Here is an 85,688-nt window from a genome sequence, read left to right as displayed (position 1 = left end):
ACTTCCTCCACACCTACAACCACCACCGCTGCCACACCGCACTCGGCGGACACCCGCCCATCAGCCGCGTCAACAACACTGCGGGTCAATACACCTAGGGCGCGCCGCGCGGGCCGTGGGCGGCGCCGCCGGGCGAACACTTGCCGCTGCGTGCACAGTTCGGGGCCGGTCAGCCGGTCAGCCCGTCCCCCTGCCGGGGGCGGGGGCGGCGGACGGCCGTAGCGGCCCGCGTCGCCGCCGGTCGCGGTGGGCGGGCGTATCAGGTTCATGGCCCCCTGGCCGAAGCGGTGGTCCGGGCGCCGGGACGGTCCGGCGGTGGGCGTCCGCCGAGGGAGCCCACGACGGCGGCCCGGAGGGCTCGGGGAGCGGCGGGGAGGGCGTCCGGCGTTCGGTGCGGACAGGGGGCGAGCCGTGCGCGGTGCGGCGCCGCGCCGGGGTTGCCGCGGCGGGAAGCGCGCGTCCGCCCCGCGCCGTGGCGGCACTTCTCCCGGCTGTTTCTGCCTGTCTTCTTCCTGGTCGGGAGCGGGCCCCGCTGCTTGGCTGGTGCGGACGGGACCGCGAGGAGGGCCCCGCCGACCGCAGGCCGAGGGAGTGCAGGGTGAGCGTGGTGCTGTCGACCGACGCGGTACCGGACCAGGACAAGGTCGCCTACTGGAGCGACGCGCTGGGCCGGGCGCTGGTGCCGGTCACCGTCACCCCGCGGGCCGGCAGGCCGTTCGGCGGCAGGATCGTCACCGACCGGCTCGGCTGTCTGCGGATCTCCCGCATGGAGGCCGACGCCAAGCGGGTCACCCGCACCCCGGCCCTGATCGGGCGGTCACCCGGGAACGAGGTGGCGGTCGGTCTCCAGCTGGCGGGTACGGCGACCTTCGTCCAGGACGGCCGGCGGGCCGAGCTGGGCATCGGCGACCTGGTGCTCTACGACACGGCACGGCCCTTCTCCGTCAGCTATCCGGAGCGGTTCGCCACCCATGTCTTCCAGGTCCCGCGCCATGCGCTGGGCGTCTCCGACAGCGACATCAGGCTGGTCACCGGTACCGCCATCGGTACGGGCAGCGGCTTCGGCGCGGTGCTGCGGCCCTTCCTCGCGACGCTGGCCGCCTCGGCCCCCTCCCACGCGCCGGAGGCCGCACAGCGGCTGGCGGGCCACGTCGTGGACCTGTTCGCCACGCTGATCGCCGACCAGGCCCACCGGGAGCCGGACGGCAGCCGCGACCACCTGGTACGGAGTGTCCGGGCCCACATCGACCGGCATCTCGGCGAGGCGTCCCTGTCACCGGAGTCCATCGCCCGGGCACACCACATGTCCGTCCGCTACCTGCACCGGCTCTTCGAGGGCGAGGGCATCACCGTGAGCCGTCTCGTCCAGCAGCGGCGGCTGGAGGCGTGCGGGCGTGAACTGGCCCGGCGCGGGCGGGTGACCCCGACCGTCTCGGCGGTGGCCCGGCGCTGGGGGTTCGTCAATCCGGCCCACTTCAGCCGGGCGTTCCGCGCCACCTACGGGATCTCCCCGCGGGAGTGGCGCGCCCTGCACCTGGAGCAGGGCACGGGCGGGCGGGCACACGACTGACGCCGTGGCGGGGCGCCTGTCAGCCGGTGTCCAGGCGGGCGAGCCGGGCGCGGGCCCGCGCGACCCGTTCCGCGTCCGCGTCGGGGCCGAGGGCGACGCACCGCGCGAACACCTCGCGTGCCTCGGCGGTGCGGCCGGCGCCGAGCAGGACGTCGCCGAGCGAGAGGAGGTAGCGGCTCTCCAGGGCGACGTTGCCGTCCGTCCGGGACAGCTCGACCGAGGCGCGCAGGTGTTCCACCGCTTCGTCCCAGCGGCCCATGCCGCCGTAGCCTGCTCCCAGGCCCGCCAGCACGCTGGCCCGGGTGAAGGCGGCGATGTGCGGTTCGACGCGGTCGCCGGCCTCGTCCAGCCGGGCGAGGGTCTGCCGGTAGACCTCGATCGACTCCTCGTGGTGGCCGGTTCTGCGCAGCTCCATGGCGCGTGAGATCAGGGCCTGGAGCATGCCGTGCAGGTCCCCTGCGGACCGGAACAGCGCGACGGCTTCGGCGGTGTGCCCGGCGGCCCGGTCGTGCGCGCCGAGCAGGCGGTGGGCCCACGAGGCGTACTGGTGCGCCCACGCCTGCTGCGCGGTGTCACCGGCCCGCCGGGCCGCGGCGAGGGCGCGGGCGGAGTACCGGAAACTGTCCTGCGGCCTGCCCTCGCACAGGATGAGGGCCCAGGCGTAGTAGTTGAGCTGGGTCGCTTCGAGGACCGGGTCGCCGAGGGCCTCGGCGGAGCGGGCGGCGGTGCCGAAGACCTCGGTCCAGTGGCCCCAGAAGATCCACTGGTCGGAGAACCAGTGCAGGGCCTCGGCCACCTCGACGACGGTGGCGTGGTCGCCGTCCGCCGCGGCGGCGTGCAGGGCCGCGAGCCAGTTGGCGGCCTCGGCCTGGAGCCAGTCGCGGGCCTTGTCGGCGCCGGAGAGGTCGACCGTGCCCTGCCAGGAGGGGGGCGGGGCGCCGTGGCCGGGCTCGTACCACCGGCCGGCCACGACGGCCGTCTCCAGCAGCCAGCGGTACATCGACCGGCGGGCCCGCTCGATGTCCGCCGCCTCCTCCTCGGCGAGGAGGCGGTCGCGGCCGTACAGGCACAGCAGGTCGTGCAGCCGGTAGCGGTCGTCGCCGGTGTCGAGCAGACCGGCCTCGACCAGTTCCTCCAGGGTGTCCTCGGTGTCGTAGAGGTCCTGGCCGGTGAGGCGGGCGGCGCAGGCGGCGCCCACGTCCGGGCCGGGGACCAGGGACAGGCGGCGGAACATGCGGGCGGCCGGGGGCGTCAGCTGCCGGTAGGAGAGGTCGAAGGCGCTCGCCACCCGGACGTCGCCGGCGGAGAGCGTCTCCAGGCGCCGTTCCTCGCGCGCCAGCCGGTCCGCGAGCCGGCGCACGCTCCAGCCGGTGCGGGTGGCCAGCCAGTTGCCCGCGACCCTGAGGGCGAGCGGCAGGTGGGCGCAGAGCCGGGCGACCTCCTCCAGGGCCTCCGGTTCGGCGGCGGCCCGGTCCTCGCCGACGAGGGAGGCCAGGAAGGCGGCCGACTCTGCGGGGCCGAGCCGGCCGAGCGGCAGCCGGTGCACGTCGTCCAGTCCGGTGAGCATACGGCGGCTGGTGACCAGGACCAGCGTCCCGCCGGCGCCCGGCAGCAGCGGGCGGACCTGCGTCTCGTCGCGGGCGTCGTCCAGCACCAGCAGGCAGCGGCGGTCGGCGAGGACCTGCCGGTACAGGGCGGGGTGGGCCTGCGATCCCGCCTGCGCCAGGTCCCGGTCGGGCACACCGGCGGCCTTGAGCACACGGACCATCAGCTCGGGCGGTGCGGGCGGGCTGTCGTCGGTCCCCCTGAGGTCCAGCAGGAGCTGGCCGTCCGGGTAGCGGTCGGCGAGCCGGCGGGCGGCGCGCAGCGCGAGGGTGGTCTTGCCGGTGCCGGGCGCGCCGTGGACGGCGACGACGACGGGCTGGGCCTGCGGGGCGGCGCCGTCGCCCTTCCCCGGTCGCGCGAGTTCCTCCAGGCGGCTCAGCTCGGCGGTGCGGCCGACGAAGTCGTCGGTGCCGCGCGGAAAGGAGCGGACGCCGACGGGACTGTAGATGGGGGTGCGTCCGGCGCGGGCGGCGGCGAGCAGCCGTTCCCGTTCGGTGTGGGTGAGACCGAGTCCGTCCGCGAGCGCGGCCACCGTCCGCCGCTGGGGTGCGGCCCGCCGGCCGCGCTCCAGGTCGCCGATGCCGCGCACGCTGACCCCGGACGCTTCGGCCAGCGCCTCCATGGTCAGCGACTTCGCCAGTCGCATCTGCCGTAGCAACGGCCCGAATGCCGCCTCCGGTGCGGACACGCCCATCCCCTCCCCCTGTGATTGAACATTCTAATACTCGGGCGGGTCGTTGATCACGATCCGCCCGCGGGGGCCGCGCCCGGACGGTCGGTCCGCCGCGGGGGCCGCGCCCGGACCCACCGGGCGCACGCGACGACCAGCCGCACGCATCGACCGGGCGCACGCGTCCACCGGCCGCCCGCATCCACCGGCCGTACGCGTCGACCGGCCGCACACGTCGACCGGTCACCCCTGCGGCACGAGCGCCACGGGGCACAGGGCGTGGTGCAGCAGGGCGTGCGCCACCCCGCCGAGCTGGTGTCCGGGACGGCCGTGCCGCGGGCGGACGCCGACGACGACCAGGTCGGCGGCGGCCGTGCGGTCCACCAGCACCTTCCGGGCGTGGCCCTCCAGCGTCGTGCGCTCCACCCGGACCCGCGGATGGTCCCCGGTCACCTCCCCCAGCAGGGTGTCCAGCAGCCCGGCCGCCTCCCGCTCGTGCCGGTGCGCGGAGTCCTTGCCGAGCAGCGGACGGCCGGCGCTCTCACGTGCGGGGCGGTGCCAGGCCCGTACGGCATCGAGGACGCAGCCGCGTGCCTCGGCCTCCTGGACGGCGAAGCGCACGGCGTCGCCGGCGGTGTCCGGATCGCCGGCGCCGAGCAGGACGCGCCGGTGGGTGCCGGCCAGACCGGCCCGGTCCCCGCGGACGACGACGACCGGGCAGCGGGCGCGGGCGGCCACGGCCTGGCCGACCGAGCCGGGCAGCAGCCCCTTCACCACGCCCCGGCCGCGCGCTCCGGTCACCACGGCGAACGCCTTGTCGCCTTCGCCCAGCAGAGCGGCCACCGCCTCCTGCGGGACGACATCGGTGACCGTCGGCACCTTCGGGGACCGCTGCCGGGCCCGGGCCGCCGCCGAGGCGACGATCTGCTCGGCCAGCGCCTGCTCCGAGAGGGGCTCCTGGCCGCCCGACGGTGCGGCGCCCTCGTAGCGCTCCCAGACACAGGCGTACACCAGCCGCAGCGGCAGGCCCCGGCGGGCCGCCTCGTCCGCCGCCCAGTCGACCGCCGTCAGACTGGACCCGGATCCGTCCACTCCCACGACCAGGGGCAGTTCCGTCATCGGGCTCACCGCCTTTCGCCGGGCCGCCGTGCCCGCGGCACAGGCCCTCGATGCCACCGTGACACGCCCCGGCGCCGGGCACGAACAGACCGCTGGGGCAGGATCACCGGCAGCCGCGGCCGTCGACGGCCGGCCCCGTGCTCACGGCGCCTCACCGGGGGGACGACCCCGCTGCCGTACGGCGCCTAGTCCTCGGCAGCCGCCGTCCCGTGCAGCGGCGCGTGCCAGACCAGCCGGGTGCCCCCGTCGTCGGGCCGGGCCAGTTCCAGGCCGCCGCCGAGGCCGCGCGCCCGTTCCGCCAGGTTGCGCAGTCCGCTGCGGCGGCCCTCGGGCGGGATACCGACACCGTCGTCGGTGACGGTGAGCCGCACCTCTGTCCCGTCGGTCTCCAGCACCACGGCGGCGCGGCGGGCGCGGGCGTGCCGGGCGATGTTGGTGAGGGCCTCGGACAGGACGGCCACGACATGGTCGGCGGTCTCCCGCGGCACATGGGTGTCGAGCAGGCCCTCCATCCGGAGGCCGGGCGCGAAGCCCAGCACCGGCGTGGCCTCGCCGGCCACCCGCACCGCGCGGGCCCGCAGCCCGGGTGCCCGGTCGCCGTCCGGGGCGCGCAGCCCGAAGATGGTCGACCTGATGATCTTGATGGTCTCGTCGAGGTCGTCCACGGCCCGCCGCACCCGCTCCGCGGCCTGCGGGTGCTCGATGAACCGGCCCGCGCTCTGCAGCGTCATGCCGGTGGCGAACAGCCGCTGGATGGCGAGGTCGTGCAGGTCGCGGGCGATGCGGTCGCGGTCCTCCAGCAGGGCGATCTGCTCGGCGTCCCGGCGCCGCTGCGCGAGTTCCATGGCGACGGCGGCCTGCGTGGCGAACCCCTTCAGCAGTTCCGTCTCGGTCGCGGAGAAGTCGCTCGCCCCCGTCTGCCGCGCCAGCAGGACCACGCCCCGGACGCGCTCCCGCCGGCCGATCGGTACGGCGACTGCCGGGCCCAGGCCGGCGAAGCGCGGCGGTCCGGCCGTGACCCGGTCGTCACAGGAGACGTCCGGGCTGCTCACCGGCGCGCCACGGGCGAAGGCCTGTCCGGTGAGGCTCCCCTCGACGGGCAGCACCAGCCCGCGGTGCGCCTCCGCCTCCCGGCCGATGGCCAGCTCCACCGCGAGGGTGCCGGTGTCCTGCACGGGGGTGGCCACCGTGGCGAGCGCCGCGCCGGTGATGTCCCGCGCCCGCTCGGCGATCAGCCCCAGCACCTCGTGCTGGCCCGTGCCGGACATCAGGCTCCTGCCGATCTCCGCGCTCGCCTCCAGCCAGCGCCCCCGCAGCCTGGACTCCTCGTACAGGCGGGCGTTGTCGATCGCCACGCCCGCCGCCACGGCCAGCGTGGACAGCACCGACTCGTCGTCCTCGTCGAACTGCAGCCCGCCCCGCTTCTCGGTCAGGTAGAGGTTGCCGAAGACCTGGTCGCGCACCCGGATGGGCACGCCGAGGAAGCTGTTCATCGGCGGATGGCCGGGCGGGAAGCCGTACGACGCCGCGTGCTCGGAGAGCTTGGCCAGCCGTAACGGCGCCGGGTGGCGGATGAGTTCGCCGAGGATGCCGCGGCCGTCCGGGTAGCGGCCGATGCGGGCGATCCGCTCCGCGTCGACGCCGGCCGTGACGAAGGCCGAGAGCCGCTCGCCGTCCGAGCCGATCACGCCGAGCGCCGCGTACTCGGCGTCGACCAGGGCCGCCGCGGCCTCCACGATGCCGCGCAGCACCTGCTCCAGGTCCAGTTCGCGGCCGACCGAGAGCACCGCCTCCAGCAGGCTGTGCACCCTGTTCTGGGTGCCGCGGGCCGCTTCCAGACGGGCCTGCAGTTCGTCCAGCAGCTCGTCGAGCCGGAACTGCGGCAGCCGCACGGCCCGCCCCTCGCGCACGTCCTCGGAGCCTTCCACCGCCGTTCCTCCAGCCCCGTCCCCGCGTACGCCCGTCCCCGCCGAGGTTCACCGTAGCGGGCCCCGGCGCGGGCGGACGACGCGGGACCACGACGCGGGCGTCCCCGGACCGGACCCCTTCGGGCAGGGCCGAACGGCCCTGTCCCCGCCGGGGTGCAGGCGTGGATGATGGCCTGGTGCCGCGGATCGGGGACGTCCGCGCGCTCGCCCGGCGGGCCTGCCTGCGCCTGCCGGGCGGGGCGCCGGCCGGCCGTGCCGTGCGCGCCCGGCAGGGCGGTGCCGACCCTGACGGACGTGGCCGCCTTCCGGACTGACGGACATGACCGCCCCCGGGACTGACGGACATGGCCACCTTCCGGGCTGACGGGCATGACCTCCTTCGGAGTTACGGGCATGACCCTGACGGACGTGGCCGCCTTCCGGACTGACGGACATGACCGCCCCCGGGACTGACGGACATGGCCACCTTCCGGGCTGACGGGCATGACCGCCTCCGGGACTGACGGGCATGGCCGCCTTCAAGGCGGACGGGTCCGAGGCGGTGACCCGCTCGGGCTGGAGGGCGGTCGTACCCGGCCGGGGCGTCCTCGTGGCGGGTACCGCCGAGCGGCGACGCCTGGCGCGGTGCGGGCTCCCTGCCGCCCCGGCGGCCGGTCGGGGGCGGGGTGTTCCCGCGGACGGCGACGGACCTGGCGCCGGCTGACCGGCACCCTGGCGGAGAGGCCGGGGCGCTCAGTGGCCGTCGGCGCGCTGCCGGTCCCGCGCACGGGTGGCGATGACGGCGGCCTGGACGCGGCGTTCGACACCGAGCTTGGCGAGCAACCGGGAGATGTGGTTCTTCACCGTCTTCTCGGCCAGGTACAGCCGCGCGCCGATCTGCCGGTTGGTCAGACCCTCGCCGATGAGGTCCAGGATCTGCCGTTCCCGCTCGGTCAGGCCGGGCAGGACGCCCGGCTCGGTCTCCCGCTGCCGGCCGGCGCGCAGCCCGGCCATGAGCCGGGCGGTGGCGCTCGGATCCAGCAGGGACTGCCCGCGGGCCACCGTGCGCACGGCCGAGACCAGGTCCGCGCCCTGGATCTGCTTGAGGACGTACCCGGAGGCGCCCGCCATGATCGAGTCGAGCAGGGCCTCCTCGTCGTCGAACGAGGTCAGCATCAGACAGGCCAGCCCGGGCAGGTGCGAGCGCAGTTCCCGGCAGGCGGTCACGCCGTCGCCGTCCGGCAGCCGGACGTCCAGCACCGCGACGTCGGGACGCAGGGCGGGGACGCGCACCAGCGCCTGTTCGACGGTGGCCGCCTCGCCGGCCACGGTGATGTCCGGCTCGTCGTCCAGCAGGTCGCGCACCCCGCGCCGTACCACCTCGTGGTCGTCGAGGAGGAAGACCCGGACCGGCCGGCCGGGTCCGGCCTGCTCGCGCTGCACCATCGTCGCTCCTTGTGGCGTGTTGGGTCCCGTCCCACGATCCTGCTCCACCCCGGGTCCGCGGACCAGGGCCGATCGGCCCTCCTCCGCACCGGGTGACACGGTTGCGCGCGTGGTTCCCGCGGCCCGCACCAGGTGATAGACACGGCGAGGTCACAGTTCCTGTCCGCCAGCAGGAAGGTTGCTGCCGCATGTCTGCAACACGCCGTCAGGTCCTGGCCAACGCAAGTGCCCTGGGAGCGGGCATCGCCTTCACCGGGGCCCTGTCCGAGCTCTTCGCGGGCACCGCCGCCGCGCACGACCTGGGCCACACCGGCTACGGCCCGCTCGTCCCCGACCCGAACGGGCTCCTCGACCTGCCGAAAGGTTTCCGCTACACCGTGCTCTCCCGCGAGGGCGACCGGCTCCGTTCGGGCGAGGGCCAAGTCCCCTCGAATCACGACGGCATGGCCGCGTTCGGCGGGCGAGGGGGCCGTACGCACCTCGTCCGCAACCACGAGAACCGGGTCACCGCACGCATCCCGGTACCGGCCGTGAGCGGTCTCACCTACGACCCGGCCGGCAAGGGCGGCTGTACGGCCCTGACGCTCGACGCGGACCACCGCGTGCTGTCCGAGCGGGTCGCCATCGCGGGGACGGCCGTCAACTGCGCGGGCGGCCGCACTCCTTGGGGCACCTGGCTGACCTGCGAGGAGACCGAGGACCGGGCGGGCACCAACGGCTACACCAAGGACCACGGCTTCGTCTTCGAGGTCCACCCCACCGACCCGCACCGCACCGGCGCGGTCCCGCTGACCGCGATGGGCCGCTTCCAGCACGAGGCGATCGCGGTCGACCCGCGCAACGGCACCGTCTACGAGACGGAGGACGCCTTCCTGAAGCCGTTCGGTCTCTTCTACCGCTTCCTGCCCGCCAAGCCGCTGGGCGGTGTCGGTTCGCTCCGCGCGGGCGGCCGGCTCCAGGCCATGCGGGTGCCCGGCGTACCGGACCTGTCCACCGTCCAGGAGACCGGAGCGCACTTCGACGGCATCGAGTGGGTGGACGTACCCGATCCGCTGGCCGCCTCCACCCCGACCCGGCTCCAGGACTACGGCCCCGGCGGCATCACCCACGCGCAGAAGCTGGAGGGCTGCTACTGGGGCGGCGGCCACGTGTACTTCGTGTCGTCGTTCGCCCGCAGCGCGGACGGCTCCGCGGCCGACCACTACGGCCAGATCTGGCGCTACGACCCGGCGCGCCGCCGGCTGACCCTCGTCGTCGTGTTCGGCCCGGACACCGACGTCCAGCTGCCCGGCGAGTCCCCCGACAACATCTGCCTCGCGCCCAGCGGCGGCCTGATGGTGTGCGAGGACGGCAACGGCGCCCAGCACGTGTTCGGCGTGACCCGCGCGGGCGAGGTGTACGCGTTGGCCCGGGGCCGGCAGGACATCGGGACGCCGGAGCAGCCCGAGTGGGGCGAGTTCGCCGGGGTCACCTTCTCCCCCGACGGCCGGACGATGTTCGTCAACTGCTACACGCCCGGCACGACGTTCGAGGTGACCGGTCCGTGGCGCAGGTGACCACCGCACGCCGGCGGCCCCCGGGGTTCCTCGGCACCGCGTCCGGCGGGCCGGTGGGTATGCTCACCGCCGTGCCGCCGGCGATCACCTCATGCGCCGCACGACGACCCAGAACAGCGAGAAGAGCACCGTGACCACCCACGTCTACGAGAAGGACGGCGCGGCCATCTACCGCCAGTCGTTCGCCACCATCCGTGCCGAAGCCGACCTCGCGGGCCTGCCCGCCGACGTCGGCCAGGTCGCGGTGCGCATGATCCACGCCTGCGGGATGGTCGACCTCGTCCGGGACCTGGTCTACACGCCGGGGGTGGTGGCCCGCGCCCGCGCGGCCCTGCGCGCCGGGGCGCCGGTCCTCTGCGACGTGCAGATGGTGGCCAGCGGGGTGACCCGCAGGCGGCTGCCGGCCGGCAACGACGTGCTCTGCACGCTGTCCGACCCGGCCGTCGCGGAGCTGGCCGCGCGGCTGGGCACCACGCGCAGCGCCGCGGCGGTGGAGCTGTGGCGGGACCGGCTGGAGGGCGCGGTGGTCGCCATCGGCAACGCGCCCACCGCGCTGTTCCACCTGCTGGAGATGATCGAGGCGGGCGGGCCCCGGCCCGCCGCCGTCATCGGTGTCCCGGTCGGGTTCGTCGGCGCCGCCGAGTCCAAGGACGCCCTGGCCGCGCACACCTCGGGGCTGGAGCACCTGGTGGTCCGCGGCCGTCGCGGCGGCAGCGCCATCGCCGCCGCCGCGGTCAACGCGATCGCCAGCGAGGAGGAGTGACGGGACGGGCGGCGGTACCGCTCAGGGGCTGAGGCGTTCGCGGACCCAGCGGGCCGCGCTCTCCGGGTCGGGTACGACGGGCACGCCCTCGGGAGCCGGTGGCCTGCGCACCACGACGACGGGCAGCCCGGCCTCCCGGGCGGCCGTCAGTTTCGGCGCGGTGGCCGCTCCGCCGCTGTCCTTCGTGACGACGACGTCGATGCGGTGGCGCCGCAGCAGTTCGCGTTCCCCGTCGAGGGTGAAGGGGCCGCGGTCCAGCAGCACCTCCGTGCGGACCGGCTGTGGAGGCTCGGGGGCGTCCACGGACCGGACGAGGAACCACAGGGCGTCCAGGTCCGCGAAGGCGGCCAGGCCCATGCGCCCGGTGGTGAGGAACACGCGCCGGCCGAGTGCGGGCAGTACCCGCGCGGCCCCCTCCAGCGAGTCCGTCTCGTACCACTGGTCGCCCGGGACGGGGACCCAGCCGGGCCGGCGCAGGGCGAGCAGCGGAACACGGGCGTCCGCAGCGGCCCGTGCCGCGTGGAAGCTGATCGTCCCGGCGAAGGGGTGGGTGGCGTCGACGACCGCGCCGACCGTGTGCTCGCGCAGCCACGCCGTCAGCCCCGCCGCCCCGCCGAAGCCTCCGACACGCGTCCCGCCGGGAAGCGCCCGGGGACCTGCGACCCGTCCGGCCAGAGAACTGGTCAGCCTCAACCCGGGTGCCCCGTCGAGCAGTTCGGCGAGGCGGCGGGCCTCCCCGGTGCCGCCGAGGATCAGTACGTGCATGGGGTCGGGGTCCGTTCACGAGGAGCCGCGGGGGTGGCCCGGGGCCACGACGGCGAGGCGGTCGGCGCGGCGCCGGTCGAAGCGGTCGCGGGCGTCTGCGGCCTGATCGTCAAGGTGCTCCTCCTGCTGCGTCCGCCCGGCTTCCCGCCCCCCGTAGCGCCTGCTCCGACGGGAGCAGACGCTACAGGAACGGTGACGCACAGGAAGCGGGCGAACGGGGTGGAGTCGCGGCACCCGGGACCGGCGTCGGCCGGAGCACGCGATCGGCGCGGACCCGCACGGCGCCTGGTACGCGCTGCCCGCCGCCTGCCCGACACGCTCACCCGGCCCTCGCACCCACGCGATAGGTGCGGTGTGCACTTTCTCACGCGGGGGACGCGCGGCGGTTGTCGATAGCGTGCGCGGAGGTGACGCGGCGACGGCTGCCACCGCCTCTCGCATCCTGCCACCGAACGGAGAAGCGACCCGTGCCCAGCTCCACCGCGCCCCGGGAGAGTTACTTCGAGCCCATGGACGACCGGCGCTACAAGACGAGCCCGGGATGAGGGGCGGCCCGCCCCGGCTTACCGTCGGAAGCGATGGAGGCATACGCGCGGTGCGGTTCGGGAGCGGCCCTGCACGACCTGTGGCACCGGCTGCCGGGCGGGGCCCGCGCGGAGCTGCTGCGCCGGAGCGCCGAGGCCGACTGGTGGGTCCTCGACGCCCTGCCGGGCAGCTGGGAGGCGCTGCGCCCGCTGGTGTTCTCCGAGGCGGCCTACCACCGGTTCGGCGCGCTGGCGGCAGGCGTGCTCCGCTGCGCCCTGCTCGCGTGCCGGCGGCGGGCCGGGACCGCCGGTGAGCTGTACCGGGCCCTGCACGACCACCGCGACCTGCGGCTCCTCGACCCGTCGCAGCGGCTGTCCGCCGCCGCCCTGCTGCGCCTGGCCCGTCCGGACGCGCTGCTGACCGGCGGTACGCCGTGGTTCGTCGAGCTGAACATCGGCCCCAACATCTACGGCGTCCCGGGCCTGGAGCAGCGCAGCGCGGCGTTCGCCCGCGGCTGGCGGGACGGCGCCCTGGCCGAGCCGCCGTCGACCCTGCGGGCGCGGGCGGCCTGCCTGGCCGGAGCCGCGCCGGCGGCCGGCGGCGGACGGAGCCGGGCGCTCGTCCCCACCTGGCGGGCGACCTCGGGCATCGCGGCGAAACTGGACGACACCCGCGCCCTGCGCCGCTATCTGCGGCCGGCCGCGGCGGCCGCCCGGGAGGCGGCCCTCGACGTGTGTGTCGCGGACCTGTCCGAGGTGCGCGGCGGCGCGGACGGGCTGTGGGTCGGCGACGACCGCATCGACGTGGTCTTCAACCAGTTCACCAGTGCGGTGCTGGCGGACGCCGGCTCCGTCGGCGTCCTGCGCGCCGCGGTCCTGGCCGGCAGCGTGCGGCTGTTCGTCCCCGAAGCGGCGTGCCTGCTGAGCGCCAAGCAGGTGCTGGCCTGGATGCACGAGGATCTGGACCTGTACGAGCCCGCGGACCGCGAGCTGATCCTCGCGCATGTGCCGTGGACGGCCTGGCTGGGCCCCGGGCAGTCTCCCGAGCTGCGGCGCGGTGTCCTGGAGCGCGCCGCGCGGGAGCAGACCGGACTCGTCGTCAAACCCTCGTGCGGCCGTGGCGGCGCCGGCTTCGTCGCCGGGCACCAGGTGACCGCACGGGAGTGGCTCGGCCTGCTGACGCGGCGGTCACGCGAGCACACGCTCGTCCTCCAGCGCCGGGTCGTGCCCGACCGCACCCGGATGCACTTCCGCGGCCGCGACGGCGCCCGGAAGGTGGCCCACGTACCCTCCGTCGTCTCCCCGTTCCTGCTGGACGGCCGGATCGCGGGCGCCTACGTCCGCCATCCCGGCCCGGAGGCGGACCCCGCCGTCGCGCCGGTGAACACCGCGGCGGGAGGCGTCTCCAACACCGTGCTGCTGCTCCCGGACACGCAGCGGTGACGCCTCGGTGCGGTCGGCGGGCGCCAGGCTGATCGTCGTCGACCCGCGCCGCACCGCCACCGCCGCCAAGACCGACCTGTTCCTGCAGATCAGGCCCGGTACCGATCTCGCGCTGCTGAACGGCCTGCTGCACCTGCTGGTCGTGAACGGCCACACCGACGAGGAGTTCGTCGCCGCCCGCGGCGGCGAACTCGCCTACGACGCCGGTGACGCACTCGATGTGTGGCCGGCCAACAGCGCCGGGCTGGTCGCCGAATGGCTCACGCTCACCGGACTCGGCGCCCCCCGGCGAGCTTGTGGACCTCGGCGACGGCACGCCGCTGCCGCTCGAAGAGGCCCTGCGCACCCGTCTGGACATCGCCCGCGTCACCACCGGCCTGCTCAGGTTCGTGGCAGAGCGCACCGGCAGCCACGACCTCAAGCGGCTGCTGCGCCCGGACAACAAGGACGCGCCGGCGCAGTGGAGCTGGGGCAAGCAGGCCGCCGACCTCGTCGCCGCGTATCCCGTCCGGGCCTCCGCCGCGGACTGGGCGGGGGTGCCGGGGCGCCTCCAGCCCCGGCTGTACTCCATCGCCTCCGGCCCGCTCGCGCATCCCGGCGGGGTCCGGCTCACCGTCTCGGTCGTCCGCTACACCAACGACCTGGGCCGGGACCGCAAGGGCGTCTGCTCCACCTACCTCGCCGACTGCGCCGACGACGGCCCGGTCCAGGTCTTCGTGCAGCGCGCCCCGCGCTTCCGCCCGCCCGCCGACCCCGCCACCCCATGATCATGGCCGGCCCCGGAACCGGCGTGGCCCCCTTCATCGGCTTCCTCGAAGACCGCCTGGCCCGCGGCCACACCGGACCCAACTGGCTCTTCTTCGGCGAACAGCGCCGGGCCACCGACTTCTACCACCGCGAGGAGCTGGAGGCGTACCGGGCGTCCGGCCACCTCGACCGTCTCGACCTCGCCTTCTCCCGCGACCAGCGCAACAAGATCTACGTCCGGGACCGGATGCGCGAGCACGGCCCCCGCCTGTGGCAGTGGCTCCGGGACGGCGCCCACTTCTACGTCTGCGGCGACGCGGGACGCATGGCCAAGGACGTCGGCCAGGCGCTGCGGGACAGCGTCGTCCACCACGGCGGCATGGACGCCGAGGAGGCCCGCCGCCTACGTCAGGCGTCTGTCCGCCGACAAACGCCAGGTCCGGAACGTGTACTGACGGCACGACAGGCCTGGAAGCGGTACCGCCGTCCGAAGATCACCGCGCGTACGCTCGGACACATGGTTGAACATCGCATGGTCGACGTGAACGGCATCCGGCTGCACATCGCCGAACAGGGCAGCGGCCCGCTGGTGGTGCTCCTGCACGGCTTCCCCGAGTCCTGGCACTCCTGGCAGCACCAGTTCGGCCCGCTGGCCGACGCCGGTTTCCGCGTGGTGGCCCCCGACCAGCGCGGCTACGGCCGCAGCGACCATCCCGAGAACGTCGACGCGTACACCATCCTGCACCTGGTCGGCGACGTCGTCGGACTGATCCACGCCCTCGGCGAGGAGAAGGCGTACGTCGTCGGACACGACTGGGGGGCGCCGGTCGCCTGGCACACCGCGCTGCTGCGCCCGGACGTGGTGCTCGGGGTGGCCGGCCTGAGCGTGCCGCCGCCCTTCCGCGGGACCCGCCCGCCGCTGGCCGCCATGGCCGAGAGGTTCGACGGCCGCTTCTACTGGAACTACTTCAGCCGCCCCGGTGTCGCCGACGCCGAGTTCGCCGAGGACCCGCGCACCACCCTGCGGAAGATCTTCTACTGGGGCTCAGGGGACTCACCCGACGCCGGCACGGGCAGGCAGCCGCTGGTCGACCCCGAGCGGGGCTGGCTCGCCACCATGCCGGAGCCGGAGGTGCTGCCGGACTGGTTCACCGAGGAGGACCTGGACGCGCTCACCGAGAGCTTCTCCCAGGGCTTCACCGGAGCACTCAACTGGTACCGCAACCTGGACCGCAACTGGGAACTGACCGCTGCCTGGCACGGAGCCGTCGTCACCCCGCCCGCCCTGTACGTCTACGGCGACCGCGACGTCGTCCCCGCGTTCCCCGGCACCCCCGAACTCATCGCGAAACTCCCCGACCTGATGCCCAGCCTGCGGCGTCCGCCCCTGAAGCTGGCGGGCTGCGGACACTGGACCCAGCAGGAACGACCCCACGAGGTGAACGCGGCGCTCGTCGACTTCCTGCACGCGTAGCCACGCGCCCCCGGGAGCCGGGGCCGGGGAAGACCCGGGTCGAGAGCTCCCCGCGCACAGCGGCCGTCCCCGCAGTTGCCGGGTGCAGATCTGGCCGATGGTGTAGCCGCCGTCCTGCACGAGCGTCTCCTCGATGGTGTCGACGGTCACCGCGCGCGGTGTGGGCAGCACGGCCGGGATGTGCTTCGTGGTGGGGCTGTCGACCGCCGTCGTGGCGAGGCCGCGCGGATCGCGGCCGCGTCCCAGGCTGACCGGCCGTCGCGGCGACCGCGTCGGCCTCCGCCCGGAACGGTTTGCAGGCGGTCATGTACTGCTCGCCCCTGAGGATGCGTCGTACGGCGTCGAGGTCGGCGTCCTGGCCGGTGACGGGAGGGAGCCTGCGGACGTGGGCGCCCTTGTAGGCGGAGATGACACCCGCGGCTATCGCGTCGTCGGCCGCCAGGACGCCGTCGATCCGTTCCGGGCACACGGCCGCGAGGGCCGCGGACATGTCGGCGTGGGCGATTGCCGTGCTCCAGCCCTGGACGTCGTACGACGTGGTAATCCTGACCCTGCCGGTGAGGACGGACAGCGCGCCCTTACTGAACCAGGCCGCGTTCGGGCTGGCCGGATCGCCGTTCAGCACGACCACGTTCCCGCCGTGCGCCCTGGTGCCCATGACCTGGAGCAGGGCCCCGCCTGGAGCCGGCCGACCTGCGCGCCGTCGAAGCTGACGAAACCCGAGACCGGCCCCTCGGCGAGCCGGTCGTACGCGACGACGGGGACGCCCGCCACGTGCGCCTCCCGGACGGAGGAGCGCAGCGCCCGGGTGTCGGCGGCGTCGAGGATCAGGACCCCGACCCCTTTCCGCAGTCCTCGTTGGTCATAGAGTCGGTCCGTGACTGACGAAGACTCCACGGACACGGAATTCACAGCCGAAGGCTCCACAACCGAAGACTCCACGTTCGACGTGCTGGGCATGCTGAGTGACCCCGTGCGCCGCAGGCTCTACCGCCATGTGGCCGCCGCACCGGAGGAGGTGGGCCGCGACGCGGCCGCGGAGGCGGCCGGGATCTCCCGGTCGCTGGCCGCCTTCCACCTGGACAAGCTGGTCGAGGCCGGGCTGCTGGCCGTGTCGTTCCGGCGGCTGTCCGGGCGCACCGGCCCCGGCGCGGGCCGGCCGGCGAAGCTGTACCGGCGCGCCGAGGGGGAGCATGCCGTCTCGGTGCCGCCGCGGTCGTACGGCGATGCCGGCCGGCTGCTGGCCGAGGTGGTGGAGAACGCCGGGCTGGACCGGGAACTCCAGGCCGCGGCGAGGTCGGCGGGCGCGGCGCAGCCTGCCGCGCGCGCCGGCGATGTGGTGGCGGCGCTGCGGGCCCGCGGCTACGAGCCGTTCCGGGACGGGGAGACGCTGCGGCTGCGCAACTGCCCCTTCCACGCTCTGGCGACGGAGTTCCCCGCCCTGATCTGCGGGATGAACCTGGCGCTCATCGAGGGTCTGACGCCCGAGCCGTGGTCACCGGCGATGGACCCGTGTCCCGGCGGCTGCTGCGTGAGCCTTTCTAAAAAGAAATCTGATTGACTATAGAGGTGCGGCCGGGTCATGCTTGCCCCATGACTGAGCATCACTTGGCGCAGGTCAACATCGGCCGCATCGTCGCCCCGCTGGACAGCCCCGAGTTGGCCGACTTCGTCGCCCAGCAGCCGGAGATCAACGCACTCGCCGACCGCAGCCCCGGCTTCGTCTGGCGCCTGGTCGACGGCGGCGGCGCGGACGCGACCGGCATCCGTCCCGACGGCAACGACGCGCTGCTGCTGTTCAACTGCTCGGTCTGGGAATCGATCGAAGCCCTGCGGAACTTCACGTACCACAGCGATCACCTGCGCGTGCTGAGCCGCCGCCGGGAGTGGTTCCGCCGCTCGGCCGAGGCGCACCAGGCCATGTGGTGGGTCCCGGCCGGCCACCGCCCGACCGTCGCCGAGGCGATGCAGCGGATCGCGATACTCCGCGAACACGGCCCGGGCCCCGAGGCCTTCACCTTCCGCGACCCGCACCCGGCACCGGTCCGGGCGCGGGCCTAGGCCCGCGCCCGGGCGCACGACCGGGCCGGGCCGGGTCAGCCGTCCGCCGTGAGGGCGGTGGGGGCCGGTGCCGGTGCCGGTACCGCCCCGGGGCGGCGGTAGACGTAGGGCGGCGGCTCGGCCCGGCCGGCGTCCGCCGGCTCGCGGACCAGGTGGTGGTCCGGGGAGAGCGCGCACGCCGGATCGGTGCGGGCGGCGTCGCCGGTGAGGGCGAACGCCTGGCAGCGGCAGCCGCCGAAGTCCTCCTCCCGGCGGGGGCAGCCGCCGCACGGTCCCGTCATCCAGTCGGTGCCGCGGAAGCGGTTGAAGGCCGCGGAGTGCTCCCAGATCCAGGCGAGCGGACGGTCGCGGACGGTGGGCGGGTCCAGGTCCGGCAGGGAGGCGGCCGCCGGGCACGGCAGGACGGTCCCGTCCGGGGCAACGGTGAGCGAGACCGCGCCCCAGCCGCCCATGCAGGGCTTGGCCACGCCGTCGAAGTAGTCGGGGACGACCCACACCAGGTCGATCCGGCCCGCGAGTTGCTCCTTGCGGCGCTCCACCGTCTCCCGGGCTGCGGCCAGTTGGTCCCGGGTGGGCAGCAGCGCGGCCCGGTTGAGCAGGCCCCAGCCGTAGAACTGCGCGTTGGCCAGCTCGACACGGTCCGCGCCCCAGGCCACGCCCAGGTCGATGAGCGCGTCGACGGCGTCGAGGTTGTCGCGGTGCAGCACGACGTTCAGACCGAGCGGCAGCCCGGCGCCGCGGACCAGTGCCGCGGCACGTTCCTTCGCGACGAAGGAGGACGGGCGTCCGGCGATGCGGTCACCGGCCCGCGGGTCGGCGTGCTGGACGGACAGCTGGACGCTGCGCAGCCCCGCCGCGGTGAGCGCGGCCAGCCGGGCCCCGTCCAGGCCGGTGCCGCTCGTGACCAGCTGGGTGTAGATCCCGGCGGCCTCGGCGGCGGCGACGATCCGCTCCAGGTCGGGGCGCAGCAGCGGCTCACCGCCGGAGAGATGGGTGTGCACGACGCCCAGCTCACCGGCTTGGCGCAGTACGTCCGCCCACTCCTCGGTGCTCAACTCCGCTGACCGGCGCGCCAGTTCCAGCGGGTTGGAGCAGTACGGGCAGTGCAGCGGGCAGGCGTGGGTGAGTTCGGCGAGCAGGGCCCACGGAGGTGCGGTCCTTCCGGCGGGCCCGGGGTTCACGGGGGCGGTCACTTCAGCCAGCCCTCCTGCCGCAGGCTGTCGAGGAAGGCGGGGACGGTGCCGGCCACCGGCGCGCCGGGGAAGCGCTCGGCCAGCTCGCCGACGATGCCGTGCACGGTGCGGGTGCCGTCGCACAGGCCGACCACCGTGCCGCCGTGTCCCTTGAGGACGACCACGCGTTCCGGCAGGACCAGCAGGTCCGTGCCGCGCACGGGGTCGTGCCGCAGCATCAGCGCGGGGGCGAGCGCGGGGCACCACTCGTCCGTGGACTGCGGCATCACACCCGCTCCCGCGCGCCGTGCTGCTGTACGGCGTCGAGCAGGGCCCACAGCACATCGCACTTGAAGGACAGCGCGGCCACGGCCCGTTCCTGCTCCTCGCGGGTGCGGGCCCACCGCAGTACGAGGTCCAGCGCCTCGGCGCTGTCGCGCCGGCCCTGGTCGACGCGGGTACGGAAGTAGGCGAGCCCGTCCGACGCGATCCAGGGGTAGTGGCGCTCGAACGCCTCGATGCGCAGGCGCATCAGGTCCGGGGCGGTCAGCTCGGTGAGCGAGGCGGCGACGGCCTCCAGGGGTGAGCGCAGGCGGCAGAAATTGACGTACCCCTCCACCGCCAGCCGGACGCCCGGCAGCACCGTCTCGCCCGACAGCAGGGTCCGGCGGTTTAGGCCGGCCGCCTCGCCCAGCCGCAGCCAGCGCTCGATGCCGCCCTCGCCCTCGCCGCGTCCGTCGTGGTCCTCGATCCGCCGCAGCCACATGCGCCGCAGCCGCGACGAGTCCAGCTTCGCGGTGATCAGCGCGTCCTTGACCGGGATGTGGCGCTGGTAGTGGAAGCGGTTGGTGATCCAGCAGCGCACCTCGTCCGGGTCGAGGTCGCCCTGGTGCATGCGGAGGTTGAAGGGGTGGCGGTCGTGGTACCGGTCCTGACCCACCGTGCGCAGGCGGTCCTCGAACTCGGCAGGGGTCCAGGGCTTCGCCGGCGGGGCGAGTGTCGTGGTCACAGCTCGATCACCATTCCGTCGTCGGCCACGCCGAGGCCCAGCCGGGCGAGCCGCTTGTGCTGCGGCGCGGCGGGGTCGACGAGGGGATTCGTGTTGTTGAGGTGGGTGTAGAGGCAGCGGGCGGACAGCGTGGCGAGGATGCCGGCGGTACCGTCCGGTCCGTCGATGGGCAGGTGGCCCATGCCGGTGGCGGTGCGGGAGGAGATGCCGGCGCGGCGGGGCTCCTCCTCGTCCCAGAAGGTGCCGTCCACGATGACGCAGTCGGCCTCGGCGGCGGCCCGGTGGAGCGCGTCCGACCAGGCGGCGACGGCCGGGGCGTACAGGACGGTCCGGCCGGTGGCCGGTTCGTACAGGCGCAGCGCGACGACCCACGCGTCGTCCTCGGGCGCGTCGGCGGCGTAGCGGGGCCGCTTGCCGGAGACGGGCACCGCGCTGATCCGCAGGCCGGATCCGGCCGGGTCGCCCGGGCTGGCGCCGAGCGGCTGCGTCCCCCGGCGCTCCAGCTCCCGCCAGGTGAGGGTGGTGTACGGGGTGAGCACCGTGCCGAGGCCCAGGCGGCCCTCGACGGCCCGGCGGACCGGGGCGGTGGCGAGGATCTCCACGGCGTCCGCCTCGCGCAGCCGCCAGATGCCCAGCGTGTGGTCGAGTTCGGCGTCGGTGAGGACGATCCCGGCGATCGGCGTCTGCCGGGGGCCGGGCCCGGGGTGGAGGACCGGGTGGGCCTCGATCTGGTCGCCGATGTCGGGGGTGGCGTTGACGAGGTACCAGCGGCCCTCGTCGGCACGGACGGCCAGCGAGGCGTGCCGGCGGCGCCGGCCGGGGTGGGCGCGTGCCCCGGAACACCCGGGGCACGCGCAGTTCCACTGGGGGACCCCGCCGCCGGCCGCGGTGCCGAGCACCTGCAGCAGCACGGCGGGGGTCAGCGGATGCTGAGGGAGTAGGCGGTGACCTCCAGCGCGGTGTCGACGATCGCGTACCCGGGGGTCTGCCAGGCGGTCGGGGCGGTCTCCTCGGCGGTGGTGCGGGCGGCCGGCTCGGCCTGGTCGACGGCTTCGTTCATGGTGCGTGCCTTCCTTTCGGCAAGGGGTGTTCACCTCCCGGTGCGGGAGGGGGCTTCACTTGATGGTCACCTTGAGGAGGAGGTCCTTGTCGACGCCGCGGTCGCTCGTGCCCAGCCAGAGCTGGTCGGCGCCGGGGACCTTGGCCAGCGCCCGGAGGCGGCCGTAGGTGCCGTTGTAGTAGGCCTTGGCGGGTCCGACGCCCTGGCCCGATGCGTCGATCGGCATCCGCCACAACCGGTGACCGCTCAGCGCGGAGGCGTAGATGACGTTGTCGACGACCGCGAGCTGGGCGGGCACGCCTCCCTCGTCGGGCTTCCAGACCATTTTGGGATTCGTCATTCCCGCGGCGGAGCAGGAGCCCTCGCAGGCCGGCCAGCCGTAGTTGCGCCCCGGCTTGACGAGGTTGAGTTCGTCCCAGGTCTCCTGGCCGATCTCGGTTTCCCACAACCGCCCGGCGCGGTCCCAGGCCAGCCCCTGGGGATTGCGGTGGCCATAGCTGTAGACGCGTGTTCCGAAGGGGTTTCCGGGTGCCGCGGCGCCGGATCTGGTGATGCGCAGGATCTTTCCGTTGAGGGATTTCCTGTCCTGTGCGAGTCTGCCCTTCTGGGCGTCGCCGGTGGTGACGTACAGATATCCGTCGGGGCCGAAGGCGAGCTGCCCGCCGTTGTGCTGGGTGTCCCTGACGATTCCGGTCAGGATGGGGGTGTAGCCGCTCAGTGCGGTGCCGTTGAAGCGCATCCTGACCACGCGGTTGTCCTTGGTCGTGGTCTCCATGAAGAACACGTCCTGATCGGTCGTCCCGTTCCAGGTCGGTGACACGGCGACACCCAGCAGGCCGCCCTTGTCCTGCGTCTCCTCGTGCCATACCGCGTTCGGCACCGTGCCGGCCTTCTTCTTGGTGCCGTCCAGGGAGACCTTCCAGACCTCGCCGGTGTCGCGTTCCGTCACCAGCGCCGCATTGCGGCCCCGGAGGAACGAAATCCCCCAGGGTGTCGTCAACTTGTCCGTGAGCGTGCTGATCCCTGACGGTGCGCCACCCGCGCGGGGAACGACGGGCGGTGCCGCGGCCGTCGCGGGGGGATCAGAAACGCCGACGGTCATGACGGCGGCGACAGCGGTGAGGGCGGCCATGCCCGGGCGGACCCGATGCAGTGCCGAATGCGCCAAGCGTGACATCCTGATGCCTTTCCTGTCGTGGCGCGGCCGCGTGATGACTCGACGGGAACGACGCGGCCGACTGATTACGAGGGGGGTCTCATTGCTGCGCCGCGTCGTGTGGGCCCGGTGGAAAAGACGAGGGCCGAAGCGTGGCAACGACTCCTTCCTGGAGTATCAGGCGCCCCCTGGAACAACGGCCACCGGTATCGGTCCATCCTGCTGACGGACCGATTTTCCGGGGTGGGAACCGCGGTTGTCAGTGAGCTTGCGGGCCGATCCGCCCGGCACCGGTTCACCGTCTCCGGGAAGTCCCTCCGACGAGTGACCCGCCGTGGTACGGGAGGACGAGGACGCGGTACGCCGTGTCAGGGCGGCTTCTGCTGCGGGGAGGAGCAGTCGGCCTGCGCGGTGTGGCGCGGTGCCGGGGCGTCCGTGGCGTGGGGAGTCGTCGCGGGGCTGGGTTCGGGCGTCATGGCGGGTGACGTGATGTCCGCCGGCCCGGATGTGGTGGCGGGCGTCGGCCCGGGTGGGGTGGCGGGCGCCGGCTCGGGGGCCGTGGCGGGGGCCGGGCTCGGGTCCGGGCTGGGGGTGAGGCACGGGGGCGGGGGCGGTGTGGCGGGCGAGGCCGGCCCGGGTGCGTCGCTCGTGGTGCCGGCGTCGACGCAGTCGACGAACTGGACGAAGGGGACCGGGTGCGTGCCGTCGGCGACCGCGAAGTCGTGTGCCGTGTGACTGCGGAGCAGGCACATGTCGTAGCGGGCGACGACCGGGAGGGCGTCCGCCGAGGCCGGCCGGTACAGGTGGCGGCCCACCAGCTGGCAGGAGTCGTAGCGGATCAGCGGCCCGCGCGGGCCCACCGTGTAGCGGTGCGGGCGGACTTCGGCGGAGAAGTCCTTGAAAGCGAGGCCGGTGTCGTCGCAGTCGTCGAAGTGGACGGTGCCGCTGTTCCACGCGCAGTCGATGACGACCACGTCGGGGTCGCGCACCTCGAACCGGATGTCCTGGGCGTGGAACCGCTGTACGGAGTCGTGGTGCCGGCTGACGGGGAAGCGGAAGAACGTGCTGGTGGTGCCGTATTCCGGGGTGCTCTGCGGACGCTTGTCCGTGATGATGTACGAGCCGCCCCGGCAGGCGACGGAACCGCCGTAGGGGAACTCCAGGAAGTTGCCCCACTCGTACTCGACCTTCATGTCGGTGAACCAGTAGTTGAGGAACTGGTCCTGGTCGTTGGGCTTCTGCTGCCCGTTCCGGGTCAGCCCCGAGTACAGGAACGCCCTGCGGTAGCGGCCACCGACCCGGCACGCCTCCCACCGCATCTCCGAGTTGGTGTCCGTGCCGCTCAGGACGAGCCCGTACTCCCACTCCCCCCTCCACTCGCACTCGGAGAACCGGTAGTCCTGCGCCTGCCCGGTCGAGTACGAGTCGAAGAAGGAGGCGCCCGGCGTGGCAGAGCGGAACTGCATGCGTTCGAAGGAGAGGTTCGACCACACGTCCTGGTTCCGGCACAGATAGGAGCCCGGACCGGTGCCGGGCCGGAAGACGAGGCTGGTCATGCGCTTGCCCGCGCCGGAGAAGCGCAGTCCGCTCGCGGGCCGCGGCGGGGCCGTACCGTTCAGCAGCGCGAGCGGCCGGGTGATGAGGAACTCGCCTGCGGGAATCTCGACCACCACGCGGCCGACCCCGTCGGAGACGCGGGCGGCGGCGGACGCGTAGGCGATCTCGAAGGCTCCGCTGTCGTCGGTCCGTCCGTCGCCCACCGCTCCGAGGTCGACCACGTTGACCACGGTCTCCGGCTTGTCCGAGGAACGCGGGACGGCGGACGCGCCACGGGTGGACAGGGCCGTCGCGGCCAGCGCCGAGACGCCGCCACGCAGGAGCAGCCGACGGCTGACACCGGACACCGATCCATCCCGTTCTGGCATACTTACCTTCTTCCCGATCTTTTACCGCTTTCCAGTACATTCCGGAACTTTCCCCGTAAGGAGGGGTATGGCCGGGTTCATCGCCACGCTCAGGCATATGACGGCGGCACAGAAGTCTTCGAACGGGGTGTCGGCGTACACCCTGTTCGTCAACCGCCCGGCCGGCCGTGTCCTGGCCGCGCTGGCCTACCGGGCCGGGGCGACCCCCAATCAGCTGACCGTGCTGGGCGCCCTGTTCACTTTCCCCGCCCTGGCCGCCGTCGCCCTGGTGCGGCCCGGCCCGGGGCTGTCGGTCTGTGTCTGCGCGGCTCTGGCCATGGGGTTCGCCCTCGACGCGGCGGACGGCCAGCTCGCCCGCGCGCAGCGCTCGGGAAGTCCGTCCGGCGAGTGGCTGGACCACGTGCTGGACTGCTTCAAGCTCGTCACGGTCCACCTGGTCGTGCTGGTGTCGTTCTACCGGTTCTTCTCGCTGCCGAGCCCGGCCTGGCTGCTGGCGCCGATGCTGTTCGAGATGGCCGCCGTGGTGATCTTCTTCGCCGGGATCCTGACGGAACAACTCAAGCGGCGTACGGCGGACCGCGCGCCGGCGGGGCCCACGCCGGCGCTGCGGTGCGTACTGCTGCTGCCGGTCGACTACGGCGTGACCTGCGTCAGCTTCCTATTCCTGGGCAGTCAGCACGTCTTCCTTTCCGTCTACGGCACGCTGCTGCTGGCCCACCTCCTGTTCATGGCCGCCTTCCTGGTCAAGTGGTACAGGGAGTTGCGCTGACGACGGCTGCGGCGGCTCGTGCGGGGAGAGCAGTTCCAGCGCGCCGCGCAGCAGTGTGCTGGAGGTGTGCACGGTGTAGGGGAAGTAGACGACTTCCACGCCGACCTCCGCGAAACGCCGCTCCAGCTCGTTCCACTTGGGCGTGCCCCGCCAGTCGTCGCCCTTGAAGATGGTGTGGAAGCCGACCCGCTCCCACGTCCGCAGCTTGTCCTCCTCCGACTCGACGACGGCGACGTCGACGCAGCGCAGGCTGCGGACGATGGCCAGGCGCTCGGCGAGCGGGATGACCGGCCGTCTGCCCTTGAGACGCATCGCCAGGTCGTCGGAGGTGACTCCCGCGACGAGGCGGTCGCAGTGCCGGCGCGCCTCGCGCAGGATGTTGAGGTGCCCGACGTGGAACAGGTCGTAGACGCCGGGCGCGAAGCCGATGCGGGTCACCTCGCCGTGTCCCCCGCCGTGACGGCCGTGGCCTTCGCGGGCACGGCCACCCTCAGCGCCGGTGACCGCGGCGAGGTGTTCGTCCCGTCCGTCACCGTGAGCCGGTACTCGTGACGCGTGCCCGCCCCGACGGAGTCCGTGTGGCTCATCCACGGGCGGTCCCAGTAGGTGGACGACTGCTGCTGACGGGAGACCGGCTTGCCGTCCCGGTAGAGGCGGTAGGTGAGCGAGGCGTCGTCCCGGTCCCAGGAGGCCCGCCAGCGCAGGGTGACGTGTCCGGGTGTCGCGGTGGAGAGCGAGAGAGCGGGAACCTGCGGCGCCCCGGTGTCGGGGCCGGCCCCGAAGCGGGTGAGGCCCTGCTGGGCTGTGCCGTTGACCCGGGTGAACTCGCCGCCCACCCAGAGGATGCCCCGGGCGACCGTCAGCGCCCGGGGTCCCACCTGCTCCCCCGTCCCCTCGTCGGTGTCGGGGAACCAGTGCAGGATCCTGCGGTCGCCGGGCGACTGGGCCAGCAGGTGCTGCCGGTCCTGCCGCTCGGGGAACCCGCCGGGCGTCTCACTGCAGTCGTGTGCGTGCGAGGCGCTGTAGAGGACGCCGTTGTAGGGCAGGACCGCCTGGGTGGCGCCGAAGCAGGTGTCCTTCCACACCATGCGGTCGTCGTCGAGCCGGCCGGCGATACGGCCGTCGAAGATGCCCCCGCCATGGCCTTCGGCGGCCACGTAGAAGCGGGTGCCGTCATGGGCGATCGACTTCACCACCGACCGGGGCGGCAGCCAGTCCGGGTAGGAGCGCATGGTCGCTCCGCTGGTCGCGTCCAGGGCGACCAGCGCGTGGGCCCACCGGCCGTTGACCGAGTCGAAGTCGCCGCCGGCGTAGACCTTTCCACGCGAGGGCACCACGGACAGCGCGCGCACCGGGGCGTCGACGTCCGCCCGGAACGGCAGCAGCTCGCCCTGGGGGGTGAAGGCGGCGACGTGCGTCCTGTTCCGGCCGTCGACCCGTCGGAAGTCGCCACCGAGATAGACCTTCCGGTCCGTGGTGTCGATCGCCCGTACGGTGGCGGACACCGTCGGCCGGAAGTCGCCGCGCAGGGTGCAGTCGGCCGTGTCCAGGGCGACGGCGCTGGCCGCGCCGGTGGACCCGACACGGCTGAAGGAGCCGCCCACGTACAGCACCCGGCCGTCCGGCGACGCCTTGAGCGCGCGGACGGTTCCCTGGCCCCCGGTGAACGACGGCGCGCACGGCAGCAGGGCACCGGTGACCGCGTCGAACGCGGCGAAGTTGCGGCGCGGTACCTCCCGGTCGCCGGGTTCCGCGCCCGCCGGCCGTACCGAGTCGAAGGTGCCGCCGACGTAGACGACACCGTGTGCGGAGGCCAGCGACCAGACGATGCCGTTGGTCTGCCATGTGGTCAGCGCGTCGGCGGTGAACGACGTCCTGGGCTCACCGGCGGCCGCGGCGGGCGCGGGACGCAGCAGTGCGGTGGAGCACAGGAGAGTGGCGGCGACAGCCCTGGTGGCCGCCCTCGACGGGAGATTTCTCAGGCGCAATGGACACCCCGGTTGGCAGTGGTGTGGGCGACACGCCGGGAATGACACGGGGCCTGCCGAACTGGGGCCGCACGCCCTCTCCTGGGCTCATGCCGTGCGACGGCGCAGGACTCCGAACAGCTCACTCACTCCCAGCGGCCTGCGATACCACCACAAAGTAGTACCAAATACACACATTCCCAAGGTCATTCCGGCGGCGAGTCCCGACAGCGTGTCACCTGTGAGGAAGCGGACGGCGGCGAGCACCGACGCGACGGCCAGCCCGGCACCGAGGGCGGTCCGGTAGCCGCGGTCCACGGTCGTGAAGCCGAGGCGCAGCCGGATGAGCACGGCGGCCGAGAGGTTCTCCACGACGATGGCCGCGCCCCAGGACAGCGCGGCACCGAGGACGCCCCACCGGGGCACGGTGAGCACCCCGACCGTCAGTTGCACCGTGAACGCCACGGCGGTGACGACGAGGTGCCAGGAGCTCTTGCCGGACATCAGCAGGACGGTCTGGGCGTTGCCGACCGCGACGTTGACCATCGCGGCCCCGCACAGCACCACCAGGGCGGGCGCTCCGTGGACGAACTCCGGGCCGAAGACCGACAGGACGGTCCGGGGGAATCCGGCGAGGAGGAGGAACACCGGCCAGGAGAAGAGCACGACCCAGCAGGTCGAGACGCGGTGCAGGTGGCGCGCCTCGGCGAGCTGGTCGACGGCGAGCAGCCGGCTGATCTGCGGTGCCACGGCGAGCCGGATGGCGAGTTGCAGCAGGGTGCCCGCGGTGACGACGCGGCCGATGGCCGTGTAGACGCCCGCCTCGGCGCCGGTGGCCAGTGCGGACAGCAGGATGACGCCGACCCAGACGGCGCTGTAGTCGAAGAGGGACGAGACCGCGCGGGGTGCCGCGAAGCCCCAGAAGTCACGCCAGGGGATGGTTCCGTGTGCGGCGGGGTGCGTGGTGCCGCGGGCGGCGCGGCACCGGCGCAGGGCCAGCCACGCGGCGACGGTGCCGGCCAGTGCGGGCAGCAGCCAGGCCGCCGCCAGGGGGAGCATGCCGGGCGCGTAGCAGGCCACCGGGACGGCGATGGCCACGCGCAGCAGGGGTTTGCCGATCTGTTCCACGCCGACGAACGGCACCACGGTGCCGTGGCCCTGGCCGGCGCCGAGCAGCACCAGCCCGACGGTGGCGACGGGCAGGAACGCCCCGAAGAGCCGCACCAGGGTGACGGCGTCGGCCGGCCGCAGGTGCGGCAGGAGCGCGGTGGCCACCGCGGGGCACAGCAGCAGGGGCAGGGCGGCCACCGTACTGGCCACGACCGCGGGTACGACGGCCGCGCGCAGCAGACCGCCCACGGACCGGCCCCCGCTCACGGCGATGTCGCGCGCGACGAAGCGGACGAGCCCGGTGTCGGAGCCGAGCTTGCAGGCGTTGCTGAGGATCGTGAACAGGGCCACCCCGGTGAAGACCGACCCGGCGCCCTGCGCGCCGAGGGCGCGGGTGATCAGGCCGACGAAGACGAAGGCGAGGACGGCGTTCGCCGCGGAACCCGCCACCCCCCACCAGCCGCCCCGCGCGGCGGCGGCGACGCTGCTCGGGGCGGCGGCCCCGGGGGTGGGGGCGGCCGCTTCCAGGGCGGTCATCCGCGCGAGGCCGTGAGGGTCTCGTCCTGGGCGGGGAGTTCCACGAGCGGCACGGCGGCCTCCGCCTCCCGGCGGCTCCTGGTGCGGCGGCGCAGGGCGGCGTGCAGCCGCCCGCCCCGGCGGCCGGCGTCGAGCACGGCACCGAGGAGGGTTCCGCCGGAGCAGTCGATCAGCTCGTACGCCCGCCGGAGGTCCTCCCGCCGGGTGGTGCCGAGGCCGGCGACGAGCAGGACGCCGTCGACGCGCTGGGCGAGGGCCAGTGCGTCGGCGTGTTCCAGCAGCGGCCGGGTGACGACGACCGCGGTACGGGAGTCGGGTCCGGACGGCATCCGGTGGGCGGCGGACCCGCCCGCCGGCGAACCGGTGCCGCAGCAGGCGAAGCGCCCGGCGGTGCCGGCGTCGACGAGGCGGCTGCCGTCGGGCAGGGCGGCGTCACCGGGCGTACGGGCGGTGTCCGGCAGCAGGGGCAGCCGGGCCGTGAGGGCGGGCGTGCCGGGGTCGGCGTCCACCAGCAGCACCTCGTCGCCGCACTCGGTGAGGGCCGCGGCCAGGTTCACGGCGACCTCCTCGGTGGCGGCGCCGCGCCGGGGGGCCACGACGAGGACCCGGCCGGTGCCGCCGGGCAGGCCGGTCCGGCGCAGGCGGTAGGCCAGGGCGCGGTACGTCTCCGCGCGGTCGCCGCCCAGGTGGCCGACGCGCAGCAGGACGTCCTCGCCGGGCTCGGGGGGCAGCAGGGCGAGCACCGGGGTGCGCAGCGCGGCCCGGGCCTCGCCGGCCGACCGGACCCGGGTGTCGAGGGCGGAGCGCAGCCAGGCCAGCAGGATGCCGAGGGCCAGTCCGCCCGCCAGTCCGAGCAGGAGCAGGGCCGGCCGGCCGGGTCCCGAGGGGCCGCCGGGTGCCTCGCCGCGGCGGACGATGTCGCCTCCGTCGGTGTCGCGTGAGTTGATCTCGACGATGCGCTTGTGCAGGGTGTCCAGTTCGCTCTGCACGGCCTTGTCGTCGGCGTCGTCCGCGTCCTTCTTCTTGGCCTGCACCGTCGTGATCTGCTGCTGCACGCTGCGGCCGGCCCGCTGCACGGCGGCTTGGTTACGGGCCTTGCGGTCGGCCAGGTAGGCCTCGGCGAAGGCGTTGGCGCCGCGTGCCGCGCGCCGCGGGGTGCGGGCGGTGAACTCGAAGCGCAGCACCTGGGACTTGGCCGGGTTGGTGATCCGCAGGTCGCTCTCCAGTGCTGCCGCGCCGCTGTCGGCCCGGCCCATGAGGCGTGCGGCGCGGATGGCGACCGCGGCGCTGGCGGCGACCTGCTGTTCGGTGCCCATGCTGACCTGGTTGTCGGCGGCCACGCTGACCGCGCCGAAGGGATCGGCGGTGGAGCGTACGAGGACCTCGCTGGTGGCGGTGTAGGTGTGGGCGCGGGAGAACGCCAGGGCGGCCCCGCCCAGCAGTCCCAGGACGATCCCCAGGGCGATGACGGCGCGATGGCGCAGGAGTCGGCGTAGTTGGTCGCGCAGCTGGTCCGGTTCGTCGTACCGGTCGGGGAAGTCGATGGGGCCGGTCACGGGTGCCCTCCTGTGGTGGGGATCGGTGCGGGACGGGTGGGTGCGGTCGGCTGCGCCGACGGGACGGTCCGGCCTGCGCGGGCGGTGGAGGTGGTGACGAGCAGCGGGACGGCCGTCAGCAGGGTGAGCGGGCCGACGATCCCGAGCAGGCTGCCGCGCAGGAAGACGATCTGGTAGAAGGCGAAGGCCGGGACCAGGAGGGTCGCGAGGGTGCCCGCCCGGCCGCGGAGCCGGTGGCGTACGTCGTCCATGCGGCGTCCGGCCGCGCCGAGCAGGAAGAACACGACGGCCACGGCGGGCGGGCCGGCCCACAGGTAGCTCTCGATCCACAACGGGGCGGAGAGGTTGAGGAAGTCGTAGCCCGCGTACCGGGCCAGGGTGATGCCCGTGTCCCCGGGCTTGTCCGGCCAGACCGAGCGCGGGACGGGGAACAGCGCGGGTCCCAGCACGTTCCGCGGTGCGAATCCCTTGTCCCGCGCGTAGTCGATGCCGGTCTGGACCTGCTGGAAGGCGTCGTAGTCGCCGTTGGCGGTGAACTGTGCGGACAGGGAGACGACGGTGAACCGCTCCCGGTCGCTGTAGCGGAAGTAGTCGCTGTACGGGAAGACCAGCAGCACGGTCGCCATGAGGGTGGCCGCGATGACGCGGAAGGCGCGCGGGCGGTTCAGCCTGGGCACGGTGAACAGCAGCGTCAGCAGGACCGTGCCGACCCAGAACCGCGGTTTGCTGACGGGGTTGTTGACGACGACGTTCAGCGCGAGGAGCAGCGGCAGCAGCAGCCGGCGGACGCCGCGCAACAGACGGTCGCCGGCCGGCGCGCACGGTACGCACAGCAGTCCCAGCAGCGCCCAGAAGGCCGGCACGGACAGGGACCAGTTGCGCAGCGACGACAGGAAGGCGCCGTCCGAGCCGTCCATGTCGCCCGCCTCGCGCAGCGCCTGACGGCTCGTGAAGTAGGCGGTGATCCCGCCCGGCTGGCCGGGGATGAGCAGCACGGCCAGGGCGAGGGCGAGTCCGCACAGCGACAGCAGGCGCCAGGGGGCGAGGCGGCGGGACAGGAGCCGTTCCGCCGGTCCCGGCGCGGGGGCGGCGGGACCGGCCGCGCGGGCGTGGTCCCGGCGGGCGGCGACGGCGGCCCCCGCGCTGTGGGCGAGCAGCCCGAGCTCGACGACGGCCACGGCCATGAGGGCGGTCCCCTCGCCGGTCCGGTAGGCCCACGGGTAGGTGTCGGTGGCGAGCTGCGCCAGGGGGGCGAGGCCGAGCCAGATGTAGGCGAAGACCCAGAAACCGAGGGCGACGAGCCGCACCGTCGTCGCGGTGAGCACCCGGACGAGGGCCACACCGGTGTGTGCCACCACCACGCCCTGCGCGACGAGTGCCGGCGACGGGCGTACGTCCCCCGACTGGAGGATCAGCCCGGGCAGCAGGGCCAGCAGGGCCACGGCCCAGAGGGAGACCGCGGCCGCGCTGCGCACGCGAGCCTCCTTCGGGGATCCTCCATCAATCGGATGTTTCACCTGAAAGCTCATCAAAGGGGTTATAACGCCTGCACTCCATGAAGCCGCACAGGCGCGCGCGAACCTGGGAGCTCCACGCAGCCGCCGGCGCGGCACGTCATCGGGTGACACCGGGGAACCGGGCGGCGTGCCATTTGCCGAAGATCAGGACAAACATGCATTGATGATTCGCATCAAATCATCACATCTCCGGACAGAGGAGTGGCCCATGGGCAAGCAGGTCGACGTCGTCGTCGCCGGTGGCGGGGGATTCATCGGGGGACATCTCGTGGGCACCCTCCTGGCCCAGGGGCTGACCGTCCGCTCCATCGACATCAAGCCCCGGCACGAGTGGTACCAGCTCCACGACGCCGCGGAGAACGTGATCGCCGACCTGTCGCTCCTGGAGAACGCGCGCGCGGGCGTCCGGGGCGCACGGCAGGTGTACATGCTGGCCGCCGACATGGGCGGCATGGGCTTCATCGAGAACAACAAGGCCGCCTGCATGATGTCGGTCCTGACCAGCACGCACATGCTGAAGGCCGCGCACGAGGCGGGCGTGGAACGCTACTTCTACTCCTCCTCCGCCTGCGTCTACGCCGCCGGCAAGCAGACCGACCCGGACGTCACCGCGCTGCGCGAGGAGGACGCCTACCCGGCGCAGCCGGAGGACGGCTACGGCTGGGAGAAGCTCTTCTCCGAGCGCATGTGCCGCCACTACGCGGAGGACTACGGGTTCACCACCCGTGTCGCCCGCTACCACAACGTGTACGGCCCGCACGGCACGTGGGAGGGCGGCCGGGAGAAGGCCCCCGCCGCGGTGTGCCGGAAGGTGGCCGAGGCGGTGCTCTCCGGTGACCACCGGATCGAGATCTGGGGCGACGGCCTGCAGACCCGTTCCTTCATGTACATCGACGACTGCCTGCACGGCAGCCAGATGATCATGCACGGGGACAGTGGCGTCCCGGTCAACCTCGGCTCCTCGGAGCTGGTGACCATCAACCAGCTCGTCGACATCGTCGAGCGGATCGCGGGCATCCGCTGCGAGCGCAGCTACCGCCTGGACGCCCCCCAGGGCGTACGCGGCCGCAACTCCGACAACACCCTCATCCGCGAGATCTACGGCTGGGAGCCCTCGGTCTCGCTGGCCGACGGGCTGGAGCAGACCTACGCCTGGGTCTACGACCAGGTCAAGCGGTCCCACCAGTGAGGGGCGGCCCGTTGCGAGGACGGAGGAGACGATGAGGATCCTCGTCCACGACTACAGCGGCCACCCGTTCCAGGCACAGCTGAGCCGGGAGCTGGCGCGCCGCGGCCACAAGGTCGTCCACTCGACGTGCACGGCCTACGTGTCCGGGAAGGGCAGGCTGGCCGGGGACGTCGCCGGCCTCCGCTTCGCCACCATCGGGGACGGCGTCAGGCTGCGCAAGGAGGCCTACTTCCGCCGGCTCGGCCAGGAGACCCGGCTCGGTCTCGAACTGGCCCGGCAGGTCCGGCGTGCGAAGCCCGACGTGGCGCTGCTGTCCAACCTGCCGATCCCGGTGCTGGTGGTGACCGCGGCCGTGCTGCGGAGGCTGGGCGTCCCCTGGGTGCTGTGGCACCAGGACGTGACCGCGGTCGCGCTCCAGAGCTTCGCCGCCGCCGATGTCGCCAAGTCGATGCGCCTGGCCGCGAAGGTCTTCGAGGCGGCCGAGAAGTGGTCGGCTCGGCAGGCCGCGGCCATCGTGGTGATCGCCGACTCGTTCGTGCGGGTCCACGAGCAGTGGGGCACCGCCGGCAAGGTCACCGTCATCCCCAACTGGGCGCCGCTGGACGAGATCGTCCCGGTGGAACGGGCCAACGCCTGGTCGGCGGAGCACGGCCTGGACGGTGTGCGGACCGTGCTGTACTCGGGCACGCTCGGGCTGAAGCACAACCCGGAGCTGCTGGTGCGGCTGGCCGAGCGGCTGCGGGACCAGGGCCGCCCGGTACGGCTCGTCGTCGTCAACGACGGTCCCGCCGTACCCGTCCTCAGGGAGGCGGCGGCGGCGCGGGGCGTCGAACTGGCCCTGCTGCCCTTCCAGCCCTACGAGCGGCTGCCCGAGGTGCTCGGCACCGGTGACGTCCTGGTCGTGCTGCTGGACCCGGACGCCGGGCAGTTCTCGGTCCCGTCCAAGACGCTGTCCTACCTGTGCGCCGGGCGGCCGGTGCTCGGCCTGATGCCCGCCGGCAACCTCGCCGCCCGGCTGCTCCGGCAGGCGGGCTCGGCGGTCTTCCCGCCGGAGGAGCCGGCCCTGGACGAAGCGGCCGCCTGGGTCCGCGAAGTCCTCTCCGACCCGGACCGGGCCGAGCGACTGGGCAAGGAGAGCCGCGCGCTGGCGGAGCGGGAGTTCGCCCTGGAAGGCTGCGCCTCCCGCTTCGAGGACATCCTCACCGGCGTGACCGGCACCCCCGGACACCGGCACCGCCCCTGACCCGACGCCGTCCCTGACCCGACGCCGCGTGGCCGGCCGCCGACCGCGGCCGGCCACGCGGCCGTCCGCGCCGGCCCTCCCCGGTACTGCACCGGGCGGGGCCGGGGGATCAGACGACCGGGGCCGGGGTGGCCGGCTTCCGGTCGGGGTGGTCGTCGGCCGGGCTCACCGGGCGGGCCGAGTACCCCGGGCCGGTGGGCTCGTCGGGGCCGCCGCCCTGGTAGATCTCCTCCAGCCGGTCCGCCACGGCACCGATGGAGTAGACGTCCTCGACCACACGGCGGCCGGCCCGTGCCATCCGGGCGCACAGGTCCGGGTCGCCGAGCAGCCGGCGCACCGCTGCCGCCATGGCGGCGGGGCTGCCGTCGGTGACGAGTGCGGCACCGCGGCGGGCCAGCTCGTCGGCGATGCCGCAGGTGTCGGTGCACACCACGGGCGTACCGGCGGCCAGCGCCTCGATCAGGGTCATGCCGAACGGCTCGTTCACGCTCGGCAGCACATGGACGGCCGCCGTCCGGTACGCCTCGTGCGCCTCGGCGGGAGCGAGCGCACCGCCGTAGCGGACCACGTCCGCGAGCCCGTCCCGGATGAGCCGGCGGACGGCGGTCAGCGATCCGTCGTCCGGGCCGAACAGGGTGAACCGGGCCTCGGGCATCTCCTCGTGGACCAGCGCGGCCATCTCCACGAACGCCTCCGGACGCTTGCGGGGATGCAGCCGGGCCAGGAACACCACGTGGGGGTCGCGCGGCTGCCGCGGCTCCGGCCCGGGCGGACCCGGCCGGATGCCGTTGGGCAGGATCCGCAGCGGCGGACCGGCGGGACCCAGCACCCGTGCCACCAGCCGGCGCTCCTGCTCGGTCAGGACGCAGCAGGCGCGGGCCCGGCGCAGCAACGGCAGGTAGAGCACGTCGAAGATCCGGACGGGGAGCGCGGTGCGCGGCTCGACCATGCCGTGCGTCTGGGCCACGCACGGCACCCGGCGCAGGGCGGCGACGGCGAGGGCGGCGAGGGAGACCAGGTCCCGTCCCGCGTGGACGTGCACGACGTCGGCGCCGCGCACGGCCCGCCACAGGTCGCGTACGAGGAGGGGGTGCAGCAGGCCGATGCAGCCTCGTCCGGGCAGCAGCGTACGGGCGGGGCGGGAGCGCAGCCGGACGGCGCCGGCACGGTCCGGCGCCGGGCCGCTGCCCCGCCACAGCGACAGCAGGGTGACGTCGTGACCGCGTGCGGCCAGCTCCTCCGACTGGGCGACCGCGACGCTCGGCGGACCGCCGAAGAGACCGTCGTCGCTGACGAGCGTGACCACGTGGAGCAGTCTCATGCCGTACGCCCCTTCATGCCGTACGTCCGTTCGTCGTCAGGATCGCGCCGGGCGCCACGTCCCGGTGGGCGACGGCGCCGGCGCCCACCACGCCGCCCCGGCCGACGGTGACCCCGCGCAGGACGACGGCACGGGCCGCGACCCAGCTGCCCGGCTCCAGCCGGATGGGGCCGTTGTCGAACTCGAACGTGGCGGACCGGGGACGGTGGCTGCCCGTGCACAGCAGCGCGCTCTGCGAGACACAGCAGTCGTGGGCGATCGTGACGGGTTCGAGATTGAGGATCCAGGCGCCCTCGCCGATCCACACGTCGTCGCCGATCTCCAGCTTCCACGGCCAGTGCACCCGCACCCCGTGCCGGATCAGCACCCGCTGCCCGACGCGGGCGCCGAAGGCCCGCAGCAGCGCGGGGCGCCAGCGGGCCGGGCACCACCATTTGACGAAGACCAGGTGGAGGACGGCGAACCAGGCGGCCTGCACGAGCACCGGGCGCCCCTTGTCGTATCCGGCACCGGTGAAGCCGCGCAGGGAGCGGTCCACGACGGGCCGGCGGGTCATGACCGGCCCGGGATCAGAGGGGTTCACGTGCGTGATCCTTCATGCCGCGGAGGGCGAAGCGCCCGCGATCGAGGCGTGTTGGCGGCAGGCTTGCCCGGATGGAGGACTCTCAGTACGCGCCTTGGCCGTTCAGCACCGCGCGTACGGTGCGGGCCACCACGTTCACGTCCATGGACGGCGACCAGTTGTCGACGTAGCGCAGGTCGAGCGAGACCGTCTCGTGCCAGGACAGGTCCGAGCGGCCGCTCACCTGCCACAGCCCGGTCAGACCCGGTTTGACGTCCAGCCGGCGCATCTCCACGGAGTCGTACTTGACGACCTCCTCCGGTACCGGGGGCCGCGGGCCGACCAGGGACATGTGGCCGAGGAGGACGTTGAACAGCTGGGGCAGCTCGTCGAGCGAGTAGCGGCGCAGGACACGGCCCAGGGGGGTGATCCGGGGGTCGCGGCGCATCTTGAACATGTGGCCGTCGTTCTCGTTCGCCGCCTCCAGTTCGTTCTTGAGGCGGTCCGCCCCGACGACCATCGTGCGGAACTTCCACATCGGGAACGGTGTGTTGTGCCGGCCGGCCCGGATCTGGCGGTAGAAGGCGGGACCGGGTGAACCGAGCCGCACGGCCAGCGCCAGCAGGAGCAGCAGCGGTGACAGCAGCACGATCAGCAGGAGAGCGCCCACCCGGTCCACGGCCTCCTTCAGCAGGGCCGGCATGCCGCGGCACAGCGGCGGCGAGATGTGCAGCAGGATGAGCCCGGACGCCGAGGTGAGGCGGACCCGCCGGCGGGCGACCTCGACGATGCCGGGCAGCACGACGATCGGGCGGCCCCGGTCGTGCACCGCCCAGGACAGCCGGCGCAACCGCTGTCCCGACAGATGGGGGCCCGACGCCACGAAGACGAGGTCGGCGGCGAGTGCGTCGGCCGCGCCGAGCACCGTCTCCGCATCTTCCCCGGACGTCTCGGGCTCCGCCCGGGGCAGCCGCACGTGCACGGGGACACCGGAGAGCACCTCGTCCTCGCCAACGGGGCAGCAGCCCACGATCACGTATTCGTGGTCGGTGCGCTGGGCCAGCTGTCCGACCACCGCGTCGATCGTCGCCCCCTCCCCGACCACCAGGACGTGGCGCAGCGCGCGGCCGTCGCGGCGGGCGGCCAGGAGGTGGCGGTGGATCGCCTTGTGGCACGCGGCGGTGAGGACGAGCGCCGGGAGCAGCGCCGTGAAGGCCTCGGCCGGCACGCTCTCCAGCCCGCACAGCACGCGCAGCGTGGCCAGCGCGCCGACCAGCAGCAGCCAGTCCCGCAGGACGGCCGCCAGACCACCGCCGTCGCCCCAGGCGGAGAGCGTGTACCGCTTGCCGGCCACTCTGATCAGCGGCCACATCAGGGCGGCGACGACCGCCAGACGCAGGGGATGGGGTTCGTGGACCTCCACGATCGCCGCCGCGACAGGCAGCGCCGCGCCCGCCAGGTCCACGCCGACGGACACGGGACCGTACCAGCGCGCCCGGGTGCCTTCCGGATGGGCCGGCCGACGCGGCACGGAGACCGGCGCCTGTCGGGATGCCGCGATTCTGAAGGGCCGCATGCTTCTCCTTAGCAGCTCCAACCCCAGCCAACCGGCGCGGCCGCACCGCCCTCCACATAGGTCGGTCACGCCTTCACGTGATCTTTATATCAAGTGATAGGCATGTATGTCGGACTTAACTACTCCCCTCCCCGGTACAGCAGTCGGGGCAGACACCCCAGAAGGTCACGGCGGCCCCCTGGACGTCGCACACCGCCGGCAGCCGCGGCTCCATGCGGGGGCCGCGCCCACCGTGCACTCGGCGTCACACTCGGCCTCGGACCTTTCCTCAGGGAACCAAGGCGTCGGCGGCCGGCTCGTCCGCGGGCCGGGCCGGTCCCGGGACGTTGCGGAAGCGGAACGGCTCCGGTTCGCGGCCGGCCTGCACGAACCAGCACTCCCCCGTGCCGTCGCCGGTGAGGATCCGCAGCACCGTGTCCGCGACGGCTTCGGCCGGGATGACGGGCAGCCCCTGCTCGGAGAGCAGGCCACGCAGGTGGTCGATGATGCGCGACTCGGCGAAGCCCGGGCAGACCGCGTTGAAGCGCACGTTCTCCGGTGCGAGCGCCGGACCGAGGGAGCGGGCGAGTCCGACGACCGCGTGCTTGTTGGCCGCGTACAGCGGATCGAGCGGCACCGCCGCCAGGCCCGCCAGGGAAGCGGTCGCCACGATGGATCCCCCGCCGCGCGCCCGCAGCGCGGGCAGTACCGCGTGGGTCCCGAAGACCACGCCGTCCAGATTGGCGCCCATCGCCCGGCGGTAGCGTGCGGGATCGAAGTCCTCGCCGACGCCGCAACCGGTCGCCACCCCCGCGTTCAGCAGCGCGATGTCCACACCGCCGTACCGCTCCTCGGTGAACCGCACCAGGGCGCGGTTGGCGTCGAGGTCGGAGACGTCACAGGCGCGGAATTCGCCGTCGACCATGTGGGCCACCTCCCGGCCGCCCTGCGCGTCGAGGTCGGCGACGACCACGCGCGCGCCCGCCCTCGCCAGGGCCAGTGCCGAGGCCCGGCCCAGTCCGCTGGCGGCGCCGGTGACGATCGCCACCTTGCCGGCCAGCGCGGCGCCCTCCGTCCGCCCCCGGCCGAGGGCCTCGCCGGCGCTCACACCAGCTCCAGCACGAGCTTGCCGACGTTCTCGCCGCGGAAGAGCATCTGCAAGGTGGCGGGGAAGTCGTCGACGGTGCCCTTCACCACGTGTTCCTTGACCTTGATGCGGCCGGCGCCGATCCAGGCGGAGATCTCCTGGGCGGCCTCGGCGTACTGCTTGGCGTAGTCGAAGACGACGAAGCCCTCCATGCGGGCCCGGCGCACCAGCAGCGAGAGGTAGTTGGAGGGGCCCTTGACCGGCGTGGCGTTGTTGTACTGGCTGATCGCGCCGCAGATCACGACGCGCGCGTGCATCGCCAGCCGGGTGAGGGCGGTGTCGAGGATGTCGCCTCCGACGTTGTCGAAGTAGACGTCGATGCCGTCGGGGGCGTGCTCGCGCAGCGCCTTCTTGACGTCGTCGGACCGGTAGTCGATCGCCGCGTCGAATCCCAGCTCGCCGGTGAGCATGGCGCACTTCTCCGGCCCGCCGGCGATGCCCACGACGCGACAGCCCTTGGCCTTGGCTATCTGACCCGCGATGGTGCCGACCGCGCCGGCCGCCCCGGACACCACGACGGTCTCGCCGTCCTGGAGCGCGCCGACGTCCAGCAGCCCGAAGTAGGCCGTCATGCCGGGCATGCCCAGCGCCCCCAGGTACGTCGAGGGCGGGGCGAGGGAGGTGTCGATCTTCATGGCGCCCCGGCCGTCGGAGACCACGTACTCCTGGACGCCGAAGGTGCCGACCACGTGGTCGCCGGGCTGGAAGCCGGGGTGGTTCGACGCGGTGACCTCGACGACCGAGCCGGCCCGCATCACCTCTCCGAGACCCACGGGCGGCAGGTAGGAAGGACGGTCGTCCAGCCAGCCCCGCATGGCCGGGTCCAGGGAGATCACGCGCGTACGGCCCGCGAACCGGCCCGGCCCCGGATCCGCGAGGGGTTCCGAGCGGTGCTCCCAGTCCTCGGGCTTCACTTCACCCACGGGGCGGGCTGCCAGACGGATCTGGCGGTTGGTCGCGGACATCACGCCTCCTGTTGGTACGGCCTGCCGCGACCATACCGACCAGTAGGTACGCCTGGCACGTGACATTCGCCACACGCATTCAGCGGTGACCTCGACAGGTCTATCAGGCATTCCAACCAGTCGGTATCGTGCGCCGCCGCACCGATGCTCCACCGCCACCTCCCACGGACCCGAGCAGCACCGGAAGGCCATGCGATGACACACCCCGACGACCGGTACCCGCCGACAGCACCGCCGGGACGGACGCAGCGCGATCCCTGGCGGTACGACGCCCCCGCGTACGCCCCCTACGACCCGTACGGCCAGGCCGGGCACCGCCCGCCGCACGTGCTCCAGCCCCAGCCGCCCGGCCCCGACCTCACCGCCCTCCGCTCGGCCTACCGGGGGCTGCGCCGGGTCTCGACGCTCGCCGCGCTCGGCTCGTTCGTGGCCTACGTGCTGCTGTCCTGCTGGGCGCCGGACCTGATGGGTTCCGAGATCGCCGGGGCGCTGAGCCTGGGCATGGGCATGGGGATCCTCCAGCTCCTCGTCACCTTCGCGGCCGTCTTCTGGTACGGGCGCAGCGCACGGCGCTCCGTGGACCCGCTGGCGCAGGCGGTCAGGGAGAGATCCGTCCGGCCTGCGCGGGATGCCGGGGTGGCGGGATGAACGACTACGGCTCGGGGACCCAGGCACTGGTCCTGGTCCTGTTCACCACCCTGGTGACGCTCACCCTGCTGATGTGCGTGATGGCGGGGCCGGACCGGGACGACCTGACGAACTTCTACACCGGCTACCGCTCACTCACCCCGCTCAAGAACGGCCTGGCGATCGCGGGGGACTACATCTCCGCGGCCACGGTGCTGAGCACCACCGGCATCATCGCGCTCGCCGGCTACGACGGCTACGTCCTCGCGGTCAGTACCGCTCTGTCCCTGGTGCTGCTGATGTTCCTGCTGGCCGAGCCGCTGCGCAACGCCGGCAGCTTCACCATGGGCGACGTACTGGCCCGCACCATGCCCGGGCGGGCCGTGCGCATCGCCTCCTGTGTGGTGACGCTCTCGGCGACCCTGCCCTTCCTGGTCGTCCAGCTCTCGGGGGCCGGGTCGCTGCTCACCTTCATCCTGGGCATGTCGCACGAATCCGGCGCCAGGACGATATGCATCGTCCTCGTCGGCACCCTGATGGTCATCTACGCGGCGATCGGCGGCATGCGGGGCACCGCACTGGTCCAGATGATCAAGATCGTGCTGCTGCTCGGCACCAGCCTCACCGTCGCCGCCCTGGTCCTCCACCGCTTCGACTGGAGCCCCGGCGAGGTGCTCCGGGCCGCCGAGCGGGGCACCGGCACGGGCCCGGCGTTCCTCCGCCAGGGCCTCCAGCTGGGCACCTCGGCGGCGCAGCGGCTGGACTTCGCCGGCCTGCAGATCACCGTGATCCTCGGCGCGGCCTGCCTGCCGCACATCACCATGCGGCTGTACTCCGCACGCGACGTGCCCGCCGTGCGCCGCTCCATGTCGTGGGCGGTCGCCACGGTCACCACGTTCTGCCTGCTCGTCATCGTCATGGGTACGGGCGCGGCGGCGCTGGTGGGATCGCAGTCCATCACGGCGGCCGATCCGCACGGCAGGACGTCGGTCCTCATGCTGTCCCGTGTGCTCGGCGGCGGCGCCGGCTCCGCGGGCACGACGGTGCTCTACGCGGCCGTGGCGGGCACGGTGTTCATCACCCTGCTGTCCTCCGTCGCGGGGATGACCCTGGCCGCGGCCTCGTCCCTCGCCCACGACCTGTTCGCCCACGCGCTGCGGCGGCAACGGGCGGCACCGCGCACGGAGATGACGGTGGCGGCGTGGACGAGCGTGGCGGTGGGCACCGTCGCCGTCCTGCTCTCCGTCCTGGTCGAGAACTGGGACGTCGGCGTGCTCACCACGCTGGCCATCTGCATCGGGGCGTCGGCCGTCGCCCCCGCGCTGACGTACTCGCTGTTCTGGCGCGGGTTCACGCGCACCGGTCTGCTCGCCAGCCTCTACGGGGGCACGGCGTGCGCGCTGGTGCTGATGGTCTTCTCCAAGGCGGTCTCGGGCGCGCCGTCCGCCGTCTTCCCGCACGCGGACTTCGGGTGGTTCCCGCTGCAGTCCGCCGGCCTGGTCTCCGTCCCGTTCGGCTATCTGGCGGGCTGGCTGGGCAGCCTGCTGGACCACCGGCGCCGCGCCGCCGAGAGCCGCGAGAACCGGCGGCTGTACGAGGAGAGCGAGGCGCGGCTGCTGGCCGCAGCCGAGTGAGCGGGGCGGCGGGGCGGGCTGCGGGGAGCGGACACGGCGCCGCTCCCGTGGTCCGCCCCGGCGCACGGCCGGAGGGTCAGACCAGTGTGCCGGTCAGGGGCTGTTCGGTCCAGACGGTCTTGCCCTCGCGGGTGTAGCGGGTACCCCAGCGTTCGGCCATCTGGGCCACCAGGAGCAGTCCGCGCCCGCCCTCGTCGGTGGTGCGGGCGCGGCGCAGGTGTGGTGAGGTGTGGCTGGTGTCGCCGACCTCGCACACCAGGGTCCGTTCCCGGATCAGCCGTAGGGTCGCGGGGCCACTGGCGTACCGGTAGACATTGGTGACCAGTTCGCTGGCGATCAACTCCGTCGTGAACGCCAGGTGCTCCAGGCCCCATTCGGTCAGCTTGGCCGAGGTCAGCTCCCGAGCCCGGGCGGCGCTGGCGGGCTCCAGCGGCAGCTGCCAGGAAGCGACGTCCTGCGGTGGCAGCATGCGGGTGCGGGCGATCACCAGCGCGACGTCGTCACCGGGTTGCGAGGGCACGAGCGCGTCGACCACCGCCTGGCACGTGCGTTCCAATGCGTCCGCAGGGCGGCTGAGCGTCGCACACAGCTTGGTCAGGGCGGTGTCGGCGTCGATGTGGCGTTCGCCGATGAGTCCGTTGGTGTACAGGCACAGCAGGCTTCCCTCGGCCAGGTCGATCTCCCGGGCCTCGAACGGCAGGCCGCCCAGTCCGAGGGGCGGGCCGGCGGGCAGGTCGAGCGGGGCCACCCGTCCGTCCGGAGCGGTCACCACCGGTGGCGGATGACCGGCGCGGGCCACGGAGCAGCGCCCGGCGACCGGGTCGTACACGACGTAGAGGCAGGTCGCGCCGACGACCTGCTCGCCCACCGGCCGTTCGCCGGCCGCTTCCTGTTCGGCCGCCAGCAGGTTGACCAGGTCGTCCAGCCGGGAGAGGACCTCGTCCGGTTCCAGGTCGAGGCTGGCGAGCGTGTGCACGGCGGTGCGCAGCCGGCCCATGGTGGCGGCAGCGTGGATTCCGCGTCCCACCACGTCCCCGACGACGAGGGCGACCCGGGCCCCGGACAGGGGGATGACGTCGAACCAGTCGCCGCCCAGACCCGGGGCCCCGCTGGCCGGAAGGTACCTCACGGCCGTCTCGACGGCCGACTGGGCCGGCAGGCCCCGGGGCAGCAGGCTGCTCTGCAGGGTGAACGCGGTCTGCTGCTGCTGGGTGAAGCGCCGGGCGTTGTCGATGGCGACGGCGGCGCGCGAGGCGAGTTCCTGGGCGAGGGTGAGATCGTCCGCCTCGAAGGGATCGGGGCGGCGCGAGCGCCACAGGGTCATCACGCCCAGCACCAGGCCGCGCGCGACGAGCGGGGCCACGATCAGCGAGTGGACGCCCAGGTCCGGAGCGTGGGTCCCCCGGCGGCCCGCCACCGAGAACCAGTCGGGCGGAAGAACCGGTTCCAGGACCGCCCGGCCCTCGGCCAGGCACCTGGCCTGGGGCGTGCCGGGACCGAACTCCACGGGCTCGCCCTGGGGGTGGGGCGGGTTCGGCTGCCCGGCACCGGTCCCGCAGGCTCCCAGGCGGACCATGGAGCCGGCCGGGGTGCGCAGCGGTTCCTCACCCCGCGTCACCTGCCACAGCAGGTCCACCGACGCGTGGTCGGCGAGGTGGGGCACCATCACCTCGGCGAGCTCCCGGGCCGTCTCGGCCACATCGAGGGTGGTTCCGATGCGGCTGCCGGCCTGGTCGAGGAGCGCGAGCCGACGCTGGGCCCGGTGACGTTCGGTGATGTCCTCGATCATCTCGGCCACACCCAGGATGCGGCCGGAGGTGTCCTCCAGCGGGAAGGACGAGACCATCGCGACCCGCTCGTGTGCCGGGTCCCACTCCAGGCGGACGAACTGCTCGGAGTAGACCGCCGGCCTGCCGGTGTCCATCACCTGGCGCACCCGGTCCACGGCCTCACGCGCGTCGTCGGGGATGAGGAGCGAACCGGTGGGCAGCCCCCGGAAGTCGGCCGCGGGCATACCGGTGAAGCGTTCGATGGCCCGGTTGACCCGGAGAATGGTCAGGTCGGGACCGTGGACGACCAGGCCGATCGGGCACCGGCGGTACAGGCCGCCGACGATCGCGCGGTCTCTCTGCCATTCCAGGACGTCGGCCGCGGGCGCGCCGGCGAGGACCCACTCACGGACCCCGTCCTCGCGTGGGAGCGCACGAGCCCGCAGCCCGATGTCCACGAGCCGCCCGTCGCGGTGCCGCAGGGGCAGCAGGCCCGCCCAGCCGCCGGCTCGTCTACACTTCGCCACGGCCTCCCTGGCAGCCGGCAGGTCCCGGGGGTCGACGAGGACCTCGAACGCCCGGCGACCGAGCACGGCGGTGCCCGGATGGCCGAGCAGTTCCTGCGCCCGCCGGTTCCACCCGACCACGACCCCCCGGTCGTCGAGCACCGCCAGGGCCGCGAGGTGCAGGGCGAACGGTTCCTCGTGGCCTTCGTTCAGCTCCGTCATCCGCTTCTCCACCGCTGGACACCACCTTGTACGAGGCCACCGCTCGCCTATTGAAACCCGGTGGAAGCCCGGCCCGGTGGAGGCGTCTTCAGCGCGCGTGCCGCCAGGGCCCAGCCGACCTCCACCGCGGTGTCGGGAGCATCCAGGCTGGTGCCGGTGAGCTCCTCGAAACGGCGCAGCCGGTAGCGGACGGTGTTGACATGGACGTGTGCGCTGCGGGCGACGTCGCGGACGCGCCGTCCCCCCTCCAGGTAGGCCCGCACCGACTCCTCGACGAGCGCGCCGAACTCCCCCTCCGCCTCCAGTGGGCGCAGGTAGCGGTCGACCAGCAGCTCGGCGAGTTCCGGTTCGGCGACGACCGCCACCCGCCAGGACAGGTCGCCCAGGTCGTACACGCCGCGCAGACCGTAGGCACGGGCGGCTTGCAGCAGCCTGCCGGCGGCGCGGAACGAGCGGTGCGCAGCGGCCAGGGCCGTCGGTGGGCCGAGCCCCGCCGTCACCTGCAGGTCACCGGTCTCCGGCCTGGCCTCGACGACCCCGGCGACGGCCTCGTCCAGCACGGTGAACAGCGCCCCCCGGCCGTTCCTGCGGCCGCGGGACTCCAGGGAGCGGTCCAGCGTGTCCGGCCCGGCGTCGCCGTACGGGACGGCTCGGACGGCCCGGTACGGGCGCGACGCGTCCAGTCCGTAGATCGCCGCGCCGCCGTGGATCTCCGCGGCGCTGAGCGTCCCGTGCAGCAGCCCGCGCAGGAAGTCGGCGCGGCGGCGGGCGTCGAACACGGCGGAGTCGGCCTCCGCCTGCCGGTGGACGGCGGCGATCTGCAGGCTCGCGACGTCCACCAGCTCCCACAGGCACCTGGTGCGGTCCACGACGAGGCCCGGGTCCAGTCCGCGTCCGGTCGCCTCGGCGATGAACAGATCCCGTATCGCGCCCAGCGCCCGGCGGAACGCGCGGAGCCCGTCGCCGAGCGGCACGCCCCGGGCGGCCCGGTCCCGGGCCACCTCGGCCTCGCGGAAGTCCTCCGGCGCGGGCACCGTCCCCTCCCGCAGCACCGTGAGGGCCCGCTGGAAGTGCCGCTGCCAGACGCGGTCCAGGAGTTCCCGCGGGACCGCGCGGTAGGACGGCACGTGGCCCACCAGATCCGCGTACAACCCGCCGCCCACCTGCGCCTGCTGTGCGGCCATCGCGGCGATGACCCGTTCCAGGGGTGCCGCCGCACCCGCCTGTCCGGGCATCGATCCCACCTCCGCACCGTCGGCACCGGCCGTTGTACACCTGCACAATATGCCGCCCCGCCGCCTTGGCCAGGGAGCCGTCGACAACCCCTGAGCACCGGAAGCACAGTGGCACGACAGCACCAGGTGCCCGCGTCGACGCGCACGCGGCGAGGTTCTCGGCCGGCCGTGCCCGGAGCCGCCCTGCTGCTGCGCCCTCCCGACGACCCGTACGGAGACCCGCATGACCGACGAGCACCATCACCGCCGCCGCCCCGCCGCCGGCACCGGTCCGCGCCTGGCGCCGCTGCCCGAGGACGGCTGGGACCCGCCCGCCCGGGAACTGCTCGCCCCGATCCCCCGGGACGCCGACGGCCGTGTGGCCAACGTCTTCACCACCCTGGTGCGCCACCCCGGCCTCTTCCGGCACTTCCTGCCGTTCGGCACCCATCTGCTGCGCCACGGCCGGCTCCCGGACCGGACCCGCGAACTGCTGATCCTGCGCACCGCCCGCAACACCCGGGCCGCGTACGAATGGGGGCGGCACGTTCCGCTGGCCAGGGCGGCCGGGGTCACCGACGAGGAGATCCGGCGGGTCGGTGCGGGCCCGGACGCCCACGGCTGGACGCCGGCCGACGCCTGCCTGCTGCGCGCCGCCGACGAACTGCACCGGGACGCACGCCTGTCCGCGGCCACCTGGTCGGCACTCGCCGCCGGCCACGACGAGGCACAGCTGATCGAGATCACCATGCTGGTCGGTCAGTACCACATGGTCGCCTTCCTCCTGAACTCCGCCGGTACCCCGCTCGAACCCGGCTTCGCGACGGAGACCCTGCCCGCCCCCACCACCGGGACAGCACATGACGACGCCTGAGCCGCGGCACACCACGACCCACCCGGCCGGCCTGCTGACCGGCCGGAACGTACTGGTCATCGGAGCGGGCACCCGTCCCGGCGACGATCCAGGGGCGCCGGTGGGCAACGGGCGGGCGGTGGCCGTGCTCGCCGCCCGCGAGGGGGCCTCCGTCGCCTGTGCGGACATCTCCGCCTCCGCGGCGGCGGTCACCGCCGCCCTGGTCGCCGAGGAAGGCGGCCATGGCCTCCCCCTGGTCGGCGACGCCACGGACCCCGACCGGTCCGCGGCCGTGGTCGCCGAGGCCGTCCGTGAACTCGGCACGCTGGACGCGCTGGTGGTCAACGTCGGCATCGGTCTCGGCGCGGGTCTGGCGGGCACCTCACCACAACAGTGGGAGCACGTGCTCTCGCTCAACCTGGGCGCCCCGTTCCTCGCCGCCAAGTACGCCCTGCCCGCGATCGCCGACGGGGGGTCGATCGTCTTCGTCGGTTCCGTGGCCGGGCTGCGCGCGGCCACGGATTCACCCGCGTACGACAGTTCGAAGGCGGGCCTGTTCGGTCTCACCCGGCATGTCGCCAAGGAGGGCGGGCCGCGCGGGATCCGCGCCAACCTGGTCGTCCCGGGGCTGATCGACACCCCGATGGGCCGGGCGGCCTCGGCCCGGCGGGCGTCCCGCACGACCTCGTTCGGCCGCATTCCGCTCGGCCGCCAGGGCACCGCCTGGGAGGTGGCCGAGGCCGTCACCTTCCTGCTCTCCAGCCGCGCCTCCTACATCACCGGGCAGAGCCTGGTGGTGGACGGAGGGCTGAACGCCGTCTGAGCACGTCGGACCGCTCACCGGCCGACGGGGCGGGGGCGGTCCCCGGGCCGGTGCCCAGACCGGGACCGCCTCCGCCCGCTCACTTCGTCAGCGGGCCGTCGGCAAGCCGAACACCACGCCCGGTGCGGCCTCGCTCAATTCCTGGGAGACGCTCGGCGCGTACCTCACGAACGCCGCGGCGGCGCGCCGGCCGGGTGCGGGTGAGCGTGCTGACCACCCTGATCGGCGGGGCGGCGCGACCGGCCCGGGGGTCAGCGGCCGGGCGACGCCGACGCGCTCGGTGAGCCGCTCCTGGTCGGAGAGGCACTGACGCTGCCCGAAGGACTGGCGGAGGGCCGCGGGGACGGGGGTGCCGTTCGCGGGGGCGGGCTGGGACGGCGGCTGCGGGAGGGGCGGGGGGTGGGCGTCTCCTTCACCGGTGCCGGTGCACTGGTGGTGGCGGTGGGAGGCCGGGAGACCGGTGACGTGCTGCGCGGTGGGGCCGGCACAGGACGCCGGCTGCCGCCGGCGTTCCGGTCCCGGACGCCTTTTCGCGCCGGATGCGTGGGCTCTCGCTCCGGAGAAGCCGGTGAATCCGGGGGAACCGGCGCATCGGTGACGCGGATCTCGGGTTCCGTGAGGGACGGATCCGGGGGTGAGGCCGCTCGTTCGGCTGTCGACGGGAAGAGCACCGACGCGGTGGCCAGGCCGCCGAGGAGGGTGAAGGCGGCTGCGGCGAGGGAGCGGACCGCGTACTTCCGCAGCCGCGACGGATGGTCGTACCGGTCTTCCGGCAGGTCCCGCGACGGGGTCGGTGGCCCGGGGAAGGCGGGCTCGGAGGAGTCCGGCGCCCCGTCGAGGCGGACGTCCGGCATCGCCGCGTCGACGGCCGGAGCACCGTCTCTCCGCTCGCTCGGCTGTGCCATGCCGAAGTCGTACGCCCCGCACTCGGGGCAGGTGACGGCACCGTTGAGCGTGCGGTTGCACGGAATGCAGTAGTCCATGAAGCGGCCGTTCTCACTTCTCGTGTCGACGGGGGAAGGCCCGGGCCGGGCAGCGGTCAGCGGTTACCGGGGTCAACGGGGCCCGTCGAACGCGTGCTCAATCGCCGGCCGACATGTGGGGTAGGTAACCCTGCCGACGGGGTCACCGATGAGCGGGCTTCGCGTGAGGCGTGGGTTACACACCGGCCGTGCGATGAGGGCGGAACCGCGCGGCCTGCGTATGGCCTTCCGGAGAAGAAGGGAAAGCCGCCGCCGGGGCGCCGCGTCCCGGGGCGCTGCCGGAGCCGAGACGAGCCGAGGAGGAACCGTGGGCGACGACGGCGACCAGGAACGGACTCCCGCCTCGGACCGCGACCTCGTGCGGGAGACCAGGGACTCCTTCCAGGCCGTACTGGACGCGCTGGACGCCGCACGCGCCGAGCTCCTGCGCGATGAGCGGCAGCCCCTCCGGCCGGCTGCCGCCGAAGCGCTGGAGCCCGGCAGCCTGCGCCCGGCCGGCGCCCCGAAGCCTGTCGTTGCGGAGCCACCGGGGTCGACCGGCAGCCTGCGCCCGGCAGGCAGCCCCAAGCCTGTCATCGCGCAACCACCGGGGTCGACCGGCAGCCTGCGCCCGGCAGGCAGCCCCAAGCCTGTCGTTGCGCAGCCACCGGGGTCGGCCGGCAGCCTGCGCCCGGCAGGCATCCCGAAGCCTGTCGTTGCGGAGCCACCGGGGTCGGCCGGCGGGCCGGAGACCGTCCCGCCGCCGGTGGGAAGGCCGCCGGCGGTCGGTGGACCGGGCCCGGAGGCCGCGGCACCCGCCGCGGCTCCCCCCGTCCGGTCTGCCGACGCGCCCTCGCGGGAATCGGCGCCCCCGGACCGCGCGCGCAGGAGGAGACCCGGTCACGCACGGCGGCGGTTCGCCCGTCACCGGGACTTGCGCGTCGCCGCAATCGTCGGGCTGGGCGCGGCGAGCGCACTGGTGCTCGCCGCGTGGCTGCTGGTCCACCACGACGCCGGGCCGGTGGCCTTGCCTGCGCCGTCCGGGCACCGGGCGGCTCCCGGGCCGGAGAGTCCCGCGCCCGAGAACCCGTCTCCCCCGGCTCCCGGACGGACGGACCGGCCCGGTCCCGGCGCGTCGGATCCACCGCTCCCCGAGATCCCGGGCACGGGCGTCCTGCGCCCGGGGGACAGCGGCCATGGCGTCTATGAACTGCAGGTACGCCTCCAGCAGATACCGGGGCTCTACGACGGCGGCGCGATCGACGGCCGCTACGACGCGGAGGTCCGCGCCGCCGTGACGCTCTTCCAGCGGCGGTACGGGATCCGTGGCGACGAGAGCGGGGTCTACGGCGCCCGTACGCGTTTCGCCCTCATGCTGCGGACCAAGTAGCCGCCGGCAGAGGCCTGTTCCCGTGTCCGCAGGGCTGCCGGGGGCCGGGTCCGTGCGGGCCCCGGCCCCCGTGCGCGGCGCGGCTACGGAGCCATCTCGTACGCGCCGGAGAGCGCCTCGACCCGCTGCCAGACCCGCTCCGTGCGGGCCGTGTCGACGACCGGCCGCCGGACCGCGCCGAGGGCCCACTCCTGCTGCTGCGCGGTGGCCGAGTCCTTGCCGTGCAGTTCGACGGCGTGCGCGGAGAAGTCCCGCACGAGGACGGCGAAGAGTTCGTCGAGCACGTCCTGGTCCGCTCCGGTCAGGGCGGCCTGCTCCAGGACGAGCTGCCCGTGCACGACGAGAGCGAAGAGCTGACCGACCGCGAGGAGGAGGTCGAGGTCGCGGCTCTGCTCCTCGTCGGGGGCGGCCGTGGCGACGAACTCGCAGAGGGCGTCGGCCTGTTCGCGGAAGCGGCTGACGTTGGGCAGGTGTGCGTACGCGTCGAAGGCGGGCCGCCAGTCGTGGAAGCGCACCGAGCCGAGGCCCCGGGCAGGGCCCTGCCGGAACAGGAAGTCGTCGTCGGCCGCGTCGAGGCGGGTCGGTACGTCCGGGTAGGCGACCGGGTCCAGGAGGTGGCTGTGCATGAACTTCAGGATCAGCGCCAGGTTGACGTGGACCGTGCCCTCCAGCTTCGGCAGGCCGCGGATCTCCACGGCCGCCTGGGCGAAGTAGTTGTCCTTCTCGAAGCCCTTGGCCGCGATGACGTCCCACATCAGGTCGATGACCTTCTCGCCCTCCGTGGTCACCTTCATCTTCGTCATCGGGTTGAAGAGCAGGTAGCGGCGGTCGTCCGGACCGGCGGAGCGGAAGTAGTCCACGGCGCGGTCGCTGAACAGCTTCATGCCGACGAGCCTGACGTACGCGTCGGTCAGCTCCCGGCGCACGTGCGGGAAGCCGGTGACGGGACGGCCGTAGAGGATGCGGTGGCGGGCGTGGGTGACGGCCTCGTACATCGCGTGCTCGCAGATGCCGATCGAGGCGGTGCACAGGTTGAACTTGCCCACGTTGACCGTGTTGAGGGCGGCGTCGAAGGCGGCACGGCCGGTGTGCAGGACGTCCTCGGCCGCCACCGGATAGTCCTCCAGGCGGAACTCGCTGACGAACTTCGAGGAGTCGACGACGTTCTTGACCAGGTGGTAGGCGGGGTGACGGCTGTCGGCGGCGAAGAACACGTAACCGTCGGGGCCTTCGACGTCGGTGCGGCGGCCGAAGACGGAGACGAGCCCGGCGGCGTTGCCGTTGCCGATGTAGTACTTGGAGCCGGTGGCGCGGAAACCGCCGTCGCCGTCGGGCTCCAGCAGCATGTCGGTGGAGTAGATGTCGGCGCCGTGGGCCTTCTCGGACAGGCCGAAGGCGAACACCTCTCCCTGGGCGAGGAGTTCGGCGGCGCGGGCGCGGGCGGCGGCGTTGCCGCTCTGCCAGACCGGTCCGAGGCCGAGGATCGTGACCTGCCAGGCGTACCAGTAGTCGAGGCCGTAGAAGCCCAGGATCTCGTTGAGCGCGGCTATCCGGGCGGTGTCCCAGCGCTTGTCGGCCTCGCCCTCGCCCGCGGCGGACGCCGGGGTCAGGAAGGTGGCGAACAGGTTCTCCTTCGCCGCGAAGGCGAGGAAGTCGCCGAGCCAGGCACGGTTGCGGTAGTCCTCGATCAGCCGCCCCTTGCCGCGCTCCTCGAACCAGTCGACGGTGGCACGCAGCAGGCGGCGCGTCTCGGGGTCGAAGTGCGCGGGGTCGTAGGTGCGCGGGTTGAACAGCAGCTGGTCAGCCATGGAGATGATGCCTTTCGGCTGGTGGACGGGGGGTGGGAGGTCCGGCGGCGGGGCGGACCGGGGTGGGCACGGCGGCGGTCAGCGGCCCGGGCCGAACCGGGCCAGGGTGGCCAGCACGTCGTCCAGCCAGTCGATCATCATCCGCTCGTAGGCGATGCCGCCGCGCAGGACGACGTGCTGGAGTTCGCGCTCCGGGTCGAGGGGCGTGCGGGGGCCGGTCTCGCCCGGCCCGGGTGCCGTGAAGTCGCGGGTCTCGCCCGCGAGATAGTGCGCCAGCCGGTCCCGGTGCGCCTGCCGGTGCCGCTCCACCTCGCGGATCAGGGCGGCCGGGTCGTCGTCGAAGGCGGCGCCCCGGATCTTCACGGCCAGATCGTGGCGGACGCTCTCCGGCTCGATCGGATCGTGCAGCCAGGAGGTCAGCGCGGCCCGGCCGAGGTCGGCGACGGAGTACTCCTTCTTGTCCGGCCGGCCCTGCTGCGGGACGTCCCGGACGTCGACCCAGCCGTCGTTCTCCATGCGCTTGAGCACGCGGTAGATCTGCTGGTGGGTGGCGGTCCAGAAGTAGCCGATGGACCGTTCGAAGCGCCGGGCCAGCTCGTAGCCGGAGCCCGGCTTCTCCAGCAGCGACACCAGGATCGCGTGTTCGAGCGCCATACCACCGATCTTGCTATGCAACTCGTTGCATAGCAAGGCTCTCCCGGCCGGTGCGACGCGGCTCACGCCGCGCAAGGGCGTGCGGTTGTCGTCCGTCACGCGGCACGGGATCCTGAGGGGGCACGGAGGGAAGCGGTGCCATGGATCGTTTTCCGAATGCCCCCCATGTCGATTTCCACAGTCCGCTGGACCTCTCCAAGGCCGCCGCCGCGGTGCTGGACGCCGAAGGCCGGGTTTCCGGCTGGGGATCCTCCGCCCAGCGTCTGCTCGGCCACGCACCCGAGGACGTGCTCGGGCAGCCCGCCGCCCGGCTGCTGGCGACGGCCCCGGGGCAGCGGCTGTCCACCCTCTGCAAGCTCTGCCGGGCGCACCGGCCCCGCAGCACGGTGCTGGACCTCTGCTGCCGGGACGGACGCACCCTGCGCGCGGCCGTGACGTTCAGCCCGCTCGCGCACCGGGGCGCCGCCGCCACCGTCGTGGTCGCCGCCGCCCTGGAGTCGCAGCGCGGCTGGGAGGCGCAGCTGGCCCTGCTCCAGGGGATGGCGACCGAGTCCGACGTGGGCCTGACGATCTTCGACACCGACCTGCGCGTCGTCTGGGCGAACGTCTCCACCGACCTGGAGCTGGCCGGCATCGCCCAGTACATCGGCCGGCCGGCCTCGGACCTCTTTCCCGAGGGCGAGTTCCTCTCCCGTCACCACCCTCCGGACGAGGACCAGATCATGGAGCACGTACTGACGACGGGCGAGCCGATCATGGGCATGCACTATCGCGGGCGGGCCCCCGCCGACCCGGTGCGCGAGCACGTGTGGTCCTGCTCGTACCACCGGCTGGTGGACGCCCGGGGCGAACTGCTGGGGCTCTTCGAGGAGTCGCTGGACATCACCGAGCGCTACCGCGCCCAGGAACGGCTGTCGCTGCTCGTCCGGGCGGGAAAGCGCATCGGTGCCTCGCTGGACGTGCGCCGTACGGCCGCGGAGCTGGCGGACGTGGCGGTGCCGCAGCTGGCCGACGAGGTGCTGGTGGACCTGCCGCCGGCGGTCATCGAGGGACGGCAGCCGCCCACGGGTTCGGCGCCGGGGCACAGTCTGCTGCGGATGCACGGCCGGACCCCGGAGGAGTTCCGGACCAGCCCCGTCTCCTACCCGCCCTGGTCACCGCAGGCGCAGAGCCTGGCCACCAGCCGTCCCGTCATCGACCCCTCGCCGCCCGAGCCGCCGGACGGATCGGGTGCGGCCGCCGCGCACTCCTGCCTGTTCGTGCCGCTGCTCACCCGCAACGCGGTCCTGGGCCTCGCCACCTTCCGGCGCAGCAGCAACCCAGACCGCTTCGGGCCCGAGGAGCAGACGCTCGCCGTGGAACTGGCCGAGCGGGCCGCCGTCGGCATCGACAACGCCCGCCGTTACGCCAGCCAGCACGCGGCCGCCCTGGTCCTGCAGCGCAGTCTGCTGCCGCAGCGCCTGCCCGAGCAGAGCGCGGTCGACGTCGCGTACCGCTACCTGCCGGCCGACAGCCGGGTGGGCGTGGGCGGCGACTGGTTCGACCTGATCCCGCTGTCCGGCGCCCGCGTGGGCCTGACGGTCGGCGACGTGGTGGGCCACGGCATGCACGCGGCCGCGACCATGGGCCGGCTGCGCGCCACCGTACGGACCCTGGCCCTGCTGGACCTGGACCCGGCCGAGCTGCTGACCCGGCTGGACGGCCTGGTCGCGCAGGACTCGGAACCCGGCGCCGGGGACGGGCTCGGCGACGAGACGCTGGGCGTGACCTGTCTGTACGCGATCTACGACCCGGTCAGCGGCCGGTGCGTCTGGGCGAGCGCGGGCCACCCCCCGCCGATCGTGGCCGACGCGAGCGGCTCGGTGGCCCTGTCCGCGCTGGCGCCGGGACCGCCGCTGGGGCTGGGCGGTCTGCCGTACGAGAACGTCGAGCTGAGCCTGTCCGGCGGCAGTGTGGTGGCGTTCTTCACCGACGGGGTCGTGGAGGACCGCAGCACCGACATCGACAGCGGGATCGACCGCCTGTCCCAGGTGCTCACCTGGCAGCGCTGCCCGCTGGAGGAACTGTGCGACCGCGCGGTGTCGGCCCGCCCGCCCGGCCCGCAGGCGGACGACGCCACGCTGCTGCTCGTCCGCACCCGGCGGCTCGGCCCCGACCACGTGGCGGACCTGGAGCTGCCGCCCGATCCCGCCGAGGTGGCGCACGCCCGCACGGACACCGAGCGCCAGTTGACGGCCTGGGGCCTGTCCGACCTGTCGTTCCCGGCCGCCCTCGTGGTGAGCGAGCTGGTCACCAACAGCATCCGGTACGCCTCCGGGCCCGTCATGCTGAGGCTGATCAGGGACCGCTGCCTGCTGTGCGAGGTCTCCGACAACGCGCACACCGCACCCCACCTGCGGCGGGCACGCCGGGACGACGAGGGGGGCCGCGGCCTGTTCCTGGTCGCCCAGATGTCCCAGCGCTGGGGTACGCGCTACACCGCGTCCGGCAAGACCATCTGGGCCGAACTGGCCATCCCCTGAGTCAGCACTCCGGCGCCCCGGGCCGCCGGCAGCGTACGGCGACGGCCGCGATGTCGTCGTCGAGCCTGCCGCCGCTGTAGTGGAGCAGGTCCCGGTGCAGCCGGTCCAGCAGGTCCCGGGGCGCCGTCGGGCCGAGCCGCCGCATCCACTCGGGCAGCGGGAAGAACGTTCCGGTGCGGTCCCGGGTCTCGGTCACGCCGTCGGTGTACAGCAGCATCTGGTCGCCCGAGGAGAAGGCTAGTGTGTCGATGGTGTACTCGCCCCCGAGGAGCGAGGCGAGGTTGAGGGGCGGCGAGGGGACGGTGGGCTCAAGGACGCGGATCTCTCCCTTCCGCACCAGCAGCGGCGGCGGGTGTCCGCAGTTGAGGATCTTCACCCGGCCACCGCCGTACTCGATCTCGGCGATGAGCGCGGTGGCGAAGTGCTCGGGCTGGTCCGGGTCGAGCAGCGCGACGCTGTAGCGGCCGATGCTGGTCTCCAGGCGGTGGATGATGCCCCTCAGGTCGGGCTGGTCGTACGCGTTCTCCCGGAAGCAGTTGATCACCGCGGAGGCGGCCCCCACCGCCGACAGCCCCTTGCCGCGCACGTCACCGATGAGCAGCCGTACCCCGTACGGGGTGTCGGCCACCTCGTAGAAGTCGCCTCCGATCCGGGCCTGCTCCTGGGCCGCCAGGTACAGCGACTCGATCTCGACGTGCTGGACCCGGCGCGGCAGCGGGCGCAGCAGCACCTGCTGGACGGCGTCGGCGACCAGCCGGATCTGGAAGAGTGCCTCCTCCCGCTGGAGCCGGAGATGGCTCGTGTAGGCGGCCGCCAGAGTGACCGCGACGATCGCGGCCGCCGTGTAGGGCGTGCCCAGATCGGTGTAGACGAGACTGAGCCCGACCATGACCAGCAGGCAGAACGCCCCCAGCAGGATGGTCGGGACCACGGGCCACATCGCGGCGGCGAGGGCGGGTGCGGCGGGCAGGAGACGGCTGAAGGCGATCTCCCTGGGGGTGGCGAAGGCCAGGCCGGAGATGAGGACGGTGAGGAGCACCGGGGACAGCACCACGGTCTCGCGTCGGCCACCGTAGGGCGGGCGGTGACGCCGAGGCCGTCCAGTCCTGATCACAAAAGCATCTTATCGGTGCACAACGGACTTCACTGCCGGACGAGACGCCTCCTCCGGCCTCCCGCCAGTGCGGTTATCAGGTGTGTGACGGTGGTGTTATCAAGGGTGTATGGCGGTATTTTCCGGCCCCCGTCGCGCTTCCCTGCTGGACGTGCGCAGTGCGGCCGGTCAGGTGTTCCTTCTCCAGGTCGTCATCGTGGTCCTGCTGGTCCTGGCCGCGGTGGCCGGCATGGTGCTCCAGGGGGCGAATGACGCCCTGCAGCAGGGCCGGCGGGAGTCGGTCATCGCGGCCCACTCGTTCGCGAACGCCCCGGGCACGGCCGCGGCCCTGCGCAGCCCGGACCCCTCAGCGGTGCTCCAGCCCCGGGCCGAGGCGGCGCGCAAGCGCGCGGGCGTGGATTTCATCATCGCCATGAGCACGACGGGGATTCGTTACACCTACCCCTACCCCAAGGAGATCGGGAAGAAGTTCGTCGGCACCATCGGACCGGCACTGAAGGGCCGTACCGTCATCGAGCAGGCCGGCGGACCGCCCCTGCCCGCGGGCAGGGGGACGGACGTGCAGGCGGTGGTCCCGGTGACCGACTCGCGCGGCACGGTGGTCGGCCTGGTCTCCGCCGGGCTCACGGTCAGGAACGTGGCGGCCCTGTGGATGCCGCAGCTGCCGATCATCCTGGGCAGCGGCGCCGCCGCGGTGGCACTGGCCATGACGGGGACGATGCTGGTGTCCCGGCGGCTGCGGCGGCACACGCGCGGCCTCTCCCCGGTGGAGCTGGCGGAGTTGTACGAGCACCACGACGCGGTCCTGCACGCGGTGCGGGAAGGGGTGCTGATCACCGGCGCCGACGGACGGCTGCTGCTCGCGAACGACGAGGCGACGCGGCTGCTCGGGCTGCCACCGGACGCGCAGGGGCGGCCGGTGCGGGAGCTGGGACTGCCGGAGCCGGTCATGCGCCTGCTGTCGTCGCCGGAGGCGGTCACCGACGAGGTGTACCGCGTGGGGAACCGGCTGCTGGCGGTGAACAAGCGGCCGACGTACCCGCGGGCCGGCCAGGGCGGCAGCGTGCTGACCCTGCGGGACACCACGGAACTGGCAGCGGTCTCCGGACGCGCCGAGGTCGCCAGGGAGCGGCTGAAGCTGCTGTACGAGGCCGGGGTGAGGATCGGCACCACACTGGACGTGGGGCAGACCGCCCAGGAGCTGGCCGAGGTGGCGGCACCGCAGTTCGCCGACCTCGTGACGGTGGACCTGCTCGACGCGGTGCTGCGGGGCTGGGAGCCGACCGCGGGGGGCTGGCGGCACCTGCGCCGGGCGGCGATCGGCGGCGCCCAGCGGATGATGCCGGTGTACCCGCTGGGCGAAATGATCACGTTCTCGGCCCGGAGCCCGCAGATGCGGACGCTGCAGGAGGGGCGGGGCCTGCTGGAGGCGGACCTGCGGCAGGCCCTCGGCTGGCGGGAGCAGGACGCGGAGCGCGCCCGGAAGGCCCTGGAGAGCGGGCTGCGGTCGCTGGTGACCGTGCCGCTGCGGGCGCGGAACGTGGCGCTGGGCGTGGTGAACTTCTACCGGACGGCGGATTCCCCGGCGTTCGAACCGGAGGATCTCGCCTTCGCGGAGGAACTGGCCGTACGGGCGGCGGTGGCCATCGACAACGCCCGGAGGTTCACCCGGGAGCACGCGATGGCGGTGACGCTGCAGCGCAGTCTGCTGCCGCGGGGGCAGCCGGAGCAGGACGCGCTGGAGGTGGCCTGGCGGTACCTGCCGGCGGAGGCGGGGGTGGGCGGCGACTGGTTCGACGTCATCCCGCTCCCGGGGGCGCGCGTGGCCCTGGTGATGGGCGACGTCGTCGGGCGCGGCCTGCACGCGGCGGCGACGATGGGCCGGCTGCGTACCGCGGTGCACAACTTCGCCGTCCTGGACCTGCCCGTGGACGAGGTGCTCGGGAACCTGGACGACCTGGTCGTCCGCATGGACAACGAGGAGCACGCGGGTGACCACGAGGGCGCGGGCGTGACCGGGGCGACCTGTCTCTACGCGGTCTACGACCCGGTGGCGGGAGCCTGCACCATGGCCCGCGCGGGGCACCCGGAACCGGTGGTGGTGCGCCCGGACGGGACGGTCACCTGTGCCGGGGTGCCGGCCTCGGCACCCCTCGGTCTGGGCGGCTACCCGTTCGAGACCGCCGAGCTGTCCCTGCCGGAGGGTTCGCAACTGGTGCTGTACACCGACGGGCTGGTGGAGGACCGCGGCCAGGACGTCGACGCCGGGATGGAGAGGCTGCGCCGGGCGTTGGACGGGTCGGGGAGCCGTACCCCGGAGGAGACGTGCCAGGTGGTGATCGACGCGCTGGATCCGTCGCGCTCCTCCGACGACATCGCGCTGCTGACGGCACGCACCCGGACGTTCCCGCCCTCGCGGGTGGCCGAGTGGGACGTGCCGCCGGATCCCGCGCTGGTTCCCTCGGTGCGGGCGCGGTGCAGGGAGACGCTGCGGGAGTGGGGGCTGGAGGAGGCCGGATTCGCCGCGGAACTGATCGTCAGCGAACTGGTCACGAACGCGATCCGGTACGGCTCGCCGCCGGTGGTGGTGCGGCTGCTGCACGGACGCTGCCTGATCTGCGAGGTGGCGGACGGCAGCGGCACCTCGCCGCGGCTGCGGCGGGCGGCGAGCACGGACGAGGGCGGGCGGGGGCTGTTCCTGGTGGCGCAGTTCGCCCAGCGCTGGGGGACGCGGTACACACCCCGCGGCAAGGTCATCTGGGCGGAACTGGTGCTGCACGACGGCGGTTCGGCCGCCTCTCCCCTCCCACCGGTCGACTTCCTCCTCGACCGGTTCGACCTCGACCAGCCGGACGATCCCGCCCGGTGAGCCGAGACGGGACCCCGGGCCGCGTGCCCGTCGGCCGGACCACGACGGCGCCCCCGGAATTCCGTAACGCGCGCCGGATTCACCGGTCGTCCGACCGATGCCGCGGACCGCGGGCGGCGCCATCCTGACCCCATGACTGACACCCCCCACCCCCATTCCGCAGAACGCCGGCGCAACCCCGAGCAGGCCGACGGCCCGGGCGGCGCGAGCCGCCGGACCGTCATAGCCGCCCTGGGCGGTGCGACCCTCGGAGCGGCCGCCCTCGGGCTCACGGCCGGGCAGGCGACCGCGGCCGCGGACCGCAAGCACGCGGCCCAGGCCCCCGCCCGGGCGGCCGCCGACTGCGTACTCACCCCCGAGCAGACCGAGGGGCCCTACTACCTGGACCTGGAGACGGTCCGCAAGAACATCACCGAGGGCAAGGCCGGCGTACCGCTCACCCTGCGCGTCAAGGTGATCGACACGGCCACCTGCGCCGCGCTGCCCGGCACGGCGGTCGACATCTGGCACTGCGACGCCCTCGGCGTCTACTCGGGATACGCGGCCGGAGGCTCCACGCCGGACACGACGTTCCTGCGCGGCGTGCAACTGACCGACTCCGCCGGCGTCGCGGAGTTCACCACCGTCTACCCCGGCTGGTACGTCGGCCGCGCCCTCCACATCCACGTCAAGACGCACGCCGGCGGCACGGTCGCCGACGGCAGGTACCGGGGCGGCCACGTCTCCCACACCGGCCAGCTCTACTTCCCGGAGACGTATAACAGCAGGATCGCCACACTGGCCCCCTACCGGCGCAACACGGCCACCCGGACGCTCAACGCCAGGGACGGCATCTACCGCAACGGCGGATCCGCCACCTTGCTGACGCTCACGCAGAACGGGAGCGACCTCGGCACGGGAGTGACCGGCACCGTCGTGCTCGGCATCGACCCCGACGCCGTACCCTGACGCTCCCGCCGAGCGGTGGCCGGTCCACCGCACCGGGGCCGGCCGCCGCCGCGCGGCCGGCCGCCGGGAAGGCGCCGTCCGGAGAACCGGACGGGGGGCCGGAACGGGCGCACGGGAATGGGCGCACGGGAAGCGGGGATGACCGGAGCATGACATGCGAGTCGTGCGGTGCGCCGCTGCCCGGCCGGCCCCGCCGCGGCCGGCCGGCCCGCTACTGCTCCGGCGCGTGCCGCCAACGGGAGTTCAGGCGACGCTCGGCGCTCCGGGCGCGGACGCCCGCGTCACCGCCCGCGCCGGGCGCCGCCCCCTCGGCCGGCGGCCTGCCCCGGTCCCTCGACTCCTTCGTGGGCCGGCGGGCGGAGCTGTCGCGGCTGCGCGCCCTGTCGAGGACGTCGCGGCTCGTGACGCTGACCGGTGCCGGCGGCGTCGGCAAGACGCGGCTGGCGCTGGAGTTCGCCAGGGGTCTGCCCGCCCGCCACGGGCAGGTGGACCTGGTCGAACTCGACGCGCTGCCGGACGGCGCCGCGCTCGCCCGGTCCGTCGCCGCCGCGCTGGCCATCGGGGAACGGGCCGGGCGATCCGGTGTGGACGTGCTGGTCGACGCGATCGGTGACGCACACCGGCTGCTGGTCCTGGACAACTGCGAGCATCTGGCCGAGCCGTGCGCCCGGCTGATCGCGGCCCTGCTGAGCCGCTGCCCGCGCCTGCGGATCCTGGCCACCAGCCGGGAGGCCCTCCGGGTGCCCGGGGAGAGCGTGCTGCGGGTCGGCGAGCTGTCGCTGCCGCCGGCCGGCGCCGGGGACGACCCGGTGGCCCTGCTGCGGGCGGACGCCGTCCGGTTGTTCGTCGAGCGTGCCTCCAGCTGCTCGCCCGGGTTCACGCTGCACCGTGGGAACGGCCGGACGGTCGCCGAGATATGCCGCAGACTGGACGGCCTGACGCTCGCCGTCGAGCTGGCGGCCCGCCGGGCGGCGACCCTCACGCCGGGCGACATCCTGGCGGGACTGGACGACCAGATGTCCCAGCTGTCCCTGCTGGCGGGCGGACACCGGACCGGCCCCGGGCGGCACCGGGAGCTGGCCGCCGCGGTCGACTGGAGCCACCGCCTGCTCGACCCGGCCGAACAGGCGGTCTTCCGGCGCCTCGGGGTCCTCGTCGGCGGGTTCGACACGGCAGCGGCGCGGGCGGTCTGCGCCGGTGACGGCATCGCACCGGCGCGGTTACTCGGCATCCTGTGCGCCCTCGAAGCCAAGTCCCTGATCGTACGGCTCTCCGGGGACGCGGAGACGGCACGGTTCCGGCAGCTGGGCACCATCCGCGCCTACGCCCTGGAGCGCCTGCGCGCGTCCGGCGAGCTGCGTGTCACCAGGCGCCGGGTGGCCGAGTGGCTGACCGCGCTGGCGGACCGGGCCCGCGACGAGGTGTTCCCCGACCAGGCCGGCAGCCCGCTGGCCGGGGAACAGGACAACCTCGCGGCGGCGTTGGCCTGTGCCGGCCCTCAGGATGCCTCCCGGGCACGGCTCGCGCTCGAACTGGCGCGCGTGCACTACGAACGGGAACAGCCGTCGGCCGCCCAGGCCCTGCTGACGGGACTGCTGCGGGAGACCGGCGCCCGGGCGCTCGGCGGCGCGGTACCGGCGCTCGCCGCGCGCGTGGCCTGCCAGCAGGCCGACCTGGCACGGGCCCTGCGCCTCGGCGAGCAAGCGGTGGCCATGGAGCGCACGCGCCGTCACCCCGCCGCACTCGCCAACGCACTGGACGCCCGGGCCGCGGCGCGGCTGTGCCGCGGGGAGTGCGCCGCGGCCGTCGCGGACCTGCGCGAGTGCCTGGCCGTCCTCGCCGCGCTGGACCAGCCTCAGGACACCGCGTGGTGCACCCATCACCTGGCCTGGGCGCTGCTGCAGTCGGGCGGGGAACGGGAGGCCGACCTGCTCATGTCCCGCTGCCTGCCCGTGCTCAGGGCCCACGCCCCCTGGAGCCGGGTCGCTGCCGCCCTGCACACGGCGGGCGCCGTACGGCTGGCTCTGGGGCGACTGGCCAGTGCCGAGGCGCTGTTCACCGAGGTGCTGCGGATCGTCCCCGCCACCGGTTTCCACGCGCTGTACCCCGTGGAGGGCCTGGCCCTCGTGGCCGCCGAGAGCGGCGACATGCGGCGCGCCCTCCTGCTGTACGAGGCGAGCGCGCAGGCACGCCGCCGGCTCGACACCGTGTCCGAGGCCCCGTGGCGACTGCGGCTGGAACGCGCCGTGGCCCGTGCCAGGACGGGACTGCCGGCGGCCGCGCGGGAGGCGGCCGTCAGCGGCGGCCGCCGGCTGGGCGAGGACCGGCTCGTCGCGTACGCGTTACGGACGCGGAGCGACGGTCACCCGACGACGACGGAGGATGCGCGGAGCGACGCTGACCGGTGCCCGCTGACCGCACGGGAGTTCATGGTGGCCGCGCTCGTCGCCGACGGGCTGACCAACCGCCAGATCGCGGAGCGGCTGGGTCTGTCGGCCCGTACGGTCGCCACGCACCTGGACAAGGTGCGCGACAAACTGGGCATGCGGTCACGCACCCGGATCGCCCTGTGGGTGGCCGCACGGGCCGGGGCCGGTCGGCGCCCGTCCGGGTGACGCGTCCCCGCTCCCGGGTACGGTCCCCGAGCCGTCCCGGCGCGTCCGCTCGTGCACCGGGGCGACACGTGCCGGACCGGGTTCGTCAGAACTCGTCCTGCGGGAAGTCCTGCCCGCCGAGGTCGCTGCCGCCGAGCTCGGCGTCGCTCATCGCCGGGCCGGCGAACAGGCCGCCCATGACGTCCTTCAGGTCCAGCTTCGTGGCACCGGCCGGGGCGGTGGGCCTGGTGCCGTCGCTCACCTTCAGAGTCAGGCCCAGCTTCCTGACCTTGGCGTTCCGGGCCAGGGCCGCGAGGTCCACGTCCACCTCGGACAGCTCACCGTTCTTGAGCGTGAAGTCCGCCGTCACCTTGGTGTCGGGAGCGTCCTTCAGGTCCTTGTCCGTCGGCAGCTCCACGCCCTGCGGCAGGTCCTTCGCCAGCGGACGGATCTCGTGCAGCAGCTGGGTGATCAGCGTACGGAAAGGAGCCGTGGCGGTGATGTGCTCGGTGCCGTCCCCGCCGCCGGCCGTCCTGAGCCGCACCTCACGGGCGACGACCTCGCGCAGGGACTGCACGAGCTTCTTCTGCGTCCTGGCGTCGAGGGACCGGTCGCGCGCGGAACCGCCCCGGGCTCCCCGGCCCCCGCCGGCCGACTTCTCCATCTCCTTGACGCTGAACGTGACCCACTTGCCCTCGAAAGCGTCCTTGAGCGCCCCGGCCTGCGGGGGCAGGTCGTCGGCGGAGGGTACGGGGGTGCCCGTCATCCTGCCCAGGGCGCGGACGTCGGACCGGACGTAGACGGAGTCGCCGATCACCCGGTACTCGGCGAGGTCGCCGTCCTTGCTGCTGATCTTCATGGCCATGCCGACGAGGTCCTGCTGCCCGGACTCGTCCATCGGCTTCTTCGACTGCACGGTGAAGGTGACCGTCGCACCGCTCAGCATCCTGGCGACCTCATCCGGTATCTCCTCGCCGGGCGCGGGGTCGGACCCGGCGTCCAGCGCCTTCAGGGACGCGACGTCGGTGTCGAGGTCGAGCTGGAAGGAGAGCGTCTTCTTCTCGCCCAGCTTCTCGAAGGCGCGGTCGAGCTTCTTGCCGGCGGAGAGCTGCTCCACCGTTCCGCACGCGGCGGAGCCCGCGAGGACCGTGCCGACGACGGCGGTGGCGGTGAGGGTCTTGCGTATGGCGTTGATGATGTCTCCTCGTGGATCCGATCACGGTGTGATCGCACAGGAGACTCACCACCCGCCCACTAGGTTGCCCTGCCCGGGCTGACGACGAGTCAGACGTGAGCCGGTGCGGCGATGTGTGCCGTGTCACGCATCCCGAGTCTGCGTAAGTTGTCTGCATCACAGCGGAAATGTCCCTTTAGCGGCCATGCTCGAAGCGGATACCGAGCCACGAAGTGGTGCCCATCCGGTGTCCCCTCCCTCCCTATTTCCCCTGAAAAGGTGCCCCCTTATGGCCGCTTACCTGTGTCCTCCTGCCGTGATACACGGCGAGCACGCCGTGAAGACCAGCCAGATCGTGGCGGAGGTGCGCGGCCGCCACCCGCATGCCGCCTGGGCACCGCGGATCGACGGCATCGCGGCCGGTACGGGCATCGAGACCCGAGGGTGGATGCTGCCGCTGGAGAGCGCCGTGGCGCCCGGCGACGGCGGCGCCCTGCGCGCCGTCGGCGTCGAGCAGGCCCAACAGGCCCTGGCCGGCGAGGGGTTCACCCAGCAGGACGCGGACCGCGCGATCGCCGCCCTCGGGACCATACCCGCGCCGCAGACCGTCCAGGAGCGCACCGCGCCGGCCTGGGAGGCCGTGCAGTCCTACGGGGAGCACGCGGCGCGCGGCGCCCTGCAGATCGCCGGACTGGACGTCGCCGACGTCGACTGCCTGATCACGAGCAACTCCACCACCCCGGCGCTGCCGGGTCTGGACATAACCCTGGCCAACAGGCTGCGGCTCCGCAACGACGCGATGCTGCTGCCGGCCACGCAGTGGGCCTGCATCGCGGGGACCCGCTCCCTGGCGCTGGCGGCGGACCTGGTGGCCGCCGACCCCGACCGGGTGGTCCTGGTCGTCATCTCGGAGGCACTCAGCACCACCTACCAGCCCGCGGACGACACCCTGGAGTCGCTGATCGTCCGGTTGCTGTTCGCGGACACCGCGGTCGCCGCGGTGGTCACGGGCCGCCCGCGGCGCGAGTCGGTGCTGCGGCTGGACGCCGCCTGGCACCACACCCTGCCCGGCACCCAGGACCTGCACCGCCTGGAGACGCGGGCGGACGGCACCCACTTCGTGATGGACCGGCGCGGGCCGCGCGCCGTGCAGGAGACGGTCACCGCGATGTGGGAGTGGCTGCGCACCCGGTACCAGGACTCCCCCGACGCCTGGCACCCCGACGTCCTGCTCGCGCACCCCGGAGGGACGCGGGTGCTGGAGTACATGGAGCAGACGATGCCCGCCACCTGGCCGTCGGGGCTGCTGGACCACAGCCGGGACAGCTACACCAGCGGCAACCGCGGGGGCGCCGCCGTGTTCGACATCCTGCGGCGGGCGTACGACTCCGGGCGGCAGAAGCCGGGCGACCGCGCCGTGCTGTACGCGGCGGCACCGGGCCTCACCGCCACCGCCCTCGCGGGAGAGTGGCTGTAGCCCGCTCCCCGGCGCGTGACCGGGGTCACCTCGCGACCTCGGCCCAGACCACCTTGCCGGTGTCCGTCCACCGCACCCCCCACCGCGTGGTGAGCCGGTGCACGACGTGCAGGCCGCGCCCGGCGTCGTCCAACGGGCCGCCCCGCCGCAGCCGCGGCCTGCCGTTGCCGGTGTCGCCCACCTCGCACAGCAGGCCGTGACCGGCCCTGATCAGCCGTACGGTGACGGGGCCGGTGGCGAAGCACACCGCGTTCGTGACCAGCTCGCTGACCAGCACCAGCACGGCCTCCCGGGTGTCGTCCCGGGTGCGCCACTGCCGCAGCAGCGCCGAGACCTGCGCGCGGGCCCGCGCGGGGGCGTCGTAGCGGGCGGGCAGCCGCCAGGTCGCGGTGTCCCCCTTGCGGTAGCCGATCATCCGCGCGAGCAGCAGGGTGACGTCGTCGCGCTGGTGCGCGGGTGCCAGCGCGGCGACGACGTGCCGCGCGGCCTGCTGCAGCCTGTCCCAGGGGTGCACCGCGGACACGGCGTCCGCCAGCCTGCCGATGCCCTCGTCGATCGGCACGGCCGGATCCTCCACCAGGCCGTCGGTGTAGAGGGCGAGCAGGGAGCCCGGCGGTGCCTCGAAGGTGTGCACGTCGAACGGTTCCCGCAGCGCGAACTCGGCGCCCAGCCCGGGGTGCGGACGGACCGCGAGCGGGCCCGCCCGCCCGTCCGGGCGGATCAGGACCGGCGGGAGGTGGCCGGCGCTGGACAGGGTCACGTGGTGGCCGACCGGGTCGTAGAGGGCGATGCAGCAGGTCGACCCGAGCGCGCTGTAGCCGGCCGTCAGCCCGGACTCCGCGTCGTCCAGCAGCGACACGGTCTCGTCCAGGTGCTCCAGCACCTCGTCGGGCGCGAGCCCCGCGGACAGCAGCGCGCGGGCCTCCATGCTGAGCTGGCCCATGGTCGCCGCGGCTCCCAGGCCGTGCCCGACGACGTCACCGACCACCAGCGCGGTACGGCCGTCCGGCAGCGGGAAGCTGTTCACCCAGTCGCCGCCGACGCCCGCGCTGTCGGGGGTGGCGGGCTGGTAGATGCTGGCGATCTCGACGGTGTCGCCGCCGGTCCGGGGCAGGAGCCGGCGCTGCAGGGCCAGTACCTGCGTGTGCTCGCGCTGGTGCTGCCGCGCCAGGTCGACGTGGTGGGCGGTCCGGGCCACCAGTTCCTGCAGGTCGAACAGCTCGCCGTCGCGGAAGGGGTGGTCCGCCCGCCGCCAGACCTCCGCCACGCCCAGCACGACGGGCGGCGTGCCGTCCAGGACCAGCGGTATGCACGCCACACCCGCCGACCGGTCACCGGGCACCAGGGCACGCACCACCCGGGGACTGCCCAGGACCCGCTCGACCGCCTCCCGGTCGGGTATGACGATGGTCTGCGGGGCGTCGTCCCGCAGTACCGCCTGCGCCAGCAGCCGGCTCGCGTCGCCGGGAAGATCCTCGCCCGGCGTCACGTAGTCCTCGGGCCAGGCCCGGTCCGGCACCAGCGCCGCCCGCCGCAGCCGGATGCGCCCCTTCGCCTGCCCGGTGACCCCCTCGCCCGTCCACACCGCGAAGTCGAGGTCGACGGCGGCCACCTCCCCCCAGGCCAGCAGGGACTCCGCCAGCGACTGCGCGGTCTCGCAGATGTCCAGCGAGGTGCCGATCGCGGTCTCGGCGGCGTAGAGGTGCAGCCTCCTGGCCATCGCGATCACGGAGACGGTCAGGCCCTCCTCGGGCCCCGCGGCGGGCAGGATGCTCATCGAGACCACCAGCTCCGACCCGTCGCCGCGCCGCAGCCGCTGGATCCGGGCGACATGCGCCTCACCGGTCTCCAGGACCTGCCGCAGCCGCCGGGTGACCGTCGGTACGTCCCCGGGCGGCAGCAGCTCGACGAACGGCCTGCCGACCCTGGCGTCGAGACCCGCGAACACCGGGGCGTCCAGATTGCAGCGGGTGACGGTCAGCTCCCCGTCCAGGTTGACCGCGCCGAGGATCTGCTCCTGCCGGCCGCCCGCCGGATCACCGGGAGCGCGCGTGCCGCGGTCGCCCCGCGCGTCGGCGGAACGCGCGTCCCCGGCCGCTCCGCCGCGCGGGATGTACCGCCCCAGGGCGCTGCTGACCAGGTCGAACGCCGAAGCGGACGAGGAGGAGGGGGTGGCAGGGGTGGAGTCCATGCGGCTCTCTCAGCAATCCCCGGCGCGGCGCCGGGGCCGTACTCGGACCACACTTCATTGAATAACAGCGGGGGTCGCTTCGCCCACATCAGGGGCTCACGGCGCACACGGACGGTGCGCGGCCGGCGCCGGCAGGTCACTCGTGGCCATCGGCTGGGCCCGACCGTCGGTCGGGTCCCGGACGAGTCTCCGGGCCGCCCCCGGACAGGTCGGGGATGAAGCCGTTCACAGAGCTGGAACCCCCGGAAGCCGGCCGCGCGGTGGAGACGACGGCCGCAGCCGCTGACAACGGCCGCAGGACGGGGAGCGCGAGCGCGGAGCAAGCCGAGACGACACCGCCCAGGAGCAGCGTGGAACGGGCGCCGAAGGCGTCCGCCACCATGCCGGCCAGTGGGGCGCCCACCGGGGTGCCGCCCAGCAGGACCAGGAGGTAGACGGACAGGACGCGGCCCCGCAGGTGCGGGTCGGCGTGCAGCTGCGTCAGCGCGTTGGCGGTCGTGGTCACGGTCACCGCGGCGAAACCGGTGGGGATCAGCAGGGCCGCGAACGTGCCGTAGCCCGGCATCAGGCCCAGCGCGGCCTCCAGTGCCCCGAAGACGACCGTGGTGACGGCCAGCCGGCGTACCGTCGGCCGCCTGCCGCGGCTCGCCCCGTGGAGCGCGCCGGCGAGGCTGCCCAGGGCGTAGGCGGCGGAGAGCCAGCCGAAGGCGGCGGCGCCCGTGTGGAAGGCCGTGATCGCCACCAGCGAGAGGGTGACCTGGAAGTTGAGGCCGAAGGTGCCGACGAAGGCGATGAGGACGACCGGCACGAGCAGTTCGGGTGTGGTGGCGATGTGGCGGAAGGCGTCGCGTGGCCGGGTACGGCCGGGCCGGGGCCGGCCGCGCTCGCCCGGGGGGTCCGCGCCGTCCGTCCGGATGGTGATCAGGCCGTACAGGACGGCCAGGTACGAGGCCGCGTTCACGAGGAACACCGGGCCCGTGCCGACGGCGGCGACGGTCGGACCGGCGAGTGCGGGGCCGAGGCACCGGGCCACGTTGAACTGGGCGGAGTTGAGGCTGACCGCGGTGGCCACGCCCTCGCGCGCGACCAGCTCGCAGATGTAGGCGTTGCGGGCGGGACCGTCCACGGCGGTGGCGGTGCCGAGGGCGAAGGCCAGCGCGTGGACGGACCACAGGTTCCCTTGCCCGGTGACGGTCAGCACGCCGAGCAGGAGCGACTGCGCTCCCATGGCCGACTGGGTGAGCAGCAGGAGCCGCCGCCTGGGGTACCGGTCGGCGAGGACGCCTCCGGTCAGGCCGAACAGGGTCTGCGGCAGGAACTGCAGCGCGGTCACGGTGCCGACCGCGCTGCCGCTGCCGCCGGTGAGGTCCAGGACGAGCAGGTCCTGGGCGGCGCGCTGCATCCAGGTGCCGATGTTGGACGTCAGCTGTCCGAGCAGGTAGCGGCGGAAGCCCCGGCCGGTGAGCACGGCCCGCACCGGCAGGCGGGAGCCCGCGCTCATGACCGGCGGCGGGTGTACGCGCCCGGGCCGGGGGCCTCCGCTTCGTCGAGGTGGTGGAAGGCCGGGCGGGGGTGCATCAGGAAGGCGTGGTGGGAGATGTTCCAGGCGTAGGCGCCGGCCATGGCGAAGGCGACCCGGTCGCCGACGCGCAGCCGTTCGACCCTGACGCGGCGGGCCAGGACGTCCTTGGGGGTGCACAGCTGTCCGACCAGGGTCACCGGCTCGTCGCGGGCCTCCGGTCGGCCCCAGGGCCGCGGCCAGACGTCGTCGGGGATCACCTCGAACGGCTGGTCGTGCTGTTTCGCGGCCGGGGTGCGCAGGTGGTGGGTGCCGCCGCGCAGCACGGCGAACGCCTGGCCGCGGCTGCACTTGAGGTCCAGGACCTGGGTGACGTACCAGCCGCAGTACGCGGTGAGCGAGCGACCGGGTTCGATCCGCAGGGTGAGGCGGGGGTGGCGGGCCAGGCGCCTGCGCAGTCCGGCGCCGAAGGCGGGCCAGTCGAACCTCGTGTGCGGATGCGCGTAGTCGACGGCCATCCCCCCTCCGGCGTTCACCTCGGACAGGTCCACGCCGCGCCGGCGCGCCCAGTCCTCGGCCCAGGTCAGGATCTCGTCGATGAGCGCCAGCTGGGCCGGGGCCGTGAGGCCGCTGGCCAGGTGGAGGTGGAGGCCGCGCAGCCGGATGCCGGGGACGGCGGCGATCAGCTCCAGGCAGTGGTCCAGTTGGGCGGGGTCCATGCCGAAGGGACTGGGGTGTCCGCCCATGACCAGGGCGGCCCGGCCGGGATCGACGGGGAGGTTGACGCGGAGGAGGACGTCGGCCGTCCGGCCGGCCGACAGGGACGCGAGCAGTCGGAGTTCGTGCGCGCTCTCGACGTGCAGGCGCTCCACTCCGGCGTCGAGTGCCCGGGCCAGCTCCTGCGGGGTCTTGCCGGGGCCTCCGAAGGCGATCGGCGCGTCGGGAAACAGGGCGCGGACATGGCCGAGTTCGCCGCCGGAGGCCACCTCGAAACCGTCGACGTGACCGGCGAGTGCGCCGAGGATCCGGGGGTCGGCGTTGGCCTTGGCCGCGTACAGCAGCTCGACACGGTCCGGCAGCGCGGCCCGGACGGCCCGGACGTGCTCGCGCAGGTCCGGGAGGTCGTAGACGTACGCGGGCAGCTCGCCGTCGGTCAGCCGGCCGACGTGGTCGCGCAGGGCGGCCCTCACCGGACCGCCTCGCGGGGGAAGTCCGCGCCGAGGGGGCTGGGCAGGGGGACGTAGCCGGCGTGCCGGTCGGCCCCGCGGGACCAGCGCAGGAGCAGGTTGGCCTTCGCGGGCAGGGGCACCCCGGACAGCAGGGCGCGCAGCCGGGGCGGCTGGGCGGCGGTACGGGCGTAGGCGTGGAGGTGGTCGCGGACCAGGCCCCAGAGGGCGGGTTCCAGGGTCGGGTCGAGGTCGGCCAGGGCGCCGAGCACTTCGGCCGTGTGGTTGACCAGCAGGCAGTACGCGACCCGGTTCCAGCCGCGCTCCGGGTCGTAGGTGAGGGGGCCGCGGACGTCCTCGGGCAGGTCCGCGAGGGCGCTCCGGTGCGGCCCGGGCAGCAGCTTGGTGCCCTCCAGGTCGCGGAAGAGCATCTGCGCGGGAGTGCCGTCCGCGCGCACGCCCACGACGACGTTCTGCAGGTGGGGTTCGAGGACGACACCGTGTTCGAAGTAGGCGGCCAGCACCGGTGGCAGCAGCAGCCGCAGGTACGCGTCCCACCAGGCCAGTACGTCCCCGTCACCGCGGGCGAGCAGACGGGAGACGTGTGCCGCGCCGGACGGGTACTCGTCCGCCACCGCGGCGGCGAGCAGGGGCGTCACCCCGGGACGCAGGTGGTGGCGCAGGCCGGAACGGACGATGACGCCCAGGCCCTCCAGGAGAGCGGTGTCGCCGGTGTCGAGGGTGCGGTAGCCGGGCTCGGCCAGGAGCGCGCAGCCGGGGAAGCGGCCGGCGAGTGCGGTGAAGACGGGCTGGAGCAGGCGGTTGAGGGCGACGGCGCCGGACAGCTCGTAACGGGCGTGTCTGCGCACGCAGTTGGTGAGGCGGACGTTCAGACTGAACTTCAGGAAGGTGTCGCTCTCGGGGTCGTACAGGGTGCGCACCGACGCGGTCGGCACCAGTTCCGGTCCGCTCACCCCGGTGTCGGTCACGTCGCCGCGGGCCATGGCCGCGCGCAGCGCCTCGTCCTCCCCGAGCAGCCGGAACTGCCAGGGGTGCACCGGCAGCACGGCGAACCCCGGCTCGGCCGCCGCCGGGAGCAGCGCGTCCAGCTCGTGCAGCTCGCCCTCCTGCCGTACGAGGTGGCGGCGGACGGCCAGGTGGCGCAGGCGGAAACGCGCGCCGGTCTCGGGGCCGTAGGCCAGCCAGTCCGCCGGGTCGCCGGTGCGGGACTTGGGCGTGGGGTGGAAGCGGTGGCCGAACACCAGGGACTGCTCCGACGCCACGTACGGGTCGGTGTGCGGTGTCGCGGCCGCCCGCTCTTCGAGCGCGGTGCGGATCGTCTCGCGGCTGTCGGCGACCTGGGCGAGGAACTCCTCGTTGCCGACGCCCGTCCGCAGCTCCAGTTCGTCCTGGATGTAACCGGCCAGTTCCCGCCAGCTCACGGTCGTCCAGGAGTCGTCGTCGAGCCGCTGCACCGGGCCCCGGAAGCGGTGCGCCCCGATCAGCGAGACGCGGCGCAGCGGGGAGCGCAGCAGGATCCCGCGGCGCGGCAGCCGGAGCAGGAGGTGGTCGTCGTCGACCGTCACCTGGTGTTCGGGGGCGGAGACCTCGCGGAGCAGGCAGTTGAGCAGGGTGTGCGCGGTGACGGTGTCGGCTGTCGTGACGGGCGCGCTCGCGCCGACGGTGGTGGTGCCGGGGGCAGTGCCGGTGGTCATACGGTCGCTCCAGGGGACGGCGGTCGGTGTCGGAGGTCAACGGCGCGGTGCCAGGGGGTTGGGGACGCGCGTCCACTGGGCGCTGCCCGGGTTCCGGGCCAGGCGCATGGCGATGGTGGCCTTCAGCGGCATGGTGTCGCCGAAGAACGCGGCCTCGTCCTCCCGGTCCGGCAGGTCGGCGTACACCCGGCGGCCGGCCTCGGCCACCACGCCCCACAGCGCTCGTGGATCGGCCCCGTGCGTCCGGCCGAGGACGTCGACCAGCTCGCTGAAGACCCCGCTGACCAGGGCGCCGAACAGTTTGGTGTGCAGTCCTTCGGTGTCGTCGCCCGCGCGGGTGCCGAGCAGGTCGGGCAGGGTGAAGCCGCAGCGGGCCAGCCGGCGCGGGCTGACCCGTACGCCGTCCAGGTCCCGGTACAGCACCCGCACCGGCCGCCCGTCGCGCAGCACGACCAGGGTGTTCTGGCCGTGGGCCTCCAGTGCCACGCCCATGGACAGCAGCGTCAGCGCGGGCGGCAGGATCAGCCCGGCGAGGTCCGCCAGCCAGCGCACCGGGTCCCCCGGCACCACGGCGGCTCCGGTCGCGTGGACGGCGGTGAGCGGGACCGCGATCTCCCGTGCGCCGAGGTGGGACTCGGTCGACTCCCGGATCATCGCCGCGAGGCTCGCGGACGGCCGGCCGTCGACGCGCACCGCGCCACCGCCCAGCTCCCGGAGGATGCGCAGGCTGCCGCCGTGCCCGGCCTTGTCGACGACGGCCGAGACGAGGTCGGACAGCGGGGGCCCGTCGGCGACCTCGGCCGGGGAGATGGTGCGCCGGTAGTTGGTGACCTGGACGTCGAGCGCGGTCTTGATGTGGCAGCCCGGCAGGGTGCCCACGGGCATGAGGGTGCGCATCGACAGCAGCGGCCGGGCCGGGACCGTCTCCTCCACGACGGCCAGACCGGGGTGGCGCACGAGCACGTGGTCCCGCTGCCACGGGTGCAGCGGCAGGAGGAGCGTGCCGCCGTCCCGCAGCTGCCGCGGCCAGGTGCCGGCCCCCTGCCAGCGGTCGGCCGGGACCCGCAGCAGCGCCAGCCGGACGACCGGGTGGTGCTCGGGGGCGTAGGCGAGGACGTCGGCGACCGACATGCCGGTGCGGGTCCGGCAGCAGGGGTGCTGCGGGTGGCCGTCGACGACCGCCTGCTCGGCGTCCGCCGAGTCCGCGGGCGCGGCCCTTTCCCCGGCGTTCGCGGCCCGGGCCAGGGCCAGGTTGATCACGCTGTTGTCCAGCTCGGCCGCCAGCCGGTCCGCCGCGGGGGTCCGCAGGCCCAGCCGGTCCAGCAGCTCCGCCGGCCCGCTGATCGGCCCGTCCGGCCCCGTGACGGCGAAGTCGTCGGGCACCTCGGCGAACGGCCGCGCGCCGGACTCGGGCGCCGAGAGCGTGCCGCCTCGTCGCAGCTCGACCACGAGCGCGCCGGCGTCCCGGCGGTGCCCGAGGACACCGGGCAGTGGTTCCCGTACGAAGGCTCCCCACAGCCGGCCCAGTACGGTGGCGCGTGCTCCCGGGAGCGCGGCCGTGAAGGGCTCCACCAGGTCCGGGCGCGCGAGGCTCAGTTCATCAAGGGGCATGGGGCATCCCAGGTGCTCGTGAGGGGGCTTGGCGCGCGGTGCTCCGGTGGCACCGGCCGTGCGACCGACGCTACGGGAAGACGATCAAGCGGATTGCCAGAGCACGTACAGCGGGGATCCCCGGACTCCCAGCAGGCAGCGCTGCTCCTGCCCGACGCCGGGCGATTCCGCGCGCGGCGCCTGCTGTCCGCGCGGTCTGCTCCTGTCTCGGTTCACCGCTGCCACCTGGGCGGATGGACCCTCGACGCCCTCGGCCCTAACTTCCCGTTCACTCCGCGCTCTCCGTGTCCTGGATGTCGTCGTGACGGCCCGTTCCAGCGGTTACGCCGAGTGTGGCGGGATCACCGGCTCGGGGGAGGTTCCGGCGTTTGCTCCACACCATCCGGCGAAGGTCTGTGAGCCTTTCGGGATGCGTGTCTTGCTGATCGAGGACGACGACCGGGTGGCCGGACCGTTGGCGGAGGGACTGCGCCGTTTCGGATTCACCGTCGAACACGCCAGAACCGGGGCCGACGGCCTCGCCGCGCCGGAGGCGGCGATGGTGCTGCTGGACCTCGGGCTGCCCGACATGGACGGCCTGGACGTCTGCCGTGCGCTGCGGGCCCGCTCGTCCGTGCCGATCATCATGATCACTGCCCGGGACGACGAGGTGGACCGGGTGCTCGGTCTGGAGCTGGGCGCGGACGACTACGTCTCCAAACCCTTCGGCGTGCGGGAGCTCGTCGCCCGGATCCGGGCCGTCACCCGCCGCGCCCGGCCGGCCGGCGCCGACACCCGCCACACCGGACCGGGCCCCGCGGCCGGCCCGGCACCGGCCGGGACGCTCCACGTCCAGCGGATCGGCCCGCTGACCATCGACCGCCGCACCCGGCAGGTCCGTCTGCGCCAGGCACTCATCGCCCTGGCGCCCAAGGAGTTCGACCTGCTCGTCTGCCTCGCGGAGGACCCGGGAGCGGTCTGCTCCCGCCGGCAGATCCTCGACACGGCGTGGGAACCGAACTTCTTCGGCCCCACCAAGACCCTGGACGTCCACATCGCCGCGCTGCGCCGCAAACTCGGCGACTCCTCCTGGATCGAGAACATCCGCGGCATCGGCTTCCGCCTGGTCCCCCCGGCACACGCGGACGCCGGGCCCGCCGCGGTGCCGGCGCGCGGCGGAACACCCCGGTGACCCGTCGTCTGCTGCTCAGCCACCTGAGCCTCATGCTGTTCGTCCTGCTCGCCCTGGAGGTGCCGTTCGGCGTCTTCTACGCCCGCAGCGAGCTGTCCCGCTTCTCCCACGCGGCGCAGCAGGGGGCGATGACGCTCGCCGAGGTCTGCGAGGACAAGATGGAGCACGGGCTGGCGGCCGACCTGCCCGGACTCGCCCGCGCGTACGGGCGGCGCACCGGCAGCCGGGTACTCGTCGCCGATCGCCGGGGCATCGTCCTCACCGACACCGCTGCCCGGGCCCGGGCCGGCCGGGACGTGTCCGCCGAGCCGGGTGTCCCGGCCGCGTTGCGCGGCCGTCCCGCCGTCGGCACCGGCAGTGACCCGTCGGCGGGCGGCGCCGTCCTCTTCGTCGCCGTGCCGGGTGGCTCGGACGCCGCCGTCGCCTGTGTGGTGCGGACCACCTATCTCCTCCGGCCGCTCACGTCGAAGGTCCACGCCACCTGGCTGGTCCTCGCGGCCGCCGGGCTCGGGGTGCTGGCCGCCGTGTCCGTGATCGGCTTCGCTCTCGCCCGCTCCGTCACCCGCCCCCTCCAGGCGCTGGAGCGCGCCACCGCGCAGCTCGCCGAAGGCCGGCTCACCGATCCGCCGGCCGCCGACCAGGGCCCGCCGGAGCTGCGCCGCCTCGCCGTGTCGTTCACGAGGACCGCGACCCGGCTCCAGCACCTGCTCCAGGCCCAGCAGGCGTTCGCCTCCGAGGCGTCCCACCAGCTGAAGACTCCGCTGACCTCGCTGCGCCTGCGCCTGGAGAACTTCGAGCCGCACCTCGCTCCCTGCGCGCGGGACAGCCTGGACCAGGCGCTCGGGGAACTGGAGCGGCTCAGCCGTATGGTGCAGGGGCTGCTCGCGCTCGCCCGGCTGGAGAACTCCGCGATCAGGCCGGAGGCGGTCGATCTCCAGGCCGTCGTGGCCGATCGCGCGGCGATCTGGGCGGCCTTCGCCGACGAACAGGACGTCGGCCTCGTCGTCTCCGGGGCCGCGGCCGTCCGGGTGTGGGCGGTGCCGGGCGCCCTGGAGCAGATCGTCGACAACCTGCTCTCCAACGCGCTGCGCGTGTCCCCGCCGGGAACCGTCATCACGCTGGCCACCGTCGCTCCCGAGGAGGCCGGCCGCACCCCCGCCATGGCCGAGCTGCACGTGACCGACCAGGGCCCGGGCATGACCGAGGCCGAACGGCAGCGCGCCTTCGACCGGTTCTGGCGCGCCGCCGACGCCGACCACGACGGCACCGGCCTGGGCCTGCCCATGGTCCGGCACCTCACCCGGGCCGGCGGTGGCGAGGTCACCCTGGAGGCGGCTCCCGGCGGCGGGCTCGACGCCGTCGTCCTCCTGCGGCCCGCCGGGAACCGGGCCCACCGGGCACACGGCCCCGCGGACGTGGTCCCCGCGAGCCGTCCCACGCCCGCGCGCTGACTCGGCACCCCCGGGCCCGGGCGCCCTCCTGCCTCATCTCCACACGTGCCGGCCCGCTCGGTGTCCTCCTCCGACTCGACCACGGTGCCCGGAGGGGCGGCGAGCGCGGCGGCTTCGGCGTTCTGCCTGACCTCGCCGGTCGGCGGCGGTGCGGTGTCAGCTGCCCCGGGCGGCCACCGCCACCGCTGAGGTCAACGCACGGCCCACTCGTCCGCGGGAACGCAGTCGTGCAGCGTGTGTGCCCAGTCCTGGAAGCCGGCGGCGAAGAACGGCCGGGACAGGAGGATGTCGCCGGCTCGCTGGGCCCGTACCAGCAGTCCGAGTTGCTCCACCACGGCGTCGCCCTCCACGGAGACCGCGGGCTCCATGCCACGGTCCTCGGCATATCCATGGAGCCGTTCCGTCAGGTCGGACGGGACCCGGCCGACCAGGCGAAGTCGTTCGACGGAGACCTGCGGACCACACAGGGCGTCCACCACGACGGCGGCCAGTTCGCCGGACTTCCGGCAGTAGGCCGTCACGGCCTCCTCGTACAGTGGCGCGTTCTCGGAACGGAATCCAGCCTGCCGCACCAGAGCACCGTGCGGCCGGGTCATGGCCGAATGAGTGCCGGTGAAGCCCTGCGCACCCATCACGGTGGTCATCTCTTCGATGCTCATGCCGAACCGGAGCGGGCCGACGGTCTCGAACGGCACGAAGTTCCACCGCGCCCGCTCGGCGTCGTCGACGACGGACCACATGTGCGCATCCCCAAGGCGTCATGGAGCCGCGGCGCGCGGCAGCCTGATGGGCGACGACTGTACAACCGCACCGCGCCGGCTCGTCAGACCGGTGACCAGGCCAGCGCCCCCTGGAAGTACACGTCCCAGAGGCGGCCGGCGAAGAACTGGCCGAATCGGGCCAGTGCGGCCAGCCGGTCCCGGGGGGTGTCCGCACGTATCCGGAAGCTGGCCAGCTCGCGGACGAGGTCGGGGAGCCGGAGGCGTACGACTCCGGTGGCCACCACCTGGGCGTCCGCGTCCTCGCCGGGCGGCACCGTCCCGCGCAGGATGCGGGTGTGCAGGGTCGTGGTGTCGGCCCACAGGCCGTGGCCCGAGTCCTCGTCCACGGTCTTGCAGCCGCTGAGGGTGAGCGGATTGCCGGACCCGTCGGTGAAGAACAGGCGGTAGCGCATGCGCAGGTGTTCCGGGTCGCCCTCCTCCACGAAGAGGTTGAAGAAGCCCGACTCCACCGCGCACCGGCCGCCCAGCGCCTCGCAGTGGATCTGCCCTGTGATCGTGGCCTGGTGCTCGGGGTGGACGAGGAAGCGGTCCAGTTCGTCGATGTGCACGGTGAGGCGCACCGAGAGCGGTTCCCGGCCGGGTCCGCCGTCGTGCGGGGCGTGGGTGCCGGGCGCCGAGGAGCCGAAGGTGACCGCACCGGCCATGTGTTCGCTGAAGCGCAGCCGGCCGCCGTCGACCGCAGGGCAGGGCAGCGGGGCGGACAGCGGGATCCCCTGCTCCGCGCACCAGGCCCGGGCCCGGTGCACCCCGAGTTCGACAGCCTGCCGGAAGCGGTCCCGGCTGAAGTTGATCAGGTAGTTGAGCGGGACCTCGCACTGCAGCATCCTGACGGTGATCGGGCGGCCGAACTCGCCCGCGCCGCCTTCGCGGAGCGCGGTGTTGCTGGCGTCGATCCGCCGCTGCCACTCCTGGAGCCGGCTGTTGGCCGCCGTCTCGATGATCTGGAAGTAGTGCGCCACGAACCCGTCGCGCCAGCGGCGCCGTCCGCTGACCGTCCAGATGATCCACAGCTCGTCGCAGCCCCGGCGGATCGCCTCGCCGATGTTGGCGTCGGTGACGTAGACGGGGTCGATGTAGACCCTGCCGTCGAGGGTGACCGGCGGGAACCACATCGGCAGCGACACGGCGGCGGCGAGCCGGTCCTCGTCCATGCGGTCGGCGGTCAGCACCTCCAGCTCGTTGCGGGAGAAGTCGTAGAGGTTGAAGGTGGCGAGCCGGTCGGTCGCCCGGATCTTCTCCCAGTCGAGCCCCCAGCCGGGGAAGACGTGGCGCCGGTACCCGTCGAGGGTGAAGAGGGACGAGCCGTACGGGCCCTTCGGGTACTGCCGCCAGTTGGGACTGACACCCTTCAGCGGGCGTATCTCCCGCCAGTTGTCGGCGATCTGACGCCCGCTCATGCCCTGGCAGTACATGGCCAGGTTGAACGTGCCGCCGCTCGCGCCGTCCGCGTGGTCGAACCGCAGGCCCGCCTCGTCGAGCCACACCTGGAGCACGCCCGCCTGGAAGGCGACCTTGACCCCGCCGCCGGCCAGGATCAGCGCCCGGCGGGTGTCTTCGGTGCCATGACCGTCGTCCGTCATCCGTCCGTCACCGCCTTGTCCGGGATCGTCGCTTCCCCGCGTCGAGATCGTCGATGACGGCGTCGGCCGCACGGTCGGCGAGGGCCGCGATGGTGAGCGAGGGATTGGCACCGACCGGACCGGGCATGATCGACCCGTCGACGATCGACAGGCCAGGGCAGCCGTACACCCGCCCGTAGGAATCGACCACGCCCTCCTGCCGGTTGCGGCCCATCGGGGCACCGCCGAGCGGGTGCACGGTGATGAGCCGGTTGAGGTACGACAGTGGGTCCGAGGCGTAGCAGCCGCCCAGCGCCGAGGACAGTGCGCGCATGGTCCCGTTCATCCGGTGGAGGTAGGCGTCCGAGGCGGCGGTGTCCCAGTCCAGGTCCAGGTATCCGTCGCGCAGCCGCATCCGGCCCGTCGGCATGTCCCGCCCCATGCCGAGCAGCGGGAGCGAGGTGGCCGTGAACAAGCCTTTGCTCAGGGCGCCGGACAGCTGACGTCCGACCTCGCTGCGGGGACTGTGGCTCAGCCGGGACCAGCCCCTGCGCAGCAGGAAGCGCAGCACGTGCCCGGAGGCGGTGAGGGCGTTCTGCTCCACCAGCCAGTTGATGAAGTCCGGGTATCCGGCGTCCTCGATGAAGAATCCGCGGCCGGTACCGCCGTCGAGGCGGTCCGGCGAGCGCATCGCGCTGGTGATGACCGGGCCGAAACTGGGGTGCAGCAGCCGGGGTGTGTCCTGGCCGCCGTGCCGGTCCCGGGCCTTGAAGACGAATCCCAGGAAGTCGCCGTTGCCGGAGAACCGGGTGCCGAGGGCCGGGCCGAGATCCGGGAGCTGGCTCCGGTTCCGCAGGAGCAGGTACGGCGTGCCGAGCGCCCCGGCGGCGAGGATCAGCCGGTGTGCCCGTACGACGTGCGGTACGGGCGTGTCCCGTTCCCCCTCCGCTCGGTCCCCCTCCGCCGGGTCAAGCCGCCGGTCCAGGTAGGAGATCAGGAACCCGTCGGACGTGGGCGTGAAGGACTTCACCTCGCAGCCGGTGCGGAGCACGGCTCCGTGCTTCATCTCGGCGGTGCTGAGATAGGTGAGGTCGAGGGTGTTCTTGCTGCCGAAATTGCAGCCGATGTCGCACTCGCCGACGAGCCGGCAGGTGTAGCGCGGAACCCCGTACCGGTTCTCCGCGCCACCCGCGACGGGCACCCCGGGCACCGGCGTCTCCCCCGGGTTGCCGAAGGTCACGGCCAGGTGGGGGAGTTCCCAGTCCAGGCCCAGCCGCCGCGCCGCCTCCTGCATCGCCAGGGTCTTCGGCGTGCTCCGGTAGGGCTCGTGGTCGGTGGGGTACCTCTGCACGCCCATCGCCCGCTCGACCTTCTCGTAGTGCCCGACCAGCTCCTTGTAGCCGATCGGCCAGTACTCACCGCAGCCCTCCGGGGCGTCGCCCTGGGGGAACCAGTTCTCGGGTTTGCGCAGCAGGACGTTGGCGTAGATCAGCGAACCGCCACCGAGTCCGCTGCACACGACGGCGTCGAGTTCCGAGAAGCTCCACACGTCGAACATGCCGTACAGCCCGTGGTCCGGGGCCCAGAAGTTCGACGCGGTCGCGTGCGGCCCGCGCGGAAAGGTACCCGGCGCGTACGCCCTGCCGCGTTCCAGCAGGCAAACGCGCTGGTGTGCCTCCGCCAGTCGTGCCGTCACGACCGAGCCGCCGAATCCCGACCCGATCACCACGGCGTCGAAGATTTCCATGCCGGCTGCCTCCGAGAAGCATCAAGCCCTCGCGCAGGACAGGCAAACGCTCGTGTCCTCCCATTGTGGCGCAGCCGGTCGCGCGGCGCATGCCGAGCGTGCCCTGGCCCCTCCCCGTTCCGGGGTCCGTCTCAGGGCAGGAAGGTCACCTCCGGGAACTCCCGGGACGGGCCGTCGAGCAGCTGCCGGCGCCGGTGCCGCAGGTGCACGTCGAAGAACGCGAGCGGGTACGCCTGCTGGATGCGTACCGCCCGCGCGGGGGCGAGGGTGCCGGTCCAGCCGCGCAGTTCCTCTTCGCTCATGCCCACCGCCACCGCCAGTTGCGGGATCAGCACCTGGTTGTCGCCGTAGGAGGCGTGGACGGCCCCCTCGGCCCGGATGTCGAGCCGCCATCCGCGCAGGTGCGTCCAGAACTCGGCGACGGCGGGCTCCGCGGCCCGGGTGAACTCGGCCGTCATCATCATGAACGGCCGGTCCAGCTCGCCGGCCATGGCCGGCAGCATCGGTCCGTCGAGGCTCAGCCCGGCCCGCAGCCGCGGATCGTCGAGCATGAGGCGCGCGGTCGCCGTCCCGCCCTTCGACCAGCCGAACATGCCGATGCGCCGCGGGTCGATCCCGCCGGCCAGGCCCGTCGGCAGGGCCCGGCCGTCGGCGTCGGGATTGCGCCCGGCGGCCAGGTCCCCGACACGGTCGAGGACGAACCGGATGTCCGCGGCGAAGTCCGCCGGGCCCATGGCGTACCGCGGGTCCGTCAGCGGGGTGAGGATCCGTCCGTCGGGGAACTCGGTGAAGGCGTCGTAGGTGTGGTCCGCCGTCACCACCACGTAGCCGTGGCTGGCGAGTTCCTGCACGATGACGGTGTGATCGGCCCGGTGGCTGTGCGCGCCGTGCGAGAAGACGACGACCGGCAGTTCCCGGCCGTCCCGTCGCACCGGGGCGCACCGGTGGCCGGACGTCAGCGGCACCTGTACGGCGTCGGCGGGAAACCCGGCGGACGCGAGCAGCTCCCGCAGCGCGCCGGCGGACATCCACGGCGCGAGCGGATGCCCCGGGACGTCCCGGGCGGGGTACCAGACGCTCGCCATCAGCTCGCGGTGGCGCCCGGGGCCGGCCACGGGGTCCGGGCGGGCGGTGTCGACGAGGCGCAGGGCCACCGTGCCCACCGGGTACGGCCCGGTCGGCGCGGGCAGGATGAGCCGTGCGGGGGCGGACGCGGCCGAGGCCCGGGCCGCCCCGACGGCGCCGAGCGGTACGGCGGCGCCGGCCGCCAGCGCGGCTCCCAGCAGGCGCCGGCGCGTCAAGGCCGTGTCGGACGTCGAACGTCGTTGTGGTGCGGAGAAGTTGACTGGCATGGGGGCAACGCTGGCATGCGCCGCGGCCGGGCCGCGTCCATCCACCGGATGCAATCCGGGGCCGTATCGGACCACCGGTCTACATCCGGATGCTGACGGCGGTCCGCTCACCGGCCCGCGGCCGGGCCCCCGGCGGGTGTCGCGGTGCCCTGTCAGAGGGTCAGCAGCCGGACGAGCAGGACCGTCACCGTGCCGGTGGCCAGCACCGAGCCCAGCACCGTGAACAGCAGGTCGAGCCTCGTCATGTCCCAGCCCTGGATCGCGAACCGGTGCGGGGCCCGCGGGTCGTACCGGACCAGGACGCGCGTCCCGGCTCCGAGGGTGTCGCGCATGGTTCCGCGGCCGTACCGGGACGCGTACTCGCATGCGGTTCCGTCCTGGGCCGTCCAGGCCGCGACCGGGTGGTAGAACGTGACGCCCTCGTCGTTCCGCCGGGCTTCGTGCCGGACGATCCGCGCCTCCGCGTCGACGCCCGTGCGGCGAAGCACCGCGGCGCGGCGGAGACCGTACGCACCGAAGGCGAGGAAGACCACGCCGATCGTCAGGGGGATCAGGGAGAAGAGCCACGCACGTTCCATGTGTCCTGCGACGCGTGTGCCGGCGTGTCGGTTGCGGGTGGCCGGGCGGAGTCCTCACGCAGGCGGCTGTGCCAGGTACCGTGCCGCCTGCCGGTCCGGGTCCGCCCGGCCCCGGGAGTGTGGGGTCACATCCCCGACGTCGAACGGCGGGTGCGCAGCTTGCCGATGAGCCGCTGGGCCTGGGCCCGGCGGCGCGGATCGGCCGCGGTACGGCGTACCTGCTCGATCGTGCGCTGCCCCTGCGGACTCCTCGCGAAGTCCTTGATGCGCTGGAAAACGCCTGCCATGACACTCCTTTCGCCAGGGCTGCCCTGTCGTTGTCGGGCCCCGTGGGGTTCGGCTACCCGGTGAAGGGCGGTCCAGCCTCCTTCCGCCGAGGACGGCCCGCCGGGTGCTTCGCGCACGGTCGGCGAGGGATACCTCGGTGAACACGGTCACCCCGGCCACCTCGACCGGTGCGAGACCTGCTGACAGCAGCGGGAAGCCGGTGGCCGACTACGCTGACCGGTGACTCATCGACAGCACACGGGGAGGTCCGAATGACCGCTGTCTCGCCTGGAGTCCAGGCACCGGTCGCCACCGAGCGGCTGGTCCTGCGGCTCTTCACCGCTGACGACGTCGAGGAACGGTACGCGTACCAGCGCCTGCCGGAGGTGGCCCGGTTCCTGTACCGGCCGCCGCTCACCCGCGAGGGCTGCGCCGAGTCCATCGCCGCGCGGGCGGCCGGGACGCCGTGGGAGGCGGACGGTGACGTACTGCTGCTGGCCGTGTGCCGGGCACAGGAGCCACGCGTCGTCATCGGCGAGGTGGTCCTGACGCTCACGAGCGCCCGCGCCCGGCAGGCGGAGATCGGCTGGGTCTTCAATCCCCGCTACGCCGGGCACGGTTACGCCACCGAGGCGGCGCGCGCCCTCGCTTCGTCGGCCTTCGGCCGGCTGGGCGTCCACCGCCTCTACGCCCGGCTCGACGTCCTCAACACCGCCTCGGTGCGCGTGTGCGAGCGTCTCGGCATGCGGCGGGAGGCGCACCTGGTCGACAACGACCTCGACGGTGATCGCTGGGGCAGCGAGTACGTGTACGCGGTCCTCGCCCACGAGTGGAAGGGCTGAGCCGGTGCGGGCCGGCCGGGGGCCGGTGCGGGCTCAGCCGATGGTGACGACACGCGCCCAGGGCGGCGGGCCGTCGGGGACGTGGTCGGGATCGTCCTCGTCCACGGCGCGCGCGGGGCGGGGGAAGAGCCCGACGACGGTGCGGCAGGGCGGCTGCGCGGAGGGCCACGGCGTCTGACCGTCGGTGAGAGCGACGATCACGTCCGGGCGGGGCCGGGAGCGCAGCGCGCGGGTGAAGCCGGAGCGCAGGTCGGTCCCCCCGCCGCCGAGCAGTTCGATGTTCTCGGCCCGGCAGAGCGGTACGGCGACCCCGGCCGCCGCGTCGCAGGAGATCACCGAGACGAGGTCGCGCCGCCCGCCCACCGCCCGCGAGATCGCCGCCACCTCCAGCAGTGCGCTGCCCAGTTCGGCGTCGCTCACCGACCCGGAGGTGTCGATCACCACGCAGACGTGGGGCGGTGTGCGGCGCAGGCTCGGCAGCAGGACTCCGGGGAGGCCGGCCGAGCGCCGGGAGGGACGCCGGTAGCTGTGGTTCTCTCCGACGCCCGGCGCGGCCGCCGCCGCCCGGACGGCCGCCCCGAGCAACTGCCGCCAGGGCTGCGGAGGATGGAACGCCTCGTCCGCCCACCGGCGCCATCCCTCCGGTGCGTCGCCCGGCCGTCCCTTGATGCCCTCGGCGACCCGGAAGCGCACCGCGTCCCGCTGCTGCCTGCTCAGCCCGCGGGCGCCGTCGGGACCCAGCTCCCACGGCCGGGCCTGCCCGTCGGCACCGCTGCCGCAGTCCAGCCAGGCCAGGTCGGCGGCGAGCCCGGACATCGACGCCGTCCGCAGGTACTCCTCCATCAACAGGCCCTCGGGCAACCGCAGCAGTGACGGCAGCACCGCTCCGGCGGGCCGGGGCAGACCGTCACCGTAGATGTCGTCGTTGATCTCGAAGTCGGCGGCGATGTTGCGGCGCAGCCTCTCCCAGCCCCCGGAAGCGGCCCCCGTGCCGGCGCCCCGGCCCGGCCCGTGCTCCTCGTGCTCCCGCGCGTACCGCTCGCCGCGTCCGTGGTGGTCCCTCAGCAGGTGGGACACCTCGTGCACCCAGACGCCCGCCAGCTCCTCCACCGGGGTGCGCGCGACGAAGCCGGGCGAGACGTAGCAGCGCCAGTGCGCGTCCACCGCCATCGTCGGCACCGAGCGGTCCTCCACGACGTGCAGCGCGAAGAGGGCGGCGGCCAGGTAGGGGCGCACCTTCACCGCGTGCAGCCGGGCGGCCAGCAGCTTCTCGGTGTCCAGGGGGAGCCGGCTCCGGTCGTACGGGGCACCGGTGCCGGCCGGCGGCCCGGGCACGGCGGCCCGCACCGGGCGTGGCGCCGGGGGCGGGGCCATGGGGTGCGGCAGCGGGACCGGGCGCTTCGCGGCCCCCTTCACCGGCGCGCCCCCGCCGCGCTCCCGCTGCCTGCCGTGGCCCGGACCACCGACCGGTCGGCGCGGCGGGCGAGACCGACCACCCCGGCCAGCCGGTCCAGCGTCTGTGGCAGCTGCCAGTCGTCGCGCCGCAGCGCGGCCAGCGTGGTCGCGGGGGCGACCAGCAGGTCAGGGGCGCCGGTCTCCAGGGCCCGGGCCAGCACCTTCCAGGCCGCCTCCCAGCGTTCCCGCTCGGGTCGCGCGCCGACGGCGGCCACCACCGCCTCCAGCGCCGCCTGCCGCAGGTCGCCGCGTTCCGGCAGCTCGGCGACGGGCGGATCGGCCAGCAGGGACTCGGGGTCCGGCAGGTCCATCCGGTCCAGGTGGGCGAGGAGTTCGAGTCCCGGGCCGTCCCCCACCGCGCCCCGTATAAGCAGCGCGAGCACCTCCCGGGAGACGGCGGCGGCCGTGCCGAAGGCCAGCAGCGTCAGCGCGGCTTCCCAGCTGCGGGGCGAGGGCCAGGCAGCGCCGCGCCGGCTCTCCGTGCCCGGCAGCCGGTGGATCAGTGTCGGCCGGGCCTGGAGGAACCCGCAGACGGCGCGCCGGGCGTACGCCACCGCCTCCGGCAACCGTTCCGGCTCCAGCCGGGGCAGTTCCGCGCGGGGCCAGACCCCGCCCAGTCCGCGCACCACCACGTCCCGGTCGTGCACCCAGTACAGGTGCACGAACCGGTTGGCGAGCGGCGGGCTCAGCTCCCAGCCGTCCGCCGCCGAGGCGCGCGGGTTGGCGGCGGCCACGATCCGTACGCCCGGCGGCAGTTGCAGGGCGCCGACCTTTCGTTCCAGGACGACGCGGAGCAGCGCGGCCTGGACGGCCGGGGTGGCGGTGGAGAGTTCGTCCAGGAAGAGCAGGCCCTTCCCGGCGCGTACCAGCTCGACGGCCCACTGCGGCGGCGCCATCGGCACGCCCTGCACCGCCGGGTCGTCGCCGACGATGGGCAGTCCGGAGAAGTCGGACGGCTCGTGGACGCTGGCGATCACGGTGGTCAGCGGCAGGTCGAGGGAGGTGGCGAGCTGGGTCAGGGCCGCGGTCTTGCCGATGCCCGGTTCTCCCCAGAGCAGCACGGGCAGGTCGGCCGCGACGGCCAGGGTGAGTGCTTCGAGCTGCTCGTCGGGGCGCGGCTCGGTGGTGGTCGTCCGCAGCCGCCGCAAGAGGTCGTCGGCGAGGGCGAGTTGGGCGCCGGTGGTGGGTGCGCCGGGTGCGGACGGGAGGGTGTTCGAGGTCATGGGTGTCACCTGGGGTGGAGTCGGGGGAACGGAAGGAGGCGTGCGGGGGCGCGGCGACGGACACGGCCGTGCCGTACAGGAATCGGAAGCCGGGAGCTGGAGGGCGGGGGGCGGGAGCTGGAAGCCGGGAGGCGGGAGCCGGGAGCTGGAAGGCGGGGGCGGGAGCCGGAGGCTGGAAGGGGGGGCGGGAGCCGGAAGGCGGAAGGCGGAAGGCGGAAGGCGGAAGGCGGGAGGCGGAAGCCGGGAGGCGGGAGCCGGAAGCCGGGAGCCGGAAGGCGGAAGGCGGGAGCCGGAAGGCGGAAGGCGGAAGCCGGAAGGCGGAAGCCGGAAGCCGGAAGGCGGAAGCCGGAAGGCGGAAGCCGGAAGGCGGAAGCCGGAAGCCGGAAGCCGGAAGCCGGAAGGCGAGGGCGGGAGCCGGAAGGCGGGAGGCGGAAGCTGGAAGGCGGGGGCGGGAGCCGGAAGCCGGAAGGCGAGGGCGGGGGCCGGGAG

The 85,688-nt window shown here is 73.8% G+C and carries 65 protein-coding genes and 3 pseudogenes; 25 read left to right on the top strand and 43 right to left on the bottom strand.

Annotated elements, in window-relative coordinates; genetic code table 11:
* Nucleotides 1–598: 598 nt before the first annotated feature.
* Entirely contained in the window at nucleotides 599–1,570 is a 972-nt protein-coding gene (locus IG05_RS0135470; RefSeq protein WP_030348203.1) for a helix-turn-helix domain-containing protein, read from the top strand.
* Between the two features lie 19 nt (nucleotides 1,571–1,589).
* On the opposite strand, the gene IG05_RS0135465 is transcribed toward IG05_RS0135470, so the two are convergent.
* The 3 genes from IG05_RS0135465 to IG05_RS0135455 form a co-directional block, all read right to left on the bottom strand.
* The gene (locus IG05_RS0135465; protein WP_030348202.1) at nucleotides 1,590–3,863 is read right to left on the bottom strand and encodes an XRE family transcriptional regulator; all 2,274 of its coding nucleotides are present in this window, start codon (nucleotides 3,861–3,863) and stop codon (nucleotides 1,590–1,592) included.
* Between the two features lie 225 nt (nucleotides 3,864–4,088).
* The gene (locus IG05_RS0135460) at nucleotides 4,089–4,964 is read right to left on the bottom strand and encodes a universal stress protein (protein ID WP_030348201.1); all 876 of its coding nucleotides are present in this window, start codon (nucleotides 4,962–4,964) and stop codon (nucleotides 4,089–4,091) included.
* 185 nt (nucleotides 4,965–5,149) lie between these two features.
* Nucleotides 5,150–6,892 carry a GAF domain-containing protein gene (locus tag IG05_RS0135455; RefSeq protein WP_030348200.1) on the bottom strand — a complete coding sequence of 581 codons (1,743 nt, stop codon included), beginning with the start codon at nucleotides 6,890–6,892 and terminating at the stop codon, nucleotides 5,150–5,152.
* Nucleotides 6,893–7,053: 161 nt separating this feature from the next.
* On the opposite strand from IG05_RS0135455, the gene IG05_RS48075 reads away from it, so the two are divergent.
* Nucleotides 7,054–7,206 carry a hypothetical protein gene (locus IG05_RS48075; RefSeq protein ID WP_158839084.1) on the top strand — a complete coding sequence of 51 codons (153 nt, stop codon included), beginning with the start codon at nucleotides 7,054–7,056 and terminating at the stop codon, nucleotides 7,204–7,206.
* Nucleotides 7,207–7,624: 418 nt separating this feature from the next.
* Here IG05_RS48075 and IG05_RS0135445 read toward each other — a convergent pair whose 3' ends face one another.
* Nucleotides 7,625–8,317 (bottom strand): response regulator, encoded by a 693-nt coding sequence (locus IG05_RS0135445; RefSeq protein ID WP_030348199.1) that lies wholly within the window; start codon nucleotides 8,315–8,317, stop codon nucleotides 7,625–7,627.
* Between the two features lie 188 nt (nucleotides 8,318–8,505).
* Here IG05_RS0135445 and IG05_RS0135440 point away from each other — a divergent pair, with 188 nt between their 5' ends.
* Together IG05_RS0135440 and IG05_RS0135435 are read left to right on the top strand one after the other, a co-directional pair.
* Complete coding sequence (locus IG05_RS0135440; protein ID WP_030348198.1) at nucleotides 8,506–9,873, top strand: alkaline phosphatase PhoX; 1,368 nt, start codon at nucleotides 8,506–8,508, stop codon at nucleotides 9,871–9,873.
* Nucleotides 9,874–9,964: 91 nt separating this feature from the next.
* Nucleotides 9,965–10,636: a precorrin-8X methylmutase gene (locus IG05_RS0135435; RefSeq protein WP_107051482.1), complete on the top strand. Its 672-nt coding sequence runs from the start codon at nucleotides 9,965–9,967 to the stop codon at nucleotides 10,634–10,636.
* A gap of 21 nt (nucleotides 10,637–10,657) precedes the next feature.
* On the opposite strand, the gene IG05_RS0135430 is transcribed toward IG05_RS0135435, so the two are convergent.
* Nucleotides 10,658–11,401, bottom strand: a complete 744-nt coding sequence (locus IG05_RS0135430; protein WP_030348196.1) for a cobalt-precorrin-6A reductase — start codon at nucleotides 11,399–11,401, stop codon at nucleotides 10,658–10,660.
* A 578-nt stretch (nucleotides 11,402–11,979) separates the two neighbouring features.
* Between IG05_RS0135430 and IG05_RS0135425 the strand changes: the two genes are divergently transcribed.
* The 3 genes and pseudogenes from IG05_RS0135425 (at nucleotide 11,980) to IG05_RS0135415 (ending at nucleotide 15,589) form a co-directional block, all read left to right on the top strand.
* Nucleotides 11,980–13,368 carry a hypothetical protein gene (locus IG05_RS0135425; RefSeq protein WP_030348195.1) on the top strand — a complete coding sequence of 463 codons (1,389 nt, stop codon included), beginning with the start codon at nucleotides 11,980–11,982 and terminating at the stop codon, nucleotides 13,366–13,368.
* A 46-nt stretch (nucleotides 13,369–13,414) separates the two neighbouring features.
* Nucleotides 13,415–14,570, top strand: a pseudogene (locus IG05_RS46010) (reductase); the annotation flags it as partial.
* A gap of 62 nt (nucleotides 14,571–14,632) precedes the next feature.
* Nucleotides 14,633–15,589, top strand: coding sequence for an alpha/beta fold hydrolase (locus IG05_RS0135415; RefSeq protein ID WP_030348193.1), 957 nt, complete (start codon nucleotides 14,633–14,635; stop codon nucleotides 15,587–15,589).
* A gap of 313 nt (nucleotides 15,590–15,902) precedes the next feature.
* On the opposite strand, the pseudogene IG05_RS50345 reads toward IG05_RS0135415, so the two are convergent.
* Together IG05_RS50345 and IG05_RS50340 are read right to left on the bottom strand one after the other, a co-directional pair.
* A pseudogene (locus tag IG05_RS50345) lies at nucleotides 15,903–16,247 on the bottom strand (substrate-binding domain-containing protein); the annotation flags it as partial.
* On the bottom strand, nucleotides 16,208–16,549 hold the full coding sequence (locus tag IG05_RS50340) for a substrate-binding domain-containing protein (protein WP_324605039.1): 342 nt from the start codon (nucleotides 16,547–16,549) through the stop codon (nucleotides 16,208–16,210). The gene IG05_RS50340 and the pseudogene IG05_RS50345, both read right to left, overlap by 40 nt.
* On the opposite strand from IG05_RS50340, the gene IG05_RS0135405 reads away from it, so the two are divergent.
* Together IG05_RS0135405 and IG05_RS0135400 are read left to right on the top strand one after the other, a co-directional pair.
* Nucleotides 16,548–17,150, top strand: a complete 603-nt coding sequence (locus tag IG05_RS0135405) for a helix-turn-helix transcriptional regulator (RefSeq protein WP_051790611.1) — start codon at nucleotides 16,548–16,550, stop codon at nucleotides 17,148–17,150. The two genes, IG05_RS50340 and IG05_RS0135405, sit on opposite strands and share 2 nt — an antisense overlap.
* A 32-nt stretch (nucleotides 17,151–17,182) precedes the next feature.
* Nucleotides 17,183–17,650, top strand: coding sequence for a DUF3291 domain-containing protein (locus tag IG05_RS0135400; protein WP_030348190.1), 468 nt, complete (start codon nucleotides 17,183–17,185; stop codon nucleotides 17,648–17,650).
* Between the two features lie 35 nt (nucleotides 17,651–17,685).
* On the opposite strand, the gene pqqE is transcribed toward IG05_RS0135400, so the two are convergent.
* The 7 genes from pqqE to IG05_RS50090 all read right to left on the bottom strand — a co-directional run bounded on the left by pqqE (nucleotide 17,686) and on the right by IG05_RS50090 (nucleotide 23,972).
* Nucleotides 17,686–18,843 (bottom strand): pyrroloquinoline quinone biosynthesis protein PqqE, encoded by a 1,158-nt coding sequence (pqqE, locus tag IG05_RS0135395; RefSeq protein ID WP_030348189.1) that lies wholly within the window; start codon nucleotides 18,841–18,843, stop codon nucleotides 17,686–17,688.
* Nucleotides 18,840–19,109: a pyrroloquinoline quinone biosynthesis peptide chaperone PqqD gene (pqqD, locus tag IG05_RS0135390; RefSeq protein WP_199808433.1), complete on the bottom strand. Its 270-nt coding sequence runs from the start codon at nucleotides 19,107–19,109 to the stop codon at nucleotides 18,840–18,842. Before pqqD ends, pqqE begins: the two co-directional genes overlap by 4 nt.
* Entirely contained in the window at nucleotides 19,109–19,831 is a 723-nt protein-coding gene (gene pqqC, locus IG05_RS0135385) for a pyrroloquinoline-quinone synthase PqqC (protein WP_030348187.1), read from the bottom strand. Before pqqC ends, pqqD begins: the two co-directional genes overlap by 1 nt.
* Complete coding sequence (gene pqqB, locus IG05_RS0135380; protein ID WP_030348186.1) at nucleotides 19,828–20,742, bottom strand: pyrroloquinoline quinone biosynthesis protein PqqB; 915 nt, start codon at nucleotides 20,740–20,742, stop codon at nucleotides 19,828–19,830. Before pqqB ends, pqqC begins: the two co-directional genes overlap by 4 nt.
* Nucleotides 20,743–20,750: 8 nt before the next feature.
* Nucleotides 20,751–20,891 (bottom strand): pyrroloquinoline quinone precursor peptide PqqA, encoded by a 141-nt coding sequence (pqqA, locus tag IG05_RS0135375; RefSeq protein ID WP_030348185.1) that lies wholly within the window; start codon nucleotides 20,889–20,891, stop codon nucleotides 20,751–20,753.
* 55 nt (nucleotides 20,892–20,946) lie between these two features.
* Nucleotides 20,947–21,993: a PQQ-dependent sugar dehydrogenase gene (locus IG05_RS0135370; RefSeq protein ID WP_267883335.1), complete on the bottom strand. Its 1,047-nt coding sequence runs from the start codon at nucleotides 21,991–21,993 to the stop codon at nucleotides 20,947–20,949.
* A gap of 422 nt (nucleotides 21,994–22,415) precedes the next feature.
* The gene (locus tag IG05_RS50090; RefSeq protein ID WP_267883334.1) at nucleotides 22,416–23,972 is read right to left on the bottom strand and encodes a glycosyl hydrolase family 28-related protein; all 1,557 of its coding nucleotides are present in this window, start codon (nucleotides 23,970–23,972) and stop codon (nucleotides 22,416–22,418) included.
* Between the two features lie 67 nt (nucleotides 23,973–24,039).
* On the opposite strand from IG05_RS50090, the gene IG05_RS0135360 reads away from it, so the two are divergent.
* Nucleotides 24,040–24,741, top strand: coding sequence for a CDP-alcohol phosphatidyltransferase family protein (locus tag IG05_RS0135360; RefSeq protein WP_030348182.1), 702 nt, complete (start codon nucleotides 24,040–24,042; stop codon nucleotides 24,739–24,741).
* A gap of 27 nt (nucleotides 24,742–24,768) precedes the next feature.
* On the opposite strand, the pseudogene IG05_RS0135355 reads toward IG05_RS0135360, so the two are convergent.
* From IG05_RS0135355 to IG05_RS0135335, 5 genes and pseudogenes are all read right to left on the bottom strand, one after another.
* Nucleotides 24,769–25,179, bottom strand: a pseudogene (locus tag IG05_RS0135355) (adenylyltransferase/cytidyltransferase family protein); the annotation flags it as partial.
* A complete protein-coding gene (locus IG05_RS0135350) occupies nucleotides 25,176–26,729 on the bottom strand; it encodes a hypothetical protein (protein WP_030348180.1) in 1,554 nt (517 codons plus the stop codon). The gene IG05_RS0135350 and the pseudogene IG05_RS0135355, both read right to left, overlap by 4 nt.
* Before the next feature lie 87 nt (nucleotides 26,730–26,816).
* Nucleotides 26,817–28,355 (bottom strand): lipopolysaccharide biosynthesis protein, encoded by a 1,539-nt coding sequence (locus tag IG05_RS0135345; protein WP_030348179.1) that lies wholly within the window; start codon nucleotides 28,353–28,355, stop codon nucleotides 26,817–26,819.
* Nucleotides 28,352–29,911 carry a hypothetical protein gene (locus IG05_RS0135340; RefSeq protein ID WP_030348178.1) on the bottom strand — a complete coding sequence of 520 codons (1,560 nt, stop codon included), beginning with the start codon at nucleotides 29,909–29,911 and terminating at the stop codon, nucleotides 28,352–28,354. Before IG05_RS0135340 ends, IG05_RS0135345 begins: the two co-directional genes overlap by 4 nt.
* Entirely contained in the window at nucleotides 29,908–31,386 is a 1,479-nt protein-coding gene (locus IG05_RS0135335; RefSeq protein ID WP_030348177.1) for a hypothetical protein, read from the bottom strand. Before IG05_RS0135335 ends, IG05_RS0135340 begins: the two co-directional genes overlap by 4 nt.
* 250 nt (nucleotides 31,387–31,636) lie before the next feature.
* Here IG05_RS0135335 and IG05_RS0135330 point away from each other — a divergent pair, with 250 nt between their 5' ends.
* Both IG05_RS0135330 and IG05_RS0135325 read left to right on the top strand, forming a co-directional pair.
* Nucleotides 31,637–32,617: an NAD-dependent epimerase/dehydratase family protein gene (locus IG05_RS0135330; protein ID WP_030348176.1), complete on the top strand. Its 981-nt coding sequence runs from the start codon at nucleotides 31,637–31,639 to the stop codon at nucleotides 32,615–32,617.
* A 31-nt stretch (nucleotides 32,618–32,648) separates the two neighbouring features.
* A complete protein-coding gene (locus IG05_RS0135325) occupies nucleotides 32,649–33,860 on the top strand; it encodes a glycosyltransferase family 4 protein (RefSeq protein ID WP_030348175.1) in 1,212 nt (403 codons plus the stop codon).
* A gap of 109 nt (nucleotides 33,861–33,969) precedes the next feature.
* On the opposite strand, the gene IG05_RS0135320 is transcribed toward IG05_RS0135325, so the two are convergent.
* From IG05_RS0135320 to IG05_RS0135300, 5 genes are all read right to left on the bottom strand, one after another.
* Nucleotides 33,970–35,181 (bottom strand): glycosyltransferase family 4 protein, encoded by a 1,212-nt coding sequence (locus IG05_RS0135320; protein ID WP_030348174.1) that lies wholly within the window; start codon nucleotides 35,179–35,181, stop codon nucleotides 33,970–33,972.
* 13 nt (nucleotides 35,182–35,194) lie between these two features.
* Nucleotides 35,195–35,737: an acetyltransferase gene (locus IG05_RS0135315; RefSeq protein ID WP_030348173.1), complete on the bottom strand. Its 543-nt coding sequence runs from the start codon at nucleotides 35,735–35,737 to the stop codon at nucleotides 35,195–35,197.
* Nucleotides 35,738–35,846: 109 nt separating this feature from the next.
* A complete protein-coding gene (locus IG05_RS0135310) occupies nucleotides 35,847–37,208 on the bottom strand; it encodes a sugar transferase (RefSeq protein ID WP_030348172.1) in 1,362 nt (453 codons plus the stop codon).
* Between the two features lie 379 nt (nucleotides 37,209–37,587).
* Nucleotides 37,588–38,406 (bottom strand): SDR family NAD(P)-dependent oxidoreductase, encoded by an 819-nt coding sequence (locus IG05_RS0135305; protein WP_030348171.1) that lies wholly within the window; start codon nucleotides 38,404–38,406, stop codon nucleotides 37,588–37,590.
* Complete coding sequence (locus IG05_RS0135300; RefSeq protein WP_030348170.1) at nucleotides 38,403–39,410, bottom strand: NADP-dependent oxidoreductase; 1,008 nt, start codon at nucleotides 39,408–39,410, stop codon at nucleotides 38,403–38,405. The genes IG05_RS0135305 and IG05_RS0135300 overlap by 4 nt, the downstream gene beginning before the upstream one ends.
* Before the next feature lie 195 nt (nucleotides 39,411–39,605).
* On the opposite strand from IG05_RS0135300, the gene IG05_RS0135295 reads away from it, so the two are divergent.
* Together IG05_RS0135295 and IG05_RS0135290 are read left to right on the top strand one after the other, a co-directional pair.
* The gene (locus tag IG05_RS0135295) at nucleotides 39,606–40,058 is read left to right on the top strand and encodes a DUF485 domain-containing protein (RefSeq protein ID WP_030348169.1); all 453 of its coding nucleotides are present in this window, start codon (nucleotides 39,606–39,608) and stop codon (nucleotides 40,056–40,058) included.
* Entirely contained in the window at nucleotides 40,055–41,671 is a 1,617-nt protein-coding gene (locus IG05_RS0135290) for a cation acetate symporter (RefSeq protein WP_030348168.1), read from the top strand. The genes IG05_RS0135295 and IG05_RS0135290 overlap by 4 nt, the downstream gene beginning before the upstream one ends.
* A 76-nt stretch (nucleotides 41,672–41,747) precedes the next feature.
* On the opposite strand, the gene IG05_RS0135285 is transcribed toward IG05_RS0135290, so the two are convergent.
* Together IG05_RS0135285 and IG05_RS0135280 are read right to left on the bottom strand one after the other, a co-directional pair.
* Complete coding sequence (locus tag IG05_RS0135285; protein WP_030348167.1) at nucleotides 41,748–44,168, bottom strand: SpoIIE family protein phosphatase; 2,421 nt, start codon at nucleotides 44,166–44,168, stop codon at nucleotides 41,748–41,750.
* 47 nt (nucleotides 44,169–44,215) lie between these two features.
* Nucleotides 44,216–45,403 carry a helix-turn-helix domain-containing protein gene (locus IG05_RS0135280; RefSeq protein WP_030348166.1) on the bottom strand — a complete coding sequence of 396 codons (1,188 nt, stop codon included), beginning with the start codon at nucleotides 45,401–45,403 and terminating at the stop codon, nucleotides 44,216–44,218.
* Nucleotides 45,404–45,626: 223 nt separating this feature from the next.
* Here IG05_RS0135280 and IG05_RS0135275 point away from each other — a divergent pair, with 223 nt between their 5' ends.
* The 3 genes from IG05_RS0135275 to IG05_RS50085 all read left to right on the top strand — a co-directional run bounded on the left by IG05_RS0135275 (nucleotide 45,627) and on the right by IG05_RS50085 (nucleotide 49,410).
* Nucleotides 45,627–46,256, top strand: a complete 630-nt coding sequence (locus IG05_RS0135275; protein ID WP_051790608.1) for a carboxymuconolactone decarboxylase family protein — start codon at nucleotides 45,627–45,629, stop codon at nucleotides 46,254–46,256.
* A complete protein-coding gene (locus IG05_RS0135270; protein WP_051790606.1) occupies nucleotides 46,243–47,058 on the top strand; it encodes an SDR family NAD(P)-dependent oxidoreductase in 816 nt (271 codons plus the stop codon). The genes IG05_RS0135275 and IG05_RS0135270 overlap by 14 nt, the downstream gene beginning before the upstream one ends.
* 1,896 nt (nucleotides 47,059–48,954) lie before the next feature.
* Entirely contained in the window at nucleotides 48,955–49,410 is a 456-nt protein-coding gene (locus IG05_RS50085; protein WP_037815302.1) for a peptidoglycan-binding domain-containing protein, read from the top strand.
* An 83-nt stretch (nucleotides 49,411–49,493) separates the two neighbouring features.
* On the opposite strand, the gene IG05_RS0135255 is transcribed toward IG05_RS50085, so the two are convergent.
* Complete coding sequence (locus IG05_RS0135255) at nucleotides 49,494–51,218, bottom strand: acyl-CoA dehydrogenase family protein (RefSeq protein ID WP_030348161.1); 1,725 nt, start codon at nucleotides 51,216–51,218, stop codon at nucleotides 49,494–49,496.
* A 78-nt stretch (nucleotides 51,219–51,296) separates the two neighbouring features.
* Nucleotides 51,297–51,872 (bottom strand): PadR family transcriptional regulator, encoded by a 576-nt coding sequence (locus IG05_RS0135250; RefSeq protein ID WP_030348160.1) that lies wholly within the window; start codon nucleotides 51,870–51,872, stop codon nucleotides 51,297–51,299.
* 140 nt (nucleotides 51,873–52,012) lie between these two features.
* Here IG05_RS0135250 and IG05_RS0135245 point away from each other — a divergent pair, with 140 nt between their 5' ends.
* Nucleotides 52,013–54,394: a SpoIIE family protein phosphatase gene (locus IG05_RS0135245; RefSeq protein WP_030348159.1), complete on the top strand. Its 2,382-nt coding sequence runs from the start codon at nucleotides 52,013–52,015 to the stop codon at nucleotides 54,392–54,394.
* Nucleotide 54,395: 1 nt separating this feature from the next.
* On the opposite strand, the gene IG05_RS0135240 is transcribed toward IG05_RS0135245, so the two are convergent.
* Nucleotides 54,396–55,508: a PP2C family protein-serine/threonine phosphatase gene (locus IG05_RS0135240; protein ID WP_030348158.1), complete on the bottom strand. Its 1,113-nt coding sequence runs from the start codon at nucleotides 55,506–55,508 to the stop codon at nucleotides 54,396–54,398.
* Nucleotides 55,509–55,617: 109 nt separating this feature from the next.
* On the opposite strand from IG05_RS0135240, the gene IG05_RS0135235 reads away from it, so the two are divergent.
* The 3 genes from IG05_RS0135235 to IG05_RS0135225 all read left to right on the top strand — a co-directional run bounded on the left by IG05_RS0135235 (nucleotide 55,618) and on the right by IG05_RS0135225 (nucleotide 61,940).
* The gene (locus IG05_RS0135235) at nucleotides 55,618–58,377 is read left to right on the top strand and encodes a SpoIIE family protein phosphatase/ATP-binding protein (RefSeq protein WP_030348157.1); all 2,760 of its coding nucleotides are present in this window, start codon (nucleotides 55,618–55,620) and stop codon (nucleotides 58,375–58,377) included.
* 132 nt (nucleotides 58,378–58,509) lie between these two features.
* Complete coding sequence (locus IG05_RS0135230; protein WP_078894701.1) at nucleotides 58,510–59,325, top strand: intradiol ring-cleavage dioxygenase; 816 nt, start codon at nucleotides 58,510–58,512, stop codon at nucleotides 59,323–59,325.
* Nucleotides 59,326–59,474: 149 nt separating this feature from the next.
* Nucleotides 59,475–61,940, top strand: coding sequence for an ATP-binding protein (locus tag IG05_RS0135225; RefSeq protein ID WP_051790604.1), 2,466 nt, complete (start codon nucleotides 59,475–59,477; stop codon nucleotides 61,938–61,940).
* A gap of 85 nt (nucleotides 61,941–62,025) precedes the next feature.
* Here IG05_RS0135225 and IG05_RS0135220 read toward each other — a convergent pair whose 3' ends face one another.
* Nucleotides 62,026–63,036: a hypothetical protein gene (locus tag IG05_RS0135220; RefSeq protein WP_030348154.1), complete on the bottom strand. Its 1,011-nt coding sequence runs from the start codon at nucleotides 63,034–63,036 to the stop codon at nucleotides 62,026–62,028.
* Nucleotides 63,037–63,382: 346 nt separating this feature from the next.
* On the opposite strand from IG05_RS0135220, the gene IG05_RS0135215 reads away from it, so the two are divergent.
* Nucleotides 63,383–64,570 (top strand): polyketide synthase, encoded by a 1,188-nt coding sequence (locus tag IG05_RS0135215; protein WP_030348153.1) that lies wholly within the window; start codon nucleotides 63,383–63,385, stop codon nucleotides 64,568–64,570.
* A gap of 25 nt (nucleotides 64,571–64,595) precedes the next feature.
* Here IG05_RS0135215 and IG05_RS0135210 read toward each other — a convergent pair whose 3' ends face one another.
* From IG05_RS0135210 to IG05_RS0135190, 5 genes are all read right to left on the bottom strand, one after another.
* Nucleotides 64,596–66,761: a SpoIIE family protein phosphatase gene (locus tag IG05_RS0135210; protein WP_030348152.1), complete on the bottom strand. Its 2,166-nt coding sequence runs from the start codon at nucleotides 66,759–66,761 to the stop codon at nucleotides 64,596–64,598.
* Nucleotides 66,762–66,897: 136 nt separating this feature from the next.
* Nucleotides 66,898–68,262 carry an MFS transporter gene (locus tag IG05_RS0135205; RefSeq protein ID WP_234336156.1) on the bottom strand — a complete coding sequence of 455 codons (1,365 nt, stop codon included), beginning with the start codon at nucleotides 68,260–68,262 and terminating at the stop codon, nucleotides 66,898–66,900.
* On the bottom strand, nucleotides 68,259–69,470 hold the full coding sequence (locus tag IG05_RS0135200) for a type III PLP-dependent enzyme (protein ID WP_030348150.1): 1,212 nt from the start codon (nucleotides 69,468–69,470) through the stop codon (nucleotides 68,259–68,261). Before IG05_RS0135200 ends, IG05_RS0135205 begins: the two co-directional genes overlap by 4 nt.
* Nucleotides 69,467–71,161: an IucA/IucC family protein gene (locus IG05_RS0135195; RefSeq protein ID WP_030348149.1), complete on the bottom strand. Its 1,695-nt coding sequence runs from the start codon at nucleotides 71,159–71,161 to the stop codon at nucleotides 69,467–69,469. The genes IG05_RS0135200 and IG05_RS0135195 overlap by 4 nt, the downstream gene beginning before the upstream one ends.
* Nucleotides 71,162–71,197: 36 nt before the next feature.
* A complete protein-coding gene (locus tag IG05_RS0135190; RefSeq protein WP_030348148.1) occupies nucleotides 71,198–72,772 on the bottom strand; it encodes an IucA/IucC family protein in 1,575 nt (524 codons plus the stop codon).
* Between the two features lie 409 nt (nucleotides 72,773–73,181).
* On the opposite strand from IG05_RS0135190, the gene IG05_RS0135185 reads away from it, so the two are divergent.
* Together IG05_RS0135185 and IG05_RS0135180 are read left to right on the top strand one after the other, a co-directional pair.
* Nucleotides 73,182–73,943, top strand: coding sequence for a response regulator transcription factor (locus tag IG05_RS0135185; protein ID WP_030348147.1), 762 nt, complete (start codon nucleotides 73,182–73,184; stop codon nucleotides 73,941–73,943).
* On the top strand, nucleotides 73,940–75,394 hold the full coding sequence (locus IG05_RS0135180) for a sensor histidine kinase (protein ID WP_030348146.1): 1,455 nt from the start codon (nucleotides 73,940–73,942) through the stop codon (nucleotides 75,392–75,394). The genes IG05_RS0135185 and IG05_RS0135180 overlap by 4 nt, the downstream gene beginning before the upstream one ends.
* A gap of 191 nt (nucleotides 75,395–75,585) precedes the next feature.
* Here the strand turns inward: IG05_RS0135180 and IG05_RS45995 are convergent, their stop codons facing one another.
* From IG05_RS45995 to IG05_RS48595, 6 genes are all read right to left on the bottom strand, one after another.
* Nucleotides 75,586–76,134 carry a hypothetical protein gene (locus tag IG05_RS45995; protein WP_051790602.1) on the bottom strand — a complete coding sequence of 183 codons (549 nt, stop codon included), beginning with the start codon at nucleotides 76,132–76,134 and terminating at the stop codon, nucleotides 75,586–75,588.
* Between the two features lie 83 nt (nucleotides 76,135–76,217).
* Nucleotides 76,218–77,756: a patatin-like phospholipase family protein gene (locus IG05_RS0135170; protein WP_030348144.1), complete on the bottom strand. Its 1,539-nt coding sequence runs from the start codon at nucleotides 77,754–77,756 to the stop codon at nucleotides 76,218–76,220.
* Between the two features lie 7 nt (nucleotides 77,757–77,763).
* Nucleotides 77,764–79,482, bottom strand: a complete 1,719-nt coding sequence (locus tag IG05_RS0135165) for a GMC oxidoreductase (protein ID WP_030348143.1) — start codon at nucleotides 79,480–79,482, stop codon at nucleotides 77,764–77,766.
* Nucleotides 79,483–79,613: 131 nt separating this feature from the next.
* Nucleotides 79,614–80,834 (bottom strand): alpha/beta hydrolase family protein, encoded by a 1,221-nt coding sequence (locus tag IG05_RS0135160; RefSeq protein WP_051790600.1) that lies wholly within the window; start codon nucleotides 80,832–80,834, stop codon nucleotides 79,614–79,616.
* Between the two features lie 152 nt (nucleotides 80,835–80,986).
* The gene (locus tag IG05_RS0135155; protein WP_030348141.1) at nucleotides 80,987–81,412 is read right to left on the bottom strand and encodes a DUF3592 domain-containing protein; all 426 of its coding nucleotides are present in this window, start codon (nucleotides 81,410–81,412) and stop codon (nucleotides 80,987–80,989) included.
* Between the two features lie 125 nt (nucleotides 81,413–81,537).
* Nucleotides 81,538–81,699, bottom strand: coding sequence for a hypothetical protein (locus tag IG05_RS48595; protein ID WP_199808432.1), 162 nt, complete (start codon nucleotides 81,697–81,699; stop codon nucleotides 81,538–81,540).
* A 252-nt stretch (nucleotides 81,700–81,951) separates the two neighbouring features.
* On the opposite strand from IG05_RS48595, the gene IG05_RS0135145 reads away from it, so the two are divergent.
* Nucleotides 81,952–82,521 (top strand): GNAT family N-acetyltransferase, encoded by a 570-nt coding sequence (locus tag IG05_RS0135145; RefSeq protein WP_030348140.1) that lies wholly within the window; start codon nucleotides 81,952–81,954, stop codon nucleotides 82,519–82,521.
* Between the two features lie 33 nt (nucleotides 82,522–82,554).
* Here IG05_RS0135145 and IG05_RS0135140 read toward each other — a convergent pair whose 3' ends face one another.
* Together IG05_RS0135140 and IG05_RS0135135 are read right to left on the bottom strand one after the other, a co-directional pair.
* Nucleotides 82,555–83,895 carry a DUF2201 family putative metallopeptidase gene (locus IG05_RS0135140; protein ID WP_199808431.1) on the bottom strand — a complete coding sequence of 447 codons (1,341 nt, stop codon included), beginning with the start codon at nucleotides 83,893–83,895 and terminating at the stop codon, nucleotides 82,555–82,557.
* Between the two features lie 38 nt (nucleotides 83,896–83,933).
* Nucleotides 83,934–85,199: an AAA family ATPase gene (locus tag IG05_RS0135135; protein WP_030348138.1), complete on the bottom strand. Its 1,266-nt coding sequence runs from the start codon at nucleotides 85,197–85,199 to the stop codon at nucleotides 83,934–83,936.
* Nucleotides 85,200–85,688 lie beyond the last annotated feature (489 nt).

Origin of the sequence: Streptomyces sp. NRRL S-1022 (assembly GCF_000720135.1) — a bacterium.
In the GTDB taxonomy this organism is placed as follows: Bacteria; Actinomycetota; Actinomycetes; order Streptomycetales; family Streptomycetaceae; genus Streptomyces.
Note: the sequence above shows the minus strand (reverse complement) of the source record. Positions and strands in the feature narration are given on the sequence as shown.

Bases quoted from the DNA above. Each gene is read 5' to 3' on its own strand.
- IG05_RS0135460 (WP_030348201.1), bottom strand. From the start codon at position 4,964: ATGACGGAACTGCCCCTGGTCGTGGGAGTGGACGGATCCGGGTCCAGT.
- IG05_RS0135360 (WP_030348182.1), top strand. From the start codon at position 24,040: ATGGCCGGGTTCATCGCCACGCTCAGGCATATGACGGCGGCACAGAAG.
- IG05_RS0135160 (WP_051790600.1), bottom strand. From the start codon at position 80,834: ATGCCAGTCAACTTCTCCGCACCACAACGACGTTCGACGTCCGACACG.
- IG05_RS0135135 (WP_030348138.1), bottom strand. From the start codon at position 85,199: ATGACCTCGAACACCCTCCCGTCCGCACCCGGCGCACCCACCACCGGC.
- pqqA (WP_030348185.1), bottom strand. From the start codon at position 20,891: ATGAACGAAGCCGTCGACCAGGCCGAGCCGGCCGCCCGCACCACCGCC.
- IG05_RS0135195 (WP_030348149.1), bottom strand. From the start codon at position 71,161: ATGACCACCGGCACTGCCCCCGGCACCACCACCGTCGGCGCGAGCGCG.
- IG05_RS0135235 (WP_030348157.1), top strand. From the start codon at position 55,618: ATGGCGGTATTTTCCGGCCCCCGTCGCGCTTCCCTGCTGGACGTGCGC.
- IG05_RS0135210 (WP_030348152.1), bottom strand. From the start codon at position 66,761: ATGGACTCCACCCCTGCCACCCCCTCCTCCTCGTCCGCTTCGGCGTTC.
- IG05_RS50090 (WP_267883334.1), bottom strand. From the start codon at position 23,972: ATGCCAGAACGGGATGGATCGGTGTCCGGTGTCAGCCGTCGGCTGCTC.
- IG05_RS0135425 (WP_030348195.1), top strand. From the start codon at position 11,980: ATGGAGGCATACGCGCGGTGCGGTTCGGGAGCGGCCCTGCACGACCTG.
- IG05_RS0135445 (WP_030348199.1), bottom strand. From the start codon at position 8,317: ATGGTGCAGCGCGAGCAGGCCGGACCCGGCCGGCCGGTCCGGGTCTTC.
- IG05_RS0135370 (WP_267883335.1), bottom strand. From the start codon at position 21,993: ATGACCGTCGGCGTTTCTGATCCCCCCGCGACGGCCGCGGCACCGCCC.
- IG05_RS0135315 (WP_030348173.1), bottom strand. From the start codon at position 35,737: ATGACCCGCCGGCCCGTCGTGGACCGCTCCCTGCGCGGCTTCACCGGT.
- IG05_RS0135140 (WP_199808431.1), bottom strand. From the start codon at position 83,895: ATGGCCCCGCCCCCGGCGCCACGCCCGGTGCGGGCCGCCGTGCCCGGG.
- IG05_RS0135415 (WP_030348193.1), top strand. From the start codon at position 14,633: ATGGTTGAACATCGCATGGTCGACGTGAACGGCATCCGGCTGCACATC.
- pqqD (WP_199808433.1), bottom strand. From the start codon at position 19,109: ATGCCGCAGTCCACGGACGAGTGGTGCCCCGCGCTCGCCCCCGCGCTG.
- IG05_RS0135170 (WP_030348144.1), bottom strand. From the start codon at position 77,756: ATGACGGACGACGGTCATGGCACCGAAGACACCCGCCGGGCGCTGATC.
- IG05_RS0135245 (WP_030348159.1), top strand. From the start codon at position 52,013: ATGGATCGTTTTCCGAATGCCCCCCATGTCGATTTCCACAGTCCGCTG.
- IG05_RS0135225 (WP_051790604.1), top strand. From the start codon at position 59,475: ATGACATGCGAGTCGTGCGGTGCGCCGCTGCCCGGCCGGCCCCGCCGC.
- IG05_RS0135230 (WP_078894701.1), top strand. From the start codon at position 58,510: ATGACTGACACCCCCCACCCCCATTCCGCAGAACGCCGGCGCAACCCC.
- IG05_RS0135190 (WP_030348148.1), bottom strand. From the start codon at position 72,772: ATGCCCCTTGATGAACTGAGCCTCGCGCGCCCGGACCTGGTGGAGCCC.
- IG05_RS0135285 (WP_030348167.1), bottom strand. From the start codon at position 44,168: ATGACGGAGCTGAACGAAGGCCACGAGGAACCGTTCGCCCTGCACCTC.
- IG05_RS0135215 (WP_030348153.1), top strand. From the start codon at position 63,383: ATGGCCGCTTACCTGTGTCCTCCTGCCGTGATACACGGCGAGCACGCC.
- IG05_RS0135155 (WP_030348141.1), bottom strand. From the start codon at position 81,412: ATGGAACGTGCGTGGCTCTTCTCCCTGATCCCCCTGACGATCGGCGTG.
- IG05_RS0135405 (WP_051790611.1), top strand. From the start codon at position 16,548: ATGCTGAGTGACCCCGTGCGCCGCAGGCTCTACCGCCATGTGGCCGCC.
- IG05_RS0135270 (WP_051790606.1), top strand. From the start codon at position 46,243: ATGACGACGCCTGAGCCGCGGCACACCACGACCCACCCGGCCGGCCTG.
- IG05_RS0135325 (WP_030348175.1), top strand. From the start codon at position 32,649: ATGAGGATCCTCGTCCACGACTACAGCGGCCACCCGTTCCAGGCACAG.
- IG05_RS0135300 (WP_030348170.1), bottom strand. From the start codon at position 39,410: ATGTCCGCGACCAACCGCCAGATCCGTCTGGCAGCCCGCCCCGTGGGT.
- IG05_RS0135440 (WP_030348198.1), top strand. From the start codon at position 8,506: ATGTCTGCAACACGCCGTCAGGTCCTGGCCAACGCAAGTGCCCTGGGA.
- IG05_RS0135275 (WP_051790608.1), top strand. From the start codon at position 45,627: ATGACCGACGAGCACCATCACCGCCGCCGCCCCGCCGCCGGCACCGGT.
- IG05_RS0135430 (WP_030348196.1), bottom strand. From the start codon at position 11,401: ATGCACGTACTGATCCTCGGCGGCACCGGGGAGGCCCGCCGCCTCGCC.
- IG05_RS0135295 (WP_030348169.1), top strand. From the start codon at position 39,606: ATGACACACCCCGACGACCGGTACCCGCCGACAGCACCGCCGGGACGG.
- IG05_RS0135290 (WP_030348168.1), top strand. From the start codon at position 40,055: ATGAACGACTACGGCTCGGGGACCCAGGCACTGGTCCTGGTCCTGTTC.
- IG05_RS0135145 (WP_030348140.1), top strand. From the start codon at position 81,952: ATGACCGCTGTCTCGCCTGGAGTCCAGGCACCGGTCGCCACCGAGCGG.
- IG05_RS0135435 (WP_107051482.1), top strand. From the start codon at position 9,965: ATGCGCCGCACGACGACCCAGAACAGCGAGAAGAGCACCGTGACCACC.
- IG05_RS45995 (WP_051790602.1), bottom strand. From the start codon at position 76,134: ATGTGGTCCGTCGTCGACGACGCCGAGCGGGCGCGGTGGAACTTCGTG.
- IG05_RS0135255 (WP_030348161.1), bottom strand. From the start codon at position 51,218: ATGGCTGACCAGCTGCTGTTCAACCCGCGCACCTACGACCCCGCGCAC.
- IG05_RS0135400 (WP_030348190.1), top strand. From the start codon at position 17,183: ATGACTGAGCATCACTTGGCGCAGGTCAACATCGGCCGCATCGTCGCC.
- IG05_RS0135185 (WP_030348147.1), top strand. From the start codon at position 73,182: ATGCGTGTCTTGCTGATCGAGGACGACGACCGGGTGGCCGGACCGTTG.
- IG05_RS0135330 (WP_030348176.1), top strand. From the start codon at position 31,637: ATGGGCAAGCAGGTCGACGTCGTCGTCGCCGGTGGCGGGGGATTCATC.
- IG05_RS50340 (WP_324605039.1), bottom strand. From the start codon at position 16,549: ATGCCCAGCACGTCGAACGTGGAGTCTTCGGTTGTGGAGCCTTCGGCT.
- IG05_RS0135345 (WP_030348179.1), bottom strand. From the start codon at position 28,355: ATGACCGCCCTGGAAGCGGCCGCCCCCACCCCCGGGGCCGCCGCCCCG.
- IG05_RS0135250 (WP_030348160.1), bottom strand. From the start codon at position 51,872: ATGGCGCTCGAACACGCGATCCTGGTGTCGCTGCTGGAGAAGCCGGGC.
- IG05_RS0135280 (WP_030348166.1), bottom strand. From the start codon at position 45,403: ATGCCCGGACAGGCGGGTGCGGCGGCACCCCTGGAACGGGTCATCGCC.
- IG05_RS0135205 (WP_234336156.1), bottom strand. From the start codon at position 68,262: ATGAGCGCGGGCTCCCGCCTGCCGGTGCGGGCCGTGCTCACCGGCCGG.
- IG05_RS0135320 (WP_030348174.1), bottom strand. From the start codon at position 35,181: ATGAGACTGCTCCACGTGGTCACGCTCGTCAGCGACGACGGTCTCTTC.
- IG05_RS48595 (WP_199808432.1), bottom strand. From the start codon at position 81,699: ATGGCAGGCGTTTTCCAGCGCATCAAGGACTTCGCGAGGAGTCCGCAG.
- IG05_RS0135165 (WP_030348143.1), bottom strand. From the start codon at position 79,482: ATGGAAATCTTCGACGCCGTGGTGATCGGGTCGGGATTCGGCGGCTCG.